Genomic DNA, 115343 nt, shown 5'->3' with positions numbered 1-115343 from the left:
GGCCACAGCAATCACTTTGCCATGGACAACACAGAAGCGATATTCCTGGCCTGGAATAAATTCTTCTATCAAAACATTTTCATTAAACTGAGCTGCCACATGATAAGCACGGCTAATTTCAGCAACTGAATGCATATTAAGTGTCACGCCCTTCCCTTGATTACCATCTAAGGGCTTTAGGACAACAGGACAGTGAAAGGAGAGAAAAGCTGATTTTGCCTCCTCCAGGTTACTTACGACCATACCATCAGGCACAGGAATACCATTATCCCGCAGTAATTGGTTCGTCAGAAATTTATGACAGGCAATATCTGTAGCAATACTTCCTGTCTGCCCCGTTACAGAGGCCCAAATACGCTGTTGCTTATTTCCGTAACCGAACATGTAAAGACTATCCCCATCAAGACTTGTAACAGGAATGGCCCGTGCTTTCGCTGCATTGACAAGGGCTTGCGTACTTGGTCCCAAGCGGGACTTTCTGACTACGTCCTTTAGCTCATTTAAAACAGTTTCTCCATCAACAGACCGCCCTTCGGCAAGGGTATTAATGATAAGCTGGCTATAATGAGCTACAGCTCGTCCTACTTTCATTGCACTGCAGCCATACACAACATCGTAAACACCCTTTCGCTCTGTACTGCGTGTTTTACCAAAAGAAATGTCATAACCCATTAAATTTTGCAGTTCCAATACGACATGTTCAAAAACATGGGCAAGATAGGTTCCTTCCCTGAGGCGTTCAACAAAACCACCAGCATAGCCTCTGGAACATTTATGTTCCTGGAGGGTAGGCAGCAATTCCAATAAACAATCAGTAAAACCCGCTATCTTTTGAGTTGGTAAGTATTCATAGCGCCCAATATCAACAGTCACCTTCGCAACAGGCGAATAGCTGTAAATATTAGGACCTTCAAAATATCGGAAGGATAGAATACGCATCAATAGCAACCACCTTTTTTAAGAGTTACAAGTAAAGGGCATGCGCCGTTTCAAATCAAAGCCAAAACCAGACGGTAAAATGTGTAGCCGAATATTTGTAATTGCCAGAGGGTCATGCAGATTTGATTCTGAAATATTGGAATGAATAATATGTTTTCCATCAACAATCGTCACAGTTTTCGAGCCAATAACCTTTCCTGTGGCATTATCCGAAACAACGAGGGCTGTATCTTCATCAATGCCGATGCCAAGAACAAACGGATTTTGAGCAACAGCCGAAAGGAGCCTATTGATTCGGCCCCTTTGGGCAAAATGTTGATCAATAACAACTTCTTCTAATAAGCCCATACCATGAGCCATAGCTAATGTCGACTTCTGAGCTGATTCATTGGAGTCGCCTTCAACAATCATGGTATCGCTCATAACAGATGCCCCGGCACTTGTTCCGGCAATAATATTTCCCTGCTGATAACAACGCCTGATGGCTGCATCGACTTGTGACCCGCCCAAAATACTTGTCAGCCGCAATTGATCGCCCCCCGTAAAAAAGACACCTGTCGCTTGATCAATGTCCTCCGTTAAGTGCAAATCATTGGCTGATTCACGGTCATCAATATATAATACAGCTGCCGTACGCGCGCCAAAATCTAAAAATAGCGTTCGATAGATATCCCCTAATTCACGTGGGAATTCGCTGGCTGTTGTAATTAAAACAATGCGCGCTTCCCTGCCGCCGGCCAGTTTGAAAAACTCTTTGAGTATGAGGCACTCGCCCTCTTTATCTTCGTTTCCCCCAATAATCATAAGATTACCTGAAACTTTTTCACCCATGGACAACCTCCAAATTGATAATCTGAAACTATTTTTGCCAATAAGCCCCTGCTTTTATACAAAACAATGTAAATTCACACTTTTTTGCGTTGCAGCATATACTAGTGCAGCACAAAATCTAAGATAACGGAGGGCTCAATATGCTTGTACGAATCATTTTCCCGGAGGCAAAGCTTACAAGTGACTGCCTGATATTCAGACAGCAGCCTGCCTTAATGAAAGAAATCCAGCAACTACTCCAAACAAAAAAATTCTATCACGGACAAATAACAGGCTTATGCGACGCAGAAACGCTCTCAGCCATCACGCAATTCCAAGAAAGAGAAGGACTAAGAATAGGAACAGTGACGGCGCTAACACTGTGTCGCTTACTTCCTGCTGTTACTCAGTCTATTGCCCCACAAACACAAACGAGGCGTGCCAAGGGACCGTCATCACCTGCCCATATTTTGATACAGAAGGGCCCACGGCAGCTCACGCTCTTTAACGGTAAAACACCTATTCGAACCTATCCTGTTGCCATAGGCAAACCAAGCACCCCGACGCCAACGGGCAACTATGCCATTGCTTCAAAGGTGCTTAACCCAGGTGGCATGCTCGGCTCCCGCTGGATGGGTCTCAATTTCGATACTTATGGCATCCACGGAACAAGCAAACCGTAGATATAAAAACATGATAAAAATATTTCTAGCCAAGTTCCTTGTTTGCTTAGAAATTCTAATGGGACAAAAAAATGACTGAACCCTATTCCAGCCACGAAGGGCCGGTAGTGTCTCAGTCATTTTTTGTAAGAATAAGATTTAATTAGGCCCCAAAGAATCATATGAAAGTCCCTGCTTCAGCCTAAACAAGGCGGAAGAATTTTCGCCTTAAATTTAATCGTTATTATCTTTATCAGAATATCGACAAAGGTCTTGATAATTATAAGGCTTTACAAAAATCCACCCAACTAAAGTTCCAAAAAAAATTGCTAATATTAATGCCAATAACATCCTATACACCACCGTTGATTATATCCAGATTATAGAAAACAAAAGACTTATGCCACTTTACGTAACATAAGTTCCACGTTGAACCTCATACATGATTTATTTAGTAATATACACGGAATTTATTTCAAATGCAACCATTTGCTTTAAAACACGACAAAAGCCCCTGATTTGCCATAATCGCCGGTTCATTATGCCAGAATTATAATATCCTTCACAGCAATATTCATTGGCCAAACCTCATCACCCCTTTCAAATTAAACTCTATATTTTGATTAAAGACACCACCTTTGCAAACAATACGTACAGGAGGTGAACTATATTGAAAAAAAACGCCGATAAATATCCCATTACAAAGGGACAACAAAATGTAGCCAAAGACATGCCTTATTGTGACAACACCTGCCAGAAGGAAAAAACAAAACCCGCTAAGAAATAGTCAAAACAGCCAGCGCTTTTTTAAAGAAGCCCTGGCTGTAACAAAAAAAACACCGTCCTTTATCGGAACATACTATCAGGAGATATAAATCCTATTTTGGGATAATCATCTTCATCACATCGTCGGTTATATCTTGTCCACCATAGATGACACTGTTTTTATCTACAATAATCGCTAACCCCTTGGCTTCGGCAATCGACTTCACTGCCGCCATAACTTTGTCATTAATAGGCCCTAAGAGTTCCTGTTTCTTTTGTTCAATCCCCTGTTGTAATTGCTGATAGAACGCTTGTTTATCCGGATCGCTCATTTTAGCACTTTTGGCATCAAAATCATTTTTCGCTTGCCCAAGTGCTTCATTTATAGTTTGTTGTGCCACTACCATATCAGGATGCTGTGATACTAAAAATTGATAGTCCACAACGCCGATAGCAGAAGAGGATTGTTCAGCAGCGTAAGTTGGGCTGGTATTGTAACTAATTATGCCAGCTACTCCCAAGAGAAATAATACGGCTAACATAAACCCTTTTCCTTGTCTTTTAGCATTAACCAATTTTGTTGACCTTCTTCCCCCGCCCTTTAGGCGAATATATAATAAATAACATTATCATGTTATTTTATAATACTATAGCTTTATGACAAATTTATGACAGCTTCGAACTTTCCCTGCTCATCCATAAAAAAAAATCATCTCGAGGACATCAGATGTCCTCGCCTCAAAACCAAAAACCGCCGTATTGGCGGTTTTTTTACGTTTCATTTCTGTTTCTTACGCAATAATTTTTGATACTGATTGAGAATTTCATCAAGTTTTTTACTAACGTCTAATACTTCTGGATCGTTAATACTTTTTTGAGTTGCAACTTCATTCATCTCTTGACGTAATTTCTCCATTATTGCTAAAATATCATAAAACTTATCCATATTTTTCCCTCCCCTCCATGTATTAGACACAATTTAGCAGGAGTTTTAAGAAAAATGTGGATAATAGAGTCGAATTAATCCAAATTATTTTTTTCTAAAGAAAAAAAGAGCCTTGCGGCTCTTAATATCATCAAAATTTATTTTCCCCAGTTTTGTATTTCAATTATATTCCCCTCTGGATCGCATGCATAAACAACTGTTAAAGTACCTATACCCTCATATTTCTGAATAATTAATTCACCAAGCTGCTCTCCGCCATTGTCCAACAACTTTTTTAATACATCCTCCACTGAATCCACATGAAAAGCTAAATGGGTCAAACCTTGACAATTTATAACTGTTTTAGCGTTACTTAGATTGCTTGGTTCATATTCAAAGATTTCCAAGGTCGGACCATCTGTATAACCTGGTAATTTAAGATGCATTCCTCTAATTCGAACATTTTCTATCCCAGTAATTTTATCAATCCATTCACCTGTCAAATTTCTTTCAGGATAAATTGGTTCGCACTGGAAAACTTCAATGTAGAATGAAGCTAAGCTTTTCCAATCCTTTGCAATTATATTCGTATGTGTATATTTAATATTCTGTGACATACGACACCTCCTCTGAATAAGTTTCCTTAACTTAGATCAATTCCTTACGACCACTGCCTAATATCATTATTGTAAAATATTTTTTTACCTGACACCATTTTACCACAGTCGAAGCAAAAAATTGCTTACATCTCCAAGTTCTGTACAGTGATAACTATGCATACACTAGGTACAGGGGGAGATTAGCTTGGCTATTGAAATCATCCAAAATTCAATGCTGTTGATTGTTACTCCGTTAGGAACGATCGCACTCATATGGTTAATCTGCAAGCTATTTGAAGGCCATTAGGCCTTCTTTTATTAGTTGACGAAGCTGCCCCCTACTGTTCCTGTCACGTATTGCTTGTCCATTTTTATTGCAGCCGGTATTAACCGGCATCTTTCGTCGATATTTCAGCTTCTTTTTCTTCTATGTGCTTCATGATAATTTCGGCTAACAACCGATGAAAAGTTTCAATCATCTTCGGAGTAATCGGCATTGAAGAATCCTCCTCAATAATCACTTCACCACCCCCGTAAAATATATGCGGTAAAAGATTGTCTTGTTGATAACAATCAACCTAATAAGTCAAAGCGTTCTAACACGCTTCAACAAACTTTCAGGACTTGGCACTTTGAAAATCTTGAAATATAATGTAACTATACAGAATCATAGCAACGGTGAGGTGACAACATGACTAATGAAGAATTTCAGCATTTAGTATTAGAATCGCTGGGAAATATTGAGAGAGAGCTGAGTAAAGTCCATGCCCAAGAAAAAGAAAACAGTGCTTTTATCAGCGCCCTTACTCATCAAGTTGGAGAACTCGGCACAAACAAAATTTCTATTTCACGCATTGAAGACAAATTAGATAAAATACTAGATTTAACAAATTGTATAATACTGAAAAAATCTTAAAAAATATACGAACTCACTAATAATAAGATTTACCGTAGCAAAAGACACAGCGAACATTAGTCATGCTGTGTCTTTATGTTTATAAAAAAACTGAACCTTATTTTTACAGAGTTAAGCATATCCCTGCGTTTAATTACCCAATAAACAAACATTACTAAAGAAGTGATACTATGGCTAAAGCTATTTATTGCCGCGTCAGCACAGAAGATCAGGCAAAAAGGGGCTATTCGCTTTCGGACCAAGCCGCTGCATGTAAAGCATTTCTAGTCAAGCAAGGTGAAACAAACATTATCGAATACATAGATGACGGTTATTCCGGCGAATTTATCGATCGGCCGGCACTCACTAGATTACGTGATGATGTTGCAGCCGGAAGTATCGAATCGGTTGTCGTTTATGATCCTGATCGGTTGGCTAGAAAATTATCCATTCAGCTACTTGTTGCTGAAGAAATAGAAAAATCAAAGGTAGCACTGCATTTTGTCACAGGGGACTATGATGCAAGTCCAGACGGACGCCTATTTTTCTCCATGCGTGGAGCCATAGCTGAATTTGAGAAAGCGAAGATATTAGATCGGACTCTTCGCGGAAAAAGGAAAAAAGCCTCTCAAGGCAAAATTATTATGGACTTTGGTCTATTCGGCTATGACTATGACAAGAAAAATTGTAGCTATATCATCAACAAAGGGGAATCTGAAGTGGTACAAAAAATTTTTTATATGGCCACAACAAATAATCTAAGTGTGCAAGGCATCCAAAAAGAGTTAAACCGTCTTGTCATCCCTTCCCCTACTGGAAAATATTTATGGCCTACTTCTTCCATACACAACCTACTGACAAATATGACCTATACTGGGACGTTTATCAGTATGAAAAAGCGCTATAAAAAAGTTGGAATAAAAACCAAAATAAAAATGGAACGCCCTAAAGACGAATGGATTAGCATCCCTGTACCGCCTATTATTGACAAAATAACTTTTGAACGAGTCCAGCAGCACCTAAAAGCGAACAAGGCTACTCCCAGAAAACCACTAGCCTATCCTTTTTTACTGTCGGGCATCCTTTTCTGCGGCGTATGCGGATGCAGAATGCTTACGCATCACTGCTTATTTCGGAACGGCACATATAAAGCCTATTATCAATGTGCAACGCAACGTTATGCAAACCGGAGAAACGCTGGCATAACATGTGAAAGCAGGACCTTACCAGCGGATGCTATTGACACTGACCTATGGAACAAGTTGCTGAAAGCAATTTATAATCCAGCTGAGCTAAAGAAATTCATGTCTAAAAATCATAAGAAGGCTGACAATGGCACGGACTTACTACGTCTGATTAGTTTGGAAGGCGAGCTTATAAAACGCCGTGAGACGATTGCTAAGTGGTTTAGACAGCAAATGTTATCTGAAGAAGAAGCGGAAAAGGAATTATCCGAAATTAAGACACAGCTAACAGGCATCCAAGAACGAAAAAATATATTAAAACCACCAGAATCAAAAGAAATGATTGTTACTCCCTCACTTGAGGAAACATTTAACAAGTTACGCCCATTGATAGAATCAGGTAATGAGTTAAACCCAGAAGAAAAGAAGCAAATCATTCATGCTCTCCTTTCCAAAGTAACCATTACACGAACCGACCACCATCAAGGAAAAGGCGCGCGAAAGAAACTTCCTGAATTTAAAATATCATGGGAAACAATCTAAATGTCATGTTCTTATATTCACGTTTTCAGCAAGCCGTGGCTCATCGGTCAGATGGTTTCCAACGGTTGTATCCGCATGCACAATGTCCATGCAGAAGATATCTTTTCCCTTGCGTCACTAGGTACGCCTGTTTTTATCAGGGATTAGACGACAGATGGCTTCACAGATGTCCTCCGCTAATTGACGACGGCAACCAATAAAGTGAGTTAAGGCTGCTTTCTGCTCATTTGTTACCTGCCACTCAGTGGGAATATGTGCCATCATATCCAAAATTTTTTCATCCGGAATCTCGCAAAATCTCGTCACATAAGGAACAAAATCCTGTGGATCAAGATAACGTCTTAACAAAACCCCATAAATTCTAGAACTATTGACTTTAATAAGCTCTTCCATTCGCTTTAGAGCCGTCAATTCCCAGCGCCCACGATAAAACAAATGGGAGTGATCGATAGCATAAATTTTGGCGCCGGCTTCTTCATTTCTTATCAGCAAATTTCGCCGATTATTCGTACGATCCAAATTATGAAAGAGATGATCAAAAAACATGATGCCAGCCATATCCGAAAAATTAACAGCTTTAGCAAGGTTACTTCTGGTCAAAAAATGCGTATGACTGAGAAACCGTGAGGCAAAATGAGGCCCACGGTTTATTTTCTTGTGAAGATGCCGTTCCAAAGAAGCTTTCACATCTTCTGATAAATAAATCAATTCACTCGGCGGAAAACAAAGGTTCATCATTCGCCCTAATTCCTGCGCAATATATTCATTAACAAGCACTTGCCGTCCCATCCGATTATTTTGCAGCTTCACAACATAAGCAAAATCATCATCAGCCCAAACAATTTCAGGACGCGTTACCCCCCTTCCAACAGGCCCAATATATTTTGTTGCTAACAACACAATCTTCACCTACTTTAGATTTATTTGCCACTGCAAATCAAAACAGCACCCGAAGGTGCTGCCTGAATCATAAGGTTCATATTATCCTTTCGGTGTACTTGGCACAGTACCAGATGTCGTTTGTAGCAACCAACCGGCTATCCAGCCAGTCGTGGTACCGTCGCTTAACACAACGCGATTCCATCCAAAAGCCCCATCTTTAATGGTCACTGTTGCACCACTATTTACTTGCGTCACGACAGGGAATGTCGTTCCGGGTCCTGTCCTGACATTGACCTTCGTACCAATAACCGTAGCAGTCCCTGTCACTGGGCCCATAGTTGTTCCTGCAACAGGCTGCATGCCGCTAACAAACATATTCTCTGGTGCATAACCACCATAATAGCCAGCAGGACCCGCAATAGCTTCGACTGGACCCATTTCATTGATAGGAGTCAATGCGTAAACATCCATAGAAGTTGTCGTCGTGACACGCGCCCAGAATTTAAGTACAATAGTAATATGGACTTTGCGCCGATCACACCAGCAATCAAAATCATAATTAATATATTCTACATTAACATCTGCCGTAGCATCCATGCCCGGCTCAGCACCTTCCAACACAATGTCACGGGTAAAGCGCACATGTTTTCTTTCATAGGCATGAACAGGTTCATCAGGCAAATCAGCAACATACATGACTTTTACTTCCAAATTGCCACGAATAATCACTTTATCTGGTATGACATCGACGTCAGAAATGCAAACATCTTTGACATACACGTCAATCACTTGTTGAATACTGGGTTTATTGCTTGGCAAAATCATATCAAACTCGACAACACGCTGTTTTGTTTCAGCACCTAAAACCTGTTCCACAGCAATCGTTTCAGGCCCAGGCTGCGGGCAGCCGCAGAGAACATTGGCATTATCGTCAATACCTGTTCCTGATATGGCTGTAATCGTTGATCCTGATGTTTGACGCTTAAGTTCGTCCGTCATTTTTCCCCCCCCTTTGTTGAATTGCCCGCCATGCTAACCTTTTGGGTATAATGGTACAGTAGGGTTGTTGATCATTACCTCGCGATCCGCCATTACCTTACCAGTAATTTTTAATACAACAGATACGTCGAATTCCCTAAGATTATGATGATGGTGATGATGGTGATCGCAGTCATCATGGTGATGATGGTGATCGTCGCAGTCGTCATGGTGATGGTGGTGATCGTCGCAATCGTCATGGTGGTCGTCACAGTCGTCAGACGGATCATCAGCACAATCTTCTTGGCATGAATCGTCATCATACTTATTATACATATAAGCCCGACGGTATCCTTCATCATCTACATCATAATCGACAAATTCAACAATCACACTGGCATCGGCATCCATCCCCCGTCGCGCGCCAGGTAAATCAATGTCTTGTGTCCACCTGTAATGTTTAATTTGGATGGCATGCACAGGTAGATCCGGTAAATTAGCAACATAAATGGCTTTAATTTCAAATTCGCCGCGTACAATGACTTTATCCATAATGACATCGACACTATTGACATCAACATCCTTCACAAGAACATCAATAATTTGCTCAATCGATGGTTTGGAAGCCGGAACAACAACATGAATATCCAGCACAGCTTGTGCTTCCTGTTCCCCAATTATCTGCCGTACAACAATGGTCTGCGGACCTGTCTGAGCACTAAGTGTGCAGGGATCACCATAAAAACGCGTATCTTTATCGTCCACACGTATCCCCCCCTTTTGAGTATTCTAGTTATATATATGAGTAACAAACAAATGTTGTGCCCAAAATAAAAGAAACAGAAAAAAACTTTTATAATTTCATGATGAATAGGCAGGAAAATATCTCCCTATTCGTTAATGTTCTCTTATATTCTTATTACAAGGAGATGAATCTGCATGCCGCGTCGTTCCCCGGGTCTTTTACTTCGCATCGCGCGTCTTGTTCTGCTTAAACTGGCTAAAAGACTCCCTTCCCCTGTATATGCCTATATTTCGCACAATCTTCCGCATATGGTAACGCAATATTTATGGGTCGCTATCGGCAGTATGATCAGTGGCGTAAGCATAAATATCTTTTTTGTCCCCCACCATTTATTAAGCGGCGGTGTCAGTGGCGTTGCCATGATTATTTTTTTTCTCTTTCACTATCCCCTCGGATTACTCACAACGCTCTTAAACATTCCTATTTTTTATCTGGCTTATAAAATGCTTAACAAGGAATATGTCTTTGGCGCCTTCTATGGAATGATCATTTTCTCAGCATCGCTTGATGCTACCCGCTTCTTGGCTGACATTAACTTTATTGACGACATTTTGTTGGCCTCTATCTATGGCGGAATCCTCACAGGGATTGGCTCAGGCATTATTTTTCGTGTCAACGGCAGCAGCGGCGGCACCGATATTATCGGTGCCATTATGAAAAAATACTATGGCTATAGTATGGGGTCCATGGGATTTGCGATTAACTGCGTCGTTATGATATTTGCAGGTGTTTTTTTTGGTCCAAAATCAGCTATGTACACACTATTCGCCATGTACGCAGGGGCCGTACTAACAGACAAAATTGTCGAAGGCTTTAATAGAAAAAAATCCATTATGATTATTTCAGACAAGCATGAAGAAATTTCAGTCGCCATATTAAATGAACTCGGGCGCGGCATAACTATATTAAAGGGTGAAGGAGCCTTTACTCATCAAGAAAAAAAGGTCCTCTATATCGTAGTAACTTTTACTCAGATTGCTAAAATAAAAATAATGGTAGAAGATATCGATACCTCAGCCTTTCTCATCATCCAGGATGCTGCTGAAGTATCTGGCAAGGGATTTACTCATTAACAATGTTCACCATCAATACTTTCTTATCATATTATGTAAAAGAAACCACAACATTACATGACATGATAGGAGGATTGCTCGTGAACGAAAATGATCGCTATTGTAAACCAAAATATGAGCAATGGGAAGACGGAAAGAGTTGTTGCCAGATGAAGAAAGAGCCCAAATTTTGTGGCTGCAAACCGACGAAAAAGTGTTTAAAGACCTTTGACTGTACATTTAAACTGTACCGCTTATCGTACTGCAGACTCTATAAAGTCTGTCAATCTTGCGGCCATGAATATGATTTTCACCACCATGGCGGTGTCTGTCCTAGATGCGGCACCCAGTTTTACCATATGGGCATGAGTATGGATATGATGGACCCTGAATGATAATGAAAAATCCTGCCCAACAAGGGCAGGATTTTTCATTATCATTCAAACAATCTAGAGCTAGGGTTTAATAAATTCTTGAACAACATAAACTTGTCCATTTTTATAAGCAACACCAATACCCACATTTGTATAAGCCGTATTTAAGATATTGGCACGATGACCGGCACTATTCATAAAAGCCGTTTCAGCGGCTGCCACGTTTTGATTAACGGCAATATTTTCGCCTGCCGCACTATAAGAAATGCCTGCTTGTTTCATACGATCAAAAGGAGACTGCCCTTCAGGGTTGGTATGCGAAAAGAAGTTGCGATTCACCATATCCTGAGCATACTTTTCAGCCAAAGAAGTCAGCCGTGAATCTACTTTTAGGTTGGCGAGCCCTTGGGCGCTCCGATCAGCATTCATTAAATTAACCGCTTTTTGTTCATCAGCCGCCACATTTCCTGTTGAAGCCGAAGAAGTCTGACTTGATGAAGAACTGGGACTTGTAGAGGAAGTCACCGACCCGCTCGCTGCTGTTGCAGCAGCAGGTGCCGAAGACGCCTTCGCACCACTATGCCCCCCACTGAGCATAGCCAAGAGCCCTAAGGCAAGCACTACATAACCTGCCTTACTATTGTTTACTTGAGGTGCATTATCCGCAGTAACTGAAGCCGCATGAGCCACTTCAGCTGCTGGCATACCCAGCGAAGTGGTAAAGACAGAAACAGTCAATAAACCGAAGCAAAAACTTTTTAAAATTTTATTAGCAGAAAAATGATTCATATGATCCACCCTTCTAGCGAAATAATTCTCGCATTATAGTTATTCGCCTTTTATCAAAAAACACCTGTTAACATAACGTTGGTAATTTTTATCGTCGTTGGAAACATACCGTCCCATTGAAGTTGCCTGTAAACTTTAAAAGTTTATCACCCACATTGGTTTATAATAAAAAAACAAGTAAGTCAGTATCAAAAATCGGTACAGACTTACTTGTTTTTTTATAAAAATTATCGCTAAAATAACATTGTAAATTACCTTAGTAGGGGGTTTTCGGCAATCCTAACCGAAACTTGCCACGCGTTTCAATACCACCTACGCCTTCAACGCCCGTCACAGCAGCTGTAATAGTATCATTCAAATCAATCGCTTGGTTAATGGAAGTAAACGCCACCTTTTCTGCAATAAAGACCGGATCATAAGCATGAATAAAAATCCGCATTGGGGAGCTGGCAAAATTAGCTCCAGCAGCAATAATCGCCTCAAAATAAGACTGGCAGGCCCCAGCAAAAATCACGAGGTCATCGCGCGAAGAACAAAAGTTTCTGGCATTGATTACAGACTGCACAAAATATTTCGAATTACGATAACTGTCCATATTGCTAAAATCTTTTTTTCCGTTGCCAGTTAAAGCATCATGTCCTGTCAATATTAAAATATCTGGTCGGTGTTTTTTTATAATATCGATCACTCGGCCTGGCTGATCCGTCTCAGCGATCCATTCGCCAACTGCTTCCATATTCAGCTGGCGATAGGTTTTCAAACACATTTTTAAATACTCTTCGTCACCGTCCACATGAAGGACCTTGCCAGGTAAATTAAAAAAACTATACTTTTTTCGATCCCCTCTAAGTAAGAAATGCGAAGTTTTTTCCTGCTCTACACCACGCCTGAGCAGAATCTGATGCAACCCATCTTGGATATTTTCTTCCATATGAATGATTTCATTGCGCAAATGCTCGGCATCAATCCGTTCGACATCATCAATAGGCGCATCTGCCATGAGCCTCATATACAGCCCTTTCAGCACACAATGAGTTTGTTTCGCTTCGTCTAAATAAATATCCGTTATTTTAAACACGATATCTCCGCCATGAGATTTGCGAACAACAAGATCACCTACTGCAATAGTCACACCTATCCCTCCCCCATCCATTACTACATACTATGAGTACAGCAAAAGTTCTGTCACCGAAAGTTTTCCCCCAGAAAGGAACCGCAACAAGTGACAAATAAAGGCGTCCCTCAATATACTGTAGTAATCCAGCGAGGATAAACCAAAGCACCTTTGAGGTGATGGCGCATGATTACTGTAGTCATTCCTGCTAAAAACGAAGCAGGCCGTATTACAACAGTGCTGCAAAACGTCGCCACTCTCCCAATCGACCATATCATTCTCATTATTAATGGAACAACCGATACGACTCTCCAAGAAGTCCTCAATCTCCCCATTGACAAGTTACAGATTATTTATTTTCACGAATGTCTAGGCATTGATGTCCCCCGGGCAATCGGCGCAAAAATGGCTTATTCCTTAGGCAGTGACGTTGTTTTATTTGTTGATGGAGACATGGTAGGTACATTCAATGAAAATTTAGTAGAACTTATAGAGGGTATCCAGCTCAAACATTTAGATATGGCTCTCACCAACTGTTATCCCTCACCACCCCGTCATATTGAACGTTATAATCCAACCTTTCAGTGGCGCTATAATGTCACGCACGAATTAGGACTAGATAAAAAGCTTGGACTAGCAACACCAGCACATGGCCCTCATGCCGTTTCACGCCGTCTATTAGAATCCATTCCACTCCAAGAACTTTCTATTCCACCTGTCTCACTGGCGTTGGCCCGCTTAAGCAAATTACGCATTGATGTTGCCACTACAATTCCCCATTACCGATTGGGATCTTCTGTAAAGAACTACATTCACAGCAACAAAATTATTGATACGATTGTTGGCGATTGTTTAGAAGCTATCGCGGTATTTCACGGTAAGCCCCGGACAAGACAATGGCAAAACAAAACCTACTCAGGATATCATACAGCCCGGCGATTTGATTTATTAGAAAATTTTTTAGGAACGACAAAACAAACCTAACAATCTTCCCCTAATTGTAGGATTTTCCTGCCACATTAGGGGATTTTTTTATTCAAATTTCTTTATTAGAAAAACAGAAACAGAGGAAACAATTTTATGACAAGAGAATGTTATAAAATAATAAGAATATTGATATTTACTATAAAATCTACGTACAAAATCACGAAAGTTGTCAATACAAAAAATCAACATTAAATGCAACATATTGAACATCCGAATGTCTCCATAAACACAATAATTACACTAGAGAATAAGATATCTAGGCTAAAACACATGAACAATACATGGAGAGTGGAAACATGCAGATAAATAAGTATACTAGCAGAATGAAAATGTGTAGACGGAATTCATTACAAAATACTACTGAAATATGTTTTCAGCAAATATTTCTTCATAGTCCTGTCGTTTGGCTGCTTGTTGATCCTAAAACGAACGATATCATAGCAGTCAATGCAGCAGCAAATAAATTCTATGGATATTCAACAGATGAATTAAAAGCCATGAAAACAATTGAAATTTCTATATCTCCAATCGAAAAATTCAAAACGGGTAGAATTCGATTAGACAATTTTATTCAGAAACCGAAATACTGCCAACATAAGCTTAAAAATGGGCACGTCAAAGATGTAGCAGTATATTCTAGTCCTTTCAAAACAGGTGAGAAAATATTGCTTTCTCTTATTGTTATTGATATCACGTTGAGGAGAGAGGCTGAAAAAAAGCTCCAAACATCTTATGAAATAAAACGCCGAGCTGACGTCTTCAATGACATTCTTAATGGAATAAGGGGAGGAGATGAAGAAACACTCGCTTATATCAATAACATAGGACTTAATTTCTCTCAACCATTTTTTTGTTCGGTAATCCAGCTTGAAAAAACCGTTGATTATCATTTACACCATAAAAACAGATCTGAAACCATAGAGGAAGATATCAAATATGAACTCATCGATAAACTAAATGACACAAAAGGGTGTATTACTTGGGGGCGGCGTAGTAGCATCGGTGTTCTATATCAAATAAACCCTTCTGATCAAGGAAATAATTTTACAGAAAAGACATTGGCACAACTCTTACAAAAAAAGATTCATAAGTATCATCCTGACATAACGATTCGAATAGGTATTGGGGAGAACCAACAAGGAATAAGGGGCTTTACAAAAAGTTTTCAGCAGGCCCTGGAAGCAATTCAAGTTTCGCAGTACGACTCGGAGCGCAATAAGAACATTGTCCACTTTCGAGATTTGGGTATTTTACAACTGCTTATAAAACCAAGCGAAAAAGAACGTACAACTGAATTTATTGAAAAAACAATTGGTAAACTTATTCGCTATGATCATGAAAAAGGCACCGACTATTTGGACACACTTGCCGTAATTTTACAAAAGTCCAACTTGAAAGAAACAGCCAAAGTACTATTTCTTCACTATAATACCGTCATCTTCCGCAAACAACGAATTGAAAAAATTCTGGGAATATCTATCAACGAATTTGAAACAAAATTAACCCTTGCAACAGCAATAAAATTGTACAAACTAAACTTAATAAAATAAAATTTCCATATAACGGGAACCATTGTGTTTAAAATACAATAATTTGCTTTTTTTTTACTTTAAATTTGATACATCATGCCAATAGTACTTTTGTCTTATCTGTTTTAAAATAACAGATAAGTGTTAGTTAGCTCAATATCTCCAACATAATGACAATAAAATATTAGCAAACTTATCGAAAGATAGGGACGCAAAGCCTTGGGTCTACGGATTTATTTTCTATGATTGCCAGGTTGCTATTGAAGCATTAAAACCTTATTGCGTCAGAATTTTCTCAGAAAATCTGACGCTTTTTAGCAACTATTAGTTTTTTACCGATAATTATTAGAAACTGGTCAAATTGTCCATGTGCAAGGGAGGTAACAAGAGCACTCCAATAGGCGACTAATTTCGAATATTATTCTGGTAAAAACTTTATAATAGAATCTGTCGCACGAAACGTTAAAATTAAGCTGCAAGGGGTTGAGAGAAAATGGAAGTAAATAATTTACATGTACACATGAAAGAATTAGAATTTGTGAAAGCTTATTTTAATATTGTTCTGACAGCCTTCGAAGATGGAGCTAGCTTCTTCATTACTACCCTTGATAAAGTCACCTACATTGAAAATCATAAGTTTGAAATACCCGGTCTACAAGTAGACGGGGGATTTAGTAAAAGCGGACCTTCTGCCCAAGCCATCCAAGCTAGAAAAGTGGTATCCGCACGCATCCCAAGAAATGTATATGGCGTTAGATTATTCACCTATAGCGGACCTATCTGGAATGAAAACGATACGGAAATCATCGGTGCATGGGCACTCACCATTCCACGTCAACATAAAATTGTAAATGCTTTTGAATCTTTTGCTCCCGTCGTAGCTGACCTATTACCCGAAGGTGGCTTCATGTGGATAACGGATAAAGAAAAATTCCTTAAGCGGCAACCTTCTCAAAAATTCGACATGCTCGAACTACAGGTTGGAAACCCCTTAAGAGCGGGCAGCACTCCCGATGAGGCTATTAAGCAAAAAAAGCTGGTTACTGAAGATATTGATGAATCTGTCTATGGTTACCCCGTGATTGCAGCCTCCTACCCCCTGATGGATGAAGAAACAGGCGAAGCTGTTGGTGCTTTTGGAATATCTTTACCGCGGAAATTAGCGGATGATCTCAAGCATATTGCAAGCTCCTTAGACGAAGGACTTACCGGCGTAGCCACTGCAATAGAACAAATTACTGCCGCTACAAACAACGTGAGTGACAATCAGCAACAACTTCATGGCGAAATTGGAAAGTCAAAAGAACTCTTAGACAAAATAAACGACGTAATGAACTTTATTAAAGAAATTGCTGATGAAACAAAAATGCTGGGCCTCAACGCAGCTATCGAAGCAGCTAGAGTTGGCGAAGCAGGCTTGGGATTTGGCGTAGTCGCCGAGGAAATCAGAAAGTTGTCGGCAGACTCTAAGAATACGGTTGTACAAATTAAAGAATTGACTAAAGAAATCAATAAATCAATGAATGAAACCGCAGAGGCCTCGGAGTCTACATTAGCAGTAGTGGAAGAAACTGCTGCAGCAACACAAGAAGTGAATGCCAGTATCGAAGAAATGACTGCACTGGCTCAAAAACTGTCACACACTGCTGCCGATTTATAAGGAGGTTTCGTATAATGGCAAAAGAGAGCATAAAATTAGTCGTCTTTACGCTGGAAAACAACAAAATAATTTATGAATACGGAATTCCAATAGAACAAGTTCACGAAATAACTCGCCAGGGGAAAACCCTAGCCATGCCTGGAATGCCGGATTTTGTTGAGGGAATCATGAACTTACGCAGCAATGTCATTCCAATTATTGATTTAAAAAAACGTTTTGGCCTAGGGACTACTGTCGAGAAAGATACCACCCGAATCATGGTGATAAACATTGATAATAAGAAGTGCGGAATTGTTGTTGATGATGTACTGGAAATTATCCCCATTGCATCAGAAGAAATGGAAGACGCCCCTACTGTCACGGGTGGAATAAGCTCCAACTATATCTTAGGCATTGGAAAAGTAGAGAATCGACTGATTATTGCACTTGATATGAACAAAATTTTAACAGGAAAAGAAGAAAAAGAATTAAAAAATGTCGTGTAAAAGTTAAAAACAAAGAGGAGCGCCTCCAAAGAAACGGCTCCTCAACATAATCGCTCAATGACCCTTCTACTCTATCCTCTTTCACGAATCAGTGCCGTATAAGCATTAGCTAAAGCACCAAAATCAGCAAGGGCCAATGTTTCACCACGTCGTTGGCCCTCAATTTTTGCCCTATCAAGCATGGTGGCTATGTCATTTGCTTCAAAACCCCCGCCTTTCAAGGAATTGCTAAGCGTTTTACGCCGTTGGCAAAAAGCCGCCTTGACTACCTTAAAAAAATCCCTTTCACTTTCAACAGCAATCGGTGGCATTTTACGAATCCGGCAACGTAACACAGCTGAATGAACAGCAGGAGCTGGAATAAATGACGCGGGCGGAACAATAAAAACAATTTCCGGCTCTGTATAATATTGAACAGCAACAGAGAGGGCACCATAGTCCTTACTGCCCGGACTGGCAATCATCCTTAAAGCTACTTCTTTTTGAATCATCGTAACAAGTAAGGAAATGGGAAGCCGTTCTTCAAGAAGCTTCATAATAATGGGTGTTGTAATATAATAAGGCAAATTAGCAACAACTTTATAGGATTCCGCTGCTATTTCCCGAGAAATGTCGATTTTTAAAATATCACCATGCACAATACGAACCTGATCATAATCAGCAAGCGTTTTACCAAGAACATCAATCAATTTTTTATCTAGCTCCACACCCACAACACTTGCGCCTGCTTCTGCCAACCCTTGGGTCAAAGTACCAATGCCCGGACCAATCTCCAAAACCTTATCCTCCGGGGTAATTTCCGCAGCCTCAACAATCTTATTGACAACATGCGAATCAATCAAGAAATTCTGACCTAATTTCTTATTCATAACAAGATGAAAAGTTTTCAAAATATGTAACGTCACATCACGCTGCGCAATACAGGGAGCTTTCATTGTTTTGCCTCCAATTGAATGATAGCCGCTTGATAAGCCGCGCGGGTAACACCATAGTGATTGAGTCGCTGCAAAAAAGTCTTGGCATTAGCATAACCAATTCCAAGTATTTCACCAAGCAATTTACGACGAATTGCCGCATCACTGTGGCCCGTTAAATTGTCATCAACCAAGTCAGCATAGGTAAATTCATTTCCAGGTTCAAACGTCGTACAATGAAGTTTAGCAAGCGCTAAACGAATAGACTGAGCTGAAGCCTGTTCAACGCCAATATCACCATTCGCTGTAGCAGCAGCACGAGAAATATAGGCATGCTGTGCATAGGGAAATCGTTTAACAAGATACCTGCGAATTCTCTCGCCAGGGCTATCGGGATCAGTCAAAATAATAATCCCACGTTTTTCATATGCCTGTCCGATTTTTTCAATCGTTTTTGTAAGCAGAGAATAACCGCCTGTTGCAATGCACTCTGCATCAATGGCCTTCTTTACAGCTACAATATCCTGTTTTCCTTCAACAATAATGACTTCCTTTAGCATACAATACCGCCTCTTCACATTCTCTCCGATGCGAAAAAAGCGCAGGGCTTACACCCTGCGTTTTTTTCGATTTCAACCTACTAATCACCTAATATATAGACTTTCATAGTACGTCGGCCAAAAGCATAAGCCTCATCGTAATCTTCCATGCACAAATCAATTTTGTCACCCACAATAGCTCCACCAGTATCCGCTGCCAAAGCTAAGCCGTAACCAGGTATGTAAAGACGCGTTCCTAGCGGAATAACATCAGGATCTACAGCCACAATGCCGTAGCGGGCACGAACCCCGGTTGCCGTAATACCAGAACCGGAGCCGTCGTTGGGGTGGTAAGCCGTCGCTTCCATATATGCAATACGCCGAAAGCGCATATTGCCCCGTGATGTTTGCACTGTCTCGCGACTTCCAACTTGAATCACCTGCGGCTGAGCAGGTACTAATACGGTTTCACCAACAATTTCCGATTTTACCTCTTGACCATCAGCAAAATATTTTTTTACGGTAATCTGTTTGGTCCCTGCTTTTCCCTCACTAGTCATTTGTTCGACACCTTTTTCTAAATTGGCATCGCTTTGATGAACAACAGGAATGGGATCCTCGACCTGTTCATTAACAAGCTTTTCAGTTAAGACAACTGCTCGAATATTCATATTCGGCACTACAGGTGTACTTGCATCGGGAGTCAGCTCAATATTGTCTGCCGAAATCCCCATAGCAGCGATAGCTTCACCCACAGTTGGCTGACCTGAAACAATCTGGGTAGTTTTTCCTTGATAAGTTATCCATAGTGGTATGGCACGATAGACCTGAATGTGCGTACCGTTTACCAGCTTTTCTGTTGACATTCGAACCTCATCACTTGGCCCGATTGTCAAGCCAGCTTGCGCGAGCACATCCTTTGCATTGGAATAATAAGTTATAATAGTTAGCTCTTTATCATCGACTGTAATGTTAACTTTTTTCGTTGCCCACACAAACCCAGTTGCCAATAGTGATGTGATGATTAGCACAAGAAAAATGGCCAATCTTTTGCGCCCTTTTGCGGAAAATACGGGCTTTGCATCACTCATTTAATACCCCCTTTCCTTTATGGATTAATATTTTAGCATAGATTTGCCATAATTGTCAAACTGGGCCCCTGTTAAGAACAAAAACGGCAAACCTTTCCCATAAGGAAAATATTCGCCGTTCTGTAAAAATATTCCTTTTTTATTAGATTTAAAAAATTTATTTTTTTATTTGTCTTACCTGCTCTGTCAATAATGGCATTTTAGCCCGTTCAATTCCGGTCTCATAACCATAGAGACTGTGAAGTGCCAAGACCACTTCTTCCAATGACGCGTTGCCAGCTCTTTCTCCCATGCCTGTAACAGTCACACTCACCAACCGAACACCCGCCTGAACAGCCGCCAGAGTGTTTGCCGTCGCCAAACCGTAATCATTATGGACATGCATTTCAACGGGCAAAACACAAGAGTTGACAAGCCGACTCATGATGCGATATACAGCAAAAGGTTCCATACACCCCACCGTATCAGAATAACGAATGCGTTCGACGCCTAGTTTGGCCACCGTGTTAGCCACTTGTAAAAAAAATTTAGGATCAGCTCGCGAAGTATCTTCCGTCCCCACAACAACTCGGCAACCTAAATCGCGTGCAAACAAGACGGAATCGACCAAATTCTGCAAGACCCACTCACGGCTCCGTTTCAGCTTATAACTAATATGCAAATCAGATATGGGTACAGAAATATGAACCATTGTAAATCCACATTGCACCGAAGCCAAAATGTCCTCCCGCTTGGCGCGATTCCAAGCAATGACTTGCACTGGCAACTGTGCCGCCAGAATCATTTTTAGCGCCTTACATTCTTCTTCCCCCATTGCAGGAGTACCCGCTTCAACAGCATACACCCCCGCATCCGAAAGTGCACGGGCGATAGCTAGCTTTTCCTCAGCTTGAAAAACCACCCCAGCCATCTGTTCACCATCTCTTAAAGTTGTGTCAACTATTTTGACGTTCATGGCGCACCTCATCATAAATGCACTTGAGTTGCTGCAACGATAAAGACGATTTCTGGCTAACAGCCTGACTACGTACTTTCATAAGCACCTTTGCGACCATTTGATCATCAGCACAAAGCTGCAGCAGCTCCAACTGCCGGCGGACTGCACTGCTTCCAGAGTGTTTTCCAATAACAATATGCCGGGATAACCCTACTGTTTCCGGACGAAAAGCTTCATAGAGTTCCGGACATTTATTGACTCCATCGACGTGAATGCCCGATTCATGGGAAAAAATATTCTCACCAATAATCGGTTTTGTCTCCGGCAGCTGTAATCCCATAAGAGCCCATACCTCATGACACTTTTGAGCCAACAAACAAGGCACTTCCAGCGGTAGATGCAATAAATCACGCAGACCAAACAATACTTCTTCAAATGCGGCCACTTTACCGACCCCGCCAACAGCGACAGCAAATTTTAATGCACCTGCCAACACGGCGCCCAGCGTGTTCCCCACAGCCAGCCCTAAACCGTTATTTCCCTCAAATTCAAGCTCACAAGCTACGCAATCACGAAGGATTCCTACTAAACGCCGGGTAGAAAAAGGTTCTAAACAATTGCCACGATCACCGCAAACCAAGCCGTGCACCGCAAATTTTTCGAGTATGGACAACAGTTCGACTATTTCAGTTCTTGCTAATTCCGATAAATTGACAATATGCCAATCAACAATCAACTGCAGCCGCTCTGCTTCTGCCAGGACCGTATGCAATGTAATCGCTGATGCCTGTTGCGGCACATGAACATAATTCAGGCAAACATGATAAAAACCTAACTCATGAGCCAAATGAACAGCCGCCTTTTCAACAGGTACGCACCCACGCACATTTTGCATATCCAGGGTGATTTTTTCACGCTTCAGATAGCTGTGCCAGTTCATGACATCTACATCAAACTGGAGCAATCCCAGTTGTTGGAGAATATGGTGTAACGCCTGCAATTGCTTACCTGGAATTTTTTGATTCATAGCAACCTGCAATGTTTTATCCATGAATTGAAGCGTCATCACAACGTCGGCGCAGACTCAAAACAGCAGGACTTGGTAATAGTAAGTCTAACTTCCTGAGGATTTCGTTGCTCTGTCGCCACTTGATACTTTCCTAATAGTAATTCGCCCTCTAACCAAGGCGGAATATGACTGCATAAAACGTCAAGTGAATAAAACTCACCCCGCTGCAAAAAATTCTGCAGAACTTGCTTGGAAGTAAACCCAGAATTATTGGACTGAACTTTTTTGATAGAAATACGGAAATATCCGTTACCTAAATTTTCAGGAACCGGCAGAGATACGGGCTCTACCACAGCCGTTTGTTTTTTCATTTCTTGTTCCTTAACAAGAATATAATCAAGAAAATCCTGCGGATAACCCGTGAATTCCCATACATTACAAGCTGCTTTTTCAAATTCAAAAAAGGGAATACCAGTGACAACTGCAGCCACGACAATACGACAATCAGCAAAAAAAGCGATAACATTGGCTAATTGTTGACGAAGTTTTACTAAACCCGCCGTTTCATCGATATGAATGGACAATTCCCTGATATCCTGCCAACCACCAGAAGACTGTCGCCGATAGATTTTCCATATTCCCTGTTCATTCACGGCGGCAGTCATGCCATTTTCACCGACAAAGACTGCAATATCCGGTGCCATACAATTCCCCCCATTTTATGAATATCAAATTTCCAGGCGCGTTACAATATGATCATTCTCAATATGCTCTTCCATAATTTCTTCCACATCATCGGACGATACGGCTCCATACCAAACATTATCCGGATAAATTACAACAATAGGTCCCTTTTCACAAATACCAAAACAGCCTGTATTACTGACAAAAACTTCTCCGCCTAAATCGCGATCCGTAATTTCCTCCATAAATTGCTCCACTAGTTCCACTGATTGGTTCGCATGACAGTAACCCTTTTGCTGACCATTGATTCTAGAACTGGTACAAACAAAAATATGACGTTTTGGTTTATTCATATAATTCCCCTCGCATTTTCACACAACATACCCGGACTCTCCAGTTTTTTATAGGCATACACAAGTCCTTCTTCTACGCTGTTACACGATTCAACAACTAAAATTCCCTTTTGCTCCAGACGTTTTTGCGCACTGTCACCAATGCGCATGGTTAACAGAGCATCACAATCAGTTAATGTCTCGAGTGCCTCGCGCTTGATCGCTTCCGATGCATCACAATCAGCAATGCCATGGCAATATTGCGGTGTTTGACGGATCTCAACCAGACAAGATTTTGATCCCGACACTTGATAAACATAAAATTCCTTGGCATGACCATAATGAAGATCTACTAAGCGATTATATTTAGTTGTCACAGCAATTTTGTAAATTTTTTTACTTGTCGCAGGCTCAGCTTCACGGACAGATTGAGTAAAGCGGTATTGATGGGATTGATCCTGCTCAAGCAAACCGATGGCATCCGCCCGGCATTGTTGGCAGTGACGCATTTGGCGCAGGTCTATCTGACATGTATCCCGCATTTTATTGATTTCTTTCATACTCGTCTGAGGCATGAACTCAAAGACACTGCCCGGTGCGGGAATAAGCGGCATAATATTCGTTACAAAAGCTCCCAGATCCCGTGCTTTCCTGACGACCTGTGGAATATGCCGATCATTGATACCCGGCACCATCACAATGTTGACCTTAACTAAAACACCGCCTTGCGTCAGCAAGCTTAGCCCTTCTAACTGATTCTGATTCAATAAACTAGCACCTTTCTCTCCACTATAGCGCTGACCATGATAATCAACATACCGATATAGTTTGGCACCAATAGCTGCATCCAGACAGTTCATCGTAATTGTTACATGTTTTACATCCATCTTAATGATTTCCTGCGCATATTCGGGCAACATGAGGCCATTCGTAGACAAGCAAAATATTATCTCAGGACTGACAGCCTTAATTAACTCAATACTGCGTTTTACCTGATCCCAATTTGCCAAGGCATCACCAGGTCCGGCAATACCAACAACACTTAAGTTGGGCATCTCCCGTTTTACCCATTGAAATTTTTTCTGACTGAGCTCAGGTGTCAGCACTTCGCTTGTCACCCCCGGACGACTCTCATTGACACAATCGAACTTTCGATTGCAATAATTGCAGCTAATATTACAAGCTGGAGCTACAGGAATATGCATTCTGGCATATTGATGATGAGCCTCAAGGGAATAACAGGGATGCATGGCTGTTTTCACAGCCAAATCGCCAGAAAGTGGCCTATCTTCCCCGGAAAAACGGGTACAAGTCATTTGTTCATCACCTCGGCCTCTCTATTTCGCTTCATGCTGATAAAACTCTTCATACATATCGCGACGGTACGTTTTGTATTTATTCTCTAATAACGTATTTGTCAAACGATCTAACAAATTTGCTGAACCCGTATAACCAACAGACAACAGTCGCTGGCCTCCGGTGCGGTCATGAATGGGAAAACCCAGCCGCACAAGCGGGATATGACTACGTTCTTCCAAATATCTTCCATCAGAATGACCAATGGCCAGATTGGCTCCCCTGGCTTCCGCCACTTCCCGAATGGAAGCAAAATCGGAACCGTTCAAACACTGAACGGGCTGTGGACAATCGGCAATCAGCGGTTCCAGTGCTTGGCTTAATTTATTCGCCTGACTACCAGTCGCCACGGCCACCGGATAGATGCCGTTTTCACAGCATAGCTTAGTTACGGCATATACCAAATCAGGTTCGCCAAAAATAACGCTGCGTCCTTCGAAATTGTATTTATGCGAATCAACCATGGCATCCAATAATCGACCCCGTTCTCCTTGAATACCTTCCGGCACAATTTTTCCTGTGATCTCTGTTAATACTGCTAAAAAACGATCTGTATTGTCCACGCCGATTGGAACGGGTACCTGATATAAGGGCACACCGAATTTTTCTTCCAGCACTTTTCCTGCTGACAACTCATCAGGCATGGTAATGCCAATTTCAATTGTAGCCGCCGCCCCGCTCATTGTGCGAATATCAGAGAGTCTCGTACCGCCGGGAGGAAGTTTATCATAGTGCGAACTATAGGGCCGATCTAACGTGTCTGACACATCGGGGAGCATGACATATTCGATATCCATCATAGCCAATAGGCGTTGTAATTCCCGAATATCGGCAGTAGATAGATCGCCTACGATCAAGTTGATCTTCTCATGTCTTGTTGCTGGTTCGACTAGCTGTTCAACGATTTTGCGTAAAGTAAAACGATATCCCTCAGTATGACTGCCACCATATCCCGGGGTGGAAGCAGTCACGATAAATAAATCATCCAATTTGCGCTCCGTCAAATAGTCATCGGCAATACGACGAATATCCTCGCCAATCGTTTCGGCCAAGCAAGTCGTAATGACTCCGACCATGCGGGGATGATATACGCGACGAATATTATCCAGTGCTTGTTTAAGATTTTTTTCACCGCCGTAAATAGTACCTTTTTCATTGAGCGAGGAAGAACCCACATCAATAGGTTCATTGTAATGCTCCGCAATATGACGCCGCATATAGGTACAACAACCTTGGGATCCATGGATAATCACCATGGCCTGTTCAATTCCCTTAAGAGCTAAAATTGCCCCCATGGGCATACACATATTACAAGGATTTTCATTGACATTACGGCTTAAATTTAGTAGTCCGCCCATCGGTTCAACCTCCTTTACCGTTTATTTACTAAGATATTTCCATACAGGCGAACAAACAGTTGTATATACTTCGCGCGCAAAATTGACAGCACCTACATAACCACTCAAGGGATGCTTCCTGTTATGATTGTGATCAATGAAAGCTTTGCCCAGTTTAAACGCCAATGGCCGTTCTTTCACTCCGCCTACCAAAATATGCGCCTCTTGTTCAATCATAAATTTTTCCAGTTCAGCCGGATTGGCATCATCCAAAATGACTGTACCATCATCAACTAACGTATCAATTGTTTCGTACTCTTCCTGTCTTCCCGTCTGCGTGCCGATCATGACAACATCAATGCCGATTTCCCGAAACTGCTTGATGAGTGATATGGCTTTAAATCCACCACCAACATAAATAGCTGCTTTTTTGCCAACTAGCTTGCTTCGGTAAAAGTCAATATCAGGCTTGACCTTGGCAGACTCTTCGGCAATCAATTGTTCGGCCTTGGCAGCCACCGTTTCATCCTGAAGCATGGCGGCAATGTTACGTAAGGAATTAGCTGTATCCTGCAAACCAAGAAAGGAAACTTGCAAATAAGGAATATGGTAAAGTTCTTCTAGTTTCTCGGCTAAATAATGCATCGATCCGGCACATTGAATAATATTAAGATCCACATCAGGAGCCTTTTTTATATGCTGACTGTCGGAATCACCTGTAAACGCCACATTGATTTTTACTCCCATACGTTCCAGATAACCTTTGATAATCCAAGCCTCACCGGACAAATTGAAATCGCCCAAATAATTAATTTGCTTAGCTGCCTGCCTTTGTGAACTAACCTGGTGTAACGACTCCTTACCTAAATCAATCAAGTGCAAGAGCGTATCGCAGGCCGCACGGTAGCCGGCAGATTTATTGCCAATAAAACCACTAGATTCCACTGGCAAAATTTCAATACCGTACTGTTTTGATGCCTGCTTGCAAATACTTTTTAAATCATCACCAATAACGCCGATGATACACGTCGAATAAACGAAAATAAGCGGGGGTTGATACTTTTGGACCAATTCATCAATACAGGCCAATAATTTTTTCTCGCCGCCAAAAATAATATCTTGCTCCTTAAGATCCGTAGAGAAGCTATTGCGGTACATCTCCGATCCGCTCGACAGGCTGCCGCGAATATCCCAGGTATAAGTTGAACAGCCAATAGGACCGTGGACCAGATGAACGGCATCTGTGACAGGATTGAGCACAACCCTGGCTCCGCAATATACACAAGCCCGTTGGCTCACACACCCAGCAATGCTGTCAGCATCGCATTTCAGCTGTTTCTTTTGCTTGCCCTTGGTGGCAATGAAATCTTCTCTGTCGGGTACAACAAGTGCCTGGTCCATCGTCATCCCCTCCTTTGCTTTTCTATCTTTTACATAACTAATTCAAAGTTTTCATCCGTCGCATCACGGTCGGCACGATCCAGCAAGGCTCCGCTGATCATCTCGATCAGCCGCATAGCTCCATGGTAACCGACAATTGGAAAATAAGGCTGAACACTGCGGTCCAGGATAGGAAAACCCACTCGCACAAACGGCAGATCCTCGGCTTTTGCAATAAACTTGCCGTACGTATTACCAATTAATAAATCGACTGGCTCGTTCTTAATCCATTGATGAAGCGTAAATAAGTCCTCATCTGATTTCACTTGGGCCTTGATACCATGCGATTCGGTCATCTCATTAATTTCATCTTCAAACCCGGCCAAACCTGATCCCAAAGCGCCCCCCGGAGTACCTGTCAGCACATGAACCGGAACCATACCTAAGCTGAGTACGAATTCCGTAACTCCTGCTACAATGTCGGGATCACCAAAAATTGCCACTCGTTTCCCATGAAAATGAAAATGCGTATCTGTCATAATATCGACTAGCTGTCCGCGTTCTTCCTCCAATTCGTAAGGAATCTCCAAAGCAAAGACACCTGCTATCGCCATAATCATTTCATCCGTCGCCTGAATACCAATCGGCGTCTTCATGATAGCAGCCGGAACTTTACATTTTTTCCGCAACTGCTCAGCCGGATCAGTACAAGCAAACCGCCCCAGTGCCAAGGTCAATTTAGAATTACCCGTATCCCGCAGGTCTTCCAAATGTGTCCCGCCTTTAGGATACATCGTAAACTCACCTGTCATAGGCGAATCGACAACTCCTGAAGTATCGGGAAACATAATACTTTTGACTCCCATACTCCGAGCAATCCGCTTGATTTCCCGCATATCACCTGGATTTACAAATCCGGGAATAATATTAATCTGATCCTTCTTCTCTTTTTCAGTGGCCGCCGAAAAATAGGTAACCATGGCCTTGGTCATATTGGAAAATCCCGTAATATGCGACCCCTGATAACTGGGTGTATTGGCGTGAAAAACAACTTTTCCCTCAGGAATATCGTCAACAGCCTGCCTAATAATATCTGGAATATCATCGCCAATGGTTTCCGATAAACACGTCGTATGAATAGCGATGACATCGGGTTTATACAAGGAAAATATATTTTTGATGGCCGTTTTTAAATTGGCACCACCGCCAAATACACAAGCACCCTCAGTAAAACTACTTGATGTAGCCATAATAGGATCACGAAAATGGCGGGTCAAATGCATGCGGTGAAAAGAGCAGCAGCCTTGCGAGCCATGACTATGAGGCAAACAATTGTGAATGCCAAGGGCTGCATACATAGCGCCGATGGGTTGACAGGTTTTAGCCGGATTAATCACGCCGCCGCTAGCCCGTTCGATTATTTCTTTCGGTGTATAATCTAACATATTAGTCTTTGCCTCCTTCATTCAATTGGCCGCCTAGCAGGGGCTGGTTCTTCCAGGGCGGTGTAATAAAATTCCATGTCGGTGATGCAAATCCCATACTCACGTCACGAGCAAAATTAACAGCTCCATTAAACCCTGCATAGGGACCACTGTAATCATACGAATGCAGTTGCTTGGCCGGAATACCCATTTTTTGTACAACATATTTATCTTTAATTCCTGAAGCAAAAATATCAGGTTTGAGCAATCGAATAAATTCCTCTGTTTCAAAATGATTCAAATCATCCACAATGATATCACCCGTTTTCATGTCGACGTTCAATCCGTCATAAGAACTAAGGGGAATTTTTTTCTTTAATTCTTCCATCCGTTCCGGTGAAACGCGCAGATGAAACCGCTCTTTATCAGGCTCTACGTGCAGTTCAGCAATATTCTTGCTGTCGGCATCCAGCTTAATTGTCGGAATAACCTTCCGGCCTTCATAGTCGTCACGATGGGCAAATTCATACCCGGCCAAAACCGTCTCAATACCAAGTTCAGCAAACAATCCTTGATAATGATGTCCGCGTGAACCGCCGACAAAACAAAATGCCGTTTTTCCCTGACAGATTTTCTTGTACTGCTCCATTTTCGGTTCCACGCGAGCCAGTTCACGGCTAATGACCGCTTCCGTCCGCTCCGTTAGTGCTGCATCATTAAAATACAGTGCCATATTTCTTAAGGTCTGAATCATGGACTGTATACCAATAAAATTGACTTTCAGCCAGGGAATTCCATACTTTACTTCCAGCATCTCAGCAATATAGTTGATGGAACGATGACACTGCACTAAATTCAGATCCGCTACATGGGCATTGCGCAGATGTTCCCAGGCACCGTCACCTGTCATAACAGAAACAATATGATAGCCAATGTCTTTCAAAACACGCTCAACTTCCCAACCGTCACCGCCGATATTATACTCACCCAAAATATTAATAGCGTATTTTTGTTCGGTTTTTTCGACATTGCTATTGCCAATAACCTTATCCATCAGATTATTATTGGCAATATGATGGCCGGCCGATTGGCTGACGCCTTTGTAGCCTTCGCAGCTAAACGAAACTACCTGAATACCATGGCGTTTTTCCGCTGCTGCAGCAACGGCAACGATATCGTCACCAATCAGACCAACAGGACAAGTTGCCGAAATGGTAATGCACTTAGGATGAAAAATTTCCACCACTTCATCAATCATGGCTGCCAGTTTTTTATCACCGCCAAAAACAATGTCCTTTTCCTGTATATTGGTAGAAAAGCAATAATTGATGAAATTTTTAATACCTGGCTCATCTTTCGCTTTGTTACGACGAGTCCCCCATGTATAATAGCTGCAGCCAATCGGCCCGTGAACAATGTGAACAACATCTTTTAGCGGTCCGAGTACAACTCCTTTGCAACCTGCAAAAGCACAGCCGCGGTTCGTCATAATCCCAGGAATAGTGCGGGCATTGGCGGCAATTTCCTGATTCTCCAATTCACCATCTTTAATTAGAATGTGCTTTTTGCGGTTCTTTTGCACCTTGCTTGGATACTGTTCAAATATCTTCTGTAATTCTTTTTCCGTAATAGCCACAGCGGATTTCCCTCCTATACACTCATTCTTATTTCTTTATAAGGCGGCGTCGCCAGCTTCTTTCGTGCGAACACGAATGGCGTCTGCCACAGGCAGTACAAAAATTTTACCATCACCAACATTAAAAGTTGTGCGATTGACTTCCATAATGGTTTGCACAATTTTCGTTACGTCGTAATCATGGGTAATAATATCGAACATCCGCATGGGATACAGCCGGGCTCCATTAAGAAACCCGTCAATTAATAATTCTGTTTCTTTTACGTCTTCTTCGTTTGCCATAGCCATCAAATCAGCCTTACGGCCAGCTATAACGCCCGTATCTTCCACCATTTTCCCTCTGCCAAGCGCCTTGACAGCCGTAAATCCTGTAGCTCCAGCTTCGATCAAAGCTTGTTTCGTCGCACCTACTTTATTCATTCGGACAATCGCAATAATCTCTTTCATTATCCCACTCCCTACAAGCCTGTCGCGGCGCTTGATATGGTGTAAACCTCTTCAACTGGTGTAATAAAAATTTTTCCGTCACCGAAAGCCCCTTTACCGCTTGTTTTGGCTGTGCGAAGAAGTACACTTACAATGTCATTTTTATCTTCGTCCCGTACAGCCATCATGATCATGATTTTAGGAATTTCATCGTAAACAATGCTGCCGATCTTGATACCTTTTTGCTTGCCGCGCCCCACTACATCAATCACCGTAGCGGCGTGAAAACCAGCGGTAGATAATTCATAAAGCACTTCATCCCTTTTTTCCGGCCGTATAATTGCTCGTACTAATAACACGTTATTCATTCCTCCTCGACAATTTTTAATTAAGGACTAACAGACTATCCGAGAATTCCATAAGCCATCATTAATTCTTCCAACCGCTCCTGTTTCATCGGTTTGGGAATAACAAACATTTTGTTCTCATCAATAGCCTGTGCCAGGGAACGATAGGCTTTTGCCTGATCAGCTTCCGGATCAAAATCAATGACTGTTTTCTTATTGATTTCCGCCCGCTGTACTAAATTATCGCGAGGAACAAAGTAAATCAGCTGCGAACCCAGTTCTTCGGCAAAAGCTTTAAGCAATTCCAATTCATTGTCCACTTGGCGGCTGTTACAAATAATGCCCCCCAGTCTCACTGTACCGTTTACCGCATACTTTCGAATGCCCTTGGAAATATTGTTGGCCGCATAAAGAGCCATCAGTTCACCTGAAGCTACAATGTATATTTCCTGAGCCTTTCCTTCCCGTATAGGCATTGCGAAACCACCGCACACCACATCGCCCAATACATCATAAAAAACATAATCCAGTTCATCCGTATAAGCTCCTAACGATTCCAACATATTAATGGAAGTAATAATACCCCGTCCAGCGCAGCCAACGCCTGGTTCCGGTCCACCTGATTCTACACATTTCGTTCCTTTGAAGCCGGGTTTTAAAATATCTTCCAAATCAATATCGTCGCCTTCATCACGCAACGTATCTAGAACCGTTTTTTGAGCCAATCCATGCAGTAATAACCGTGTAGAATCCGCCTTAGGATCGCAGCCGACGACTAAAATCTTTTTACCTGCTTCAGCCAACGCGGCCACCGTATTCTGTGTCGTCGTGGACTTTCCAATACCGCCCTTGCCATAAATTGCAACTTGTCTCATTTTTTTACTCCTCCGGAATTTATTTTGTCACTTGAAAAATACATTGCCCCGGGCTATAATTAAAAATAGGTATGTTAAAGAAGCCCTGATCGGTTTTTTTGTACATGCTCTTGCTGAATAAGTATGCCAGTACTTATTCAGCATTTTTATATCCCTGGTCTAAAACGCTCCTCAATAGTCGAATCATCACCGCCTTTCTCATGCCTCATGCATTGAAAACCGTAGTAAAACAATACGAGGCTGATAAATGTTATTCATAATGAATAACATTTATCAGCCTCGTTGCTGCCAGATCAGTTACTTATCGGGAACCGCTCAACAAAACTTAACGTTATAAAGACTGTCTCAAAACCATAATTTATTTTTTCCATCATAGCACACCCAAATAAGTTGTTCAATAGATATTGCTATTGTTGTAATATTAAATTTTTTCCATAACAATAAGACCCGAAAATGATGCAACATCATATCCGTGTCTATTCTTTGGATTTTTAGTCGAATCTTGATTGGTTCCTGGATACCCTTTGTATCTTATCGATACCTAATTTACTATTTATACATAAGATATAACAAAACAGCATCCTAGTCAATACTTTATTAAAAGATTAACTATCTATACTCAATTAAAACGAACATAACCAAACTAAAACTATCTATTCATTTCATTTTAGTTAGTTTAGTTTATAAAAATACTTGTGTTTAAACAAAGTTTGATAGGAAGTATCACCACAAAGCTAAATCTGATATTCTTTCCCGTTTAAGCTTTATTTCATACTGAAAATGGAAAAGTGCGCTTCCATGACCCGGAAACGCACTCCCAAATTTAGTGTTTGAATCCAAACAACTCTTCCAAATTCTTTGTCGTAGCCTGTTCTATCTCACACGTTTTTACTTGCTTCAACGCTGCAATTTCTTCTACAACAAGCCGAACATACGCAGGTTCATTACGCTTTCCGCGATGAGGCTCAGGAGTTAAGTAGGGACAATCTGTTTCAACAACAAAATGTCGCAGCGGAAGCTCAGTTACAATTTGCTTGAGTTTTTTAGAATTTTTAAAGGTAAGAGAACCGCCAATCCCCAGATAAAATCCACGTTTAATAAGTTCCTGTGCCATTTCCATACTGCCGCTATAACAGTGAACAATGCCTGTCAGTCCCTCTCCTTCACGCCTTAAGATATCCATGAAATCGCCGTGAGCATCTCGCTCATGAATAATAACCGGCTTATGCGTTTCTCTGGCAAGAGCCAATTGACGAATAAAAACTGTACGCTGCACAGGACGCGGCGAATGATCATAATAATAATCCAGACCAATTTCGCCAATAGCAACAACCTTAGGCTCAGTCGTCCAGCTACAAAGCTGTTCATAATCGGCTTCACAAGTGCCTTCCGCTTCATGTGGATGAATACCCACAGCACAATAAATCGTCGGATACTGCTGCGCCAACGCAATAGATCGCGCTGACGAAGACATATCTGAACCAATATTAATCATCCCAGAAAGGCCCTGATCAAAGGCCCGCTGAATCACAGCTTGCCTGTCATCGTCATAGCACGCTTCATCAAGATGCACATGGGAATCATAAAGAGCCACCTTATTTCACCTTGCTCCCAGCAGGCATGTCAGGCACAGTCACAACAGCCAGCTTATCATCAATCGATGCGGCAAGAACCATCCCACGCGATTCAATGCCACGGATTTTAGCGGGTTTCAAATTGACAATCATGAGCACACTTTGGCCGACAAGCTCCTCTGGCTTATAATGCTTGGCAATACCCGAAACGATAGTACGCACTTCACCGCCCAAATCCACTTCCAATTTTAAAAGCTTATCTGCCTTCGCTACCTTTTCGGCAGCAAGTACCTTGGCTACACGCAAATCAAGTTTGGCAAATTCATCAATCGAAACTTCCGGCAGTGTCTCAATTTTAGGCGTTTCTTGAACAGAGGTACTACTTTCAGCAGACTCGCTTTCTTCTCTTTCTTCAATACGAGGAAAAATCTGCTGTGGTTTATTAACTTTTATTCCCGCTTTTAGACCGCCGAATGTTGTAATATCACAAATACGAACTGTCCATAAATCATCAGGCATACCAAGTTGTTGCCAGATTTTCTCCGCTGTCGTCGGCATTACAGGTGACAACAAAACCGCAATAGTACGCAATGTTTCAGCCAAATTGTACAGAACTGTATCAAGACGACTGGCCTGATCAACCTGTTTGACCAAAGCCCAAGGACTTGTTTCATCAATATATTTATTCGTACGACTAATCAGTACCCACACGTCTTTTAATGTCGTCGTAATATCATACTTATCCATAGTAGCTTGATAATTTTTCACAGTCTTATTACATAATTCTTCCAGTTCCTCATCAACAGCAGCTTTTTCTCCCGGCGCAGGAATAACACCGTCACGGAAGCGACCGACCATAGAGAGGGTACGATGCAGCAAATTGCCCAGATCATTGGCCAAATCAGCATTGATACGATTAATAAGGGCCTGGCGCGAGAAATTACCATCTAAACCAAGGTTAATTTCCCGTAGCAAAAAGTAACGGATCGCATCCGGTCCAAACTCATCAATCAGTGCTACAGGATCAATCACATTGCCTTTGGATTTTGACATTTTATCGCCTTCAACAATCAGCCAGCCATGACCGAAAACCTGCTTTGGCAAAGGCTCACCAAGAGCCATTAGAATTACAGGCCAAATAATCGAATGGAATCGAACAATTTCCTTGCCAACTAAATGAAGATCAGCGGGCCAAAATTTCTTATATTTTTCGCGATCATCGAGATAACCTGCGGCCGTGATGTAATTGACGAGAGCATCAAACCAAACATAAACAATATGCTTCGAATCAAACGGCACGGGAATGCCCCAATCAAAAGTTGTCCGAGACACACACAAATCTTCCAGACCGCCTTTAATGAAATTGATCATTTCATTGCGACGCGTAACAGGTTGGATAAATTCAGGGTTCTCCTCTATAAATTTTAGCAGTCTATCTTGATATTTGCTCATCCGGAAAAAATAGCTTTCTTCTTCCAATACTTCTACAGGTCGCCCGCAATCAGGACATTTGCCATCGACAAGCTGACGTTCCAGCCAAAAGGTTTCACACGGCGTACAATACCAACCTTTATAGGCAGACTTATAAATATCGCCCTGATCATAAATTTTTTGAAAAATATTCTGAACGACCTTACGATGCCGCTCCTGCGTTGTACGAATAAAATCATCATTAGATATGTTGAGTTTCTTCCACAATTGCTGAAAAGATGCGACTATCTTATCCACATAAGCAATGGGCGTCACGCCATTTTCCTGGGCTTTACGTTCAATTTTCTGACCATGCTCATCTGATCCTGTCAGAAAAAGCACATCGTAGTCCATGAGCCGTTTATATCGCGCAATCGTATCTGCCACACTCGTGCAGTAAGCATGTCCAATATGAAGTTTATCACTAGGATAAAATATGGGCGTCGTAAGGTAAAAAGGTTTTTTACTCATTTTGTCCTCCTTCAAATTAAAAGTTCGTATGTAATATTATAATACTCCCAGGCCTTTCCATGCAAAAAAAAATCCTAATTTATGCGGATTCTGCAATTTTTTGAAAAAATTTTATATTTTTTGGGAAAAAACAGGTTGACAACCCCTGTCATTTTTGGTATTATTTAGTCAGACGGTTTTTGTCGAATTATGTTATATGAGAGGAGAAATAATAAAAAATGAAATCAACAGGTATTGTACGCAAAGTGGACGAGTTAGGTAGAGTTGTTATTCCAATCGAGCTTCGTCGTACTCTTGATATCGAAGAAAGAGATTCCCTAGAAATTTATGTAGATAGCGATCGCATTGTCTTAAGAAAATATGAACCTGCTTGTGTTTTCTGCGGTAATGCAGATGAGGTTACAAATTTTAAAGGTAAGAACGTATGTAAGTCCTGCTTGCAAGACATGGGACAAGCAGCCGTCTAAAGCTCGAAAAAGTTCATACTTCTTTTTTGAATGGATAAAAGTCACAGTTACTGTGACTTTTTTTTATCAAAGTCTATCCAATTGCATCAACTAAATTTCACTTGAGTAAGGCCTGATAAACATCCCGTTTAGAAAGATTGTATTGCACAGCGACTTGCCGCATCGCCTCTTTTTTTGCTAACCCACCAGCAACAAACGCCTCTACAGCAGCAGATAAAATCGCGTCTGACGGAGGCTCATTAACCAATACACTCGTTTCGCATGTAGCCCCGGCTAAAACGATGGTAAATTCGCCACGTGGCGGCACGGCTTGAAAATGAGTCATGACACCACTTAAAGAACCGCGAATAAATTCTTCGAATTTTTTCGTCAGTTCTCTGCCAACCGCAACAGAACGGTCGCCAAACATTTCCTGGAGAATACCAAGCGTAGCTAATAAATGATGAGGCGATTCATAAAAAATCAGCGTATAAGGATGCTCAACGAATTGACTCAGCATTTCTTGCTGCTTTTTTTTTGTTTTAGGCAAAAAGCCCAAAAAGGTAAAAGCCGTTGTATCCAGACCGGATGCAATAAGCGCAGATAAAGCTGCATTGGCACCTGGTAAGGGAACAACAGAAATCTTGGCCAGAATAGCCCGTCTGACAAGATCACTGCCCGGATCACTAATGCCAGGCATGCCAGCATCACTTACAACAGCCACATCATCCCCACCAAGCAACCTGTCAATCAAGTAGGGACCGGCCTGCTCCTTGCTATGCTCATCATAACGGGTTAGCGTCGTATGAATGTCAAAATGAGTGAACAGTTTTCGCGTATGACGCGTATCCTCAGCCGCAACAACAGCGACTTCCCGCAAGCACCGGAGCGCGCGATAAGTAATATCCTCTAAATTTCCAATAGGTGTTGCACACAAATACAAGGTACCTGCCACGACGTCACCTCATGAACCGAAATAAAATTCTTGAATTTCATCCGTATAACTGCCATCGGCGTTATGGACGATAAGCGGCGGAAGCACAGATAGCCCTGATTTTCCACCGCGAATACCCTCTACAAGCAGCATATTTGCCTGTTTACCGAGCGCAGGATGAATGAGTCTAAGCCGCTTAGGTTCTAGCCCCTTTTGACTCATTAAACAAAGAATTTCTGTCATACGCTCCGGCAAATGCACCATAGCAAACCGACCGCGATATTTTACCCAAAAAGCAGCGGCTGTAATCACATCTGTTAAAGAGGCCGAACATTCATGACAAGCAGAAGCCACATTTTTTTTACTATTTTGCGCTCCTGTACCAATCGCGCGATAAGGCGGATTAGCTACAACAAGATCAGCGGACCCTGCCGGAAGCTGCGAAAGCAGGCGATGCTGGCAATAATCCGCTTCAAGGATGTCAATGACAGCATCAAGATCATTTAACGCCACACTACGCCTAGCAAGTTCCGCCATATGCGTATTGATTTCAATGCCCGTGATCTTTTTTGCTCCCCTTGCAGCGAGTAGCAATGCAATAACACCGGTACCTGTACCTAAATCAATGGCCTGGCAACAGGGACGAATCTGCGCAAAATGAGCGAGTAAAACGGCATCAAGAGAAAAAGCAAATTCCTCCTCATGCTGAATAATCCGATAACCTCCATAATACAGTTCGTCGATCCGCTCACCTACTAATAACTTCATATTACTGGCTTCTCGCCTTTGGGAACAACTTCTTCCCAAGGAAGTTCTAAGAATTCCCCTTCAGCGATAGCAATGCGAACCGTTTTCTTCGCAGGATTCACTGAGACAATTTTTCCATCGCCACTGACTGTAAGGACGTCCAGACCGACCTTCGGGGCAGTCATTTTTTTCGAACTTGAACCATAGCAATTGCTTTCATATTTCAAACAGCACATTAGCCGTCCACAAATACCCGAAATCTTCGTCGGATTAAGTGATAAATTCTGGTCTTTGGCCATACGAATAGAAACGGGTTCAAAATCGCCTAAAAAGGTTGCACAACAAAGTGAGCGGCCACAACAACCAATACCACCCATCATTTTGGCTTCATCACGAACACCAATCTGTCGAAGCTCAATGCGCGTTCGAAAGACACTGGCTAAATCCTTCACTAATTCGCGAAAATCGATCCGGCCTTCGGCTGTAAAATAAAAAATAATTTTATTTACATCAAATGTATATTCCACATCAACAAGATTCATTGGAAGACCATGGACTGCGATCTTTTGCTCACAAATAGTAAAAGCTGTTTTTTGTTTTTGTCTATTCCCTTGCACCTTTTCTTCATCTTCCTGTGTTGCTTTACGCTGCACCGGTTTCAAGGGTTGAATAATGTCTTTTTCCTCTACTTCGCGCGGTCCAATGACAACATCGCCAAACTCTAAGCCCCGTGCAGTTTCTACAATAACATGATCGCCTGATGATAACACAAAGTTACTGGGATCAAAATAATATATTTTTCCCGCTTTTTTAAAACGGATGCCCACAACTGTCTGCACTAGTTTCCCTCCCAATTGTCAAATCGCGCAACGAAAGTACTAAAAACTCAAATGTAATCCGCGGATTTCCATTTTTCCTAAGCGATTGTTCTGCTGTAATAAAGAACGACAAAGCCATCCTTACTTGTTGCTCCTGTACATAACGGCCTAGACGTTCCAACACGGTCTGCTGATCGATGTTCACTGCTAAAAACAAATAATTCTGTTTATTGCACAATCTTGACAATAATAAATCCCGCAGCAACCATTTGATGTGATAAAAAAAATCACTTCGCTCCTCTGGCGAAAGTTCCGTTAGCTTACCCGCATGATCTAAAACACGACTTGCCGGAAGTTCTAAAAGATTGATCAGCCACTCGCACGCGAACTGTCGAATAGCAAGCCCCTCTGTCTCAAGAAACCGAAAAGCCGCAGCCACCCGCCCCTGACTAATTTTAGCAGCAATTTCCGCCCTTTGCTGCGGCCAACCAGCCTGAATAAGTGCTATCCTAACCGCATCTAGAGCAACTAAATCAAATCGTATCTCCTGGCAACGTGAAAAAATCGTTTCAAGTAGATTTTGCCGATTTGATGCAATAAGAATAAATATCACTTGAGGCGGAGGTTCTTCTAATATTTTTAAAAGACTATTCTGCGCTTGCGTTGTCAATTTTTCCGCTTCATCAATAATAAATACCCGCCCCTGATTAAGCCGCGGTGTAAAAGCTGCTTCTTTTTGAAGCAATCGAATTTGATCAATTTTTAGCGAAGCTCCCTCAGGTACTAGTTCATAAAAATCAGGATGATTATTCGCAATAAATGCTTTACACGACGGACAAACTTGACAGGCTTGGCTGCCTTTTCTATCACAAAGCACGTTCTGAGCAAAAATATGTGCCGTAAGCCGCTTTCCAATGCCATCTGGCCCAATAAACAAAAGAGCATGCGGAATAAGCCTACTTGTTATAAGCCGCTTCAGGCGTTCTATTTGTTTGCTATGACCAATTATTTCATCCCATGTCATTGCTTTCCCTACATATACAAGTCGACAAGCATGCCTCGTATGGCATCATGTTTCGCCAAAATACTTAGCTGCCGTTCTTGCCCAACTCGCACATCTTCTGCCATATCGGCCAAAGTGCTATCCACTTTTTTTATAATCGTAAACATCTTTTGACGTCCCTGCCTATCCCAGCCCCGTTCGGAATGAACAGAATACATCCCACCAACAGCCTCACCAATAAAAGAACGAACAAGTTCGCGATAACTTTTCAAATCAGCATAAGTCGGGGCCTGGCTCAGCTTATTGCCCTGTTCATTAATTTGATCAAGTAGCTTGTTTAATTTTTCCTTCGACTGCTCTTCCTGGGAATTCATGAGGTCAGATGCAAAATATCCCTGTGTCTTTTCTGACCTACTTTGTCCCTCGCGTTCACTGACAACAGGCGTTTGAACCGTTCCTAAATTATTAATCTTCACAAGGTTTCCTCCCTGCCTCTCGGCCAACAGGCTTTTACCATAGTTATCCACTTAAGTGAATATTGTTACAATACTCCAAGTTATAAGGAGAATTTGTTAATTAATTTATTTTATCATATTCTCCCCTGCTTGGCATAGTAAAACAATTAGAAAGGTCTTTTCGTCCCAATCATAAAAACTTTTTTACTACATCATACACTTCCTCGTGAATAATACCAATATTCTTTAATTTGCCCGATTGAGCACATTCAATACGCACCCAACCATACTGCTCAGCCACCCAACGAGAATGATCATAACAGTGCAATAAATATTGTTGATTCTGTTCATGAATATCTTGTTTTTCACCGGACTTTAAGGGCCGCTCTGCCATAAGTTTAGCTGAATAAACGGGGGGCATATCTAAAAATACGACACAATCAGGCACAGGTAAAGTAAATTTTACGAATTCTAAATCCCATAGCCAGTCTAGATACTTTTTTCTGGCTGCTTCATTCACAATTTTTGCTGCCTGATGAATCATATTGGACGTTGTATAGCGATCGGCAATAATGATGCCCCCTGATTGGTAGAAATCGCCCCAATCCGTACGAAATGATGCAAAACGGTCAACAGCATAAAAAGTTGAAGCAACATAAGGGTTGACATCTTCAGGTTCGTGACCAAACGAACCGTTTAAATACATTTTAACGAGCGCCGACGAGGAACTGTCATAATTGGGAAATTCCACTTTGCGAACATCATAGTGTTCCAGTTCTAGCCGTTTCACCAGTTTTTTTGTCTGCGTCGCTTTGCCGCTCGAATCATTCCCATCAATAATAATTAACTTTCCTGGCATATCTTGCACTCCTTCATATAATTCATTGTCTACGCTACGACAAGAATACGATTAAGCAAATAGTCTTCCGGACCAGAAACATTCATTCCTGCTTGCTTAAGAGCCAAACAGTAATCAATCATCTCTAAAGTAATTTTTTCACCTGGACAAATGAGTGGAATACCCGGTGGATAAAAAGCCACAATTTCAGCGCAAACTTTTCCAGCTGCTTGCCGAAAGGGAACTGCTGTCTTAGAACGAAATAATGCCTCACGCGGCACTAAAACTTGCTCAGGCAAACATGGCATCGGCTGGGCTGCCGCCTCAGCCATAGCAATAAAATCGGCAGCTTGCTTGAGCTGAACAGCAAGCTGCCTCAGAGCATCAAGCAGTACATCAATTTCATGCTTACTGTCTCCTAAGGTAATTAAAAATAAGATATTAAACATATCGCATAATTCAGCTTGAATTTTATACTGACTACGCAAAAATTTTTCCGCTATCATCCCTGTTATCCCTAATCCTCTGACAGTAACGGTTACTTTCGTAAGATCCAGGCTATAACTACCAGGACGATCCATCCGCTCCGAACCAAAACAAAAGAGACCCGGAATTTTGTTAACTTCACATCGTAAATATTCAGCTAATTTAATAGCCTTACCAATAAGCCGCGGCCCCTCAGTACCCATTTGCATCCGAGCCACGTCAAGTGATGCCATCAAGATATAATTAGGACTTGTTGACTGAACCAATTGCAGCATTTTTTTTAGTCGCTCTACATCAATTCTTTCTTCGCGGCAGTGCACAATAGAACATTGCGTCATGGCCCCCAAAATTTTATGCGTGCTTTGAGCACAAATATCAGCTCCAGCATCAAGCGCTGACACAGGCAATTGTTCACTAAATTTCAGATGAGGTCCGTGAGCCTCATCGACAATCACAGGTAGTTCATAGCTATGAACTAAAGCAACAATAGCCGCCAAATCAGAAGCTACGCCATAATAAGTCGGATTTATGAGTAAAACGCCCTTGGCATCAGGGTGTTTTTTAAGGGCCTCTTCTACGACAGCCGTTGTCACCCCCATTGCAATGCCTAGCTCCTGATCAATTTCCGGATAAATATAAATTGGAATAGCACCACTTAAAATAATACCGCTGATAATCGAGCGATGGGCATTCCGCGGTACAATAATTTTATCGCCAGGTCCGGCAATAGTGAGAATCATAGCCTGAATGCCCCCTGTCGTTCCATTGACGACAAAAAAGCTATCATCAGCACCATAAAGTTCGGCAACTAATTGTTCAGCTTCTTTAATACAGCCCTGCGGTTGATGTAAATCGTCTAATTCGCTCATAAGGGATACATCATAACGAAGCATTTTGGAACCCATAACAGCCGTAAAGGGTGCTGCCATCCCCTTTCCCTGCTTATGGCCTGGTGTATGAAAGGGCAGCGCCCCCTCAGCTACATAATGCACCATGGCATCTAATAAAGGCGTGCGCCCTTGCTGCTTATTCATTGAAGTTTCCCCCTAGACAATCCGAATGAATGAACAGAGCTGCTCCCACTGGGAGGAACAGCTCTGTTATACAAAAATATTATTCCTCTTATGCTAAAGGAACACGAATCTTAATCTTCGTACCCTGTCCATTCTTGCTTTCAATGGCTAACTCACCATCAAGAATACTCAGTCTTTCTTTCATCCCCATTAGACCAAAACTCTCACTGCCAATATGCTCCACATTCTCAAATCCAATACCATCATCAGTTACAACGGCTTTGACCGTATGATTGGAAAATTCTAGGATCACCCGTACATGATTAGCCTGAGCATGTTTTTCCACATTATTCATTGCCTCTTGGATCACTCGAAAAATAGCGACTTCCACATAAGAATCGACTCGTTTTTCCTGCCCGAGAATTGTAAGTTCCGTAGAAACGGTTGTGCGTTCTTGAAAAGATTCCAATATACGGCGCAACGTTGGTACTAAGCCCAAATCATCTAGCGTCATAGGACGAAGAGCAAAAATAATTTTCCGGATTTCCTTTAAGCAACTCCGGACTTGCTCCCTGAGCGATGACAGTTCTCCCTTACAACGGACAATATCTATATCAACAAGGCGTTCGCAAACTTCTGCACGAAAAACGACACTCGCCATGGATTGTGCCGGACCATCATGGATTTCCCGGGCCACGCGGCGCCGTTCTTCTTCCTGTGCTTGGATAATTTTAGCACCAAAACACTGTCTTTGTTGCAGCGTATCCAAACTAGCCAGAACTCCGCCCATTTCATTACTGAGAAATCCCAGGACAACGCCGACTTTAGAAACAAGTTCCTCCGCTTTTCCCACTGTCTGTTGAAGCTTTTTTAGCCGTATTTCCAATTCATCCCGTCTTTGCCTGAGACTTTGCTCCTGTTCACGCGAAATAGCCAGCTCGACCTGCAAATTATTTGCTTCTTCATAAGCTTGGCGAATATCTTGTTCTGTATAAATACTAAAATTACGACTCACTTCCATCAGCCGAATTCTACCTCGCCGTTCACGATGATCTAACTCGTCAACCTTAAAAATAACCGCAATAATTTCTTTTTTTGCTTTTTCAACATCCCGTTGGACATTGTCCATTTCATTGCGAGCCGCTTCATAAACATCGTAAATTTGACTTTTTCCACTTTCCACTGCTTCCAGTGTGCGTTTTATAATTTCATCCAAAGCTTTCGTATCAAGCTCAGTCATTTTAACCACCTACGTCATTAGTGTTATGAAACGGTTTTCGCCACTCACGAAAAGAATCCCTGCCTAGATGAAAAAACCCACAACGAGTGTTATAATCTAGTTGATATGTATTGAATACTTTCCCAGCTAGCCAACTAATTCTATCTATAAAGGAGATGCTCTTATGGTTATAAACAAAACAAAGCCTTCCGTTGTTATTGCGGGACGTGTACTTCCAGTTGTTCGGGAACACTTGGAAGCTACCACCTCTGTTACACAATTTGAGGATTTATCCGGTTCGAATACACAGCTACTTGAAAAAGCACTGCAAACAGCCGAAGGACTTCTAGCCACTGCCAGTTTAACTGTTACTGCCGATTTACTTGATAAAGCCCCACAACTAAAAGTCATCTCACAACCTTCTGTAGGCGTCGATAATATTGATCTTGCCGCCTGCTCAGCGCGAAAGATTCCCGTGGGACACACACCAGGTGTCCTTGTCGAAGCAACGGCTGATATTGCCTTTGGTCTGCTCTTAAGCGCTGCCAGACGCATTCCCGAAAGCTGGAATTTTGTCTGTTCAGGTGCTTGGGGCCAAGGTCAGTCCTTTCCATTTGGCATTGACTTATATGGAAAAACCCTGGGGATTGTTGGACTCGGCAGTATTGGTGTGGCCGTCGCTAAACGTGCCCAGGCTTCTGGCCTAAAGATCATTTATCACAATCGTCACCGTCGCAAGGATGAAGATACCGTCAAAGCAACCTATGTTACTTTTGATGAACTTCTGGCTCAATCCGACTTTGTCCTTGTTATGCTGCCATTAACCAAAGAAAGTACCCATCTGTTTAGCGCTCAACAATTTGCCAAGATGAAAAGAACGGCTTACTTAATTAATGCGGCTCGAGGCAAAGTCGTGGATTCTGATGCCCTCTATAATGCCCTAAAAGCCGGTGAAATTGCCTTTGCCGCCATGGATGTTACAGACCCCGAGCCACTGCCTGCCGACCATAAGCTGCTCACCCTGAAAAATATTTTAGTAACACCCCATATCGGCAGTGCTACCCATGAAACACGCGACGTGATGGCTCGTCTAGCTGTTAAAAACTTGTTAGAGGGATTAAAAGGACAAACCTTGCCTGCCTGCGCCAATAAAGAAGCAAATTTTTAAATAAAATAAAGTAATAATAGAACGGAGCTGAGTTGAAAGTTCACTTTCAACTCAGCTCCGTTCTATTTATCCCTCACTAATCCAATGTATCTTCCCATACAATAAGTTGCGCCTTGGCAAAACCGTTAAATACAGTTGCTGACGCACTCGTATAAGCACCGCAATTAGGTACAAGAAGCACATCATCCACATCAAGCATGACAGTCGGAATATCCCGGAACAATACATCAAGGGAATCACAGCTAGGGCCTGCAAAAGTTGCCGTAATTTGTTTACCTGTCTTAAAACTAATCAGTTCATACTCCCAGTGATCAAAAAGAATACCCGAGAACGTACCATAAAGACCTTCATCAAGAAAATACCACTGTTGCTCATTGCGTTCTTGCGTACCAATAACACGTGTAATAAGATTTACAGCCGTTCCGCAAATAAACCGGCCTGGCTCGGCCCAAATTTCCGTATGAGGAAACAGACGTTCAAGTGACTCTTGAATTTGTGACAGCATCAATTCAATATCAATGTCATCCGTTACTGTCGGTATAGGAAAACCGCCACCAATATCCAGAATGGAAAGTTCCAACCCAATTCCTTTAGCTTGTTCAAAAATTCCATGACAAAGTTCCAGCGCAGCAAGATAAGCTTTCGCATTCGGTGACTGACTGCCAACATGAAAACATAGCCCGCCAACAGTAAGTCCCTGAGCTCTCGCAATAGTCAGCAGCCGAATAGCCTCTTCCGCTGGTGCACCGAATTTTTTATTTAGGTCCACTAAAGCATCAGGGTTATCTACGCGGATACGAAGCAAAACCGTTGCGCCTGGCAAAGCCTTAGCCATTTTATAAATTTCACTCTCACTGTCAAAGGTCATTTTATAAACGCCATGCTTATCCGCTACTGCCAAACCACTGGAAGTTTTCACTGGATTAGCATAAATCATCCGTTCCGGTGCAATCCCCAACCCTGTTAAAGCCATCATTTCACCATCAGAAGCCACATCAAAATACGCCCCTTGCTTCGCTAAAGTCAAAACAATTCTTTCATCAGGATTGGCTTTCACAGCATAGTGAATTTTGACCTGCGGCAGATGACTCTGAAGCAGCTGATAATTATAAGCAATTTGTTCCGTTGACAAAACAAGCAGTGGCGTTTTATACTGCTCTGCCAGTGTATTCATAGCCTTTTGGGATAATTTAAAAACTTTTTGCATTGGCCATTCTCCTGTCTCTCTAAATTCTGGCTTCCGGTCCGCAGTCTCGCCAAAAAGCACGATATGATTTTATCATAAATGACCAAAAGTGCAATAAAAAATTGAGAAAAAGGGAAAATATTTTAACAATAGCATAAGCCAAAGAAGCCTAAACCATACTTTCTTATCAAAATGAATTTAAATTCTGGGCAATTTAAGCAAAATAAGCAACGCCTGATTCAAATAACCGTTGATCTTTATTTCCTGATACATTTGTACCAACATAAGAACCGACACGTTCAGAATGGCCCATCTTCCCTAAAATTTTACCATCAGGACTTGTAATCCCCTCTACTGCCCAAATTGAGCCGTTAGGATTATATGGCACATCAACTGCCGGCAAACCGGCTAAATCAACATATTGCGTCGCAATCTGGCCATTCTTTCTCAACATTTCAAGCACCGCGGGACTGGCAATAAATCGTCCTTCCCCATGAGAAACGGCAATCGTATGTTGATCCCCGAGCTGAACCCGTTCAAACCAGGGCGACAGTTTTGACGTAATTTTTGTCTCAACATAAGTAGATATATGACGACCAATTCGATTATACGTCAAGGTTGGAAAACCTGCTTGAAGCGGCTGAATCTTACCGTAAGGCAAAAGTCCCAACTTAATCAGCGCCTGAAACCCATTACAAATGCCAAGTATCAGCGAATCTCGACTCAAAAATTCATTCACTGCTTCTGTAACAGCCGGATTACGGAATAAAGTAGCAATAAATTTTCCTGAACCATCTGGCTCATCACCTGCACTAAAACCGCCTGGCAACATGATCATTTGACTTGTTGAAATCTTCTTGATAAGTTCCGCGAGGGAATCCTGTAAATCCTGGGGACGCATATTACGAATGACTAAAATCTCCGGTTTTGCACCCGCGGCAGCAAATGCCTCAGCGGAATCCATTTCACAGTTCGTACCTGGAAAGACCGGAATAAGCACTTTGGGTTTAGCCAGTGAAGTACCCTGCCGTTTGGTCCCATGACTCTGATAAGTAACAACAGGTGCCGACTGGTCCGCAGCAGGAACAGCTTTGACAGGAAAAACCTTTTCAAGCGGACTTGTCCAAGCGTCAAGCGCTTCTTTAAGAGAAATAACTGTCTGCCCCATACGGATATCTGGCTCCGCAATCGTCCTGCCAATGGTCTCATAATAAACTCCAGCAAAGGCCTCAGCTAAATCACTTTCTTCTTTTATTTCTAACAGCAGTGCACCATAATCACTCTGGAACCATTCACTAGCGTGCTTGGAGGCCGTCAAGTCTACACCGATCAGATTTCCAAAAGCCATACGGCTCACTGTTGCAGCAAGTCCGCCCTCGCGCACTGTAGCAGCAGATAACACTTTGCCGCATCGCATAAGTGCTGTCGTTTTAGCATACAAATTCTTGAGAACCGTAAAATCAGGCAAAAACTGTTCATTCCGTGGCAAAGGCAAATAAACAAGCTTACTTCCTATTTGTTTTAATTCCGTTGAAATAATCTCCTTGGTATCGCCTACAGCCACAGCAAAAGCCACAAGGGTTGGTGGCACACTAAGCTCGTTAAAGGTACCAGACATACTGTCCTTTCCGCCAATAGCTACAACTCCCAGTTGCATTTGAGCCCAATAGGCACCTAATAGCGCACTAAAAGGCTTACCCCATTTTACCGGGTCGTCTGCCAATCTTTCAAAGTATTCCTGCAAAGTAAGATAAACCTTACTGGCATCCCCGCCAAGAGCAACAATTTTCGATATAGCACTTGTGACAGCATAAACACCACCATGAAAAGGACTCCATTTTGCCAAATCACACTGATAGGCATAGGTCATGAGTGTCATATCGGTTGTTTCACCTGTTTGTACAGGAATTTTCGCTGCCATACCTTCAGCAGGGCTTAATTGATATTTACCGCCAAACGGCATTAAGACTGTCCTACGCCCAATGGTCGAATCAAACCGTTCCGCAAGCCCTTTTTGACTGCATACATTAAGATCCGCTAAATTAGCCAACCAAGCTGCTTTTTCATCAGGCAAGGCAACCGCTGTTTGAGGTAAGAGAGCCGTAAATATATTTCTATTTTCAGGTGCTGTTACTTTGACTTTCGTTTTTTGCCGAACACCATTTGAATCTAAAAACTTACGACTCAAATTTACAATTTCCTTGCCCCGCCATAACATCACCAAACGGCCCGTATCTGTAACAGTGGCCACTTGCGTTACTTCTAAGTTTTCCTGCTGACCATAACGAATAAAAGCAGTAGCATCTTCCTTAGCAACAACTACAGCCATCCGTTCCTGTGATTCCGAGATGGCAAGTTCCGTGCCATCCAATCCATCATATTTTTTAATGACCTGATCCAAATCAATTAAGAGGCTGTCCGTCAGTTCCCCCACAGCGACAGAAACGCCACCGGCACCGAAATCATTGCAGCGTTTGATCATCTGACTCACAACAGGATTTCTAAAGAGGCGCTGAATATTTCTTTCTGTGGGAGCATTGCCTTTTTGTACCTCAGCACTACAGCTGGATAATGAATTGCCTGTATGAGCCTTTGAAGAGCCGGTAGCACCGCCGCAACCATCACGACCCGTACGTCCGCCTACAAGCAGGACAACATCGCCCAGAAGGGGCGTTTCGCGCACGACATTACTACGTGGTGCAGCACCAATAACAGCACCAATTTCCATTCGTTTTGCCACATAGCCTTCGTCATACACTTCTGTCACTTGACCCGTAGCCAAACCAATCTGATTCCCGTAAGAACTATAGCCAGAAGCAGCGCCTAGCGTAATTTTCCGTTGCGGCAATTTTCCCGGTAACGTCTTAGCAACAGGTGTGCGCGGATCACCGCTGCCACTAACACGCATGGCCTGATAGACATAAGAACGCCCTGACAGGGGGTCGCGGATGGCACCACCCAGACACGTTGCCGCTCCACCAAAAGGTTCGATTTCTGTGGGATGATTATGTGTTTCATTTTTAAACATCACCAGCCAGTCTTCCTTGTGTCCCCCAACTGTCACAGGTACGACAATACTACAAGCATTAATTTCCTCTGATTCATCAAGTCCATTCAATTTACCCTCTGTCTTAAGCTCTTTCATAGCCAAAACAGCAATATCCATCAAACACAGACACTTTTCTTTTTGTCCATACACTCTTTGCCGTCCTGCTTGGTAACGCTCATAAGCGGCTTGAACAGGCTCATTAAACGGACTTTGTTCAATATCCACATCTTCAATCTCCGTTTGAAACGTCGTATGGCGACAATGATCAGACCAATACGTATCAAGCACCTTAATCTCGGTTAGCGTAGGCTCGCGCTGTTCCTCCTGAAAATAAGACTGGCAAAATTCCAAATCGGCTGCGCTCATGGCAAGTCCCAGCTCATCAATTAATCTAGTCCGCTCAGCGGTTGAGAAATTGCGAAAGCCAGATAAAACAGCCACATCGGCAGGAACTTCACTCATACGCTCTAAACTTTTCGGCTTTTCTAGACTGGCAGATCGACTTTCCACTGGATTAATACAATAATTTTGAATGGCTCCTATTTCTTCGTCAGTGAGATTTCCATATAATAAGAGGACTTTTCCTGTAACCACTTGGGGCCGAGATTTTTGCGTAATCAATTGAATACACTGTTCAGCTGAGTCTGCTCGCTGATCATACTGGCCAGGCAGGCTTTCAATGGCAATTACCTTGGCCTCTATGGGGAAAATAAAATTTTCATCATATACTTCATCAACAGTAGCCTCAGAAAATACCTGCTCAGCAGCAAGGGAAAATTCCGCGGCCAAAAGACCTGTCACATCATATCTATTCAAAATTCGAAGATTCGTTAAATGGCGAATACCTAAATTCACCGTAAGATCCTGCTTCAGGGCAGCTGCCTCCACAGCAAAAGCAGGCTTTTTCTCTACATATAAACGTCTTACACTCTCCATTTATGAATCCCCCTTCATTTTCTTTACAAAACTATTGTAACACGATACAATTCATAATAATAATGAATCATTATAATATGTTCTATAAGGTGTGATTATAAATTGAAAAACTCATCTATCAATTTTGAGCACTATAAAGTATTCTATCACGTAGCAACAAATCTCAGTTTTTCCAAAGCAGCCCAGCATCTCTATCTCTCACAATCTGCTATCAGTCAAAGCATCCGTTTATTAGAAGAACAGCTAGCTGTTGCCTTATTTATTCGTACGACAAAACAAGTCCACCTCACCCAGGCCGGACAGATTTTATTTCACCACATTGAACAAGCCTATCACCTCATTGAAATAGGAGAACGTAACCTAGCAGATCTCAATGGCCTCAAACAGGGTGAACTACGTCTCGGTGCCAGTGATACGCTCTGTCGCTATTATCTACTATCTTTTCTCACAAAATACAAACACCTTTACCCTCACATTAAAATTACCTTAATCAATCGCCCCTCACCGGTCTGTGTAGACCTGTTAAAAAAAGGAGGCATAGATATTGCTCTCATCACAACAGCAGAATTTTTTTCTGAACACACTCTTTTGTGTCGGCCCCTGATGGCCATTTCTGACATACTTATTGCCGGATCGAATTATGCCGATTTACAAAATCGGCCACTTTTCCTGGAAAATTTACAACAATATCCGCTCATATTATTGGAACAGAAATCGACAACCCGTCGCTATATTGATGATTTTTTTACTGCCCGCAAGGTGCCACTGAATCCTGTCATGGAATTAGGCAGTCTCGACCTCTGTATTGATCTTGTCAAAGAAAATATGGGGCTTACTTTTGCTATTAAAGAATTTGTCCGTCCAAACCTTACATCGCATCAACTCTTTGAAGTGCCACTCGCAGAATGTCTTCCAAAACGTCATTTAGGACTTGTGACGCATGCCAAAATTCCCCTTCCCATGGCAGCACAAAAGTTTTACCAACTCCTTGAAAAAAGCGATATGTAAAAAATACAAATTTACTATAAAATATAAAAATGCGTATCACATAAAGTGGTACGCAATTAATGGATATTTTAACGATATTGTTTTAAAATTAGAACTTCAACGCGTCGATTTTTTGCTCTTCCCTCGTCAGTCGAGTTATCGGCAGCCGGACGATATTCGCCGTAACCAGTAGCACTAAACCGCTCAGGTTTTAGTCTCACATCCTCTGCAAGTAAGAACTTCATAAAGTTTAGCGCCCGTTTGGAGCTTAAATCCCAATTAGAAGGAAACTCAGCTGTATGAATAGGAACATTATCCGTATGGCCCGAAATAATCACGGACTGTGGCAAAATTGCCAACATCTTAGCAATAGTACTGCCCCAGCGTTCGGACTCAGGACGCATATCTGCTCGTCCAGATGTAAATAATGCCGTATCTTGTATCCGAATCACTAAACCATCTTCGGTCAAAGAAGTCTGTAATTGACCACCTAAACCATTAATTCTTATGTATTCATCAAGCTTCTTTTTGACATCATTGAGCTGCAACGACTCCATGGCTTGTTTCTTATTTTCCTCAGAAAGAGTGTTCTCAGGAGGCCTCTCGCTTGGTTGTTCCACAATAGCAGCCTCATTATTTAAAATAGACTGACCACCACTAAAAGCAGAGTTAAATGACTGGCTCATCTGTTGAAACTTTTTTTGATCCACTTGGGATGAAGCAAAGAGTACAATAAACAAGGCCAATAACAGTGTCAATATGTCTGAATAAGGAACCAACCAAGTTTCATCGGCATGCTCTTCAGGATGTTTTTCCGGTTTTCTTCTAGCCATAATTAATTACCTTCAGCTTTCGTGTCAAGCATTGCCGCACGCTCTGATTGCGGAATAAAGACAACAAGTTTAGCCTGTAGAGCAATGGGAGAATCTCCGGCTTGAAGCGATAAAACCCCTTCCATAATCATCCGGCGTATTTCCGCTTCTTCAGCTGACAAAGCTTTTAATTTGTTAGCAAAAGGATGCCACATAACGTAACCGGTAAAAATACCTAACAAAGTTGCCACAAAAGCAGCAGCAATAGCATGACCAAGTTTTTCAATATCATTTAAATTACCCAAGGCAGCAATCAACCCGATAACCGCACCAAGTACGCCCAGTGTCGGCGCATACATACCAGCTTGCGCAAAAATCATGGCACCCTCACGGTGACGTTCCTGCATCATATGGATTTCAGCCTCAAGTACATCCTGAATTAATTCTGAATCCATACCATCGACAACCATATGGATAGCATTATTCATAAAAGGATCCTTAATTTCTTCAATACGCCCTTCAAGAGCCAAAATACCTTCTCGTCTAGCCGTTTGCGACAACTGAACAAACAAAGGAAGGAGTTCACTTTTTTCCATCAATTGTTGTTTATAAAAAAGTACTTTTAGCAATTTCGGGAAATTCTTCAACTTAGCCATTGGAAATGCATTCATTAAAGCGGCAAATGTTCCCGCAATGATAATCAAAAAAGCAGCCGGATTAATCAGCGCCGTAATACTGGCACCCTTTAAAACCATGCCTACACCTATTGCCAAAACCCCAACAACCATACCTACAACTGTCGATAGTTCCAAAACTTTTTCCTCCAGTCATCATTGTCACGTTAAATTCATTATCAATGATAAAAATTAACAATACTGCATCTAAAATTGCTTCTGGTCTTCTTTATTCCCTGTTCATACACAAAAATCTTGTAGAATAAAAAAAATGTCACTTTTATAAAAGTTATCGGTTTAATTGTAAGGTTTTCTTCGTCATAAAGTCAACTATATAAGATAAAAATTAGACACTTTTCACTCAAAAATGGACAAATAGTGCCAAAAGGCTCAGTACTTTTTTGTAGAAAAAAGTCATTTTACGCATCGAAAAAAATAATTTCTATTAATTAAATAAGAAGTGGGGGTCAAAATAAAATTTCGCATCCTATTTTTTACACCTTTTCGCTTGTTTGTCTATTTATAAATCTCTGTATTGGCCCAACAAAAATTCTTTTTAAAAATAAACTGCTGTTTTATAATGGAATCCAATATCAAGACACGATTTAGCTGGACCCACATCTGAAACGGGTCATTAGAAGAAGTACTAACCTGCACTTGTTGAATTGTATTGGTTTGCTACACTCCCTTGCTTATCCATGCTTTTTAACATTTCTTGCTTTTTTACCCTAATAACGCCCTTATCTCTTTTTAATTCGGCTTTCAAAATTCCTTCTGTATTATGAAAATTTGTTTGCACATTCGAATCATCTGCGCTTGTGATTAAAACCACTCATTGCTTTCATCTCCCTACTATTTTAATCGGACAAACGCCTTTTAAACTTAAGTAACCCGGGCAAAAAATCATCTTAAATTAACAGGCAAAGACAAAAGCTGTAGCTCAGAATAGCATCCTGAGCTACAGCTTTCGTCAAAAACATAAATTTCCAGAGTCATGAGTTATTAAGATAAAGCCACACGCTTTCCTGTTTATTCAATTCTTCTGATCACAATTAATTCGTATACAACAAGCGCTATGGCATTCTAGACCTTTGGAATATTTCTTCCTGAAAAAATCTCCAACATTTCTTTTTTCAAACGCTGTTTAATTTTTTTCTTTTCACCAGGTAATAATTCTTTTTTTGCTGTACCAAATAAATAATTATCTAAATCAAATTCTTTTAAAATCATCTTAGTGTGAAAAATATTATCTTGATAAACATTCGTATCAATCATTTGATACATGTCTTTCATATCTTTGGCAATATAATTTTGGATGGAATTGATTTTATGATCGATATAAAACTTTTTACCATTAATATCACGCGTAAATCCCCTTACGCGATAATCAATGATACAAATATCCGAACAAAAGCTTTTGATTAAATAATTAAGGGCTTTCAGTGGCGAAATTTGGCCACAAGTAGACACATCAATATCGGCCCGAAAGGTACTGACACCTTGATCTGGATGACTTTCAGGGTAGGTGTGAACAGTAATATGACTTTTATCCAAGTGTGCTACAACAGCATCACTTTTCAATTCGTCATGTTCTGACGTTCCATCAGGTTTCTGATCCACCTTATCTTCTGCAATAAGCATGGTCACGCTGGCACCTTGCGGCTCATAATCCTGCTTGGCAATGTTCAAGATGGTAGCGCCAATAATATTAGCCACCTCTGTCAGAATCACTGTTAATCGCTCGGCATTATACTCTTCATCAATGTATTTAATGTAGTCTTGCCGATGCTCTAACGTCTTTGCATAACAAATATCATACATATTAAAGCTAAGCGTCTTCGTCAGATTATTAAATCCATAAAGTTGTAGTTTCTTTATTCCTTTAATTTCCATTTTTATCTCCTTATATGGTTTTACTAATCAAAAAATCGGACTTTTATCCGTTCATAACGAAGTCCCATGCATTATTTTAATGATAATACAACAAAAATGCAAGTAAAACCTACAAAAAAAGCTTACAAGTAGTTTTTTGCCATATCTGCCAGCAATAAAGCATTTAATGCAATAACTGCAGCCTGCTCCAGTGTATCCACGTCGGTTTAATGGCCCTACCAATGATCATCGAAATCAGTGTATCCAGATATTCAAATTTTAGTTGTTTCTCAAGCAGCGCTAGCAGTTTCCCGATCCTTCTACTCATTTTTTTCTGTACGATCATAGACATTTCCTGTTCCTATTTCATAAAAAACGTCTTCGCGCCAATAAATACTCCCGGCTGACTGACATATATTTTGAATACTATAAAAAAATAGGGCTTACCGCTATTTCCAGCGATAAGCCCTATTCCATATTACTTCACTAAATGACACGCGCAACAATCAAAGGAGTCACTCTTATTTTATTTAGTTTAGAAATTATAAGAAGCCGTAGTACGGAAATTAGTAGTCTTAACTCCACTAGTAATATTTTCAATATCTTTATATAAGAAGTTCAAAGAAGTATCTTTTGTAAATTTATGACCATAGGTATAATATATGCCCTTGGAATTGGAATCCCAAGTAGTCATATCGGTATGGAACTCACCGTTCTGCTCAACCCGGAAAATATTGGCGGAAATGCTGTTCTTATCATCAAATTTATACGATACACCGTAATCAAAAGATTTATTAGCGTTATTCATATCGGTTTGAGCATACTCAGTATAGAAACTGGCCGAACCAAGATTGTAGGCAGCATTGACAGCCCATATGTTACGACTGGTACCATCAGTTGATTTTTCATAGTTATATCTACCCAATGTGGCTCCATAAGTAAAGGCTGGAGTAACTGCATAATCAGCATGAGCAGTATAAATTTTATTTTTACCGGAAGGTCCAAAAATATTATCTTCCTGTACAACTGCTGCTTGGTAGCTAAGCGCGCCGTTCTTGCCCATAGCCGTTACACCATCAGTAAAGAACTGTTTGCCAAGATAACCAGTTGAATCATAGATTAGACCCGTAGCTCCAACAAATAGGGGTTGACGTCCAATCTTATAAGTAGTATCACCCGTTTTGTAGTTAAGACCAAATTGATCAATTGCCGCCACATTTCTTGCATTCGGTCCATAAGCAGCTGTGTTAAAATCTGCCGGACTTTGATTGCTCACATGTTGAACCGCTAACCGACCGTACACACCCCAGCCATTACCTAAATCACTATTGGCATTCAAAAGCAAGGTGGCTTTGTTAGCATTAGAGCTTACTCCAGCTTTATCAATGTCACGGTACTGATAGGCTATGCTACCATCAAGGGTTACTGGGGCTTGAGCAGCAAATACAGCTGAAGTAGAAAGTGCCAGAGCCGTCGCCACGGCTGTTGCAATAAGAGACTTTTTCATCATAATTCCTCCTAAATGTTTTAACATTCAGTGACGCCGCCGTATAAAATCAATGTAAGTTTCCATGTTTCCTTACCTGCTTTTAGCTTTCGAGCACACTGTTTACATATTTCAATACTCTGCCTATTAATTCCGCCGACTTCCCCCTTTCGAATGAACCAAGATGGGCTACAAGACCAATTTACACCCCACGCCAACACTAAATTGGTACAAAAAAAGCTTAAAGGCATCCACGGTTCCCCTTTAAGCTTCTCTGCTCAACATTATGTTAACTTGTAAATTATATTATCATTTACATATATTATTGTCAATCGTTTTTTGAACGAAATAGAACCTGATTTTGTAATTATGTAACCCAAGATTTCTTCGAAGCAAACTTATATGATCTGTGCATCAGCAGGAACCTTTAAAAATTCCACTTCCGGATTACGTTCCATAACCCAATTAAGAGACCATTCGTTATTAACAAGGGCCACAAGACGATCATGAATATCAAATACGAGCATACTGCTTTCCATATTTTTCAGTGTTTTGATCTCAACAGGCCCTGCTTGGGAAGTAAGCCAGCGCGCCACACCATAAGGCAGCCTGTTCATTAATATATCAACGCCATATTCATTTTTCAATCGATATTCCAATACTTCAAATTGCAAGGAACCTACTACACCAACAATAAAAGATTCTACAGAATAGTCACTGGGCCGAAAGACCTGCACAGCCCCTTCCTGCGTGAGCTCTGTCATGCCTTTAATAAACTGTTTGCGTCGCATCGTATCTTTCGGTTGAACCCGCGCAAACTGCTCAGGCGGAAACACAGGAAAGTCACGAAACTGAAGGCGCTCTTTTTCGCCGCAAATGGTATCGCCAATACCAAATACGCCGGGATCAAAAAGGCCCACAATATCTCCGGGATAAGCTTCATCAATCAGGGTACGCTCTTGGGCTAAAAATTGCTGTGGCTGGGCTAACTTTACTGTTTTCCCACTGCGAGCATGATAGACGCTCATACCTCGCGTAAATTTACCGGAACAAATCCGCATAAAAGCCAAGCGATCGCGATGAGCCGGATTCATATTGGCTTGGATTTTAAAAACAAACGCTGAGAAGACGGGATCTGACGGATATATGACACCGCTATCAGCCAAACGCGGTGCTGGAGCTGGCGCTAATTGTAAAAATTCCTCTAAAAAGGGCCGCACACCAAAATTACTCATGGCACTTCCAAAAAACATGGGAGTCAGTTCGCCTTTACGCACCTTATCAAAATCAAAGGTATCGCCAGCCATATCCAAAAGTTCAATATCATCAATAAGCGCTTGATGCACTTCAGCACCTAACAGCGCTTTAAATTCTTCGTCATTCACATTACCCTGTTTAGACGGCAACACTGTAGTACCATGGGCACCGCTTTTTTCAAACAATTCCACTTGGGCTAATTGCCGATTATAAACCCCTACGTAGCTGCCTTCTACTCCAATAGGCCAATTCATGGGATATGCCCGAATGCCTAGTACCTGTTCAATTTCCTCCATTAAATCAAAAGGGTTCTTACCAAAACGGTCGAGTTTATTCACAAAAGTAAATACAGGAATACCCCGTTGCTTACAAACATAAAAAAGTTTTTTTGTCTGTTCTTCTACGCCCTTAGCAACGTCAATCAGCATAACAGCGCTATCAGCAGCCATGAGTGTCCGGTAGGTATCTTCACTAAAATCTTGATGGCCCGGTGTATCTAAAATGTTGATGCGAAATCCATCATAATCAAACTGTAATACACTGGACGTAACAGAAATACCTCTTTGTTTTTCTATTTCCATCCAATCCGATACAGCATGTTTTTGAGCTTTTCTGGCTTTTACCGAACCCGCCAGATGAATGGCGCCCCCATAAAGCAGTAATTTTTCCGTTAATGTTGTTTTTCCGGCGTCAGGATGGGAGATGATTGCAAAAGTACGCCGCTTATTTATTTCTTCCACTAGGGATGACATGAATAGCCTCCTATAATTCAATCAGATAAATTCTCCTAAAATTCATTTACGACTTGTTTAAACAAAATGATACTAAGTATTATAAAGTAGATCATACCAGAATATCCAACCTTAAGCAACACCACCATCTCGCCCCTACAATACGTTCATGAGTGTATCGACGACATTTTTCGGCAAAGCCAAGTTGGTCTCAAACTCAACGACTCCGGCCCGAGTTGTCGCACCTTTAACAACAAGCTCATCAAGTGGTCGATACCCCATGATCTCGATACCGGCAAGCTTTGAACGGGACAGAGCTTGATGAAAATCAACTGTCACCATATTACCACGAAAATCCAACGCTAAATCAGACCCCACATCAATCGGGCCAGCCAGTTTTGTCACCATAGCCATACTCATATGAGAAAAAATAAACGACATAAGGGGCCTGTCAGGCAAGGTTTTATCTTCAATATATAGTTTCATCACAGAATGATCTTTGTCATGCTCAAACTGCTTTATTTGACAAGTCATCTCCACCGTGCCTACAGAATCTGTACGCAAATGAACTTTAAATTTATTACCATCTAAAGAAGTTAAGGTAAACTCTTTCACCTTGCTTGAATCACCTATGGCTTGTTGAAGATATTGATTAAGCACAGCATCAGGCACAGCAATATTTCCTTGTTCCAAATCGGCCACAGTCTGGCGATCCCATACTTCCCGCAGTGTACTAAGCATGCGCGACATATCCCCAAAAGAAGAGCCAAGATCCCACGCCTTCACACTTTCCTCAACATGTACAATCATTACAGGCATATCCATTATGAAGTCTCCTTTTTCATTTCTCCGCAATCAAACTGCTCTTTACTATTATAGTAAGCTTTTCCCCTAATGAAAAGCTGCTTTTCGACAAAAAAATAAGCAAACTGTCGTCTGCCTATTTGTTCATTCCCATATTTTCTTTGAAAAAAGCAATATTTTCCTGAGAAACAAGGGCTCGATCATTATCAATCGTGATCATATGATAAGAATCATGAAGTAAAACTTTACGAATAGGGGCTGAGCCAGCATGGTTTTCCACATACTCAGCATTTTTAATACTGGCTGTATCATCTTCCATGGCATGAAGCAACAAAAGCGGAGATTGTATCTGAGGCAAATGTCGTTTCACTTGATTAATGAGTTGAAAATTTTGATTCATGACCACACCAGGAACTTCATCATAGACAAGTGTTTTTGTATTGCTAGCCACGAGTTTTCGTAACCGCTCATTTTTTATGCCATAAGGCGGCCGTTCCGTAAAAGAGTAATAATACTTAAGCGGTGTATAATAAGCAAGGGGAATCAAAAAGGAATACCAGGGAATGGTCCAACCATCATAAAACAGCGTTGTAGACATGAGCGAAACAGCAGGTATTTCTTTAAATTCGTGAGCCAATTCCAAGGATAGAACAGCTCCCATACATAAGCCGGCTACGCCCACCTTACGATGCTTTTGTTTTAATTCAAGGTAGCGTTCGCGCGCTCTGCCATACCAATCCTGCCACTTCGTTTGTTTCAATCTCGCTAGTGTTTCACTATGACCGGGCAGACAGGGAGCTGAAACAGTAAATCCCGCTTTATTTAATTTTTCTGCTAAAAATTTCATTTCATAGGGATTTCCTGTGAGGCCATGAATAAGCAATACAGCCTCTTCACCACCAGACAATTCAATATCATATTGATTCATTTATTATTCTCACCATCTTTATTTATTGCCTTAAAACACAATCAAAAAAAGCAAACAAAACCGCCCCTATCAAAAGCTAGCGGTGATTCTGCCTACTATTAAATTTACTGAGGGCACAATGCCCTCAGTAAATAATGAATCATAAATATATCAGTGTCCTAGCCGTTTCAGCAAAGCTTCAAACAACTGAATAAATAAGTCTATTTCTTCATAAGTAATGAGCAGCGACGGCGCCAAAGTAAAGACATTTTTATAATAGCCGCCAATATCAAGAACAAGACCATACTTCTTACCATTAACTTCAATATCACCCTTCATAGCTTCATCCACAATGGCATCAGCCAAGGTCTTGTCAGGTGCAAACCCATCCGTCTTGGTCATTTCAATACGCAACGCCAATCCAAGTCCATCGACATCACCAATCACATTATGGCGTGTTTTAAGTTCGCGTAATTTTTTCAGCAAATAGGCGCCTTTTTCAGTAACATTCTTCTCCATATCATGTTTTTTACAATAGGCTAACGTCGCTAGTCCGGCCGCCGTTCCTAACGTATTACTTGCAAAAGTAGAATGCGTCGATCCTGGCGGGAACTTCTCTGGATTAATCATATCTTCTTTAGCCCACATGCCTGAAATTGGATTCAAACCGTTCGTAAGAGCCTTGCCAAAGACAATGACATCCGGATCAATATTAAAGTGCTCTGTTGACCACAGCTTACCTGTCCGATAGAAGCCCATTTGAATCTCATCAGCTACAAGTAAAATATTATGCCGTTTTAAAATGGCCTGCAATTTACTGAAGTATTCCTTAGGCGGAATAATATAACCACCTGTAGCCTGGACAGGTTCCACATAGAAAGCGGCAAACTCAGCTTCATTCACCTTCGGATCAAGCACGCCATAGTATTCCGTTTCAAAAAGTTTTTCAAACTGTTTAATACATTCATAACCGCAAGTACCCGGTTTCTTACCATAGAAACAGCGATAGCAATAAGGATAAGGAATAAAATTAGCCCTGTTGCCAAAATGCCCATAGCGGCGACGATAACGGAAGCTACTGGTAATCTCCGATACAGCCAGTGTACGGCCATGGTAACCGCCCATAAATGCAAACATCGATGATTTGCCATGTGTATAATTACGAACAAGTTTCAGACTATCTTCAACAGCCTGTGCACCACCCACATTGAAATGAACGCGGCCCTTGGAACCAAACCGTTTTTCCGTCTCTTTTACAATTTCATAAGATAACATAATTTTTTCCTTGTGCAAATACTGGCAAGCCAGTTGCGGCAATTTTTCCATTTGAGCCTGATGGCCTGCTTCAATTTCGGCATTTTTATAGCCAAAGTTTACAGCAGAATACCACATTTGCATGTCCAAATAAGGCTTGTCTTCCCGGTCAAACAACCATGATCCTTCACAATGATCGAAAATCTTGGCTGGATCAATGTAGTGTACCGTATCTCCATAAGAACAACATTTTGATTCAATTTCGAGTAATTGCTCATCATTCATTTCGTCCCAATTCATAATAATAGCCTCGTTTCATTTTAATATAATCTATTATGCAATGACATTTTTTTCAATCCGCTGTTTACGCAGATTGATCATAATATCTTGAAAATCAGTATAAACACAATGAGGTATGTTTTCTTGTATACAATAATCGACTAATTTCGCCTTGGCATAAACAAAATCAGCTGCACCAGCCAAACAGAAATCACTTTGACCGTCACCAATGAGATAGACAGGCAATCCTTGTGCAGCTTGCTCAGCAGTGCGACATTTACATGTTCCTGATGTACAATGATCATAAGAATAAGGATAGGCAGTCACTAATTTTTTATTTGCTTCCTTCAATTCATTGGCAAAAACGGGTAGTCCCTGTAATCCATTTTTGGCCAAAATATGATCAATCAATACTTGAAAACCATCACTGATAATGGCAAATGGAATTTGCGCTTGCTGCAACTGCCGCACAAATTCGATAAATGTAGCATCAATTTCGATGTGTTCCACAAAAGCCAAAATTTCTTCTAAAGGTGCTTTAATCAAGGCGAGTTGTTTGCTCAGACATTCCTTAGAACCTATCTTTCCTTGCTGCCATAGCTGTTCAATTTCCAGCCATTTAGGCGGAGCAAACGCTTCAAGTACCGCATCTGTCACATCAAACTCGGCAATGGTACCATCAAAGTCAATGGCCAAAAAATAATCCATACAGTGAACTCCATTCCAAAAATTCACGAACATTTCTAACAAAATAGCTCGATCATTTTATTAAATTAATACAAGTATAGCACATTCCTAACTAGTGGGAAACTAAGGAAATCTCATTTTAAGCAAATTGTTAACATTTTGTCATATATTTTCCTAAAAGCATGACCAACTTTCGACAATTCTCTGTACTATCAAACAAGCCTGATCAATATCCGCTATTTCATGCATAGCCCCGACAAGATTGGATTTTAATGCTACAGACCCGCGAAATTCATTCAATAGCTTCAGACATTTTTGAAGCGCTAGGACCATCCCCTTGTCTAACAAATAAGCTGCCACACCATTGCCGCCTTGTTCTAGATCCATGACTTCAAAAGTTTTATTGTGTGCCGAAAAGCCTACCGTAAGATCATGAACACTCACACCTGCTGCCGAAGCTAAAAATTCTGTCAAAGCGGTTTGAAAAAGCGAAGTCATTTCGCGCAAGCAAAGATCTTCCTGCGACGTTAACAAAAAGGGGATTTTCCACATCCAGCCCAGAGTCACCCTATCTTGCCATAAGATTTCACGGCGCGGAAGCTGTTCAATCGTTACCTGACGATGAGGCAGACGGACTTTCCTGTATGCTACGACGCTTTGTCTAAGACGCCACTGACCATACACAAGAGTTGACGGCACCCAATAAGGTGGACACAGGATTTTCAGCAACTGCACTTGACTATGACAGATACCCCTTGTTAAAACAGCTCGCTTGGCAGGCACCGCATCAATACGTTTAATTTGATCTACTTGAATGCCTCGACCAGATTGAATAGCAAGTACTGTCCCCGCTTCATTACGATAAGCAATAACGCGCCAGTAATTGTTCTGATGATCCAGATAGGTTGCACCCAAATGAGCATCTCTCATAAGGGCGCTGCGATCAAGCAGTGCGATCCCCTCATGGGTTGAGACACATACAAGAGGCACTTTATCCTGGTCCACGCTCCCTCGAAATCCCCAATACGGCCAAAAAGGCTGCGTAAAATCAAGAAAACCGCAAAGTGAAGTCAATCGCTGCTTTATTTCACTACTAGATGGATTCTCACCATAATAAATCTGCAGTGCCTGTTGACATGCAATTGTAGTTATCGCAGAAAATTCTTTTTGAGCCTGCCTGAGTTCCTTGTAAAGAGCTGCCATACTCTTTAGCTTAACCCACTCCAAATGAATCGGTAAGAAAAACTTCTGTCCAGATGAAACTGTAAATAATTCCGTTACATCTTGTCGCTTCTGTTCATCGTATAAAGAAGTAGAAAGACTGACTATGACCAATCCAGGTTTGTCTTGTCGACGTCCGACTCGCCCGATTTGTTGCAAAAAAGCAGCCTGCTGGTCCGGGAGGCTGGGTATCAAACAAATATCAAGACCTTCAATATCCACGCCAAGTTCTAAAGCATTCGTCGCAATAATCGTAACAGGAACATTCTCAGACAAACGAAAAGCTTTTTCCAATTTACGACGCTCAGGCAGAGGCAAGTCAGCATCATAAATAACAGCATGACCCCCTGCCTGCGCAAGCCGCTGTTTAAGAAGACGACTGGAATATTTACTTGGCGAAAAATAGACTGCTTTGTGACAACAAAAAAATTTCTTCATAAGAAGCGAATCAAGAGCGGGCCGACCAAGTTGTTTATCATAGAACAAAACTAGACGACACAGCGCCGCTTGAGGGGGATGGGCCAAACGTTCTTCCGCCTCATCCCAATTAATAAGCTCCACTTTCTGATGAATAGCATCTGTTTGCTGAACAATCTCATCAGGAGAAACAGAGAGCAGCATCGCTGCAAAATTTTTGGCCGCCGGTAAAGTGGCTGACGCCAAAAACATCTGCGGCATTTTCTGCCCCAGAACGTTTTTGAAAACACCGATTCTTTTTAATAAATAGGCGACTTGAGCGCCAAAAAGCCCCTGGTATTGATGAGCTTCATCAAGTACCACCCCTTGTAATCGGGCCGCAAAACGAATATCACGACGAAGTAACGAATAGTGAACCTTATCAATCGTCGCAATACGCAGACGTGCTTGCTGAAAAGCCCTACTTTTTTCATGCGCAGCCATAGCGGAATCGACCTTGCCACTCCCTTTCCATACTGACCAATCAATGGCCGCCCCGTCAATAATTAAACGACCGCTATAAGCAAGACCCGACTCAGAAACCACACAATCTGAGGATATTTCCTGCAATCTCACCGTCTGCCCCCATAACAATGCCTGAGTAGGGAAACACACCAGTGCAGTGGCCTTCGAATCTGTCACAAGCTTATGAACAATCCAAGCCCAGAAGCATAAACTTTTTCCAGATCCCGTAGAACTTGTTAACAAAATATGCTTTTCTTGTTGCAGTGCTGCACACAAAACCTGCTGTTGATGAATAAAAATACCATTTTTCACTGTCCTGGGTTCATAGGCGGCAATAAATTGTTGCATGGCCTTAGGAAGGCCACTACTCTGCAAAGGTATTGTTTGAGCAAAAGGCATAGTCAAACACACAGCCTGTTTAAGCCAAAATTCCGGCGAGTGTTGCCTCAGGCTATGCAACATCCGCCATAAATGAGTCGTCTGCTGCCGCTTAAAAAATTTTCCCCACTTAAACATTGCCATCGCCAGCTTTTTAATTCCTGCTTACATTAACTGTACGACACTCAACCCGTTATCGTTCATTTCTATGTTACAAATAAATCCCTTTGCTTTATTATGACATTTACTTCTTCGTAAAACACAGCTTTCCTTGTTGACAATAGAAAAAAACGCCAACACAGCCTTTCTTACAGCCAACAGATACAGAAATCGTATTACGATAATTACAAGTCAAGCAGAATGGTGGATTCTTACATTAAAAAAGCCCCTAGCACGAGGCTAGAGGCAGAGGTTGGGCAATATAACAAGATTAGTCAGGATCAATTATGGCAATATCTCCTTCTTCACCTGTACGAATGCGCACAGCATTGTCCAGTGAGTAAACAAATATTTTTCCATCTCCCACTTCACCCGTACGACAAATACGTTTGGCTGTTTCCACTACAAGTTCCACCGGGATCTCACAAATAACTGTTTCTAATTTGATATTAGGAACCAAATTAATATTATAGGCTTTGCCACGATAGATTTCTTGATGGCCCTTGGTCAACCCACAGCCAAAAACCTGAGTCACTGTCATTCCTGCCACACCAATGGCATTCAAAGCTTCCTTTAATTCTTCCAATTTGCTTGGCCGGGTAATAATCTCAATTTTTGTTAACTTTCTCATGAGAGCCTCCTCTAATAACCGAATTATCGCCTTGCAGTTATGCTAACGTCGTCTTTGCAACAACCTGCTCATCTTGAGCAGACTGGACTGCAAAAGGAATAGCTGATCCACCCACAAGATCTTGATAAGCATAACCACGCTCACCATGTTCGGAAATGTCGAGTCCGACTATCTCTTCTTTATCATCAGCTCGCAATGTTACAAATAAGCCAATGCCTTTCAATATAATAAATGTCATAACAGCGGCGAATACCCAGCTCACTGCAACACCCTCAAACTGTATAAAAAATTGAGCTCCATTGCCATAAAACAATCCATCGGCCCCTGCGGGATTAACAGCGCTTGTAGCAAATAATCCTGTAGCTAAAGCCCCCCACGTACCACCAACACCATGGACGCCAAAAGCATCTAGAGCATCATCATAACCAAGCTTTGCTTTGGCAATACTAACAGCGAAGAAGCAAAGTGAACCTGAAACAAGCCCAATAATAATGGAAGAAAGAGGTGTAACAAATCCTGACGCAGGCGTAATGGCTACAAGTCCCGCCACACAACCACTAGCTGCCCCGAGTACAGTGGGTTTACCGTGAACAAACCACTCTGTTAATGTCCAAGACAAAGCCGCTGCCGCTGCTGCTGTATTTGTAACAAGAAAAGCAAGAGCTGCTAAACCATTGGCACTTAAAGCACTGCCCGCATTAAATCCAAACCATCCAAACCATAAAAGTGCTGCACCTAGTACCGTCATAGGCAAATGATGCGGCAACATAATGTCGCGCCCATAGCCACGACGTTTACCAATCATAAGTGCCACAACAAGCCCTGACACACCGGATAAAATATGAACAACCGTACCACCAGCAAAATCCAGAACGCCAAGTTCTCGTAACCAGCCACCTGTTCCCCATACCCAGTGGGCTACAGGATCATAGACGAGTGTTGCCCAAACAAGTGTAAAGATCACAAAAGCCGGAAATTTCATTCTTTCAGCAAAAGACCCTGTAATTAAAGCTGGTGTAATGACAGCAAACATGGCCTGAAATACAACGAAAGCATAATGAGGAATCGTCGCTGCATAATCGGCATTAGGGTCCATCCCTACACCAACTAATCCCAACCAGTCTAAATTACCAATAAGATGATTCACATCAGGACCGAATGCCAAGGTATAACCAAGAAGTACCCATTGCACGGAAATAAGACCGACAATAATAAAGCTTTGCATAATTGTGCTTAAGGCATTCTTCGTTCTCACCATGCCTCCATAAAAGAAGGCGAGTCCAGGGGTCATCAGCATAACTAACGCCGCGCTGACTAATACAAACGCCGTATCACCTGTATCCACCTTGGCTGCATCTGCCACAGCCGCTACTGGAGTTGCCTCATCGGCAAAAGCTACAGGCAAGATGATCGCACTAAAAAGTAAACATAAAATTAAAATAGTCCAACCCTTTTTCATCTTCAATCCCATCCTTTGCCAGATAATTTTCACTGCTAAGGCAATACCCTGTTCTTGCTCAGAAAATAAAAATAGCCCTCGTACAGAAAAATGTACGAAGGCTTCATTGCCTATCTTGTGAATTTATATTTAAACTATATCAGCAACAACAAATCCTGTCAAGAGGCTTTAAAATCTTTTTTACAAAGTTACACTTAATCTTCAGCAATTGTCACCTTATTCATCACATCACCTTGCTCAATTTCATCGACTACATCCATGCCTTCGATAACCTTACCAAAAACCGTATGCACACCATCCAAATGCGGCTGTGATTCAAACACGATAAAAAATTGGCTACCACCTGTATTCGGTCCACGATGAGCCATGGACAGAGCACCCCGTTCATGCTTATGGGGATTGCCCTTCGTTTCGCAAGGTATTGTATAACCAGGCCCCCCTGTTCCATCACCATTCGGGCATCCCCCCTGAGCAACAAAACCAGGAATGACGCGATGAAAAGTCAGTCCATCATAAAATCCCTCTTCAATTAACTTTTGAAAGTTTGCTACCGTCCCTGGTGCTTCTTTTTCAAACAGTTCAATAACAATATTACCTTGTTCCATTTCAATAACTGCCTTTTTCATGCTATCCCTCTTTCTAACGTAATCTATTCTATTATGACATAACGAACCTATTTTATCCAGCAAACTTGTTTGAAATTTCTATGACTAATGATTGCAGAATATTTATCAGTCTATTCTTACTTTTTATTGTTTTTTGCAAGGATTTTTCTGATAAAAAGCGAAACCAAGAAATATAAGTTCATGCGCGTAAACGGCCGCGCTAAATAAAAGGAGGCAAATTTTTTATGACTACAGTAAAAATTCCTTATGCAAAAACTTATATGGAAGCCCATATTCCTGACAACAAATTGCAGGGTATTTTGCTATCCAAGGCTCATTCCTACAAGGCCACTGGCAGTGAAGAGGAACTTGTCCAGCAAGCTTTAGAAAACCCGATCGATTCACCGCGCTTAAGTGATCTGGCAAAAGGGAAAAAAAATATTGTCATTATTACAAGTGATCATACTCGCCCTGTTCCTAGTCATATCATTTCTCCCCTTATTGTGAAAGAAATCCGTAAAAGCAATCCGAACGGGAAAATTACCTTTCTTATTGCAACAGGCTTTCACCGTCTCACAACAAAAGAAGAACTGGCATGCAAATTCGGCGAAAAATTCATGAACGAAATAAATATTGTTATCCATGATTGTCGTGATGAATCCAGTCTAATTAAAATCGGCACACTCCCATCCGGCGGCGAAACCATCATTAATAGGTTGGCTGCCGAAGCAGACTTACTTGTTGCCGAAGGTTTTATCGAACCGCACTTTTTTGCTGGCTATTCAGGTGGACGAAAAAGTGTTTTACCTGGTGTCGCCAGTCAAGTAACGGTTTTAGCCAATCACTGTTCAGAATTCATCCATAACAAAAAAGCCCGGGCAGGCATTCTGGAAGGCAACCCCCTTCACGTGGATATGCTAGCTGCAGCACAACAAGCCCACCTGGCGTTCATTGTAAACGTCGTAATTGATGACAAGAAAAAAATCATTAAGGCCTATGCTGGAAATTCCGTCAAAGCCCATGAAACAGGCTGTAAGTTTGTCGAAGAATTAGCTGCCGTACCAGCAAAACCAGCCGATATTGCCATCACCTCGAATGGCGGTTATCCCCTTGACCAAAATCTCTATCAAAGCGTTAAAGGCATGTCAGCCGCAGAAGCTACTGTCAGAGATGGCGGCGTCATTATTATCTGTACTGCCTGCAATGACGGCCACGGCGGCGATGCTTTCTATAAATGGTTTGCGGAGGCACCAGGCGGTCCGCAAGAAGTCATGGATAAAATCATGCAAATTCCTGCCAATGCAACGATTGCTGACCAATGGGAAGCTCAAATTTTAGCCCGTATCCAACTTCATGCCCATGTCATTGTTGTAACAGACCAATGCGATCACAAACTGATTAAAGAAATGCATATGCAAGCAACGGACACTCTTAACGAAGCTTTGACGCTTGCTGAAAACATCGTCGGAAAAGACGCCACGATAACTGTCGTTCCTGACGGCGTTTCGGTCATTGTAAAAAGCTAGATATGGACAGGATAAATCATACATTTCATCTATACTCATATGCAACAACAAAGATTAGCAGCTTTATCGAAGCACAAGATAAAGCCTACGATGTCATTTAAAAAACTGCTAAATTGTATTAAATACTTGTAACGAACAAAAAATCGCACTGTATTTTCTCATAAAAAAGCCGCCAAGAGCGGCTTTTTTTATCAAATCTTCTAAACAACTGTATATTCAGCTTGCTCTACAGCCTTCACCACCGCGTCATAGCTGGCACAAGTATTAATACTAAAAGTGAAATCGTTTTAACCGCAGGGCATTAGTCACTACAGAGACAGAACTAAACGCCATGGCCGCACCAGCCAACACAGGTGACAAATAGCCCGCAGCCGCCAGTGGAATACCTAACGAATTATACATAAGCGCCCAGAAAAGATTTTGTTTAATATTCTGCATTGTAGCCTTACTGAGCTTAATAGCGCCAACAAGCCCCTTCAAATCACCTCGCATTAAGGTAATATCTGCTGCTTCCATAGCCACATCAGTACCTGTGCCAATGGCAAAACCAACATCAGCCGTGGCTAGCGCCGGCGCGTCATTAATACCGTCACCGACCATAGCTACGATTTTACCTTCTTTTTTTAGCGCTTCGACCTTTGCGGCTTTATGCTCAGGTAAGACCTCAGCCAATACATGATGAATGCCAACACTTTCAGCGATCGCCTGCGCCGCGCGTTCATTGTCTCCCGTAATCATCCATACTTCCATGCCAAGCTTTTGTAACTCATTCACAGCTTGGGCGGAATTTGCCTTGACAGTGTCTGCCACAGCAATCAAGCCGGCTAGTTTTTCATCTACTGCTAAAAGCATAACCGTTTTCCCCTGCTGTTCTAATTCCATCATTTTCTTCTCGATCATTTCAACAGCAATATGATGATCCTGCATAAGCTTACGAGTGCCAACCAAGAGCTGTTTATTATCAATAACAGCTTGTACGCCATACCCGGGAATGGCGGAGAAATTCTCAGCTGCTTGAAACGAAACCCCTTGTTCCTGAGCGTACTTTACAATAGCCTGAGCCAAGGGATGTTCAGATTTCTTCTCCGCGCTAGCTGCTAATTCCAAAATATCCCGATCTGAAAAATCCATTAAGGCCACCCTATCGGTCACTTCTGGCTGCCCCTTCGTAAGGGTACCCGTCTTATCCAGCACAATCGTTGTCAACCGTTGTGCATTTTCGAGATGTTCGGCACCTTTGATAAGTATCCCGTTCTCAGCGCCTTTTCCTGTTCCAACCATAATGGACGTCGGCGTAGCCAACCCCAGCGCACACGGACAGGCAATAACCATGACGGCCGTAAAATTCACGAGAGCCCGTGAAAAATTTCCGAGATCCAAAATAAAATACCAGACCACGAAAGTAAGTACAGCAATACTTACAACAATCGGTACAAAATAGCCTGAAACAACATCAGCAAAACGCTGGATAGGTGCCTTAGAACCTTGAGCTTCCTCAACAATGCGAACAATTTGTGCAAGCGCCGTATCCTTGCCTACTTTTGTTGCTTTGAACTGAAAGGCACCAAATTTGTTAATTGTGGCACCCACAACAGGATCACCGGCTCTTTTATCAACAGGAATGCCTTCACCAGTTAACATGGACTCATCTAATGTAGAAGTCCCCTCCACAATAATCCCGTCTACAGGTACTTTTTCCCCGGGCCGCACAACAAGAACATCATCTACCTGCACGGCATCAATAGGCACGTCTACCTCTGAATCACCCCGCATGACATGGGCCGTCTTGGCCTGGAGCCCCATCAACGCCTTGATGGCTTCAGAAGTTCGGCCTTTGGCTGTTGCCTCAAGCAGCTTACCTAAAATAATCAGCGTAATTAAAATCGCCGATGTCTCAAAATATAAATGAGAATCACCTGTAAGCATATTCACTATGCTATAGAAATAAGCAGCAGATGTTCCCATTGCTACGAGCACATCCATATTGGCACTGCCGTTCTTTAATGCAGCATAAGCCCCATGATAAAAAGGCCATCCAGCAATAAACTGCACAGGTGTCGCCAAGATAAACTGTACCGTAGAATTCATCAAAAACTCGCCGACTCCCCCTACCATGCCAATTGAATGCAAAACCATCGCTCCTAACAAAGGAAAAGAAAGAACAGCCGACAAAATAAGACGAAATCGTTGTCCACGAATTTCACTTTGCCGCACCACTTGCTCACGATCACTTTCGCTGGCATCGGCCATATTATGGGCCTCAAAACCCAAACTCCCAATTCTGTTCTGAATTTCACGAATCGACAATTCAGAAGCGTGATATTCCACTACGGCTTTTTCTGCTGCTAAATTTACAGAAGCTTGCTCTACGCCAGGCAATTTATGCAAAACTTTCTCAACCCGAGTCGCACAAGCTGCACAATGCATACCGGAAATTTTAAATTCCGCTCTATCTGTCACAACATCATAGCCCAAATCTTTCACTTTTTTCACAAGCTCCTTTAACCCAATTCGCGCCGAATCATAAGTAACATTCGCCTGTTCCGCTGCAAAATTAACTGCCGTCATATCTACACCGTCTAAGCGGGTTAATCCCTTTTCAATTCGACTCGCACAAGCCGCACAAGACATGCCCGAAATTTTCAGGATAACAGAACGTTGTTCTGGTTCCGTAGCCATCATGATCACATCCTTTTCTCGAAAAATATTGCCCTTTCAAGCTACTTGATCAAGTAAGTCTTTCATCATTATTTATTAAATTGTCTCAAAACATTCATTAATTCATCAATACTTTCGTCACCATGATCTTCTTTAACGGCCCTGACGACACAACTTTTCGCATGACTCTCCACAATCATGAGTGCCACCTTATTTAAGGCCGCTTTCGCCGCTAAAATTTGCTGAATAATATCAATACAATAACGACCCTCATCAATCATTTTATCAATCCCGTTAATCTGGCCCGCCACTTTTTTTAATCGCTTTCTTAGCTCGATTTGTTCTTTTTCTACTAACACGTGATTGCCTCCTTTTACTATACCCCGGTACAGTATTTAATTTAAGTATAAGACGATATTTTCATTTCGTCAATACTACAAATCGCCGTGCGATTTGTAGTAATAAAATAGTCTAATAGGCTCCTGCAAGAAATCGTATTACAATAAGCAAAAATCAAGTAGAGCGCATTAAAAAAGGCCTCCTATGGTAGTATAAAAGCTACCATAGGAGGCTCTTCCCGCTCATTTATTTACTAGATTTTGTTTTAGCCCATTGAATCCATGTCGTTCCTTTAAACCAACTGCGAACGGGATGTTTTTCGAAAAACAAAAAGGCAATCGGTGTAATAATCAAGGTGAAAAAGGTCGAAGTAATGAGTCCCCCAATAAGCACCCAGGCCATACTCACCCTTGTTTCCGAACCAGCTGTCATGGCTAGAGCTGTTGGCAGCATCCCGACAATCATCGTCAGGGTCGTCATAAAAATTGGCTTGAGCCGCGTTTTTCCTGCTTCAATAATGGCGTCGTAAGCGCTCATCCCTTGTTCCATAAGTGTCAAGGTATAGTCAAGCAACAGCGTGCCATTTTTTGCCACCAACCCATCCATTACTAAAAAACCAATAAGAGAATAAAGATTAATGGTATTACGTGTCAGAGCCAAAAAAACAAGTGAACCGATAATACCGAGTGGCAAAGAAAACATCCGAATAACAGGAGTAGAAACAGATTCATAGAGAATAGCGAGCAACATATACACCAGGATAAGGGATAATCCCAAAGCCTGGGCCATCTCCAAAAAGGTATCATGCATATTATCTGCTTGGCCTGTAAAGCGGTAAGTAACACCTTTCCCAAGGTCTTTCGGATTGATATTCTTTTTAATATCGTTCAGTACTTCCTGCAATGGTCGATCTGTAATATTTGCCGAAATATTAATTGACTCTTGCTTATCAACACGTCGCAGCATGACAGGCCCTAGATCATCTTTAACAGTAGCAATATCACCCAGCTTCACTAAATTCTTACTATTCGTCAACACCGGGATAGAACGTATATCCGAAGCCTTATAGCCATCACTATCCTTAAGCCGCACATAAATATCTGTATCTTGACCGTCATTTGTAGGATCATTCGTATAATAGCCAGCTAACCCGCCGGCAATAGCCGCATTAAATACATTATTGACATTATTGACTGTTGTGTTATAAAATTTCAGTTTTTCCCGATCTACATACAATCGAAGTTCAGGCATCCCCTCCGTATAGGAACTGCGAATATCTTTAACACCAGGCACTTTCGCTAAGGTATCCTGCACAGCATAAGAGGCTTTAGCCAAAGTATCCAAATTCATCCCCTGCAATTCAATCTGTACTGGCGCTGTATTAGGTCCGCCACTTCCGGCGCCGCCTGATACACCCGCAACAGAGGATTGCGTCTCACTAACTTGAACAATAGCTGTCGGCAAAGTCCCTTTCAGCGCTTGCCGCACCTCATCAGTCACCTGCCAAACACTGCGACTGCGCTCCTTGCGATCCACCATTTGAACTGTCACACCACCAGTGTAAGTCGATACACTGGATAAATAATTAGTAACCTCCGGAATCGTAGAAAGAAAGTCCTCAACTTCCCTCACCGACCGATTTGTTTCATCAATATTGGTCCCTACGGGCATTTGAATATTAATGCGGAAGCTTCCTTCATCAGTATTTGGCATATATTCCGCACCAATAATGCCAAGCGGAACAAGCGCCACAGCACCTACAAAGATAATCAAAACACCGGCAACAAGTTTCCCGCCATGACCAAGACTCCAACGCAGCAATTTTTCATATTTTGCGATGGCCCCTGCCTCAAATCGCGACATAAGATCCCAGATTTTCCCTTCAGGCTCTTGAATGCCGTTTTTAAACAGCCGGGAAGCCAACATCGGCGTCAAGGTAAAAGACACAAACATAGAAAAAAGCGTAGCAAATACAATGGTTAAGCCAAATTGACGAAAATATTGTCCTGTCATGCCGGTCATAAAAGCAATTGGCATAAAGACGACAACGTCACATAAGGTAATGGCAATGGCAGCCATACCTATTTCTGTTCGCCCTTCTTCCGCGGCCACGCGCGGCGGCTTGCCCATACGCATATGGCGATGAATATTTTCCAGCACAACAATCGAATCATCGACAAGGATACCTATACAAAGAGACATACCCATAAGAGACATCATGTTAAAGGTAAATCCAGCTACATACATAGCAAAGAAGGTTGAGATGAGTGAAGTCGGAATGGCCACCAAAACCGCCACAGTAGATCGCCAGCCCCGTAAAAAAAGATATAACACGAGGCTTGTTGTACAGAGACCTTCAATCAAAGCTTCTAAGGTGTTATTTAATGAATCCTGAACATACTGAGACGCATCTGTTACCGTAACGAAATGGTAATCCGGATACTCAGCGCGCAAGCTTTCCAACTGCTTTTTCGCTGTTTTAACCGTATCCACTAAATTGGCGTCACTATTTTTATAAATCGTCAGTGAAACAACATCCTGTCCATTTGTCCGCGCATAACGCGTAACACGCTGATCCTGTTCTTTTACTATCGCCAAACTGCTGAGCGGAATACTGGCCCCTGCGGCATTATTCACATGAATAGAAGCAAGCTCTTCTGGTGAAGCATACTGGGCAAGAAGGCGCACATTCGTTTCACGCTTGTCTGTAAAAACCGATCCAGCTGGTGTCAGGACATTTTCTTGCTCAATACGATTAATAATTTGATCTAATGAAATATTAAAAAAGGCGAGTTTGTCTTTATCAACCTCAACAGCCACTTCCTTGTCGCGTCCACCATCAAGCGTCACATCCGATACACCACCGGCTCGCTGTAAGCGCTCCACAAACACGTCATTAGCCAGTGTATAGACATCAGCAAGTGGTTTATCAGCCAAAACAGAAATTTGCATGATAGGCAGAGCATTAATATCACGTTTAATAACAACAGGCTCTTGAATGCCTGTCGGCAATTTACTCCGTACGGCATCCACATACTTTGTCGCATCAATAGAAGCAGAATCGGCATTCGCCCAAAATTCGAATTCCAGAATAATTTGTGCCTTTTCTGGACGAGCCATAGATGTCATATGTTTTAAATTCGACAAGGATGACAAAGAATTTTCCAATGGTTTAATAACATCTTGTTCAATTTGTTCAGTGCCCGCACCAGGATAAGACACACTGACTGTTACAATAGGGGTATTAACAGCAGGCAATAATTCTACCCCAATACGATAAAAACTAAATAAACCAAGGACAACAAAGAATAGGACAATCATGGCAATGCCTACCGGGCGCTGAATGGAAAACCGGGTTATATTCACTGACTGTCACCCCTGCTATCGAACGTGATCATATTAGGCACAATGACCAGTTTATCCCGCAAGCGGGCTAAATTACTCACCGCAATTTGTTCCCCTTCCTGGAGACCAGCCAAAATTTCTACATTTTGATCACCTCTTGCACCTACTTGAACACTCCGTTGTTCCACTTCATTTTGTCCGTTGATCACAAACACATACGTACTTCCGTTCTTCTCAAGTACCCCTGCTTTAGGCACAACAATTGTATCGGGTCGTAACACTGCTTGTATAACGGCTTTGGCAAACATTCCGCTTTTAATGGTCCCATCCGGATTATTGAGTTGAATTCGAAGGGAAAAAGACTGGTTTTGCGAATCACTGGCCGGACTTATGTAAATCACTTTACCTTGTACTGTTTTACCTAACGATTCAATCTGCACAGCAACATCCATGCCAAGCGCCAACACACCCAAGTCTTGTTCAGCTACCTGGCAGTCCACATAAATATTACTATTATCAACAATAGACAGTAATTTCGTTCCTGCCGCTACCATCGACCCTACTTCCACTTGGCGGTAGCCGATAATGCCTGACCTTGGTGCGGACAACACCAAATCATTACGTTGTTTTTCCATGGCATAAATGCCTTGCTGAGCCTTAGCTGCCGCAGCCTGAGCCGATTGAATGGAAGAAGCCACACCAGCATTCATTTGATTAGCCACAGCATCTAAACTAGCCTGAGCATCCGCTAACGCCTGTTGATTGGCATCAAGAGCTTCACGAGAAATAGCGCCTTGCGCATACAGACTTTGATACCGCTGGTTATCTGCTAATGCCTTACGGTAATCCGCTTGCGCCCGATCATAATTGGACTGAAAGGAAACACCACTTGTAGTCGAATCAGCCGCAGCCTGCTGATAAGCCGCCTGATTTTGCCTGATAGAGATATCGGCATCCCCTGTATCCTGTACCACAAGAACTTGTCCTGCTTCCACCGCCTGCCCAAGTTCCGCATAAACAGCCGTCACTTTGCCTTGATATTTGGCCGCAATATCGACTTGAGCCTGCGGAACCGTTTGACCAGTAAGAGATACGCGCTTGATGAGTCCTGTACGCGGTACAGACAAAACATCGACTGTTGTCTGCAATTTAGTCGAATTTGCCTTTGTAGCTGTACTATTATGCATTTTAACAGCCAAGATTGCTCCTAAGCAAACAAGAACTGTTATGACAGCCATTACCATTTTTTTCTTACCTAGCTCACTTTTCCAACGTCCGCGATTCATCAAGCCAATCCCCTTTCAAATATCTGCTCCGCATTCATTGTGCTCTATTAGCCACACGATTTTTTCTTTTTTCATTATGACTCCTAAATGTGACAAAAGAATGATAAAAAAACCTAGTAGAATAACCAGAGTTAAAATTACATGATGTTTTTATTATATATACGAGAGTTTGGTTACGCAAAATTTAGACTAAAAAATAATAAAACAAAAGACCTTTGACCCTAAACTTGGGCCAAAAGTCTTTTATTCTTACCGAAAGCTCGTAATCAATCCGAATAACTTTGCGTATAAGCAAGCTGAACAGCTTCATCAGAAAATTCATGTTCCCAACGAGCTACAACAACAGTAGCAATACAATTGCCAAATACATTACAGAAAGTCCGCGCCATATCCATAATACGGTCCACACCAAGAATAATGGCCACGCCTTCCACTGGCAGGCCAAAAGCAGTAGCAGTACCAGCAATAACAATAATGGAGGCTCCCGGAACACCAGCAATGCCCTTCGTCGAAAGCATTAATGTAAGACACATAAGGATTTGAGTTGCAATGGGAAAATCGATATTGTACATTTGGGCAATAAATACAACAGCCAAACTACTATATAAGGTAGAACCATCCAAATTAAAGGAATAGCCAGTAGGCAATACAAAAGTAACAATATGCTTTGGAATACCGAATTTTTGTAATTTCTCCATGGCGACAGGCAAAGCAGCTTCACTTGTTGCAGTGGAATAAGCAAGGATGAGGGGGTCTTTAAGAGCCCGCAGCACATGTAAAAAATTCACTTTGCATAACATAGAAGCGATAACTACCATAATTGCAATAAACAAAATAATCGAGAAATAGAGCGTACCAACCAGCTTCGCTAAGGGCAACAACATGCCAATACCGAATTTTGCTACAGTAAAAGCAATTAAAGCAAAAACACCGATAGGTGCTAATTCCATAACATAATGAGTGACCTTAAACATAACCTCAGCCACAGAACTCGCTAATTTAACAATGGGTTCGCCAGCAGATCCAACGGAAGCCGCAGCTACACCAAAAAAGCAGGCAAATAAAATAATTGCCAACATATCTTGTCTCGCCATAGCATCCACAATATTCGTTGGCACAATATTGACAAGCATTTGCACCATGTCAATATGTTTGCCAGCTGCCGCAGTTACAGCCGTAGCATCACTTGCAGTGACATTCACACCAACGCCGGGCTTTAATACATTAACTACAGCCAGTCCAAGAAACAAGGCGATTGTCGTGGCTCCTTCAAACCAAATTATAGCTTTGGCACCCAGACGACCTAATTTTTTAAAGTCTCCAGTACCTGCAATCCCCATAACTAAGCAGCTAAAAATAATCGGTACAACAATCATTTTAATCATGCGAATAAACATATCGCCTATCGGCTTAATTGCTTCACCATATTGTGGAAATATGGCTCCGAACAAGGCACCTAAAATGAGACCGAGAAAAATTTTGGTTGTAAGACCAATCTTTTTTTTGCTTGTTGCCATTACACATCCTCCTATCGATATAATAAGTACTTATAAATATATTCACACACTTATTATATAGATAGGCATACGTGAGACTACAAAAAAATACAAAAAGATTTTTTCTTTTCAAAAGATTATAAATCATCTATCTTCTTAATTTTCATGGACTAAAAACAACAATCCTTCAATAAATTTCTTCACATTAATCTTGCCGCGATAAGAACTCTTTTGAGAAATAAAATTCATTTCTGTATGAACTTCTTTAAAATCAAACAAGGCCGTACTACAAGTTTGAAATTTATCATTATAAAAATCATCCAGTCCCAGATTTGCCAGGTTATGCAGCCCTTTGGCAATGGTCCGACGAATACGTTGTTCAATGGTTTTTACATCATTACCTGTTTGATCGCTTAACTGACAGTAAATATCATTTAGTTGATAAGATTTATCTGCTTGTACATAAGGATAGATCAATTTCATTGCTTGATAAAGATGTTTCACACCGACTTCACCAATAATGCCAATATCGGAGAAAACCCGATTTACACGTCCTTTTTCGGGAACTTCCGGCTCGCTTTGATTCTCGCCCCCATCAACAGCTAAATACTTCGCTGTTGTATTCGAGACAATCGTCATAAATTGCTTCAATTTTCTTGTCTCTTGGACTTTCTGCACAACAGATACTAACTCCAAGACATTAATCGGTTTATGAATAAAAAACTCAATACCACTTTGATAAGCCTGCGTAATCATCGATTGGCTATCACTTTCAGAAATCATAATAAAGGACGTCTTACTATGCAGTTCTTTCAATTGCTTAATTAGTTCAATACCGTCCTGACCAGGCAACAATAAATCAACTAAAGCAATATCAGGAGTTGTTTCTTGAATAATGTCTTTCGCGGCCATGCCATCATTACATTCAACTAGTACTCGACCCAAGTTGTTTTTTTTGATAATATGGGCAATAATTTTACAAATACTAATATCATCATCAACAATGACAAAACGTAGTGACATAAATCTTGACTCCTCCCTTCAATGATTTACTGCTCGGAACCACAATCATTTTGATCAACAAGCTTACTGGTCGGAATGATTACAACGAAGCGAGTCGCAACATGCGGCTGAGAATATACATGAATCGTACCGTCTAAAAATTCCGCCAGACTTTTAGCATGAGATAGTCCAAGGCCTGTAGACATTTTTCCCGTCTCTAAACAAAATTTAGTCGAATACCCCACAGCAAAAATAACATCTAAATCGTTTTTTTGAATCCCTGGTCCATTATCTTGCACCTCAAAAACGATATGATCATCCTGAAAATATTGTCCCACCTTAATTGTACAAGCATCCATACAAGCCTCTATGGCATTAATAAGCAAATTATTAAGAATCGAAACAATCGTGTAGATATAGACCTTCTTAATAATCACATCCGCTTCATAGTGAAATTCAAGAGAAACAGATTGATTTTTTTCCGTTAAATTCCGATAGGCATTTTGCTTAATCAACGAAAACACTTCTGATAGATGAATGCCTTCTTCAAGTGTCGACGGCTCAATAATATTTTCAATACCAATGGTCACGCGATAATAATCTTTTTTTATCTCATGAATATTCCGCGCAATGGACAAAGCTTGTTGCGCCAAAGCCATTTGATCCTCTGCATAAGCCTTATCAAAGAAGCTTTTTCTTTGCAATAATTGATATAAGCCATAGCTTTCTTCCATCACTTTTTCGATATCGGAGGCCGATTTTTTGATAAAAAACAATTCCGTTTTTAATTGGGCAATCATCATATTCATGGCCACATAACGCGTCAACTGATCTTCAGCTAAAATAAAGGCATGGTATTTTCTTAACCCATAATAGCCAGTAATAGCAATAATCGCACGAATCACAGCCATCGTTACCATGCTCGTTATCATATATTCCGCATTAATGTTAGCCAATTCATGACGAGCCAGAAGTTCTGCAATATTGCCCAAAATATCGATACCGCACAATACAACAATAAGCAAGGGAAGCTGCTTTGTATATTGACGGACTTTAAGAAAGTGAAAAGCAATACCAAAAATGAAATAGTAAACAACGGCAGGAGAATTATGTGTAAACGCCACAAAAAATTTGTTCAAGCCCAGCGGAAGATAGATGAAGCTACGCAAGGCTAAAACAAAAAAGCCGCTCAGAATTGCTGTAAACAAAGCTGATAAATGAGAAAAATAAAGCAGCAGCATGGACAAAATACTCACACTCAAAGAAAAGCGAAAATAACTTTGCTCAAATGGGTAAATCGCCACCATGCCACCTAAGGATACAAATAAAACGACATGCCAAATAAATTTATAGTTATGACGACGATTCAATAAATCGATAACATTCATAAACTCTTTTGCCGCAAAAACAAAGCACAGCCTTCCTCATTCGTTGTATTTTAAAAGATTTTCATCACTTTGCTAGAATTTTTCTAATCATTTACAAATTCTCTTAATAGCCAAGTAAATCCTGCTTTTATGCCGTATTTACAACAAGCCTTTCATAAAAACCAAACGGTCACATTAATTGTTTTCGATCATTCTTTGATATTCATCGTTTAGTTTCTTAAAAATAGGACCTACACCATGGCCAATTGGCTGATCATCAAGTACGCCAACAGGAACAACACCGCTAGCAGCCGAAACGAAGACTTCATCCGCATTCATAAAGAATTCCGGCGTGCAGAACTCTTCCACCACTTTAATTCCTAAGTTCTGTGCAATATTCATTACAGCCGCTCGCGTAATACCTGGTAAAATCAGATTGCCAAGAGGAGCTGTATAAATCACACCTTCTTTCACAGCATAACAATTACTATGAGCACTTTCAGTAACAAATTTCTTTCCGCCATCTTCCCGCACAAAAATAACTTCATAGCAACCAGCCTTCGCCGCTGCATTAGCCGCCATGACACTGCCAAGAAGATTAAGCGTCTTCACATTACAAAAATGCTGCCTCTTGTCAGGATAAAACATCGCTTTACAACCGTCAGTAAAATATTCAGCTGGCTTAGGATCGACTGGCATAATAGACCCCGTTAATAACGGACGCACATTAGGAGCAATGACATGACCCCGCGGTGATTGCCAGCCTCTTGACCACTGAAAATAAATCATGCCCCTCTTGATACCAGACTCGGTTAACAGCATATCGCTGAATTTTTCCATTTCTTCTCGGGAATAGCAAGGGATAATATCAAGAGCCTTACAACTCCGCTCGAAACGATCTAAATGTTCTTTTCTAAGAAAATGTTTTCCATTCATTACCATCCAGGCATCATAAACACCGTCGCCAAATTGATATCCCCGGTCTTCAATACAAATAACAGGTTCATTCTTCTCCACAATTCTCCCATCATAAAAGCCCAATTCTTTCATTCTTATTCGCTCCCTTTGTAATTGTTTTTCAAATGCCTCAATATTATTCTACAACTTTAAACTGTAAAATTCGCCCTGCATGTCATGTTTATTTACCGCGATTTCATTCCTTGAACAACAGCATCAAACATCAGTTCGACCATCGCAATATGCGTAACTGCATCGCATCCATCCACACCCGGTGTAACAGATCCGCCAATAGTATTATGAAAACCCGCATTAGCTGCGGCTGTAAGAACCCGTTTTTCACGATTCCCATTGTTGGCCACATCCAGATTCCCCACACTTGCCGCAAGCATAGCGGCTATGGCATAACTGCCCCAATTGGATACAGTCGCTGCAAGAAGGACATCAACGAGTGTTGCTGGTGCCAGCCCCCCACCGCAGGGACAATTGCATTTGTCTCCATAAGGAACATGTTGACGTATTTCGTCTGCAATATTGCCCATACCAATCTCGTTGCCGCCATCACCAATGCCAAGTGTAGCAATATTTCGTTCACGAGCAGCCATAAAAAGATAATCCAGCTTAGCTTGAGAACTGCCCGTATCACGGCCTTGCATATTGTGAATCACGCCAGCACTGTTCATCCCCCCCCGTTCAATAGCAATGCAAAGAGTTGGCTTAAGCTCATTTAAAAGCCGAGCACTCTCTGCCTTACAATCCTCAACCTCCATGGGAAAAGGCAGAACAGCTGCAGTTAATAATTTATCGCGCGCGATAGAGAAAGCCAGATTCTCTGGTGGAACACACTGAAATCCCGCCCCCCGTGCGACTTGCTTGAGCCCCGGAACAAGACATGCGTCAGTCACAATAACAGGAGCTGCCTTAAGTCCCACACGCAGTGCCCGCGCAAGTGCCACAGCACCAGGAGGCCCGTCAGATTCTCCGCAATCCGGCGCGATCTCAGGCTGATCTACCCAACCAGTAGCAATGATGACCACATCCCCAGGCTTAATGGTTTTAGTCAAGAGCTCTACAGCAGCCAAGGTAAGCGGCTGATCCGACTTTTGCCGCGCCGCATCATATAAAGGCCCAATAACTCCACGAGCGGGAATATCCAATTGCATTAATTGATCAAGTACTTGGGCAATTTTGAACAGATTCTGTTTCATTATACTCCCCCTATTATTACGCATGTAGTCTTTTGGATTACAAAAATTCATTGATTGCATAAAAAAAACGCCCAAAATCTAAAATAGATTTTGAGCGTCGTTGCTCTTGATTCATTCTTATTATGTAATTATATACAGAATAAGCCCAAAAATCAAGACCAAATTTGTCTTTATTCATTGTCTTGTGTCCGTCATTGCCAGCCCACATTCTTCCATCAGTCGTTTGGCTTCGACATATTGGGCCAACCCGCTAGCCACTTTTTTGGCTTCTTTCATGGCCAATACAACGGTTGCCGGCTCATGTACAACGTCACCGCCTGCAAAAATGCCGTGACGCGTCGTCATACCATAAGGCCGATCCTTCGTCACCACAAAACCTGCCTGATTCACTTCAATCCCCGCTGTTGTCGATACAATCCGGGCTGCAGGACGCTGACCCACGGCAACAATGATCTTATTGGCCGAAAGTATTTCTACTTGACCGCTCCCTTGTAATTTTCCATCGTCCGTCATTATTTGTCGTTCACAGGCTAAACCTGTAACGCGGTCTGTACCTACGTAACGTACCGGATTCGTGAGCCATTGAAATTGAACACCTTCGGACTGGGCTCCCTCAAACTCCGATTGCAAAGCAGTGATATTCGCGACAGTACGACGATAAACAACAGTAACCGATGCAGCTCCAACACGCAATGCTGTACGCGCTGCATCAATCGCCACATTTCCCGCCCCAATTACAATAACGTCATCACCTTTATGAACAGGGACTTCCAAAGAAGCAATACCCCCATGATTGGCTAACATGACCATTCCTAAAAAGTAAGTAGCTTGAATCACACCAGGCAAATTTTTCCCCGGTATTTCCAGTGTCTTGGGCAGCGCTGTACCTGTACCAATAAAAATGGCATCGTATCCTTGAGAAAATAACTCATCAACAGTTAAGTCACGTCCAATCAAAACATTCGTCTGAAAAACAACCCCTTGGCGTTCAATTCTGCGGATTTCACGCCGTACTACCTCTTTATTTAAACGAAATTCTGGAATACCATACATCAAAACTCCGCCAGGTTCGGCCTGACCATCAAAAACAGTAACACGAAACCCCAATTTAGCCAGATCACCCGCTACAGTAAGTCCTGCCGGACCCGATCCAATAACAGCAACTTTTCCTTTTTCTACATTCTTTTTTGTTAGAACACTAATATCCATTTCGGCATCAAAATCAGCAATAAACCGTTCTAGTTTACCAATCTTGATTCCACAGCCTTTTTTATTCAATATGCACGCTGCCTCACATTGTTTCTCACGAGGACATACGCGTCCACAGACAGCAGGAAGATTGCTGCGATGAGCAATCACAGCACTAGCCTGGCCCAGATTCCCCTTCGCTAGTTCCTGTATAAAATCAGGAATTTCATTTTCAATAGGACACCCTGTCCGGCAGAGAGGTTTTTGGCAATTCAAACAGCGCTTTGCTTCTTTAATAGCTTCCTTTGTTGTAAAGCCTTCGTCAATTTCATCAAACGTTAGATCTTGATGATCAAAGTCGCTCCCTTTATCAATTAACAATGGATTTCCTCCTAACGATTATTTACACTGATCTTTCTGCTTCAATCGACAGCCTTGGCACCCTTTAGAACAAGAACAGGAACTTTCTCCCTTAATTTGGCTTACAATTAACCGAATGATATAAATAGCAGCACTCACGCCAATCGCAATCAATAAGATATTATCCATATTTTCTCCTCCTCATTAGAGTCCAAATATGCGTCCACCCTGATAAATAATAAAAGCAATGCACCAAGCAATCGTCGTCGTATAACAGCTGGCAAACAGCGCCCATTTCCACGAATTTGTCTCACGCCGAATAACCGCAATAGTTGCCACACAAGGCGAATAAATCAAAATAAAAATCATGAGCGTATAAGCGACTAATGGACTCATGTCTGGATCTGCAGCAAGAGCATCCATGAGCTGACTTGATGACTTTTCCACATCGCCAACACTATAAATCGTAGCCAAGGTGCTCACAATAACCTCCTTGGCCGAAAAGCCGGCAAATAAACTCACGGCATGTTTCCAGTTCAGTCCCAGCGGCGTTACAAGGGGTTCAAGAACCTTGCCCGCCTGCCCGGCATAACTTTTTTCTAGCTTTTCATGAGCCTTTTGCTGCAACAAGACACGATGAGCATCATCGCGCTCATCACTTAATTGGATAACCCGTAGAGCATATTTACCTAGTTCAGTTGATCCAGCAGCAGAGAACAACGCAGTTTCTTTGTTCTCTGCTGCATTCTTATAAGTTCGCGTGTTTTTGCGTACATCAGCAACTTGGACGTCAAAATTTTCTTCAATATCATGCATCCGCTGTACCGTTTCAGCAAGTTCCGGCCGGTCATCCAGTGCTGTAATGGTCAAAGGTACATAAACTTGCTGCGCTATGTGTTCAGTATAATCTGCATCTGCTTGTGCAGTCAAAGCATCATAATCCCGGCTAAACTCAACGTGAGTTGGATAATTAGTCAAAAACCAAATCAGCACAGACACAGCTAGAATAATGGTACCTGCTTTTTTGACATACAGTACCGTTCTCTCCCACATATGAATGAGAATACTTGTAGGAGAAGGCCAATGGTAAGGCGGCATTTCCATAACAAAAGGCTCGGTATCTCCTGTAAGTAAAAAGGTTCTAAGAAAACGGGCAACCAAAATAGCCAGCAAAATACCAAAAATATAGACAGAAAATAATACGGTACCCGCCATATTTTCAGAAAAAAAAGCCGCACACAATAAAGTATAAACAGGTAGCCGCGCACTACAACTCATAAAGGGTGTAACCAAAATAGTGACGAGCCGATCACGGGGATTTTCCAGCGTCCGCGTCCCCATAATTGCCGGAACACTACACCCGAATCCTAAGAGCAAGGGAATAAACGACTTGCCATGGAGACCAACTTTGTACATGACACGATCCATAATAAAAGCAGCTCGAGCCATATATCCGGAGTCTTCCAGTACAGCAATAGCGGCAAAAAGCAATAAAATAATAGGTACAAAAGACAAAACACTGCCCACACCACCAATAACGCCATCAATCAGCAGATTTTTTACTCCTCCGTCAGGTAGAGCCATTCCCACCCATTGACCCAAAAAAGACAAGCCTTTTTGGATAGCCTTTTGCGGAACCGCACCGATAGTAAAGACTAAGTTAAAAACGAACCACATCATCCCTAAAAAAAGGGGGATACCTAAGAGACGATGTGTAAGTAAAGCATCAATTTTATCAGAAGTTGTCCGAAGAATTGTTGGCCCTGTCAAAACACAGTCGCCATAGATTTTCCCAACAACCTCATAACGCTTGGTAGCAATAAATGTTGCCGCGTCACCACCTGTCTGTTCGCAAAAAGTCTCACGAAGCTCTGTCGCAACAGCTAAAGTCGCCTGACCCCCATCATGCTCAAGTAAACGCTGCACAATATCCTTATCATTTTCAAGCAATTTTAAAGCAATCCAACGCTTGGGAAACCCTAAAGAAAGAACAGCTGAGTTAAAGCTTTGAAAAAGCCGAACAATCCTTTGTTCAATTTGTTGACCATAATCAATTTGAAAAGAAGCAGCTTGCTTATCGACAGACTGAACAATGGTTGTTAGTAAGTCATCCATTCCTGAAGCCTTATTCCCCACTGCCGTGACGATAGGAACACCGATTCTTTGGCTGAGCCGTTTGGCGTTAATTACAACACCTTGCTTTTTCGCCACATCAGCCATATTGAGCACCAACACCATTGGGCGCTGCAATTCTAAAATCTGAACAGCTAAATATAAATTTCGCTCTAAATTCGCACTGTCTAAAACATCAACAACTATATCAGGCTGGTCTAAAACAATAAAATTTCTTGTCACAACCTCTTCAATGGAATAAGCCGTCAAACTATAAGTACCAGGCAAATCGACAATCGTTAAATCATGTTCACGAAACCGACGGAAGCCCGCTTTTTTTTCAACAGTTACACCCGCATAATTACCAACATGCTGCTTTGAACCTGTTAAATGATTAAAGATAGTGGTCTTGCCACAATTTGGATTACCCGCCAGAGCCACTGTAATGGAGTTCTTGTTCATCTCGTTCTCCCTCATCACTTTGTTCATATTCTAGGCTGGACAATCCGTTTCTGCTGCAATACGCTCTACTTGTATAAAAGATGCTTCATTTTTACGCAGTGATAAATTAAATGACTTTACTTTGATTTCCATAGGGTCACCCAGAGGGGCAAATTTTTGAACTTCTAGCAAACTTCCCGGCACAATGCCAATATCGAAAATGCGTCTAGCAATGGGGCCTTTCCCGCAAATCTTTACTACACGTCCAATTTGGCCTGGTAATAAATCACTTAATAAGGTAGCCATATAATCCCCTCCGCAACTGATATTCATTATCAACTATCTGTTTAAAAAATGTTGTTCGCACTATTTTGCAACAACATTCGGTATTGATTCTCATTTTCATTTTAACGAATAACCGCTCTATTTGTCAATAAAAATAGTCTACACGATTTTACATCATGCAGACTATTTTTTATTGCCCCAATACTGACTCAAAGATTAGCGCAATACATCTACTCCCATATAGGAACGCAATACTTCAGGCACAACAACTGAGCCATCGGCTTGCTGATAGTTTTCCAATATAGCCGCTACGGTGCGACCAATAGCGACACCTGAGCCATTGAGCGTGTGCACATACTCTGGTTTGCCTTTCGGGCCACGCCTGAATTTAATATCCGCACGGCGTGCCTGGAAATCCTCAAAATTAGAACAAGACGAAATCTCCCGATAAGTTTTTGCGCTAGGCAGCCAAACTTCCAAATCATATGTCTTGGCTGAGGAAAAACCAACATCCCCCGTACATAAGAGCACAACATGATAAGGCAGACCTAATAGCTGTAAGACTTCTTCCGCATCGGCCGTTAAAAGTTCTAACTCTTGATAGGAATTTTCCGGTAAAACAAATTTTACCATTTCCACTTTATTAAATTGATGCTGGCGAATTAACCCACGCGTATCACGACCTGCCGCGCCAGCCTCAGCCCGAAAACAGGCACTGTAAGCGGTATATTTCAGTGGCAACTGTTGACCATCTAAAATTTCGCCGCGATGATAATTGGTAATCGGTACTTCGGCCGTGGGAATCAGATAATAATCGAGTCCCTCAAGTTTAAACATGTCTTCCGCAAATTTCGGCAGTTGACCCGTTCCAAGCATACTGTCTTTATTGACAATAAAAGGTGGAAAAAATTCCGTGTAACCATGCTTTTGAGTATGTAAGTCAACCATGAAATTAATGAGCGATCGCTCTAAACGAGAACCGAGCCCCCGATAAAAGGTAAAGCGAGCGCCTGATACCTTGCCGCCCCGTTCAAAATCAAGAATTCCCAAATTTTCACCGACATCCCAGTGGGGTTTGGGTTCAAAATCAAATTGCCGGGGTGTGCCCCATTTACGAATTTCGGGATTATCATGCTCATCGTGACCAACAGGAACAGATTCGTGTGTCATATTTGGAATGCTTTTTAAAATACCGTCTAACTTGCCTTCCACTTCCTTCACTTGTCCATCCATCTCGCGAATAGAATCGCCGACACTACGCATTTTTACAATCAATTCATCGGCATTTTCGCCGGATTTTTTCATCCGACTAATATCCATACTCACACTATTGCGCTGACTCTTTAGCATTTCTACTTCAGCCAAAAGTTCCCGGCGTTTTTTTTCCAGTGCTAAAAAATCAGTTAAATCTAATGAGGAACCCCGATTTTTTAAACATTGTTCGACTTTTTCTGGATTTTCACGCACAAATTTACTCTCTAACATGAAGATACCTCCTTCAAAAAATACGTTAACATATAAAAAAAGCCCTCGCCTGAATTACCTCAGGGACGAGAGTTTATTCCCGCGTTGCCACCCTTTTTGACTGCCAAGCAGTCCGCTTAAGTTAAGGAATAACGGACTTAAACCGTGCAGTTTCCCGCAAAAGCTCCAGGGTGGAAAGACTATGGACCGCTGCCGACTCACACCCAATGCCGACTCTCTGAAAACCATCTCATAACCATAACCCTGTCATTGCCTAAATATGAACGAGCTATGAATTTTTAAAATAGTATGTTCTTTTATTTTACTATATATAACCTACATCTGTAAAGATTGGCCCCCGTTCACATGTCACCCCATACGCAAATCGCGCTTATCCACTTCACACTAGCTAAACTCTTCTTTAAATTATATCTTGTGGATAATAGCAGCATCAATACAAAAGGTGTTAATTGGCAAAAAACTGGTTGTAAAGAACAAAACCCCTGAATACATCTAAAGTATGAAATAAGAGAAAGGGGAAATAAAATGAGCTGGCAGTACTTGAAATCATGGCAAGTTGCCTTGACTTACGCAGGAACAGTAATCGGTGCCGGTTTTGCTTCTGGTCAAGAATTACTGCTTTTTTTTGCCAGCTATGGCACACTTGGACTGTTCGGTATCATCCTTGCAGGTTTTTTATTTATGTACCTTGGCAATAGGATACTTGATATTGCTTTTTATATCCAGGCAATAGGCTATCACCAAATTTTCCAAGCCGTCTGCGGCAAACGTCTGGGACATTTTTACAGCAGCTTATCTGCTCTATTCTTATTGACTTCGCTCGCTATTATGCTAGCTGGAGCCGGCGCAATAGGGAGTGAATATTTTGATTGGCCCCCCTATCAGGGCATCCTCTTGCTTGCACTGGCTTTATTTGTCACAACTCTGTTTGGAGCAACAGCCCTCATGATGGTAAATTGCCTACTTACACCCCTTTTTATTATAATGATCTTGTTTGTTGGCATACTATCACTGCTTTACCATGGCATCCATCCTGCTTTACTGTCTGTTACGCCAACCGTTGCCATTCAGCCCACGCCACACTGGGCCCTGTCCAGTGTGCTTTATGTAGCCTATAATATGATCTTAGCATCGACGATTTTGGCACCACTCGGTGCCAAAACGCCGAATCCTAAAGTACGCCAAACAGGCAGTCTGCTTGGCGGTCTGCTACTAACACTTGTTGCCTGTTTCATCATTCTCATCATCATGCTTCATTATCCAGAAGCTTTTACTACACAAGTACCTATGCTCTATATTGCCAGCGCGCAACATCCTTATAGCTACGGAGCTTATGTTGTCATTTTACTTGCAGCCATGTACACGACAGGTCTGGCAAGCCTATACGGTTGCAGCGTATATCTCTCTTCTTCCTGGCCGATTTCGGCAAGAAAGAGTGCGCTTAGTATCCTCTTCATTTGCCTCATCTGCAGTCAAGTTGGTTTTTCTGCCCTCATTACAGCAGCCTTTCCAATTTTCGGTCTAGCTACCCTCTGGTTCATCATCCGTCTTGTTTGTTATGGTCATCTAAATAATTAATCGCACTTAAACCAGCAACAAGTCCTTCACCTGTCGCTTTAGCGATTTGCCAGGGACGCCCTGTACAATCACCTGCAGCAAAAATACCCGGAATATTCGTCAAAAGCTGCCTGTCTACTTTAATAACTTCGCCAGATAATTCTAATTCGGGGATGATATTTTCAACAGGATCGGACTGTCGCATAATAAAGACCCCATGAGCCTTAATATTTTCCCCGTCTGTCACAAGTTCATCCACTTTTCCTTCACCTAAGATAGCCTGGGGACGATTTTTCAATATACGCACATTCGGCGTTAGATTGCTGTACTCACCCCGATACTGAGGCAAATACGTCACAGATCGGCAAACTTCCGCCAAAAAGTTCGTCTCATGCTCCCCTTCCGGCGTATAAGAAATAACAGCTACATCTTTGTCGCGATATAACATGCCATCACAAGTAGCACAATAACTAACACCCCGTCCGAGCAGCTCTTTTTCACCGCGAAACAAAGTCGTCGCTACGACACCTGTGGCAATAATGACGGTTTTTGCTTGATACGTTGACTGACCTGTTACTAACGTAAACGCAGGCGTCGTCACAAAGACATTCACAACTTTTTCCTTCACTAAAACAGGTTCATGGGCTAATACATGCGTAGCAAACTGCTTCATTAAATCCTGGCCGGAAATTTTCGATAATCCCAGGTAATTATCAACAACATGGGCTTTCTGTAGCTTTTGACTAAAACCAAGATGTTCAAAAAGAACGACCTTTTTATTACGATTTTTACCAGTAAGAACAGCAGATAAGCCAGCTGGACCACCACCAATTACGGCAATATCAAAGATCTCTTCCATAACTTATCACTCCTAGTCATACCTAAATATCTAGATGAAGTTATTATAGTCCCTTTTGTTCAATTCCACTAAAAAGAAAACCGAGATGATTTGTCGAATTCATCAAAACAAGTCGCCACTTTTCTTCTTCATATTCCAGCACATTAATACAAGTATTATCTTGTTTGATTTGCCAAAAATGATCAAGTCCCATATCAAGCATATCACAAAGAACCGCTTTATTCACGGCATCATGAGCAACAACTAAAATTGTCTTACCTTGATGCTTCAAAGCATAATCACGAAAAGCCGCCATAGCTCGATCACGAACTTGACCGATACTTTCGCCTTCAGGCATAATCACATTTTCTACCGTTGTTCGCCATGCAGTAAGTAAATCACCATAATCTCCTGCAATTTCATCGGCCAATTTCCCTTCCCATAGGCCATGATTAATCTCAAGGAGCCGTTCATCTGTCGTAACCCCACTCCCATGCCACTCCATACACAGCTTAGCCGTAGTATACGAACGGCTTAGGGGACTCGCATAACAAAGATCAATAGGAATATCTTTAAGTGCCTCAGCCACTTTACGTCCTTGCTCTAAACCACGTTCGCTAAGCGGCGTATCAATTTGCCCTTGATAACGTCCCTCTTTATTCCATGTCGTTTCACCATGCCTAACAAGTATAAACCGAGTCAAAATTTTTCCTCCTCCTCATCCGCTTACTGCTTCGATAGTTCTGCCAAAAATACATCTTGCGCCGCTTTGACGCCCTTGCCTTGTAGTCCCTCTTTGCCAAGTGCCGCAAGTGTCAGTTCCAACGCACTGATTGTTAGAAGAACATCACTTGGTGTAATATAGCCAAGGTGGCCTATTCTAAATATTTTATTCTCCAGTTGTTTCTGACCGCCTGCCAAAACAATACCATAAACATCGCGCATATGCTGTTGAATTTTCTTCACATCAAACCCTTCAGGAACTAACACCGACGTGACTGTATCAGAAGCACCCGCTTTGTCAGCAAAGAGTCCCAAGCCAAGTGCCTCCATGGCTGCACGAACAGCCTCACCAATGAGTTGATGCCGATGGAAAACAGCAGACAGCCCTTCTTCTTCAATCATTGTGAGTGATTCCGCCAAACCAAAAAGTAACGTGACAGGCGGAGTATAAGGGTTCTGCCACTTAACTAGCGATTTTTTAAGCAACGCCGCATCCCAGTAATATTTAGGCATGGTACTGGCAGCCTGCGCTTGCCAAGCCTTCTCAGACAAGGCTAAAAACCCAAGTCCCGGTGGCAACATTAATGCTTTCTGCGCGCCTGTAAAGACGACATCAAGGTGCCATTCATCCATTTTCAATTCAACAGCGCCTAAAGAACTGACGGCATCGACAACACGCAGCGCCGGATGCCCACTACAGGCAGCGGCCAGTGCCTGTATATCATTTGTCACACCTGTTGATGTTTCATTATGAGTCATCAAAACTGCTTTAATTTCGTGATTCTTGTCTTCCGCTAACTTTTGAGCAACAAGGGCCGGATCAGCTTGATGCCCCCACGCGAACTCTAATTTTTCTACTTTTGCACCAAATTTTTCAGCAATTTCAGCCAGACGATTACCGAATACACCAATACTCAAAGCTAACACTTTATCACCAGGTGACAAAATATTGACAATGGCCGCTTCCATCATCCCCGTCCCTGCTGCTGGATAAATCAATACCGGTTGCTTTGTCTGAAATATTTTCCGTATATCTAATGAAATCCGTTGAAACATCACTTCATACTCTGGCCCACGATGATTAATTAGTGGACGATGCATAGCCTGTAAGACTCTTTCAGGAACATTCGTTGGTCCAGGAATCATTAAAAACGGCTTCTTCAACATTACAAATCCCCCTTATGCTCTTTGTTTATTCACAATATAAAAAGCCCCCATCCCTAAAAAGGGACGAGAGCTATTCCCGCGTTGCCACCCATGTTGCTATTAAGCCAACTTTTTCCGCTATATCGGGCGAAGCCCGTCATGATTTATCACCAGATGCTCCAAGGCGGAACGCTACAATTCAAGTAAACTGACTTGCACCCACCGTCAGTTCTCTGATTACCCTTACATGCACCGAGTCCTCTTCATAGCCGTTTATATAAAATTACGATAAAGTTACTTTAAATTATAACGAACATGCCAAATACAGTCAAGTAACCTGTCCGTTTTTTTTACTCTTTGTGAGAAATGTTTTTACATAGTTTGTAAAAACTTATGAAACAGGAAAAATCAAATTTACGCAGAAAGTAAAATAATAAGACAAAACAAAATATACTGACAGCAATACCTACGCTTTTTACCTTGGAAGGAGCGAACATCTTCAATGAATAAAACAGCGCAACTTGACCAACTTTTTGATAAAAAAGTTCATGATGGCATGACCATTATGATTGGTGGTTTTTTAGGTACAGGAGCCCCCATTACATGTATTGAAAAGCTCGTCGAACGCAAAGTAAAAAATTTGACTATTATTTCAGCAGCAACTTCCATTCCGGGCGGTAACGCCGATTTGGCTCTACTATTTCAACACAAACAAGTAAAAAAAATCATTACTTCCCATATGGGCACCTGCCCAGAGGCTGTAGCACTTTATAAGCAAGGCGGTTTCAAAACAGAATATTTTCCTTTAGGATCGTTAATCGAAAAAATTCGCGCTGGCGGAGCGGGTCTCGGCGGCATTCTCACTCCCATTGGATTGGGGACAGCCGCACAAGAAGGTAAGCAAGTCATGACAATCGCTGGCAAAGACTATCTCTTAGAATTGCCTCTACGAGCTGAATTGGCTTTTATCAAAGCCTTTCGTGCCGATCAAACAGGAAATTTACAATACCGGGGCACAGCAGTCAATACTAACACTGTCATGGCTACGGCTGCTGACTATACCATTGCCGAAGTCAATGAAATTGTTGATGTAGGCACTATTGAACCGGAGCGTGTAGGTACACCCGGAATCTTCATCCGCGCCATTGTGCAAGGATACAGTCTAGAGGAACAGCACCAACGTTACCGCAAACTTTTAGCACGCTGAATCTATTCTAACCCTTGAAGGAGGTCTTTCTAGCCATGAATATTCGTGAAATGATGGCGCGGCGCGCCGCCCTTGAGCTCACTGATGGCGAGGTTGTTAATTTAGGATTCGGTATTCCCCTATCAGTTGCCGACTATTTGCCAGCTGGTGTTGAAACCATTTTACAAACTGAAATTGGCGCCTTACGCCTCGGACCATCTCCTAAGCTGAATGAGGCTGACTCGGATTTTACTGATTCTGGCGCCCAGCCTGTCACTTTATTGCCTGGTGCATCCTTGTTTGATCTTATTACTTCCTTTACAATTATTCGGGGCGGTCACATCGATACGACCATTTTAGGAGCATTAGAAGTCGACCAACATGGAAATATCGCCAATTGGGCTCGGCCTCTTGCCCCTGGACGATATGCACCAGGCATGGGTGGCGCCATGGATCTTGTCGGCGGTGCCCGTAAAGTCGTTGTCACGCTCCAGCACAATGATAAACAGGGCCATTCCAAAATACTGAAAAACTGTACACTCCCACTCACAGGTCAAGGCAGCGTAAATGTTATTATTACAGAAAAGGCCGTCTTTCAGGTAATCCCGACAGGACTCGTCCTGAAAGAAGTGGCTGAAGGATATACGCCAGAAGATATTCGCTCCTGTACAGAGGCATCATTTTCCATATCTCCCGACTGTTGCCATTATCGTCTATCCTAATAAAAGCTGGACTCTTTACTAAAGAAAAAGTTGTGATCTGCAAGAAATCACAACTTTTTTATTATATTCACTTTTTAAGCCACGGTTCTATCCATTGTTTAAGAAAATTTTTGGCTGCCATTGTTTTCAAATCAAAACTTAAGGCTTTTACTGCGGCAACAACAGGGCCGGATAACTTCATAAGCTGTTCTTGTACTTCTTGCTGCTCCGCCTGATCATCTGCTTCAGCTTGATACTTTTGATAGAGTGTCAACCGATAAGTTTCATAAAAACGCTGTACTTGCAACGCGTACTGTTCCAGCTTTTCCAACAATAAAACTGCCGCGGAATCAGAAATAATATCCGATTGAACTGCATCAAGAACAGGTAAAATCTTTGTCTCAATCATTTCTTGTTCCTGTTGCCAAAACTGCACCCACTGTACAGCAAGTTCTTCCGCAAGACCTGCCTCCATGCACTGATTCATTAGATTCTGTTGACCAGCGCCATCAGGCAAAAATAACAAAGCCATTTTTTCCATCAATTGATGTGTTTTAATGACAGCCGCAACACTTGCGCGATGTTCTAAGAGCCAACAAAGGGGTTGTAACTGATTTTTAACTTGTTCACAAACAAAATCCACTAAAAAGGGCAGGCTGGGTAGTTGCTGATTCTCCAGCTTCGCTAATTGACTCAGACTGTCAACGGAATGCGCAGCCTGATTCAGTTGCTCCCCTAACGAATCAATTTTCTGCCACATTGCTTGGATATCGTTTTGAAGAACTGTTAGCGAAACGTCACAAAGATTTTGCAACTTTTCTAGCCTTTCAGAGGCAGATGGGGTTGCAACTTGGGATCCCTCTTTTTGCAACGAAAACTGCGCAATTTGTGCCAATCCCTCGCTATTTTCCTCAGCAAACTCTTCTAACGCCGTCAAAACCTTAGTTAACCAACTTTGCGCCTGACGATAAAATTCCAATACAGTTATAGCTTTTTCAGAATAAAACTTTTTACAATAATGATGGCTAATAATCTCATGGATATTAGGCAACTTTTCATGCGTCTGTTCTTCCAACAATTTAGCATACTGCTTCACAAGTTCACGACGTCTAATGAATTTATAATAAATATCCTGAATATAATCATTATCAAAAAACGGAACTAAATCTTCCGTAATAAAGAACTGCAATAATCGCCGCTCACTTTCAAAACCATCAGGGAACAATCGATCATGCTTGTTAGGCAAAAATTCATCTGTTTCATATTTCTTATTGCAGACATACAAAGCATAAGCCGCATAATCACCCGTATTGTAACTAAAATCATTCGATATAACAAATCCTTCTTCTGTTTGAAACCGCGTTTCCTCCCTATTTTTTTTGCGACAAACAACATCATAATCTTCATTAAAAAACGGAAAAGACCGATCTTCCCAAGCCGTTTTTAAATCTTGATAAGTAGGGACTGACCATTCGGCAAGTTCATGCAGTTCAATTTGGCTGGCAACAGACTTTTTGCTGCCAGTAAACAGTTCCACATAATCCAAATTAGGCCAAATAAGCCCTGTGTTACGATCAAATACCCAGAGCGGACGACTCTTAAAAAAATACCAGCGCTGCTTTTTCAATGCCGCAAAAAGCTCCACTTTTTTACCATTACTCCGCCTACCCAGTTCATTACGCAGCTGATCTAACTCATGATCCAAGGCGGCAATCGTCCCCAACATTTGCTGTCGCTCCCATTTTTTTTGCTCTTTTTCTAATAGTAGCTCCTGCTCTCTGTCAAATAGCACTTGCAGCTCTTCCGCAACATCCGGGTGAGCCGCCCCGTCTAAGAGTTCATTTAGCTGATAAATAGCCTGTTCGAGGACTAATTTTCTTCCTGAAAGCTCATGAAACGACATTGTCTTTCCCTCCATCACAAACTCTATTAAATACACCAAAACAAGACAGTCTTGTCTAGACTGTCTTTAGTTATTAGGACTATGCATCGGCCCTGCCCCCCACAACGTTTTCCTTGAGCTGCTTTTTTTGATCCCTTGCTTTATGCCAAGCTTCGCGTGCTAAATCTAATACGCGTGGTTCTAATTTAGCCTGGCGATCCCCGACTACCTTGCTCAAATAGGATAGAGCTTCATCTATTTTTCCCGTAAGCCGATAAAGTTCTCCAATTAAATATTCCATTGTAATCAAGCTCATACCGCCAATTGGCGTCCGTTCCTTGAGCAAAGCTTGTTCATAATATTGCCGGGCCTTATCAAGAGCAGCCTTTTCTTCATCCTGTTGCTCAGCCTCGCGATAAAGCCAACCCAAACGCAAACACATGGTTGCAATACGGCTGTCTTGAACATGAACGAGAGAGGCAAAAAAGAGTGCTAATTTAAACGTAGCAACGGCATCAGCGCAAGTTCGAGTTCCCCCAAAATCAACATTCACTTCACGACTCGTAAGAAACTTAGCGACTTTATCTCGACCCGACTGTGGCAATTCCTCAAAATAAGCATCATAACCAGCATAACCACAATGCGGACAAACCCAAATACTATAATAATTCGGATTTACCTCTTTATAATGAGTGCAAAAATCACTGTCTTGATGCGTCAGAGTCAAACGGCTACGAACCTTTGTCACTGAAAAAGAGTTCGAACAAATTACACATGTTTTTTCGGTCTCATACGTTGGACCAACCATTTTTCCACCTGTCTTCCTCAGTTTGTGTCAGCTATTTTCAATAATTATACTATGAGAATAATATTAGACATTTACTGAAAAATTCCTGTCAAAATTTTTGGTCTCTTGTAGACAATATAATTGATAAAACCATCCCTGTTATTTTACCAGTACTTCTTGTGTACCAAATTCGACAAATTTCCCTGTTCAAGCACATAAACACAGTCCTTATTTGCGAGTTGACCGTTTTGTCCAAAAAAAGTCGAGCCCAGGCTGTAGCAGCATAGGCTCGACAAAACAGTCCGTAAGGACCTCAAATGCCAAAGGAGCACAAAAAATACCCCCATAAATCGTAAGCTTTCCCCAAAATTGCGCCATTTTCTTGTACTTCTCATTTTTTAGTCGTCCGTCTTTCCACCTTCGCTATGGACCAGTGTCGCAAAATCAATGCTTTGCAACTGATCGATGAAGGTAGCCTGCACTGTCTTTAGGGTTTGATGTACCGGACAAGCTGTACCAAATTGTTTAGTACAATTATTAGGCTCATGCAAACAACGCTGGATAACAATAGGGCCCTCCATTGCTTCAATGACATCATACAAAGAAATTTCCTTCGGTTTTCTTGTAAGCGCATAGCCCCCCTCCACACCGCGAAAAGATTTCACTAAACCGCCTTGCATTAGCGACCGCATAATTTTAAGTAAAAACCGTGTCGGAATATTTTGTTTCAAAGCAAGCTCCGACCCTCGTATAATCGTTCCTTCAGGCCAATAAGCTAAGTACAAAACAACGCGAAATGCGTAATCGGTTGCTTGATTAAACTGCATCGATGAGTGCCTCCTATTAATACTATACCAGTTAAGTATCAATTATAATAATAATCCACAAAAAAATTGTTGTCAATAGTTCAGCCTGACCAAAACCGATTTTACTGGAAACATTTTATTCCTTGTAAACTAACTGCGAAAGTACTTGTCTGTTAACCGTGTCAGCCACAACTGAACAGACTGGCCAAGCTGCCCCTCATTAAGACGAAAGTGCCAGTTGCCGCCTACTGTTCCTGGCGTATTCATTCGACTCTTTTCATCTAACCCAAGCAGATCCTGCACAGGAACAATCGCGGTCCTGCCATGAGAGGCAAATGCCAATTCTACCAGTTTCGCCGCAATATTTTGCTCTGAAATAGATCCTAAATAATGATTCAGACAAGACTCCTCTCTTGTCCCTCGCATAGACTCACGATACCAGCCTAATGTTGTATTATTATCGTGCGTACCTGTATAAACAAACGACTGTTTTGGCACCGACAAGCGCGCCCATCCTTCCGAAGTATCATAAAAAGAAAACTGCAGCACTTGCATGCCTGGAAGTTGAAACTCTTCTTTCAACTTTATTACAGCAGGTGTTATGACACCTAAATCTTCGGCAATAAGCGGCAAAGGGTTCCATTGCTGCAGAAAAGCTGCCAAAATCTTTATTCCTGGCCCTTGGCACCACTGACCATGCACGGCTGTTGCAGCATGAAAGGGAATGGAATAATACGCCTCAAGTCCACGGAAATGATCGAAACGAATCTCATCGACGTATTGCAGCAATGTATTAATGCGTTGGCACCACCAGGCATAATTTTCATCCTCATGAGCCTGCCAATCATAAAGGGGATTGCCCCACAATTGCCCTGTGGAACTAAAATAATCGGGGGGAACACCTGCAACGGCTCGGGGAGAACCACTGGAATCTAAATCAAATAACTCCGGCCGGCTCCAAACATCGGCACTATCATAGGCAACATAAAGAGGCATATCGCCAATAAAAGAAATGTTTTTGCTTGCCCCATACTGCCGTAACTGACTCCACTGCGAAAAAAACGTATATTGTAAAAAAGCCTGATAATCAATTTCCTCTTTGAGGTCCCGCTTAGCTTTACCTAAAGCCGCTTTGTTACGTTCACGAATTTTTGGGGGCCAACTGCTCCAAGGTGAACCATATTTTTGGCGAAGGGCCATGAATAAACAATAGTCAGCCAGCCAAAACTGCTGGGCTAAACAAAACTGCGCATAAGAAGTATCCTGCCAAGAATTTTTATGCTGAGCAAAATAGCTTCGCAACTGCTTTTCCTTCCAGGCGCGAGCTTTTTCGTATTCCTCGGGTTGCTCATCAAAAGACGGTTTATATTTCTCTGTCGTTAACTGCTGCAAATCAATAAGTAGCGGATTACCGGCAAAAGCAGAAAAGCACTGATAAGGGGACTCGCCAAATCCGACTGGATTTAGAGGGAGAATCTGCCAAAGCTTTTGTTTAGCACCAGCTAAAAAATCAATAAATTGAAAAGCAGATTCATCAATAGCCCCTAACTGATCTTTAGACGGCAATGAAGTGGGATGAAGCAGTACCCCTGAACGCCGAGCCGTTCTGTCATCATGCTGGGACTCTTCACCAGTCATAAGTACCTTGCCTTCACAAGGGCGCAGCCTAATAATCCACTGTCCCTTATCATCACGAAGAACAGGCTCGTGCCAAAGAACGTCCTCAACTCCTTGATTTTGCAACCAAACCGCATTCACTGTCACAGTCGCCGCCTGGTCACTGCGATTCAAAATCACCAGAGCCTGCTGATCTCCTCTTTTCCTTATAAATGCATAAACGTCTTCGCCAAGTGCAAAGGATGAAAAATCGCCTTGCTTAAAAACATCCTGCTGCCTCAGTTCTATCATCTGGTGATACCATGCCATAAGCTCCTGATCTTCCTGCCCCCATGGATAAGTTCGTCTATTCAGCGGATCTGTATAGCCTTCCAAACCTGCCTCATCACCATAGTAGATACAAGGAACGCCTGGAAAAGTCATCTGCCACAAAACAAGAAGCTTCAGCCGAACCTTTGCCTTAGTTCGCTGTGCATTCGTTAACTTGCGCCGCCCCAGCGTACCAATAGATTCTTTTCCTGTGTAACTATCATCGCCGAGAAGCGATAGTATCCGCGGCACGTCATGACTGCCAATAAGGTTCATGGCACTAAAAAAATGCTCTGCCGGATAATTTTCATAAAGGCTCATCACCTGACAATGCGTCAAATAAGCACTACTGTTACCAAGTATAAAGTCAACGGCAATACGCCTAAACGGATAATTCATTGTTGAATCGAGTTCCTGCCCCAACAAGTATTCTCGACGCTCGCTGTAACTCGTTTTATTACTGGCATCTTCCCATACTTCGCCAATAATAACAGCCTCAGAATCCGTCTCTTTCACAACCTGCCGTAATTCTTTAACAAAGAGCGCGGGTAATTCATCTACTACATCAAGCCGCCAGCCTTTAGCTCCTCGTTTGAGCCACTGACGAACGACACTATTTTCTGATGAGAGCACAAATTCGCGATAAGTCGGCTGCATTTCATCAACATTAGGAAGTGTGTCGACGCCCCACCAGCTCTCATATTTATCAGGAAACTGCTCAAAACGATACCATGCATAATAAGGAGACTGCTTAGACTGATATGCCCCAAGCGAAGAATAATGACCATCCTTATTAAAATACATACTATCACTGCCTGTATGACTGAATACGCCGTCAAGAATAATGGCAATACCCCGCTTCTTAGCTTCTCCACACAATTCCTGGAACAATTCATTGGTACCAAAAGAAGCATCAATTTCCTCATAATTCCCTGTATCATATTTATGGTTACTTGCAGCTTCAAAAATAGGATTCAAATACAGAATGGTGACACCAAGTCCTTGTAAATAAGGCAGTTTATCCATAATCCCCTGTAAATTCCCGCCAAAAAAATCATAAGCAAGCATCTCGCCTGTCTGAATATCCTTGGTATAAACAGGTACATCCTCCCAATGAGTATGATTCAGAGCACCCGCTGGAAATTTTAGCTCACTACTGCCACCGCGATAAAAACGGTCCACAAAAATTTGATACATCAACCCCTCCTTATACCACTTCGGAACGGGTGCCGTTTCATACACAGTTAATTGATAAGACGGCGGCGGCTCCTGTGCAATCTGCCCAACTCCGCCAAAGCCTGCTTGATTGTTACCATAATATATTTTCTTTCCTGCTCCCTCTAAAATAAAGTAATACCAAACAAGCCCAAGCTGCCTGGGTACAAACGTCGTTTCAAACCCCTCTTCCTGCGCAGCCAAATAGTGCTTCATGGGAAGGAGTATTTCACCTGTTTTTTCTTCCCATAAACGTAAGGTACAATAAGTAATATCCGTATTTTCAGGTACAGTTATTTTTAAGTAAACAGGCTGTAGACAAGCAACAGCCCCAAAGGGGCTGCGAAAGGAACGTTCATGAGAGTTATGCATAAAGGACTGAGAATTCATCATACTCACCTTCCTGATCCTAAATCAAAAACGGACGAATTTTCCAAATGCCAATAGCATATTCACTAATCGTACGGTCACTGCTAAATTTACCAGAATAAGCGATATTATTAATACACATTCTTGCCCAAATTTCTGGAACGTTAAAACAGTTTTCAATTTTTTGTTGAGCTGCTTGATAAGCCGCAAAGTCTTTCAGCACAAAATATTCGTCATTATGAAGCAAACCATCTCTGATAGACTGAAATTCATCCGGCGATACAGCTAAAAAATCATTTGTAAGCTGGTCAATTACTCTTTTCAGTGCTTCGTCACTATGATAAATATCAATGGATTTATACGTACCTGTCTGATAATAATTTAGCACTTCATCTGCCGTGAGACCAAAAATAACAATATTCGCATCACACACTTCATCGCGAATTTCAATATTGGCCCCATCTAAGGTCCCACAAGTCACAGCACCATTCATCATAAATTTCATATTTCCTGTTCCTGAAGCCTCTTTGCTTGCTGTCGAAATTTGTTCACTCACATCGGCTGCGGCAAAAATAATTTCAGCGAGTGACACGCTATAGTTTTCTAGGAAAACAACTTTTAGTTTATCCTTAATACGAACATCGTTATTCACGCGCTGAGCAACGGCATTAATCAATTTAATCGTTTGTTTGGCTAGATAATACCCAGGCGCAGCCTTTCCTGCAAAAATAAAAGTGCGGGGCGTTATGAGTAAATCAGGATCATCCAGCAGGCGATTGTAAAGATACATAATGTGAAGAACATTAAGAAGCTGCCGCTTATAAGCATGAATACGCTTGACTTGCACATCAAAAATAGAATTGACATTGACAACAATTTGATATTTATTTTTGATATAGTCAGCAAGCTTGACCTTATTGTCCCGTTTTATGGCCTCAATTTGATGCTGAAAAGCCGAATCATGAGCATAGCGGCATAGATTTCTAAGGTCTGTCGGATGATAAATCCAGCTCGGACCAATCTGATTCGTAATCAAGGAAGCTAACTTGGGATTACTTTTGAGTAGCCAACGTCTATGGGTAATGCCATTTGTCTTATTATTAAATTTGTAAGGGTAATGCAGATAAAAATCACGCATCACTTCTTTTTTCAAAATTTCTGTGTGAATTTTCGCTACACCATTCACACTATAGCTGCCGACAACAGCTAAATTAGCCATTTTAACATAACCATCGGCAATAATGGCCATATGACGAATTTTTTCCCAATCGCCGGGATAGTGGTTCCATAATTCCTTGCAAAAGCGCTCATTAATTTCTGCCACAATCATAAAAAGTCGCGGCAGGAGAGACTGAAATATTTCAGTCGGCCACTTTTCCAAAGCTTCCGGCATAATAGTATGATTCGTATAAGAAATGGTATTCGAAGTAATGCGCCAAGCTTCGTCCCAACCAAATCCCTCTTCATCAATCAGGACACGCATAAGCTCTGGAACGCATAAAGCAGGATGCGTATCATTAATATGGACGGCTACATGATCCGTCAGATTATGCAGCGATTGATAGTGACGTTTAAACCGGCGAATAATACTCTGAATGCCCGCAGAAACAAAGAAATACTCTTGTTTTAATCGAAGCACACGGCCACCGTAATAAGAATCTTCAGGATACAGAATTTCTGAAATAGCCTCAACGGCATAACGATATTCCAGTCCCTGATTATAATCGCCTTTATTAAAGGAGCTTAGATTAAACTGTTCCTCAGCAACTTCTGCACTCCACAACCTTAAGGTGTTCACCGTATCACTTTTATAGCCTAAAACAGGGATGTCATAAGGGACAGCAAGCACCGTATCGTAGCCTTCATGAATAAATTTTGGTTCCCTACCAGAATAATCGGTCCTTACTGTTCCATTAAAACGTACCTTAACCGCCTTATCTGCCTTGCGAAATTCCCAGACATAGCTATTTTTTAGCCAGTTATCCGGGTTTTCCACCTGATAGCCATTGACTATCTTTTGTTCAAATAAACCATATTTATAGCGAATGCCACAACCATGGCCAGGCAAATTAAGTGAAGCCAGCGAATCTAAAAAGCAGGCTGCCAGCCGTCCCAATCCGCCATTTCCCAATCCCGCATCAGTTTCTTGCTGTTCTAACTCATTTAGATCAATCCCAAGTTCGCTAAGACCTTCCGCGCAAATTCCTTGAACATCTAAATTCAGTAAATTCGATCCAAGCAGCCGACCAATCAAAAATTCCACTGAAAAATAATAAACTTGTTTTTCAACAGTTTTCTTATAACGATCATTCGTATCTACCCATTTCTTACTAATTACATCTCGAATCAAGGCGCTAAGTGCCTGATATTTATCCAGCTTGGAGGCTTCTTCAATAGATTTTCCCTGCAGTGTTTTCAGTTTATCAACAAACTGTACTTTAAAATCTTCTTTGTCTGTAAACACGCTTTTCCCTCCATTAGTCCGTCAGTTGGTCATAAATGGCCTTATACTCTAAAGCTGATTTTTCCCAACTATAATCACATTTCATAGCGTTACGCACCAAGTTATACCACGCTTTTTTATTCTGATAAAGATGGAGGGCCCGATGAATTGTATAAAGCATATCATCCGCATTATACTCAGTAAAGCTAAAACCATTGCCCTGGCCTGTTTGTTCATTATAGGACAAAACCGTATCTTTAAGCCCTCCGGTTTCCCTTACAATAGGTAAACAGCCATACCGCATGGCAATTAATTGTCCAATACCACAAGGCTCATACAAGGAAGGCATTAAAAACAAATCAGCCCCGGCATAAATTTGCCGCGATAAATGCTCATCAAAGTAAATTTGCGTGGATACTTTCGTCGGATAACGATGATTAGCAATACGGAACATGCTTTGATACGTTTCCCTTCCTGTACCAAGCACGATAAACTGAATATCTTGCTGCGCTAAAAGATCATCCAATACATGAGCTACAAGGTCCAAACCCTTGGAACGATCCATTCGGGTAACCATCGCAATGACAGGAATCTTCTCGTCAATAGGCAAACCCAGTAACTCTTGTAAGTTTACTTTATTTTTCAATTTGCGTTTTGGTGACATTTTACTGTAATTTACTACAAGAGAAGTATCTGTAGCCGGATTATAACTCTCCTGATCAATACCGTTGATAATGCCAACTAAACTGGCCTGCCGAGCCGTAAGCAGCCCGTCCAATTTTTCACCGCATTGCGCTTGCTGAATTTCCGCGGCATAGGATGGACTAACCGTAGTAAGCAGATCAGAATAAACCAAAGCTGCCTTCATATAATTTACATTCCCGAAAAATTCAAGTTTGTCATTTGTCAGATATTCAGGTCCCAGTTCTAAAAATTCCATAATTTCTGGTGGAAATATCCCTTGGTAACGAAGATTATGGATGGTAAAGACCGTTTTCATCGAACTGTAAAGAGGTAAATGAGCATATTGCTCTTTTAAATAGAGGCTAATGAGTCCGCTATGCCAATCATGACAATGCAATACGTCTGGTACAAAATCAAGAAAGGGAATGCTTTCGAGTACGGCTCGGCAAAAATAAGCATAACGCTCGGCATCATCAAAAAAGCTATAAATACCTTTACGTTTAAAATAATACTCATTATCAATGAAGTAGTATGTAATGCCGCGATCCACTAATCTCTCAATTCCTAGAAATTGTTGTCGCCAACCTAAATGAATGGTCGTATGACCCACCTGCTCCATTTCATCCTTGTATTGCCCTGGAATATCGCCATACTTAGGCAGAATGACTCTGACATCCAGCCCACTTTTAGCCAGTTCGGCCGGCAGTGACCCTGTCACGTCTGCCAACCCACCCGTTTTTACAAAAGGTACTGCTTCCGAAGTGACAAACAAGACTTTCTTCACCTAAATCACCGTCCCTTTTTTTATAACCAAAGGATAACATTTTTCGCCAATCAAACGTTTCCCTTTAGTAATCTTTACTCCCTTATCACAAATCACATGTTCTAAGACAGCCCCTTCACTAATTTCACAGTTTTGCATAATAAGACTATCACGAACGCAAGCCTGATGATGAATTTTAACACCACGGAAAAGGACCGAATCACTCACTGTGCCGTCTAATAAACAACCATTGGCAACCAATGTACCTCTCACATCAGAAAAAACGCCATAGCTCGTCGGAGCCTCATCCTTCACCTTCGTATAAATCAAGCCATTTTCAAAAAATAGTTCTTGCCATACTTCGGGACGAAGAAGTGCCATATTATGTCGATAATAGCTGGCTATAGAATGAATTCGACCAAGATAGCCGTAATGACAAAAACCACAAATTTTAATTTTGTTTAAATTTCTTAAAAAAATTCCTTTAACAAAATCTGTCTCACCACGGGCAACAGCTTGATCAACAAGATCAATTAAGAGCTCCCGGTCCAAAAGATACATCCCCATGGATACCTTATTCGTCTTTACCTTCGCAGCATTGACTTCCATATCTACAATACGATCAGAGTCATCTATTGCCACTGTCGTACAATGAATAAAATCATCATCTCCAACAGCCATTTGGTTATAAATCAAGGTCACATCGGCCCCAGTCTGAACATGAAATGCCAGAGCCTTACGATAATCAATATTGCAAATACTACTGCTTCCAGAAACAAGTACATACTGATCACGGCTGCGCAACAAATAATCGCGATTTTGATAAATATTTTGTAAATCTCCCAGGACAGCTTGTTCCGCTTGAACTGGCGGAAGAATAAATAATCCGTCCTGCTTACGCGCCAGATCCCACTCCTTGCCAGAGCGTAAATGATCCATTAATGCACGAAATTTATCGTGCAATAAAATTCCGACATTTGCAATATCTGAGTTCACCATATTCGACAGAGTAAAATCAATCAGCCGATAACGCCCACCAAAGGGCAATGCCGCTAGTGGACGACCTTGGGTTACTTCGGTAATAAAACTTTCATCTTCACTTAGATTAATTAAACCCATTACGCTATTCATGACAGTGCCCCTTCCCGCTTATGGTAAAACCTAGCCCACCTGTTTGCTAGTAGCAGTGTTTTTTTGATCTTTAGATACAACGGAGTTTTCCGTAATTACTGTAATTTCACTTGCACGATCAGATAAATTTTCCGCACCGACGAAACAACCTTCTTTGATAACCGCTTTGCGGCAAACAATGGCTTTATGTATAACAGCCCCTGGTGCAATGGCAGCATAAGGCATCAGCACGGAGTCGACGACTTGAGCACCTTCGCCAACTATAACGCCAGGAAATATAACGGAGTGATCGACTTCACCAAATATTTGAGAACCCTCACTAATAAGTGCCCTCTTCACCTTCGCTGTTGGGGCAATATAGTGAGGAGGCCTTGTCGCATTGACTGAATAAATACGCCAAGCCGGATCATATAAGTCAAGCTGACAGTCGTGATTAAGCAAATCCATATTCGCTTCCCAAAAGCTATCTACCGTCCCAACATCTTTCCAGTAACCGAAAAATTGATATGCGTAAAGCCCGCAATTTTCTTTAAGCATTTTAGGAATGACATTTTTGCCAAAGTCATGGCTGGACTTGCTATCAATTGCATCCGCTTTTAAAAACTTTTTCAAAAGCGACGTATTAAAAATATATACCCCCATGGATGCCAAATTATTTTTAGGATGTTTCGGCTTTTCATCAAATTCATTAATTCGTCCATCTTCCGTCGTATTCATGATGCCAAACCGTGGGGCTTCTTCCCAGGGAACTTCAATAACCGCAATTGTCGCATCGGCTCGCATTTTTTTATGATAATCAAGCATCCGTCCATAATTCATTTTATAAATGTGATCCCCTGATAGAACCAAAACATATTCGGCTTGTACGAGATCAATAAAATTGAGGTTTTGATAAATGGCATCAGCTGTCCCCTTATACCACTCGCCACCTCTTTCGCGTAAACAAGGCGGTAATACATAGACTCCACCATTTTTCCGGTCTAAATCCCAGGCACTGCCAATCCCAATATAGTTATGTAAAGCAAGTGGCTGATACTGCGTTAATACACCAACCATATCCATCCCCGAGTTATGGCAATTGCTCAAAGTAAAATCAATGATGCGATACTTACCACCAAATGGAACTGCCGGTTTAGCAATTTTTTTCGTGAGACTCCCCAGCCGACTCCCTTGACCCCCTGCTAAAATCATAGCAACACACTCTTTGGACTTCATAATGACTCTCCTTTCGCTGATAAAGGCTAAAGTACATTCTCTTGAAGTTTCACTTTAAAATATACTGTTGCAAGTGGTGGAACAGTAAGTTCCAGTGAGTAAGGCTGCCCATGCCAAGGAATCAACTGTGCTGTAAGCGGCGGATTTATCTGTCCAGATCCGCCAAAGTCTACCTCATCCGTATTAAAAAGCTCCTCATAGCTACCTGGATAAGGAACACCAATACGGTAGTTATGGCGAACAACAGGCGTAAAATTACACAACACAATGACTTGCTCTGCTGGGTCAGCCGTTTTTCTCATAAAGCTAATAATGCTTTGCGAAAAATCACTATGATCAATCCACTCCAGACCCTGCCAAGTGTCATCTTTGATCCAAAACGCTGGCTGATCTAAATAACAGTAATTCAGCGATTTTACAAAAGACTGCATCATTCTATGCATATCATATTCGAGTAAATGCCAATCTAGACTTTGTTTATCATTCCACTCAATAAACTGCCCGAATTCCCCGCCCATAAAAAGCAACTTCTTACCAGGATGAGCCATCATATAGCCGTATAAAGCGCGCAAATTAGCAAATTTTTGCCAATAATCACCAGGCATTTTATCAAGTAAAGATTTTTTGCCATGAACTACTTCGTCATGCGAAAGAGGTAATATGAAATTTTCCGAAAAAGCATACATAAATGAAAAAGTTAAATGCTGATGAAACCACTTACGATAGTAAGGATCAGCTTCCATGTATTTTAAAATATCATTCATCCAGCCCATATTCCATTTATGGCTAAAACCCAATCCCCCTACATAGGTTGGCTTGGTAACGAGAGGCCATGCTGTTGATTCTTCCGCAATCATCAGAGGGTCCTGAATATAATGATAGACTGTTTCATTGATTTTTCGGAGCAATGCCACAGCCTCAAGATTTTCCCGTCCACCATATTTATTAGGTGTCCAATTCTGCTTTTTTCCATAGTCTAAATAAATCATGTTTGCCACAGCATCTACGCGCAAACCATCAATATGGTACATTTCAAACCAAAATAAGGCATTAGATACTAAAAAACTTTGTACCTCCGGACGGCCGTAATCGAAATTACTTGTTCCCCATTGTTCGTTGTCAGCAAGTTGGCTATTGCCTGATTCAAATAGCGGCTGGCCATCAAAAAGCCTCAGTCCATGCGAATCCCGGCAAAAATGACCTGGTACCCAATCCATGATCACACCTATATTGGCCGCATGACAAACATTTACAAATTTCATGAAATCCTGCGAACTACCATAACGACTTGTAACAGCAAAATAGCCTGTACTTTGGTAACCCCACGAATCATCCAAAGGATGTTCCATAATAGGCAATAATTCAATGTGTGTGTAGCCCATCTGGCGTACATAAGGTACAAGTTCCCCGGCAAGCTCCTGATAACTGAGAAAAGTACCATCATCATGACGACGCCACGAACCTAAATGGACTTCATAAATATTTAACGGTTGCTGTCTCAGTTTCCCGGTCTGTTTACGAGCCAAAAAATCTTGATCCGTCCAGTTATATCCTGTCAGTGTTGTAACACGAGATGCAGTAAGTGGCCTAACTTCTGAAGCAAAGGCAATAGGATCTGCCTTCTGAACACATTCATCTGCGGCCGTGATAATCTCATATTTATACAAGCTTCCTTCACTTAGTCCAGGTATAAATAATGACCATATCTCGTCTGAAACCTTACTCATCCCATGATCCTGCCCTTGCCATCCATTAAAATCCCCAATAAGACGTACTGCACATGCATGAGGTGCCCAGAGAGTAAAACGAACACCGCACCTGCCCTTGACTTCCATAACATGTGCACCAAGAAATTCATAACAACGAGCATGATTCCCTTCATGAAATAAATGAATGTCTAAACTTCCAGGACCGCGAACAGACAAGAGAACACCCTCTTTCGCAACTGTACTTATCAAAGAATACTATTCGCCTATATGGAAAGTAATTCCTTTACAGAATAATGAATTTATTTACTGCTTTACATTATTTTTTGTTAACAATAAGGTTGTTAAGTTTTTACATATCCGCCGACGATTGATTAGGCTTAGATTGTTGCAACACAACCCATTCCTGCAAAGACTGAATAACAGTACTAGCGAAGTCATCCACTGACAAATTGTGCACTGTGGCATCTTCCTCAGTAATAACAAACAACAACTGATCATCATAATAGATACCCACGCCATCATTATCAGGGCTGGCAATAAAGTGTTCTTCTGACAAATTTTTTAATCGCGTAAGTTGATAAATCTGCCCAGCCGCACTATAGGCCCGATATAAAGGAGTACTGCCTGCTACAGTAGCTGTAAATTCAGGAAGTTGCCAATTACCTTCATATACAACACCCGCCTTTTCATCGCCTTTGACAAAAGGATGAATATGCGCCTCTGCTAAGTATTTTTTCATCAGTCTGACCCGTTCCTTACCCTCTGGATGATCAGAAAACAAATCTGATTGATAAGTAGCATCAATTTTCGACAATTTTTCTAGTCCCATCAACATGGCATAAGGACTATAACCAGCATGAGTACTATGCTGAAACCCCAAATAATCAGCTTCACGTTCATCATTTCGACTATAGTGAGCCATTAGCATTTCCATCGTCACACCCTGAAGAAGCATATCACGCCCTTTCGTAAGCAAAGCCAAGAGCAAATTCATACCTGTACCTTTTTCCATTTCTTTAATAGCGTGCCTTTTTACAATATGGCCCAATTCATGTCCAATTACACCTGCCAACTCATCATCTGAAGGCATGAGGTCAATCAACCCTTTGTACACATAGATAAAACCGCCTGGAATAGCAAAAGCATTGACCTCGGTAGAATCAAGCACCTTAAATGTATAAGGCAGATCCGGTCTTTCACTGACCTTAGCCAACCGCAAACCGATCTTTTGCACACGCTCTTGCAAGGCTGAATCCTTCACAAGGGGAATCTGTCTTTCTACCTCAACAGCCTCACGCTGCCCCATGTCAATCTCATCCTGCGTCGACATAGCCCAAACGGACTGTGGCAGTGAAATAAACCATAGGCAAAACAACATGAGTCCTATATTAATCAGTTTTATGATTGTTTGTGAATTGAAATGTCTCATTTTTTCTGCCTTTCTAGACTGCCTGCCCATAACTGCAGCACCCAAGAAGTAGTCGCTCCCTGCCGCAAGGCCGTTACTAATTGTACTTTTAACTGACGACGATGTCTAAAATATGCCTTAACCAACACGCCATGATACTGTGAAGTAATCTCCCCCGTCTTCACGAGACGACGATAGTAAGTACCAAGCAAATCAACCTCACGCAAAGGTTGAAATAAAAGCCCCCATTCATCCATCAGCTCAAGGCAATCGGTAGATAAATGGAGACTAGCCGCTGATTTCATCACTTTTAGCCGTAGTTTATCATAAAAATCAATCAAAAGATCACTTGCTGTCCTATTCCCTGGATGTTGGATAAACTGCGCCTCCTTTTCCAGATAAGCCCACAAGAAATAACGGGGCTCATCACTGCGTAAAATTTTTTCTTTCCAAGCAACTCCAGCTAAGCAAAGACCTCGCTGATATTTACTCCTCTGTTCCAAACGCAGCTTAAAACGCTCAGCAAGAATGGCACCGAGACGAATTAAATCCAATGGTGTGCCTGACTTTAACTCGAGCTCCATTTCCAAAATAGGTGCCGACAAATCTTCCACAATGACTTGTCCTTGATCCACAGCAACCTCAATCAAACTCGCTTCATACTTCACAAGCAATATCTTTCTGATAAAATTCGTCGTAAAAAGCGGCAACAATACACTCCCATTGACAACGGCCCGCAGTGATTCACCCACAGTCGTTGCAGCAAAAATTTTATCATCCGCCACAGCTGCTTCAATCGGAACATTCCATTCCTGACGTTCATGCAAGCCGCCTGTACTATTCCCACCAGCCTTAACTGTCGCCTCAATCCTGTGGTCCGTCGATCGGATGCGAAATGTCATCCGATGATTCATCAAACTTTGTTGCTTTGTATCATAATAGGTAGAAACTAATTGAGCTTCCTGCCACTTTGTTACTGCAAGAGACAACAAAAAGAAATCCGCTGTTACTTTATCAAGATCGCTCGAATCCAGCAATGCTAGTTTAAGTTCAATCTCTTGATCTTTATTCATCTCTAAACTTCCCTTCTATGCCTCCATACTCCTAACAACTTAAAGCCGCACCAACAGCCGCCCCCATACCTGATCCATCTTTTACAAGTTTAAGTATAATGTTTTTAGACTTATCCCCGTATATTTCTGAGAGTGCCTGACACAATTCATTCGCATAACCAGGCATTTTTTCATAAAGTGACCCATCAATAGCAATACAATGCATGGCATCCAGATTCGGATCGACATGAGTCAAAATGCCGCTATAAGAAGCTGCCGCTAAACGTGCGGACCGAACTACAACGGCTTGGGTAATCGACTGCAATAAACTACAATCATCTGCAGTAAGCGTGACTCCATGAGACAACAATTGCTTAGAAATCTCCTGACCTTGCGCAGCTGACAGGATTCTAGATAAATCTTCACCAGTCAAAGAAACGCCTTGCGTTGACAAAACATGATCGCGACCTTGCGCTTGCACCCTAATCAATTCATCAAAGATCAGTCCAACCAATTTCCCCAGATAAGCACCAGAAACTTGCTTTTCTAATAGTTGCGCACCCGGCTGCGCGCTGTTACTATCAAGAAGTTTGTCCCAAGCAGTGCCTGGGATGCCATCAAAATTGCCGGACTCCAGATTAATAATGACATTTGACTGTTCCTTTGTCTCAACATAACAACTATTGTGCCCTGTGCCGCAAATAGAACCAATTGTCACATAAGGCTGCTGATAAGAAGCAGCTAACAAGGTTGCGACCGTATCATTCATGACAGCCGTAGGCGTAATCTGGACTAGCCCGCGTCTTTCTAATGCCTGAATAAGCAATCGCGTAACATCATACCCCACAACATCGCGCGTCTTAAATTCCTTCGTCCATGTTGAAAGTATCGCTTCATTGGCTCGCTGCTGTGAAAAAGGAAAAGAAAAAGTATGTCCAAGCAGATAGGTCTGCTTAGGTTCAACAAACCCCGCCAATTCATCTGCGATATAATCAAACAACATTTCTCCAGTACAGTCATGCGCTGTATAATCAATATTTTTTGTTTTTAACGGAAAGCTATGCTTCCGTTTAAGTTTCAACTGACGATTACCAGCTAAATCAATATCAAGCACACGAACATTGGTTCCACCCAAATCAAGGGCGAGGAAATGTCCCTTCTCCGCTCCTGACGCCGCAGGTAAATAAGACGAAAGAATTTTAAGTGAACTCTTTTTACCAGCAAGAGCTGCTGTCATTTGATAGAAGAAATTGGCCGCAATACGATTTAATTGTGCACCAGACAAGAATAAGCACTGCAATTTCTCATTAATCATAATTTTTTCCCCCTCACTTCAATACAATTATCTGACAGCGTACTCCCCTGTCCCAAATCTGTTAGTCTGTCCGACAGCAAAGCATTCACAGATCGATTGCCGGAAGTCTGCTCTAAAGACCAGACTCCCTCAACAACAACGGTACCTGCTAAAACAGCTTCTGTCACCTTAAGTGAAAATTCTACCTCGCCTTGATCATTGTGGGCTATAACCGCCTGTCCTGTGATTAAATAGCGCTGTTTAGCATCACAAGGATTCATTAATAAAACCATTTTTCCCCGCTTATTCGATAGTTCTTTCTGCTCCGTAAATGTCGAATTTAGCGTCTGAACACTCGGTGCTACAACTAAATGCAAGGATTCACGGCCACGATAGGGTTCTACATAATGGGGCAATTTCTCGTCCAGCCGTTCATTATAAAGTTCAATCTTCCCCGATGGTGTCAAAAAATTCATTTTACTTCCAGCCCCAAGTGCCGCTGATAATGCTTTACCAGATTTCCACTGATTTTCATCTATTCCCGCACAAAGTGGGTTGATAAATTGTAAGACATGATCAATCAATTCATCGGCACTTTGCTGAAAAAATGTTTCATTAAAACCCATGGCCTGCGCTAATAGCTGAAAAACTTCCCAATTCGATTTGCTTTGACCAAGGGGAGTGATGGCAGGAAAAGCACGTTGCAAATAATTATGACCATAGCCGCGGTAAAAATCACTATGTTCAGCGGAAGTCGTAGCTGGAAGGACAATGTCAGCAAAACGCGCTGTATCTGTCATAAAACGTTCATGAACAACAGTAAATAAATCCTCACGCAATAAACCCCGGATGACACGGTTTTGATCGGGATTGACTGCCACTGGATTGGTATTGTAAACATACAAACTGTAAATAGGTGGCTGTTCTTCGCACAGCACCTTGCCAAGCTGATTCATATTTAACATACGCGTAGGCTGATGCAAGAAATCTTCGCGGGTAATTTCAGATAATTTAAAGGCACGCTTCATACTCGTACCATTAAAACATCCGCCGCCAAGGTGCTGCCAAGCGCCTACCACAGCAGGTAATGCAGAAATTAAACGAATGGTCATGGCACCATTTCCATACCGTGACATGCCACTGCCTACTTGAATATAGGGAGCCCTTGCCTTACCATACTCTGCAGCCAATTGCTCAATAACCGCAACGGAAACACCAGTAATCTCACTTACTGTACTCGGCGTATACTCAGGCAATATTTGGTCGGAAAACAAATCAAAACCAAGTACATACTTTTGGATAAAGGCTTGATCAATGAGCTCCTCGCGTACTAAAATGTGCATAATCCCCAAAGCAAGGGCTCCATCTGTACCGGGCTTTACCAAAATAGTTCGATCAGCAAGAGCAGCGTTAGGCGTACGATAGGCTTCAATAAGCACAATTTTAGCTCCACGGCTTTGAGCCATTTTTAAATCTGGAATAAAGTGTAGATTTGTGGCAATTGTATTGCTCCCCCAAATAATAACATAATCACTGTGAGCCACTTCTTCCGGGCGCATGCCATGCGTATCACCCATCAAAGCCTCCCATCCAGCTCCCTTAGCGGGCGAACAGATAGTCCGCGCCAACTGTGATGCCCCTAGTTTATGAAAAAACGCATGACCTGCATTTGTCTGTAGCAACCCCATCGTACCAGCATACGAATAAGGCAAAATAGCTTCAGACCCAGCCTTAATAATCAGCTTCTTCCAATTTGAGACAATGGTAGTAATCGCTTGCTCCCAGGTTATGGGCCGAAATTTACCACAACCTTTTTTCCCTGTCCTAAGTAACGGTTGAGTCAAGCGCTGTGGCGAATGAATGACTTTGTGATACAAATGCATTTTCCCGCACAGTCTCCCTCGTGTATAAGGATGCTCATCATCCCCTTTCACTGATACAACTCGATTATTTTCCACAGTTAACAATAAGCCGCAGGTATCTGGACAATCATAAGGACATACAGATCGTTTGATTACTTGCCCCATCACAATCACCCCTTCTATAAGAAGAACCAATAAACACCGTTTTACTGGTTAATATTACCGTAATTTTTCATTTATAATTTGTTCCACAAAACTCCTCTATTTCCTGCCGAATATAAAAACTCTAGATAGCCTGAACACAGCAAAAAGACCACTTCATTACGAAGTGGTCTTTTTATTAAATCAGCAACTCCCTATCCTCCCAGGCCGTTTCCAACCAAGTACTTT

General features: G+C 41.8%; 100 protein-coding genes, 1 riboswitch and 1 other annotated feature (1 of these 102 running past the window's edge). Of the genes, 17 read left to right on the top strand and 83 right to left on the bottom strand.

The annotated features are described in order from the left end of the window. Together cphA and Ga0466249_RS15800 are read right to left on the bottom strand one after the other, a co-directional pair. Positions 1-939, bottom strand: the start of a protein-coding gene (cphA, locus tag Ga0466249_RS15805) for a cyanophycin synthetase (protein WP_215830440.1). It extends 1728 nt beyond the left edge of the window; the window shows 939 of its 2667 coding nt (coding positions 1-939); it begins with the start codon at positions 937-939; its stop codon lies beyond the left edge, outside the window. Between the two features lie 18 nt (positions 940-957). Continuing rightward, positions 958-1770 carry a cyanophycinase gene (locus Ga0466249_RS15800; protein ID WP_215830439.1) on the bottom strand — a complete coding sequence of 271 codons (813 nt, stop codon included), beginning with the start codon at positions 1768-1770 and terminating at the stop codon, positions 958-960. A 140-nt stretch (positions 1771-1910) separates the two neighbouring features. On the opposite strand from Ga0466249_RS15800, the gene Ga0466249_RS15795 reads away from it, so the two are divergent. Continuing rightward, positions 1911-2432: a L,D-transpeptidase family protein gene (locus Ga0466249_RS15795; RefSeq protein ID WP_246588784.1), complete on the top strand. Its 522-nt coding sequence runs from the start codon at positions 1911-1913 to the stop codon at positions 2430-2432. Positions 2433-3289: 857 nt separating this feature from the next. Here the strand turns inward: Ga0466249_RS15795 and Ga0466249_RS15790 are convergent. From Ga0466249_RS15790 to Ga0466249_RS15780, 3 genes are all read right to left on the bottom strand, one after another. Further along, positions 3290-3751 carry an OmpH/Skp family outer membrane protein gene (locus Ga0466249_RS15790; RefSeq protein ID WP_246588783.1) on the bottom strand — a complete coding sequence of 154 codons (462 nt, stop codon included), beginning with the start codon at positions 3749-3751 and terminating at the stop codon, positions 3290-3292. 203 nt (positions 3752-3954) lie between these two features. Then, a complete protein-coding gene (locus tag Ga0466249_RS15785) occupies positions 3955-4122 on the bottom strand; it encodes an aspartyl-phosphate phosphatase Spo0E family protein (RefSeq protein WP_215830438.1) in 168 nt (55 codons plus the stop codon). Positions 4123-4259: 137 nt separating this feature from the next. Continuing rightward, positions 4260-4718 carry a VOC family protein gene (locus Ga0466249_RS15780; protein WP_215830437.1) on the bottom strand — a complete coding sequence of 153 codons (459 nt, stop codon included), beginning with the start codon at positions 4716-4718 and terminating at the stop codon, positions 4260-4262. 673 nt (positions 4719-5391) lie between these two features. On the opposite strand from Ga0466249_RS15780, the gene Ga0466249_RS15775 reads away from it, so the two are divergent. The 3 genes from Ga0466249_RS15775 (at position 5392) to Ga0466249_RS15765 (ending at position 7469) form a co-directional block, all read left to right on the top strand. Then, on the top strand, positions 5392-5616 hold the full coding sequence (locus Ga0466249_RS15775; protein ID WP_215830436.1) for a hypothetical protein: 225 nt from the start codon (positions 5392-5394) through the stop codon (positions 5614-5616). A 170-nt stretch (positions 5617-5786) separates the two neighbouring features. Next, positions 5787-7322, top strand: coding sequence for a recombinase family protein (locus Ga0466249_RS15770; protein WP_215830435.1), 1536 nt, complete (start codon positions 5787-5789; stop codon positions 7320-7322). Beyond that, complete coding sequence (locus Ga0466249_RS15765; protein ID WP_215830434.1) at positions 7323-7469, top strand: L,D-transpeptidase; 147 nt, start codon at positions 7323-7325, stop codon at positions 7467-7469. It begins immediately after the preceding gene. Here Ga0466249_RS15765 and Ga0466249_RS15760 read toward each other — a convergent pair. From Ga0466249_RS15760 to Ga0466249_RS15750, 3 genes are all read right to left on the bottom strand, one after another. Further along, positions 7440-8219: a HipA family kinase gene (locus Ga0466249_RS15760; RefSeq protein ID WP_215830433.1), complete on the bottom strand. Its 780-nt coding sequence runs from the start codon at positions 8217-8219 to the stop codon at positions 7440-7442. The genes Ga0466249_RS15765 and Ga0466249_RS15760 overlap by 30 nt on opposite strands. 84 nt (positions 8220-8303) lie before the next feature. Further along, on the bottom strand, positions 8304-9203 hold the full coding sequence (locus Ga0466249_RS15755; protein WP_215830432.1) for an SPOCS domain-containing protein: 900 nt from the start codon (positions 9201-9203) through the stop codon (positions 8304-8306). Positions 9204-9236: 33 nt separating this feature from the next. Beyond that, positions 9237-9947 carry a DUF3794 domain-containing protein gene (locus Ga0466249_RS15750; protein WP_215830431.1) on the bottom strand — a complete coding sequence of 237 codons (711 nt, stop codon included), beginning with the start codon at positions 9945-9947 and terminating at the stop codon, positions 9237-9239. A 174-nt stretch (positions 9948-10121) separates the two neighbouring features. Between Ga0466249_RS15750 and Ga0466249_RS15745 the strand changes: the two genes are divergently transcribed. Beyond that, positions 10122-11060 (top strand): YitT family protein, encoded by a 939-nt coding sequence (locus Ga0466249_RS15745; RefSeq protein WP_246588782.1) that lies wholly within the window; start codon positions 10122-10124, stop codon positions 11058-11060. 80 nt (positions 11061-11140) lie between these two features. Then, positions 11141-11434: a hydrogenase maturation nickel metallochaperone HypA gene (locus Ga0466249_RS15740; RefSeq protein WP_215830430.1), complete on the top strand. Its 294-nt coding sequence runs from the start codon at positions 11141-11143 to the stop codon at positions 11432-11434. Between the two features lie 60 nt (positions 11435-11494). On the opposite strand, the gene Ga0466249_RS15735 is transcribed toward Ga0466249_RS15740, so the two are convergent. Both Ga0466249_RS15735 and yabG read right to left on the bottom strand, forming a co-directional pair. After that, positions 11495-12202, bottom strand: coding sequence for a CAP domain-containing protein (locus Ga0466249_RS15735; RefSeq protein ID WP_215830429.1), 708 nt, complete (start codon positions 12200-12202; stop codon positions 11495-11497). A 256-nt stretch (positions 12203-12458) separates the two neighbouring features. Beyond that, on the bottom strand, positions 12459-13334 hold the full coding sequence (gene yabG, locus Ga0466249_RS15730; protein ID WP_312889786.1) for a sporulation peptidase YabG: 876 nt from the start codon (positions 13332-13334) through the stop codon (positions 12459-12461). A 168-nt stretch (positions 13335-13502) separates the two neighbouring features. Here yabG and Ga0466249_RS15725 point away from each other — a divergent pair, with 168 nt between their 5' ends. The 4 genes from Ga0466249_RS15725 (at position 13503) to Ga0466249_RS15710 (ending at position 17977) form a co-directional block, all read left to right on the top strand. Then, positions 13503-14300: a glycosyltransferase family 2 protein gene (locus Ga0466249_RS15725; protein WP_215830427.1), complete on the top strand. Its 798-nt coding sequence runs from the start codon at positions 13503-13505 to the stop codon at positions 14298-14300. A 299-nt stretch (positions 14301-14599) separates the two neighbouring features. After that, complete coding sequence (locus tag Ga0466249_RS15720; protein ID WP_215830426.1) at positions 14600-15853, top strand: PAS domain S-box protein; 1254 nt, start codon at positions 14600-14602, stop codon at positions 15851-15853. Between the two features lie 155 nt (positions 15854-16008). Beyond that, positions 16009-16094: riboswitch (cyclic di-GMP riboswitch) on the top strand. Between the two features lie 231 nt (positions 16095-16325). Beyond that, a complete protein-coding gene (locus Ga0466249_RS15715; protein ID WP_215830425.1) occupies positions 16326-17492 on the top strand; it encodes a methyl-accepting chemotaxis protein in 1167 nt (388 codons plus the stop codon). Positions 17493-17506: 14 nt separating this feature from the next. Further along, positions 17507-17977: a chemotaxis protein CheW gene (locus Ga0466249_RS15710; RefSeq protein ID WP_215830424.1), complete on the top strand. Its 471-nt coding sequence runs from the start codon at positions 17507-17509 to the stop codon at positions 17975-17977. Between the two features lie 71 nt (positions 17978-18048). Here the strand turns inward: Ga0466249_RS15710 and rsmA are convergent, their stop codons facing one another. The 17 genes from rsmA to metG form a co-directional block, all read right to left on the bottom strand. Continuing rightward, a complete protein-coding gene (gene rsmA, locus Ga0466249_RS15705) occupies positions 18049-18912 on the bottom strand; it encodes a 16S rRNA (adenine(1518)-N(6)/adenine(1519)-N(6))-dimethyltransferase RsmA (RefSeq protein ID WP_215830423.1) in 864 nt (287 codons plus the stop codon). Further along, on the bottom strand, positions 18909-19451 hold the full coding sequence (gene rnmV, locus Ga0466249_RS15700; RefSeq protein ID WP_215830422.1) for a ribonuclease M5: 543 nt from the start codon (positions 19449-19451) through the stop codon (positions 18909-18911). Before rnmV ends, rsmA begins: the two co-directional genes overlap by 4 nt. Before the next feature lie 80 nt (positions 19452-19531). Further along, complete coding sequence (locus Ga0466249_RS15695) at positions 19532-20521, bottom strand: resuscitation-promoting factor (RefSeq protein WP_215830421.1); 990 nt, start codon at positions 20519-20521, stop codon at positions 19532-19534. Positions 20522-20678: 157 nt separating this feature from the next. Next, complete coding sequence (locus Ga0466249_RS15690) at positions 20679-21476, bottom strand: hydroxymethylglutaryl-CoA lyase-like TIM-barrel protein (RefSeq protein WP_246588781.1); 798 nt, start codon at positions 21474-21476, stop codon at positions 20679-20681. Further along, positions 21457-22509 carry a homocitrate synthase/isopropylmalate synthase family protein gene (locus tag Ga0466249_RS15685; RefSeq protein WP_215830420.1) on the bottom strand — a complete coding sequence of 351 codons (1053 nt, stop codon included), beginning with the start codon at positions 22507-22509 and terminating at the stop codon, positions 21457-21459. Before Ga0466249_RS15685 ends, Ga0466249_RS15690 begins: the two co-directional genes overlap by 20 nt. A 14-nt stretch (positions 22510-22523) precedes the next feature. Beyond that, positions 22524-23171 (bottom strand): Fe-only nitrogenase accessory AnfO family protein, encoded by a 648-nt coding sequence (locus Ga0466249_RS15680; protein ID WP_215830419.1) that lies wholly within the window; start codon positions 23169-23171, stop codon positions 22524-22526. Between the two features lie 24 nt (positions 23172-23195). Beyond that, the gene (locus Ga0466249_RS15675) at positions 23196-23504 is read right to left on the bottom strand and encodes a 2Fe-2S ferredoxin (protein WP_215830418.1); all 309 of its coding nucleotides are present in this window, start codon (positions 23502-23504) and stop codon (positions 23196-23198) included. Then, complete coding sequence (nifB, locus tag Ga0466249_RS15670) at positions 23501-24799, bottom strand: nitrogenase cofactor biosynthesis protein NifB (RefSeq protein WP_215830417.1); 1299 nt, start codon at positions 24797-24799, stop codon at positions 23501-23503. Before nifB ends, Ga0466249_RS15675 begins: the two co-directional genes overlap by 4 nt. 21 nt (positions 24800-24820) lie before the next feature. Beyond that, positions 24821-26197: a nitrogenase component 1 gene (locus Ga0466249_RS15665; protein WP_215830416.1), complete on the bottom strand. Its 1377-nt coding sequence runs from the start codon at positions 26195-26197 to the stop codon at positions 24821-24823. A gap of 21 nt (positions 26198-26218) precedes the next feature. Then, the gene (nifE, locus tag Ga0466249_RS15660) at positions 26219-27577 is read right to left on the bottom strand and encodes a nitrogenase iron-molybdenum cofactor biosynthesis protein NifE (protein WP_215830415.1); all 1359 of its coding nucleotides are present in this window, start codon (positions 27575-27577) and stop codon (positions 26219-26221) included. A 29-nt stretch (positions 27578-27606) separates the two neighbouring features. Continuing rightward, positions 27607-29001, bottom strand: a complete 1395-nt coding sequence (gene nifK / locus Ga0466249_RS15655; protein ID WP_215830414.1) for a nitrogenase molybdenum-iron protein subunit beta — start codon at positions 28999-29001, stop codon at positions 27607-27609. Position 29002: 1 nt separating this feature from the next. Then, positions 29003-30616, bottom strand: coding sequence for a nitrogenase molybdenum-iron protein alpha chain (gene nifD, locus Ga0466249_RS15650; protein WP_215830413.1), 1614 nt, complete (start codon positions 30614-30616; stop codon positions 29003-29005). Positions 30617-30652: 36 nt separating this feature from the next. Beyond that, entirely contained in the window at positions 30653-31063 is a 411-nt protein-coding gene (locus Ga0466249_RS15645) for a P-II family nitrogen regulator (RefSeq protein ID WP_215830412.1), read from the bottom strand. A gap of 11 nt (positions 31064-31074) precedes the next feature. After that, the gene (locus Ga0466249_RS15640; protein WP_215830411.1) at positions 31075-31401 is read right to left on the bottom strand and encodes a P-II family nitrogen regulator; all 327 of its coding nucleotides are present in this window, start codon (positions 31399-31401) and stop codon (positions 31075-31077) included. A 44-nt stretch (positions 31402-31445) separates the two neighbouring features. Continuing rightward, positions 31446-32264 (bottom strand): nitrogenase iron protein, encoded by an 819-nt coding sequence (gene nifH, locus Ga0466249_RS15635; RefSeq protein WP_215830410.1) that lies wholly within the window; start codon positions 32262-32264, stop codon positions 31446-31448. 823 nt (positions 32265-33087) lie between these two features. Then, on the bottom strand, positions 33088-33858 hold the full coding sequence (locus tag Ga0466249_RS15630) for a TatD family hydrolase (RefSeq protein ID WP_215830409.1): 771 nt from the start codon (positions 33856-33858) through the stop codon (positions 33088-33090). A gap of 1 nt (position 33859) precedes the next feature. Then, the gene (gene metG, locus Ga0466249_RS15625) at positions 33860-35779 is read right to left on the bottom strand and encodes a methionine--tRNA ligase (protein ID WP_215830408.1); all 1920 of its coding nucleotides are present in this window, start codon (positions 35777-35779) and stop codon (positions 33860-33862) included. A gap of 218 nt (positions 35780-35997) precedes the next feature. Between metG and Ga0466249_RS15620 the strand changes: the two genes are divergently transcribed. Beyond that, positions 35998-36246 (top strand): AbrB/MazE/SpoVT family DNA-binding domain-containing protein, encoded by a 249-nt coding sequence (locus tag Ga0466249_RS15620; protein ID WP_215830407.1) that lies wholly within the window; start codon positions 35998-36000, stop codon positions 36244-36246. A 97-nt stretch (positions 36247-36343) separates the two neighbouring features. Here the strand turns inward: Ga0466249_RS15620 and rsmI are convergent, their stop codons facing one another. From rsmI to Ga0466249_RS15580, 8 genes are all read right to left on the bottom strand, one after another. Beyond that, positions 36344-37180 (bottom strand): 16S rRNA (cytidine(1402)-2'-O)-methyltransferase, encoded by an 837-nt coding sequence (gene rsmI / locus Ga0466249_RS15615; RefSeq protein ID WP_215830406.1) that lies wholly within the window; start codon positions 37178-37180, stop codon positions 36344-36346. Positions 37181-37189: 9 nt separating this feature from the next. Beyond that, positions 37190-37927, bottom strand: a complete 738-nt coding sequence (locus Ga0466249_RS15610) for a tRNA1(Val) (adenine(37)-N6)-methyltransferase (RefSeq protein ID WP_215830405.1) — start codon at positions 37925-37927, stop codon at positions 37190-37192. Further along, positions 37924-38745 carry a PSP1 domain-containing protein gene (locus Ga0466249_RS15605; protein ID WP_215830404.1) on the bottom strand — a complete coding sequence of 274 codons (822 nt, stop codon included), beginning with the start codon at positions 38743-38745 and terminating at the stop codon, positions 37924-37926. Before Ga0466249_RS15605 ends, Ga0466249_RS15610 begins: the two co-directional genes overlap by 4 nt. Further along, positions 38717-39748, bottom strand: a complete 1032-nt coding sequence (gene holB / locus Ga0466249_RS15600; RefSeq protein WP_215830403.1) for a DNA polymerase III subunit delta' — start codon at positions 39746-39748, stop codon at positions 38717-38719. The genes Ga0466249_RS15605 and holB overlap by 29 nt, the downstream gene beginning before the upstream one ends. 8 nt (positions 39749-39756) lie before the next feature. After that, the gene (locus tag Ga0466249_RS15595; RefSeq protein ID WP_215830402.1) at positions 39757-40203 is read right to left on the bottom strand and encodes a YaaR family protein; all 447 of its coding nucleotides are present in this window, start codon (positions 40201-40203) and stop codon (positions 39757-39759) included. 169 nt (positions 40204-40372) lie between these two features. After that, on the bottom strand, positions 40373-41041 hold the full coding sequence (locus tag Ga0466249_RS15590; RefSeq protein ID WP_215830401.1) for a dTMP kinase: 669 nt from the start codon (positions 41039-41041) through the stop codon (positions 40373-40375). A gap of 29 nt (positions 41042-41070) precedes the next feature. After that, positions 41071-42540 carry an aminotransferase class I/II-fold pyridoxal phosphate-dependent enzyme gene (locus tag Ga0466249_RS15585; protein ID WP_215830400.1) on the bottom strand — a complete coding sequence of 490 codons (1470 nt, stop codon included), beginning with the start codon at positions 42538-42540 and terminating at the stop codon, positions 41071-41073. Positions 42541-42628: 88 nt separating this feature from the next. After that, on the bottom strand, positions 42629-43759 hold the full coding sequence (locus tag Ga0466249_RS15580; RefSeq protein ID WP_215830399.1) for a sensor histidine kinase: 1131 nt from the start codon (positions 43757-43759) through the stop codon (positions 42629-42631). Between the two features lie 163 nt (positions 43760-43922). On the opposite strand from Ga0466249_RS15580, the gene Ga0466249_RS15575 reads away from it, so the two are divergent. Next, on the top strand, positions 43923-44906 hold the full coding sequence (locus tag Ga0466249_RS15575; RefSeq protein WP_215830398.1) for a 2-hydroxyacid dehydrogenase: 984 nt from the start codon (positions 43923-43925) through the stop codon (positions 44904-44906). A gap of 76 nt (positions 44907-44982) precedes the next feature. Here Ga0466249_RS15575 and Ga0466249_RS15570 read toward each other — a convergent pair whose 3' ends face one another. Beyond that, positions 44983-46113, bottom strand: coding sequence for a type III PLP-dependent enzyme (locus Ga0466249_RS15570; RefSeq protein WP_215830397.1), 1131 nt, complete (start codon positions 46111-46113; stop codon positions 44983-44985). A gap of 193 nt (positions 46114-46306) precedes the next feature. Further along, complete coding sequence (locus Ga0466249_RS15565; protein ID WP_215830396.1) at positions 46307-50077, bottom strand: phosphoribosylformylglycinamidine synthase; 3771 nt, start codon at positions 50075-50077, stop codon at positions 46307-46309. 102 nt (positions 50078-50179) lie between these two features. Between Ga0466249_RS15565 and Ga0466249_RS15560 the strand changes: the two genes are divergently transcribed. Beyond that, the gene (locus tag Ga0466249_RS15560) at positions 50180-51085 is read left to right on the top strand and encodes a LysR family transcriptional regulator (RefSeq protein WP_215830395.1); all 906 of its coding nucleotides are present in this window, start codon (positions 50180-50182) and stop codon (positions 51083-51085) included. 68 nt (positions 51086-51153) lie between these two features. Here Ga0466249_RS15560 and motB read toward each other — a convergent pair whose 3' ends face one another. From motB to Ga0466249_RS15485, 15 genes are all read right to left on the bottom strand, one after another. Next, a complete protein-coding gene (motB, locus tag Ga0466249_RS15555) occupies positions 51154-51897 on the bottom strand; it encodes a flagellar motor protein MotB (protein WP_215830394.1) in 744 nt (247 codons plus the stop codon). 2 nt (positions 51898-51899) lie between these two features. Beyond that, positions 51900-52688, bottom strand: coding sequence for a flagellar motor stator protein MotA (gene motA / locus Ga0466249_RS15550; RefSeq protein ID WP_215830393.1), 789 nt, complete (start codon positions 52686-52688; stop codon positions 51900-51902). 508 nt (positions 52689-53196) lie between these two features. After that, entirely contained in the window at positions 53197-53382 is a 186-nt protein-coding gene (locus Ga0466249_RS15545) for a hypothetical protein (RefSeq protein ID WP_215830392.1), read from the bottom strand. 251 nt (positions 53383-53633) lie between these two features. Further along, the gene (gene speD / locus Ga0466249_RS15540) at positions 53634-54443 is read right to left on the bottom strand and encodes an adenosylmethionine decarboxylase (RefSeq protein ID WP_215830391.1); all 810 of its coding nucleotides are present in this window, start codon (positions 54441-54443) and stop codon (positions 53634-53636) included. A gap of 514 nt (positions 54444-54957) precedes the next feature. Beyond that, the gene (locus tag Ga0466249_RS15535; protein ID WP_215830390.1) at positions 54958-55932 is read right to left on the bottom strand and encodes a porin; all 975 of its coding nucleotides are present in this window, start codon (positions 55930-55932) and stop codon (positions 54958-54960) included. Positions 55933-55949: 17 nt separating this feature from the next. Further along, positions 55950-56159 carry a hypothetical protein gene (locus Ga0466249_RS15530; RefSeq protein WP_215830389.1) on the bottom strand — a complete coding sequence of 70 codons (210 nt, stop codon included), beginning with the start codon at positions 56157-56159 and terminating at the stop codon, positions 55950-55952. Positions 56160-56306: 147 nt separating this feature from the next. Next, a complete protein-coding gene (locus Ga0466249_RS15525) occupies positions 56307-57917 on the bottom strand; it encodes a peptide chain release factor 3 (protein ID WP_215830388.1) in 1611 nt (536 codons plus the stop codon). 135 nt (positions 57918-58052) lie between these two features. Continuing rightward, positions 58053-58721, bottom strand: a complete 669-nt coding sequence (locus Ga0466249_RS15520) for a hypothetical protein (protein ID WP_215830387.1) — start codon at positions 58719-58721, stop codon at positions 58053-58055. A gap of 115 nt (positions 58722-58836) precedes the next feature. Continuing rightward, positions 58837-59628, bottom strand: coding sequence for an alpha/beta hydrolase (locus Ga0466249_RS15515; protein ID WP_215830386.1), 792 nt, complete (start codon positions 59626-59628; stop codon positions 58837-58839). A 150-nt stretch (positions 59629-59778) separates the two neighbouring features. Continuing rightward, complete coding sequence (locus Ga0466249_RS15510) at positions 59779-61161, bottom strand: aspartate aminotransferase family protein (protein ID WP_215830385.1); 1383 nt, start codon at positions 61159-61161, stop codon at positions 59779-59781. A 33-nt stretch (positions 61162-61194) separates the two neighbouring features. Beyond that, complete coding sequence (locus Ga0466249_RS15505) at positions 61195-61848, bottom strand: MtnX-like HAD-IB family phosphatase (RefSeq protein WP_215830384.1); 654 nt, start codon at positions 61846-61848, stop codon at positions 61195-61197. A 153-nt stretch (positions 61849-62001) separates the two neighbouring features. Then, positions 62002-64491 carry a DEAD/DEAH box helicase gene (locus tag Ga0466249_RS15500; protein WP_215830383.1) on the bottom strand — a complete coding sequence of 830 codons (2490 nt, stop codon included), beginning with the start codon at positions 64489-64491 and terminating at the stop codon, positions 62002-62004. Positions 64492-64777: 286 nt separating this feature from the next. Next, on the bottom strand, positions 64778-65137 hold the full coding sequence (locus tag Ga0466249_RS15495; RefSeq protein WP_215830382.1) for a P-II family nitrogen regulator: 360 nt from the start codon (positions 65135-65137) through the stop codon (positions 64778-64780). A gap of 37 nt (positions 65138-65174) precedes the next feature. Beyond that, on the bottom strand, positions 65175-66596 hold the full coding sequence (locus Ga0466249_RS15490) for an ammonium transporter (protein WP_281422655.1): 1422 nt from the start codon (positions 66594-66596) through the stop codon (positions 65175-65177). Positions 66597-66790: 194 nt separating this feature from the next. Continuing rightward, positions 66791-67222 (bottom strand): peptidylprolyl isomerase, encoded by a 432-nt coding sequence (locus Ga0466249_RS15485; RefSeq protein ID WP_215830381.1) that lies wholly within the window; start codon positions 67220-67222, stop codon positions 66791-66793. 224 nt (positions 67223-67446) lie between these two features. Here Ga0466249_RS15485 and larA point away from each other — a divergent pair, with 224 nt between their 5' ends. Further along, complete coding sequence (gene larA / locus Ga0466249_RS15480) at positions 67447-68727, top strand: nickel-dependent lactate racemase (protein WP_215830380.1); 1281 nt, start codon at positions 67447-67449, stop codon at positions 68725-68727. A 270-nt stretch (positions 68728-68997) separates the two neighbouring features. Here the strand turns inward: larA and Ga0466249_RS15475 are convergent, their stop codons facing one another. The 15 genes from Ga0466249_RS15475 to serS form a co-directional block, all read right to left on the bottom strand. Next, entirely contained in the window at positions 68998-71409 is a 2412-nt protein-coding gene (locus tag Ga0466249_RS15475; protein WP_281422654.1) for a heavy metal translocating P-type ATPase, read from the bottom strand. A 65-nt stretch (positions 71410-71474) separates the two neighbouring features. Continuing rightward, positions 71475-71744 (bottom strand): metal-sensitive transcriptional regulator, encoded by a 270-nt coding sequence (locus tag Ga0466249_RS15470; protein ID WP_215830379.1) that lies wholly within the window; start codon positions 71742-71744, stop codon positions 71475-71477. A gap of 226 nt (positions 71745-71970) precedes the next feature. Beyond that, positions 71971-75090, bottom strand: a complete 3120-nt coding sequence (locus Ga0466249_RS15465; RefSeq protein WP_215830378.1) for an efflux RND transporter permease subunit — start codon at positions 75088-75090, stop codon at positions 71971-71973. Beyond that, positions 75087-76355 (bottom strand): efflux RND transporter periplasmic adaptor subunit, encoded by a 1269-nt coding sequence (locus Ga0466249_RS15460; RefSeq protein ID WP_215830377.1) that lies wholly within the window; start codon positions 76353-76355, stop codon positions 75087-75089. Before Ga0466249_RS15460 ends, Ga0466249_RS15465 begins: the two co-directional genes overlap by 4 nt. Positions 76356-76621: 266 nt before the next feature. Beyond that, a complete protein-coding gene (locus tag Ga0466249_RS15455) occupies positions 76622-77872 on the bottom strand; it encodes a dicarboxylate/amino acid:cation symporter (protein ID WP_215830376.1) in 1251 nt (416 codons plus the stop codon). A 135-nt stretch (positions 77873-78007) separates the two neighbouring features. Then, a complete protein-coding gene (locus Ga0466249_RS15450) occupies positions 78008-78874 on the bottom strand; it encodes a response regulator (protein WP_215830375.1) in 867 nt (288 codons plus the stop codon). A gap of 26 nt (positions 78875-78900) precedes the next feature. Next, entirely contained in the window at positions 78901-80241 is a 1341-nt protein-coding gene (locus tag Ga0466249_RS15445; RefSeq protein WP_215830374.1) for a sensor histidine kinase, read from the bottom strand. Between the two features lie 174 nt (positions 80242-80415). After that, positions 80416-81270: an aminotransferase class IV gene (locus Ga0466249_RS15440; protein WP_215830373.1), complete on the bottom strand. Its 855-nt coding sequence runs from the start codon at positions 81268-81270 to the stop codon at positions 80416-80418. Positions 81271-81362: 92 nt separating this feature from the next. After that, the gene (locus Ga0466249_RS15435; protein ID WP_215830372.1) at positions 81363-82385 is read right to left on the bottom strand and encodes a DUF4392 domain-containing protein; all 1023 of its coding nucleotides are present in this window, start codon (positions 82383-82385) and stop codon (positions 81363-81365) included. 37 nt (positions 82386-82422) lie between these two features. Next, entirely contained in the window at positions 82423-82563 is a 141-nt protein-coding gene (locus tag Ga0466249_RS15430) for a hypothetical protein (RefSeq protein ID WP_215830371.1), read from the bottom strand. Next, positions 82560-83954 (bottom strand): NAD(P)-dependent oxidoreductase, encoded by a 1395-nt coding sequence (locus Ga0466249_RS15425; RefSeq protein ID WP_215830370.1) that lies wholly within the window; start codon positions 83952-83954, stop codon positions 82560-82562. The genes Ga0466249_RS15430 and Ga0466249_RS15425 overlap by 4 nt, the downstream gene beginning before the upstream one ends. 18 nt (positions 83955-83972) lie before the next feature. Further along, positions 83973-84122 carry a FeoB-associated Cys-rich membrane protein gene (locus tag Ga0466249_RS15420; RefSeq protein WP_215830369.1) on the bottom strand — a complete coding sequence of 50 codons (150 nt, stop codon included), beginning with the start codon at positions 84120-84122 and terminating at the stop codon, positions 83973-83975. Positions 84123-84137: 15 nt separating this feature from the next. Continuing rightward, a complete protein-coding gene (feoB, locus tag Ga0466249_RS15415; RefSeq protein ID WP_215830368.1) occupies positions 84138-86507 on the bottom strand; it encodes a ferrous iron transport protein B in 2370 nt (789 codons plus the stop codon). A gap of 30 nt (positions 86508-86537) precedes the next feature. Further along, on the bottom strand, positions 86538-86792 hold the full coding sequence (locus Ga0466249_RS15410; RefSeq protein ID WP_215830367.1) for a FeoA family protein: 255 nt from the start codon (positions 86790-86792) through the stop codon (positions 86538-86540). A gap of 195 nt (positions 86793-86987) precedes the next feature. After that, positions 86988-88256, bottom strand: coding sequence for a serine--tRNA ligase (serS, locus tag Ga0466249_RS15405; RefSeq protein WP_215830366.1), 1269 nt, complete (start codon positions 88254-88256; stop codon positions 86988-86990). Positions 88257-88314: 58 nt separating this feature from the next. Beyond that, positions 88315-88515 (bottom strand) — a binding site (T-box leader). A 266-nt stretch (positions 88516-88781) separates the two neighbouring features. Between serS and Ga0466249_RS15400 the strand changes: the two genes are divergently transcribed. Beyond that, a complete protein-coding gene (locus tag Ga0466249_RS15400) occupies positions 88782-89834 on the top strand; it encodes a YkvI family membrane protein (RefSeq protein WP_215830365.1) in 1053 nt (350 codons plus the stop codon). Here Ga0466249_RS15400 and Ga0466249_RS15395 read toward each other — a convergent pair. The 3 genes from Ga0466249_RS15395 to Ga0466249_RS15385 are packed head-to-tail and all read right to left on the bottom strand — an operon-like array spanning position 89797 to position 92541. After that, positions 89797-90672, bottom strand: coding sequence for an NAD(P)/FAD-dependent oxidoreductase (locus Ga0466249_RS15395; protein ID WP_215830364.1), 876 nt, complete (start codon positions 90670-90672; stop codon positions 89797-89799). The two genes, Ga0466249_RS15400 and Ga0466249_RS15395, sit on opposite strands and share 38 nt — an antisense overlap. A gap of 43 nt (positions 90673-90715) precedes the next feature. Continuing rightward, positions 90716-91354, bottom strand: coding sequence for a histidine phosphatase family protein (locus Ga0466249_RS15390; protein WP_246588778.1), 639 nt, complete (start codon positions 91352-91354; stop codon positions 90716-90718). Positions 91355-91377: 23 nt separating this feature from the next. Continuing rightward, positions 91378-92541 carry a pyridoxal-phosphate-dependent aminotransferase family protein gene (locus Ga0466249_RS15385; protein WP_215830363.1) on the bottom strand — a complete coding sequence of 388 codons (1164 nt, stop codon included), beginning with the start codon at positions 92539-92541 and terminating at the stop codon, positions 91378-91380. Between the two features lie 481 nt (positions 92542-93022). Between Ga0466249_RS15385 and Ga0466249_RS15380 the strand changes: the two genes are divergently transcribed. Beyond that, on the top strand, positions 93023-93727 hold the full coding sequence (locus Ga0466249_RS15380; RefSeq protein WP_215830362.1) for a CoA transferase subunit A: 705 nt from the start codon (positions 93023-93025) through the stop codon (positions 93725-93727). Between the two features lie 35 nt (positions 93728-93762). Continuing rightward, positions 93763-94428 carry a 3-oxoacid CoA-transferase subunit B gene (locus Ga0466249_RS15375; RefSeq protein ID WP_215830361.1) on the top strand — a complete coding sequence of 222 codons (666 nt, stop codon included), beginning with the start codon at positions 93763-93765 and terminating at the stop codon, positions 94426-94428. Between the two features lie 67 nt (positions 94429-94495). Here Ga0466249_RS15375 and Ga0466249_RS15370 read toward each other — a convergent pair whose 3' ends face one another. The 13 genes from Ga0466249_RS15370 to Ga0466249_RS15310 form a co-directional block, all read right to left on the bottom strand. Continuing rightward, positions 94496-96310 (bottom strand): hypothetical protein, encoded by a 1815-nt coding sequence (locus Ga0466249_RS15370; RefSeq protein ID WP_215830360.1) that lies wholly within the window; start codon positions 96308-96310, stop codon positions 94496-94498. Between the two features lie 79 nt (positions 96311-96389). Next, a complete protein-coding gene (locus tag Ga0466249_RS15365; protein WP_215830359.1) occupies positions 96390-97097 on the bottom strand; it encodes a DUF2225 domain-containing protein in 708 nt (235 codons plus the stop codon). Between the two features lie 377 nt (positions 97098-97474). Next, positions 97475-97903: an RrF2 family transcriptional regulator gene (locus Ga0466249_RS15360; RefSeq protein WP_215830358.1), complete on the bottom strand. Its 429-nt coding sequence runs from the start codon at positions 97901-97903 to the stop codon at positions 97475-97477. Positions 97904-98032: 129 nt separating this feature from the next. Next, entirely contained in the window at positions 98033-101416 is a 3384-nt protein-coding gene (gene malQ / locus Ga0466249_RS15355) for a 4-alpha-glucanotransferase (RefSeq protein WP_215830357.1), read from the bottom strand. A 16-nt stretch (positions 101417-101432) separates the two neighbouring features. Next, entirely contained in the window at positions 101433-103856 is a 2424-nt protein-coding gene (locus Ga0466249_RS15350; RefSeq protein WP_215830356.1) for a glycogen/starch/alpha-glucan phosphorylase, read from the bottom strand. Between the two features lie 13 nt (positions 103857-103869). Continuing rightward, positions 103870-105303 carry a glycogen synthase GlgA gene (gene glgA / locus Ga0466249_RS15345; RefSeq protein WP_215830355.1) on the bottom strand — a complete coding sequence of 478 codons (1434 nt, stop codon included), beginning with the start codon at positions 105301-105303 and terminating at the stop codon, positions 103870-103872. Beyond that, entirely contained in the window at positions 105304-106413 is a 1110-nt protein-coding gene (gene glgD, locus Ga0466249_RS15340) for a glucose-1-phosphate adenylyltransferase subunit GlgD (RefSeq protein ID WP_215830354.1), read from the bottom strand. Between the two features lie 30 nt (positions 106414-106443). After that, positions 106444-107628 (bottom strand): glucose-1-phosphate adenylyltransferase, encoded by a 1185-nt coding sequence (locus Ga0466249_RS15335; RefSeq protein ID WP_246588777.1) that lies wholly within the window; start codon positions 107626-107628, stop codon positions 106444-106446. Between the two features lie 26 nt (positions 107629-107654). Then, on the bottom strand, positions 107655-109586 hold the full coding sequence (gene glgB / locus Ga0466249_RS15330) for a 1,4-alpha-glucan branching protein GlgB (protein ID WP_246588776.1): 1932 nt from the start codon (positions 109584-109586) through the stop codon (positions 107655-107657). Positions 109587-109686: 100 nt separating this feature from the next. After that, on the bottom strand, positions 109687-110811 hold the full coding sequence (locus tag Ga0466249_RS15325; RefSeq protein WP_215830353.1) for a M48 family metallopeptidase: 1125 nt from the start codon (positions 110809-110811) through the stop codon (positions 109687-109689). Beyond that, positions 110763-111818, bottom strand: coding sequence for a CYTH domain-containing protein (locus Ga0466249_RS15320; RefSeq protein WP_215830352.1), 1056 nt, complete (start codon positions 111816-111818; stop codon positions 110763-110765). The genes Ga0466249_RS15325 and Ga0466249_RS15320 overlap by 49 nt, the downstream gene beginning before the upstream one ends. A gap of 31 nt (positions 111819-111849) precedes the next feature. Then, on the bottom strand, positions 111850-113112 hold the full coding sequence (locus Ga0466249_RS15315) for a hexokinase family protein (RefSeq protein ID WP_215830351.1): 1263 nt from the start codon (positions 113110-113112) through the stop codon (positions 111850-111852). Further along, positions 113109-115118 carry a molybdopterin-dependent oxidoreductase gene (locus tag Ga0466249_RS15310; protein ID WP_215830350.1) on the bottom strand — a complete coding sequence of 670 codons (2010 nt, stop codon included), beginning with the start codon at positions 115116-115118 and terminating at the stop codon, positions 113109-113111. The genes Ga0466249_RS15315 and Ga0466249_RS15310 overlap by 4 nt, the downstream gene beginning before the upstream one ends. Positions 115119-115343 lie beyond the last annotated feature (225 nt).

The sequence above is a fragment of the Pelorhabdus rhamnosifermentans genome, assembly GCF_018835585.1.
Taxonomy (GTDB): domain Bacteria; phylum Bacillota; class Negativicutes; order UMGS1260; family UMGS1260; genus Pelorhabdus; species Pelorhabdus rhamnosifermentans.
This window is presented reverse-complemented; position numbering and strand designations above follow the sequence as displayed.

What these genes read in the sequence shown, in the direction of transcription:
- Ga0466249_RS15315 (WP_215830351.1), bottom strand. Translation starts at nt 113,112, where the DNA reads ATGATTAATGAGAAATTGCAGTGCTTATTCTTGTCTGGTGCACAATTA.
- Ga0466249_RS15770 (WP_215830435.1), top strand. Translation starts at nt 5,787, where the DNA reads ATGGCTAAAGCTATTTATTGCCGCGTCAGCACAGAAGATCAGGCAAAA.
- malQ (WP_215830357.1), bottom strand. Translation starts at nt 101,416, where the DNA reads ATGATGAATTCTCAGTCCTTTATGCATAACTCTCATGAACGTTCCTTT.
- Ga0466249_RS15785 (WP_215830438.1), bottom strand. Translation starts at nt 4,122, where the DNA reads ATGGATAAGTTTTATGATATTTTAGCAATAATGGAGAAATTACGTCAA.
- Ga0466249_RS15310 (WP_215830350.1), bottom strand. Translation starts at nt 115,118, where the DNA reads ATGGGGCAAGTAATCAAACGATCTGTATGTCCTTATGATTGTCCAGAT.
- Ga0466249_RS15500 (WP_215830383.1), bottom strand. Translation starts at nt 64,491, where the DNA reads ATGGCAATGTTTAAGTGGGGAAAATTTTTTAAGCGGCAGCAGACGACT.
- Ga0466249_RS15385 (WP_215830363.1), bottom strand. Translation starts at nt 92,541, where the DNA reads ATGTTGAAGAAGCCGTTTTTAATGATTCCTGGACCAACGAATGTTCCT.
- holB (WP_215830403.1), bottom strand. Translation starts at nt 39,748, where the DNA reads ATGACATGGGATGAAATAATTGGTCATAGCAAACAAATAGAACGCCTG.
- Ga0466249_RS15530 (WP_215830389.1), bottom strand. Translation starts at nt 56,159, where the DNA reads ATGCCTTTAAGCTTTTTTTGTACCAATTTAGTGTTGGCGTGGGGTGTA.
- Ga0466249_RS15675 (WP_215830418.1), bottom strand. Translation starts at nt 23,504, where the DNA reads ATGAATAAACCAAAACGTCATATTTTTGTTTGTACCAGTTCTAGAATC.
- Ga0466249_RS15510 (WP_215830385.1), bottom strand. Translation starts at nt 61,161, where the DNA reads ATGAATTGGGACGAAATGAATGATGAGCAATTACTCGAAATTGAATCA.
- Ga0466249_RS15410 (WP_215830367.1), bottom strand. Translation starts at nt 86,792, where the DNA reads ATGGCTACCTTATTAAGTGATTTATTACCAGGCCAAATTGGACGTGTA.
- Ga0466249_RS15780 (WP_215830437.1), bottom strand. Translation starts at nt 4,718, where the DNA reads ATGTCACAGAATATTAAATATACACATACGAATATAATTGCAAAGGAT.
- Ga0466249_RS15710 (WP_215830424.1), top strand. Translation starts at nt 17,507, where the DNA reads ATGGCAAAAGAGAGCATAAAATTAGTCGTCTTTACGCTGGAAAACAAC.
- Ga0466249_RS15455 (WP_215830376.1), bottom strand. Translation starts at nt 77,872, where the DNA reads ATGGCAACAAGCAAAAAAAAGATTGGTCTTACAACCAAAATTTTTCTC.
- Ga0466249_RS15365 (WP_215830359.1), bottom strand. Translation starts at nt 97,097, where the DNA reads ATGGTTGGTCCAACGTATGAGACCGAAAAAACATGTGTAATTTGTTCG.
- Ga0466249_RS15485 (WP_215830381.1), bottom strand. Translation starts at nt 67,222, where the DNA reads ATGAAAAAGGCAGTTATTGAAATGGAACAAGGTAATATTGTTATTGAA.
- Ga0466249_RS15490 (WP_281422655.1), bottom strand. Translation starts at nt 66,596, where the DNA reads ATGAAAAAGGGTTGGACTATTTTAATTTTATGTTTACTTTTTAGTGCG.
- Ga0466249_RS15610 (WP_215830405.1), bottom strand. Translation starts at nt 37,927, where the DNA reads ATGAAGTTATTAGTAGGTGAGCGGATCGACGAACTGTATTATGGAGGT.
- Ga0466249_RS15755 (WP_215830432.1), bottom strand. Translation starts at nt 9,203, where the DNA reads ATGACGGACGAACTTAAGCGTCAAACATCAGGATCAACGATTACAGCC.
- Ga0466249_RS15580 (WP_215830399.1), bottom strand. Translation starts at nt 43,759, where the DNA reads ATGACTGAGCTTGATACGAAAGCTTTGGATGAAATTATAAAACGCACA.
- speD (WP_215830391.1), bottom strand. Translation starts at nt 54,443, where the DNA reads ATGGAAATTAAAGGAATAAAGAAACTACAACTTTATGGATTTAATAAT.
- Ga0466249_RS15800 (WP_215830439.1), bottom strand. Translation starts at nt 1,770, where the DNA reads ATGGGTGAAAAAGTTTCAGGTAATCTTATGATTATTGGGGGAAACGAA.
- Ga0466249_RS15585 (WP_215830400.1), bottom strand. Translation starts at nt 42,540, where the DNA reads ATGAATAAGCAGCAAGGGCGCACGCCTTTATTAGATGCCATGGTGCAT.
- Ga0466249_RS15400 (WP_215830365.1), top strand. Translation starts at nt 88,782, where the DNA reads ATGAGCTGGCAGTACTTGAAATCATGGCAAGTTGCCTTGACTTACGCA.
- Ga0466249_RS15495 (WP_215830382.1), bottom strand. Translation starts at nt 65,137, where the DNA reads ATGAGAAAGTTAACAAAAATTGAGATTATTACCCGGCCAAGCAAATTG.
- metG (WP_215830408.1), bottom strand. Translation starts at nt 35,779, where the DNA reads ATGAGTAAAAAACCTTTTTACCTTACGACGCCCATATTTTATCCTAGT.
- Ga0466249_RS15745 (WP_246588782.1), top strand. Translation starts at nt 10,122, where the DNA reads ATGCCGCGTCGTTCCCCGGGTCTTTTACTTCGCATCGCGCGTCTTGTT.
- glgD (WP_215830354.1), bottom strand. Translation starts at nt 106,413, where the DNA reads ATGAATAGCGTAATGGGTTTAATTAATCTAAGTGAAGATGAAAGTTTT.
- Ga0466249_RS15475 (WP_281422654.1), bottom strand. Translation starts at nt 71,409, where the DNA reads ATGATGGCTACGGAACCAGAACAACGTTCTGTTATCCTGAAAATTTCG.
- Ga0466249_RS15725 (WP_215830427.1), top strand. Translation starts at nt 13,503, where the DNA reads ATGATTACTGTAGTCATTCCTGCTAAAAACGAAGCAGGCCGTATTACA.
- nifH (WP_215830410.1), bottom strand. Translation starts at nt 32,264, where the DNA reads ATGAGACAAGTTGCAATTTATGGCAAGGGCGGTATTGGAAAGTCCACG.
- rnmV (WP_215830422.1), bottom strand. Translation starts at nt 19,451, where the DNA reads ATGCTAAAGGAAGTCATTATTGTTGAAGGAAAACAGGATATTGTAGCT.
- feoB (WP_215830368.1), bottom strand. Translation starts at nt 86,507, where the DNA reads ATGAACAAGAACTCCATTACAGTGGCTCTGGCGGGTAATCCAAATTGT.
- Ga0466249_RS15395 (WP_215830364.1), bottom strand. Translation starts at nt 90,672, where the DNA reads ATGGAAGAGATCTTTGATATTGCCGTAATTGGTGGTGGTCCAGCTGGC.
- larA (WP_215830380.1), top strand. Translation starts at nt 67,447, where the DNA reads ATGACTACAGTAAAAATTCCTTATGCAAAAACTTATATGGAAGCCCAT.
- Ga0466249_RS15515 (WP_215830386.1), bottom strand. Translation starts at nt 59,628, where the DNA reads ATGAATCAATATGATATTGAATTGTCTGGTGGTGAAGAGGCTGTATTG.
- Ga0466249_RS15360 (WP_215830358.1), bottom strand. Translation starts at nt 97,903, where the DNA reads ATGCAGTTTAATCAAGCAACCGATTACGCATTTCGCGTTGTTTTGTAC.
- Ga0466249_RS15665 (WP_215830416.1), bottom strand. Translation starts at nt 26,197, where the DNA reads ATGGGCGGACTACTAAATTTAAGCCGTAATGTCAATGAAAATCCTTGT.
- Ga0466249_RS15620 (WP_215830407.1), top strand. Translation starts at nt 35,998, where the DNA reads ATGAAATCAACAGGTATTGTACGCAAAGTGGACGAGTTAGGTAGAGTT.
- nifE (WP_215830415.1), bottom strand. Translation starts at nt 27,577, where the DNA reads ATGGACCAGGCACTTGTTGTACCCGACAGAGAAGATTTCATTGCCACC.
- Ga0466249_RS15380 (WP_215830362.1), top strand. Translation starts at nt 93,023, where the DNA reads ATGAATAAAACAGCGCAACTTGACCAACTTTTTGATAAAAAAGTTCAT.
- Ga0466249_RS15435 (WP_215830372.1), bottom strand. Translation starts at nt 82,385, where the DNA reads ATGAAACAGAATCTGTTCAAAATTGCCCAAGTACTTGATCAATTAATG.
- Ga0466249_RS15645 (WP_215830412.1), bottom strand. Translation starts at nt 31,063, where the DNA reads ATGAAAGAGATTATTGCGATTGTCCGAATGAATAAAGTAGGTGCGACG.
- Ga0466249_RS15590 (WP_215830401.1), bottom strand. Translation starts at nt 41,041, where the DNA reads ATGCCAGGAAAGTTAATTATTATTGATGGGAATGATTCGAGCGGCAAA.
- Ga0466249_RS15520 (WP_215830387.1), bottom strand. Translation starts at nt 58,721, where the DNA reads ATGGATATGCCTGTAATGATTGTACATGTTGAGGAAAGTGTGAAGGCG.
- nifK (WP_215830414.1), bottom strand. Translation starts at nt 29,001, where the DNA reads ATGTTAGATTATACACCGAAAGAAATAATCGAACGGGCTAGCGGCGGC.
- motB (WP_215830394.1), bottom strand. Translation starts at nt 51,897, where the DNA reads ATGGCTAGAAGAAAACCGGAAAAACATCCTGAAGAGCATGCCGATGAA.
- Ga0466249_RS15440 (WP_215830373.1), bottom strand. Translation starts at nt 81,270, where the DNA reads ATGAAAGAATTGGGCTTTTATGATGGGAGAATTGTGGAGAAGAATGAA.
- Ga0466249_RS15505 (WP_215830384.1), bottom strand. Translation starts at nt 61,848, where the DNA reads ATGGATTATTTTTTGGCCATTGACTTTGATGGTACCATTGCCGAGTTT.
- Ga0466249_RS15370 (WP_215830360.1), bottom strand. Translation starts at nt 96,310, where the DNA reads ATGTCGTTTCATGAGCTTTCAGGAAGAAAATTAGTCCTCGAACAGGCT.
- Ga0466249_RS15450 (WP_215830375.1), bottom strand. Translation starts at nt 78,874, where the DNA reads ATGTCACTACGTTTTGTCATTGTTGATGATGATATTAGTATTTGTAAA.
- Ga0466249_RS15720 (WP_215830426.1), top strand. Translation starts at nt 14,600, where the DNA reads ATGCAGATAAATAAGTATACTAGCAGAATGAAAATGTGTAGACGGAAT.
- Ga0466249_RS15715 (WP_215830425.1), top strand. Translation starts at nt 16,326, where the DNA reads ATGGAAGTAAATAATTTACATGTACACATGAAAGAATTAGAATTTGTG.
- Ga0466249_RS15570 (WP_215830397.1), bottom strand. Translation starts at nt 46,113, where the DNA reads ATGCAAAAAGTTTTTAAATTATCCCAAAAGGCTATGAATACACTGGCA.
- Ga0466249_RS15680 (WP_215830419.1), bottom strand. Translation starts at nt 23,171, where the DNA reads ATGGCACCGGATATTGCAGTCTTTGTCGGTGAAAATGGCATGACTGCC.
- Ga0466249_RS15420 (WP_215830369.1), bottom strand. Translation starts at nt 84,122, where the DNA reads ATGGATAATATCTTATTGATTGCGATTGGCGTGAGTGCTGCTATTTAT.
- Ga0466249_RS15795 (WP_246588784.1), top strand. Translation starts at nt 1,911, where the DNA reads ATGCTTGTACGAATCATTTTCCCGGAGGCAAAGCTTACAAGTGACTGC.
- Ga0466249_RS15695 (WP_215830421.1), bottom strand. Translation starts at nt 20,521, where the DNA reads ATGAGTGATGCAAAGCCCGTATTTTCCGCAAAAGGGCGCAAAAGATTG.
- Ga0466249_RS15775 (WP_215830436.1), top strand. Translation starts at nt 5,392, where the DNA reads ATGACTAATGAAGAATTTCAGCATTTAGTATTAGAATCGCTGGGAAAT.
- Ga0466249_RS15375 (WP_215830361.1), top strand. Translation starts at nt 93,763, where the DNA reads ATGAATATTCGTGAAATGATGGCGCGGCGCGCCGCCCTTGAGCTCACT.
- Ga0466249_RS15320 (WP_215830352.1), bottom strand. Translation starts at nt 111,818, where the DNA reads ATGAATAAAGATCAAGAGATTGAACTTAAACTAGCATTGCTGGATTCG.
- Ga0466249_RS15430 (WP_215830371.1), bottom strand. Translation starts at nt 82,563, where the DNA reads ATGAATAAAGACAAATTTGGTCTTGATTTTTGGGCTTATTCTGTATAT.
- Ga0466249_RS15690 (WP_246588781.1), bottom strand. Translation starts at nt 21,476, where the DNA reads ATGAACGTCAAAATAGTTGACACAACTTTAAGAGATGGTGAACAGATG.
- Ga0466249_RS15575 (WP_215830398.1), top strand. Translation starts at nt 43,923, where the DNA reads ATGGTTATAAACAAAACAAAGCCTTCCGTTGTTATTGCGGGACGTGTA.
- Ga0466249_RS15735 (WP_215830429.1), bottom strand. Translation starts at nt 12,202, where the DNA reads ATGAATCATTTTTCTGCTAATAAAATTTTAAAAAGTTTTTGCTTCGGT.
- rsmA (WP_215830423.1), bottom strand. Translation starts at nt 18,912, where the DNA reads ATGAAAGCTCCCTGTATTGCGCAGCGTGATGTGACGTTACATATTTTG.
- serS (WP_215830366.1), bottom strand. Translation starts at nt 88,256, where the DNA reads ATGTTAGAGAGTAAATTTGTGCGTGAAAATCCAGAAAAAGTCGAACAA.
- Ga0466249_RS15445 (WP_215830374.1), bottom strand. Translation starts at nt 80,241, where the DNA reads ATGAATGTTATCGATTTATTGAATCGTCGTCATAACTATAAATTTATT.
- Ga0466249_RS15335 (WP_246588777.1), bottom strand. Translation starts at nt 107,628, where the DNA reads ATGAAGTCCAAAGAGTGTGTTGCTATGATTTTAGCAGGGGGTCAAGGG.
- Ga0466249_RS15535 (WP_215830390.1), bottom strand. Translation starts at nt 55,932, where the DNA reads ATGATGAAAAAGTCTCTTATTGCAACAGCCGTGGCGACGGCTCTGGCA.
- Ga0466249_RS15685 (WP_215830420.1), bottom strand. Translation starts at nt 22,509, where the DNA reads ATGGATAAAACATTGCAGGTTGCTATGAATCAAAAAATTCCAGGTAAG.
- nifB (WP_215830417.1), bottom strand. Translation starts at nt 24,799, where the DNA reads ATGACTTGTACCCGTTTTTCCGGGGAAGATAGGCCACTTTCTGGCGAT.
- Ga0466249_RS15460 (WP_215830377.1), bottom strand. Translation starts at nt 76,355, where the DNA reads ATGAATCGCGGACGTTGGAAAAGTGAGCTAGGTAAGAAAAAAATGGTA.
- Ga0466249_RS15565 (WP_215830396.1), bottom strand. Translation starts at nt 50,077, where the DNA reads ATGGAGAGTGTAAGACGTTTATATGTAGAGAAAAAGCCTGCTTTTGCT.
- Ga0466249_RS15525 (WP_215830388.1), bottom strand. Translation starts at nt 57,917, where the DNA reads ATGTCATCCCTAGTGGAAGAAATAAATAAGCGGCGTACTTTTGCAATC.
- Ga0466249_RS15765 (WP_215830434.1), top strand. Translation starts at nt 7,323, where the DNA reads ATGTCATGTTCTTATATTCACGTTTTCAGCAAGCCGTGGCTCATCGGT.